Below are 115,343 nucleotides of genomic sequence, written 5' to 3' on the forward strand. Positions count from 1 at the left end.
CAACTTCTTAATCACCTATGCAAAAACTAGAAATAGAACTCGATCAAGAAACATTTGCAAAAATTAACCAATTGTCGCAAACCTATAATTGCGAAATTTCTGACATAATCAAAGCAATGATTGATCAATTAACACAACCAGAAATTCTTAATAATTCATTTATCGGTAAATGGGGTGATGAAGCCGAATTAGTTGATGAAATGGTCGCAGATATTTTAAAACACAGGAATTATAGAGACTAAAATTAGGTGTGAGAAAATCTTTAATTGATACGGATATTTTATCAGAAATTCGCAAATTAAGAAATCCTAAAATAAATGCTAAAGCCATTGGTTACATAGGTATATGGCAACAGTACACAATTTCTGTAATTACTGTTTCTGAAATTATCAAGGGATGGAAGAGAATAAATCGTAATGACCGCATTCAAGAGTTTTTAGCAGATTTATCTCAACTGGAAATCTTGCCTTTAGACCAAAGCTGTGCAGAACTTTCGGGTTTGATTCAGGCAGATTTAGAAACATCAGGACAACCAATCGGATTAGCAGATGTCTTAATAGCTGCTACAGCGATCGCAAATAACTTAATTCTAGTAACAGGTAATATTAGACATTATCAAAAAATCCAAGCATTGGGATACCCTTTAGTAATCGATACTTGGCGAGGATGAGGAGCAAATTCCTGTGATGCAGCGTCATATTCAGTAAATATCACTAAAATTTAGGTTTGACTCGATGTCCAACAGTCTTAGGGGTAAGCTGCCACTTTTACTGACATTCTGCTTAGTTACTAGCTTGTTACCTGCCTCTGGTTCTGTATTATGTCCAGCGATCGCTAATAACAACTACCTTGCTGATCGAGATTATGGCAGAAATGGGAGTAAGGGGACAAGTGGGCGATCGGGCAGAGATGGCCGCGACGGTCAAAATCAAACTATTTTTGTCGATGGTTCAGCAGCTAACCTCGATTTATCTGGTCAAGATGGTGAGGATGGCGAAAATGGCGGATATGGTTATCGCCCTGACTGCGGTTATCAACCAGAAAACAAAAACCATGACATTCAAGCAGCTAATGGTGGTGCTGGTGGCGATGGTGGTAAAGGCGGAAATGGTGGAAATGGCGGTTCTGTCACGGCTTATTACACTAATTTAGCCGACTTACGCAAAATACTTGTGCGTACAAACCCAGGGGAAGGCGGACGCGGTGGACGCGGTGGTAATGGGACGGCTGGTTGCAATTGTCGCAGGCGCAGTTGGGAAGTGCAAACCTGCAAAGGTACTCCTGGGAGTTCTGATTACAAATGTACTAAGAAGCGTTACAGATGTTACGACGGGCGGAATGGCAGCAACGGTAGTGACGGTAGCGATGGTAATACCGGACGCTTGGGAGTGTTGAGTATTGTGAATAGTAAAGAACCCTTGGCGGCTGACACTCCTAGCATCAAGCTGTCAATTCCCGAACTCGCAGGTAAACAATTACCACTCTCAAAAAATAAATGGAATCTGCGTACAGGTGCAGCTTCATTACTTGCCCCTGGTTCTATAATTGCTGATGAATACCGCGAATTTGACCAGCGTTTAGAAGAGTCGTTTCAGTTAGTTTGGCAAGAAAAACAACCGAGTCAAAGTTTTAGTAATCAAGCTGTCACAGTCACTTTAAATGATAGTAAACAACTAGAAGTGACTTTTCCTGAAGATTTGTGGGTTGATGCTAACAGTCAAAGTGAGAATAATTTGACAATTTATACTGTGAATCACGCAATTCTCAAACAAGATGTGACTCGGTTAGCAGTCGCGGAATTTGCAGGTGCGGGAGAAAACCTCAACTTAAAAATCGTCGATTTAGCAGCAAAATCTGATGTTCTGCAAACTAAATTTCGCGTGAAATTCCGGGCGCGAGATAACTCTGGGGGTTTCTCTGACTATCAAACTGTTTATACAGGCGATGTTCCACCTGAATTTGTCACCCGTGACTATAATCGTTTTATTTTGGCGTTAGGCAAGTTAAAAATACCAGAAAATGCCCTAAGTCCTGGTATCAATGTTGATATTGAAGTGACAGCAACACGTTCATTAGGCGAACGTTCCGCCAAGCAAACTATTAACTGGCAAAGTGCAATTCGTCAGCCTAGTACAACAAGGCAAAAGTAAAAAGGTAAAATGCAAAATGCAAAAGAAATAATAACGATACAACAAGCCTTTTAGCAATTTCTTATGGTTTGTTTATTTACAGCATTTTTCATTCCAATGAGGTACATTCATCTAGCCTTGAGCATCCTAGCCTCTAACCTCTAGTCTCTATCCACTATCAATTTGTACTAGATAAAAGTTTAACTCGATTTTTTGTTTTCAGAAATCATTTGTGCCAGTAGAGAACCCATGAAATCTAAAAATTGATCTAATAAAGTGCCGATAATACCAATGTAGAGTAATACCTGAATCATGCTATTAGTATTACCTGCTTTGTAGCTTTCCCAGAGAATAAAGCCTAATCCTCTGGGGCCAATTAGCATTTCTATGGCTATAACTGTAAACCACGCTACCCAAATACCAACTTTCAATGAATGAAATACATGAAATATAGCAGCCCGAAAGTTATTATTTTGTCTGCGAAAATGTTGTAAACCGATAGCTACATTAATGATAACTGTCCAAAATGTGGCAAGAAATATCACCATTACTGATGCAGGTTCACTATCTTGAAACAAGATGAGGGCAATTGGCAGTAAGGCTAAAGGCGGAATGCTATGTGGTATCTGAAATATCCTTCTAAAAATCTGATAAACTGTAACATTTATGCCAATAAAATATCCGATGAAACTGCCGAAAACAGCAGCCGGAATGTAACCTACAAACAGTTTTTGTAAGCTGGCTAAAAAGTCTAAAAATAAAGTTTGTTCCATGCCTCAGTTTTTATTTGGAACGTTTATATACAGCCTTTCTTAACCTAGTGAGTTACAGACAAGAATAATTAACCGCAGATAAACGCAGATGGACGCAGATAGATTTGTCCTTCAGTCAACTAGTAAACGCTATATTACTGTGGCAATCAATAAAAAACAGTCAATAGATAACCCAGGAGAATGTATGTTAGGGAGTGGGGAAGAACATTTTTTGTAAAATTTATTTTATCAGAGAATAAATTATGACTCCCAAAAATAAATAAAATCTCAATAATTGGTGAAGAACAAGATCCCCGACTTCTTTAAGAAGTCGGGGATCTGAATACAGAATTTCAACAGCAAGTCATCAAGTCATGATGTCTCAAAGATTATAGACAACTGATGGTTGTGCTATCTCTGGAACTGGTGTAGATTCATCTGCTGATTGATTAACTCGATTTAGCCATCTTTCGGCTTTGGAGTAGTTATCTTTCTGCACTTGTTTGATGGCTTGTTTGTAGTTGAGGGTTACGCCCCAAACATCAGAAACGAAGCGTTTTTCCTGTTTCATTTTGTCAAAGAACTGGATAGCTTCTAACAGTGATAAATTACCTTCAGTATTAGCGATCGCTAACATCACTTCATAAACATCATCGGCCATTTTGGCATCACCGCACACATAATAATGGCATTTTGGATGACTCAGCAGTTGCCAGATTTCTTTGGGTTTGCGCTGCATCAAATTTTGGACGTAGACTTTTTCACCGCCTTGGCGAGAAAATGCCACGTTTAATTCTGACAGCACGCCTTGACTGTACCATGTCTGCAATTGCTCTTGATAAAGGAAGTCTTGGTGATTGCGACAACCAAAGTATAAAGTCGCATCTGCGAGGGTTTTTCCTTGCTGCGCCAAGGCTTCTCGGTATTGCAAGAAGCCTATTAAAGGTGAAACTCCTGTACCTGGCCCGACCATCAACATCATTGCTTCTGGGTCGCTGGGTGGACGGAAACTGGATGTACGCACATCAATTCTTACTTTGGTTCCTGGTTGCAGTCCAGCGAGGTAGTTAGAACATAGCCCTTGACGGACTTTACCTGCATCGGTTTTAATTTGCAACACCCCGACGGTGATTTGAATTTGCTGGGGATGCAATAACGGACAGGAGGAAATGGAGTACAGACGTGGTTTTTGTTTTGGTAGTAATTCCAGTAAGGCGGCGAGGGTAATGGTCGCGCCGGGAAATTCATCGAATAAATCAGCCACGCTCATGTAATTGTCGGTGATGGTTTTGGTGAGCGCAATGCTTTCGGGGTGGTCTTCACCTTGGCGGAGAATTTCTAACCAAGTTTCCAGGCGTTGTTTTTCTGTGTGGTTGGAGGTGGCGGAATGTAAATATGCCAATAAATCGTTGAATGGTTCCCGCACAGCTAAATCTAGTTCTTCTGATAAGACATAACCAACGGTTGTGGGTACGGCGATGGGTGGTTGATCTTCAGTTTCTTGACCATCGGCGGTGACGTAACTTGCACTAAAGTAGGTGTCGGATGTCAAATTCAGGCGATCGCAAATTCGCTGTACCAATTCTGGGGGATTATTAGGATACACGGCAACGTGATCACCTGTTTCATAGTTGAGGTGAGTGTTGGCAATGTCAAAGCTAATAAACCGCGTCGAACGACTACCAGGAATGACTTCTTGCAGCAGTTCTTGATTGGCAATTACAGGTACTTCTATCCCCCGTTCGCCACTTTCCGCTACAGCCAAGTTTTCTATCGCGTTACTAGTGAGGAATTTTACCTGTAATTGAGGTGCGTTGATGGTCGTCCCATCAGCCGCCGTCGCATCTTCACCCAAGACGCGGCTAATTAATCTCAGCCATTGTTTGAAGGTATCAGCTTGGCCTTTGATTTCATCGGCTTTATGCAGAGGCACAATACAGTTAGCACCGGAACGTGATAAGGCTTTATCCACAGCTATTCCCGCCGCACAAAACTGTTCATAAACCGTGCTACCCAGTCCCAAGACGGAATAATTCAAAGTCATCAATGAACCGGGGGGTTGCTTTTTCAACCAGTGCAAGAATTGTTTTCCGTTTGCTGGCATTTCCCCATTCCCAAAGGTGGAGGTAACAATCAACACCAGTCTTTCGGAATTTAAATGAGTTTTGTCGTATTCATCCAGCGCCATCACCTTGGGACGGTAACGATTTAATTGCCTTGCAGCCGTCCGCGCAAAACCTTCGGCGGTGCCGGTTTCCGAGGCGTACAAAATCAAAATCCGGTCTTCTTTGTTGTCGTCTTCGTCCAGAGATGTGGTGAATTTTTCTAAGTCAATGCCATCTTCCACTGCCCAGCGATCGGCGGCGTGGTGATAAGCTGGCTCTAAATAAAAGTCCCGTGTTTGGTGATGCCATACCGGACAAACACTCCCGCCAGCAGGGGGTAGCACCCAACCCCATTCCGATGGACATTCTCTACCTGCTTTCTTTTCGCGCAAATCATGGGTGAGATATTGGCGTGAGGCAGACTGGTGGTCTACCATTGTCACCTTAGCTTTTTGGAAAGAATGCAGGATGGCGATATTCAATTCTAAGGCGACGCGATCGCGCCATAAGGTATGCTCTGAACTAATATCTAATTTTAGAATGTGGGCGATGTCTTCGAGTTTGTTGTAACGCCCTTCTTCTAAGAAGTCGCGCATCAGTTCTGTACCCATATACCAGCCATTGAAGGGTACACAAGCGTAACTAATTCCACCAATATCCATGCGGAAATTACTGATAGCCGGAATTGCATACCAACGCAACCCCAAGGATTTGAACTCGGCAATGGTGGGATGTTCAATATCGATTTCTAAAATTTCTTCTTTGGGGAACTCATACAACTTCGGCTCCATTCCCGGCACTTCAATGACTATTGGTAAAATATCGTAGGGTGTGCGTGGTTCGGGGGGTTGCCAGCCTAATTTAATGATAGTGTTAGTTAAATCTAAGTTAGCGCGATCGCCGATCACACTACCATCTGGTTGTTCGTAGGCGGCGTAACGTAATAATTGCGAATTCCACAGCCGCGGCCCCCAGCGTTCTTTGGGGAGTTTGGGACGAAATGCGGTCATAATCACTTGAACATTACCGCCATTGGTGCCTAAGCGCAAATGTTCGAGTAATTCTTGAAACATTTCATCGGGATCTGTCACATGGCGACAATCACGCACCACCATATTATTCCACTGAATCCGACCAATACATTTAGACGCATTCCGCCAAGCTAACTGTGCGCCATAAGCCAATTCTTCGTAGGTGTGATGATAAGTGCGGGTGGCTTTGATTTCGGCTTGAATTTCTGCCCAACGTCGCGCTCGATGTTCTGCTTCCCAACCTTGTTCACTAGCAATTACTTGGAGGAATTGCTCGGCTTTTTTCAGTAACCGTTCTTCATTCAGCTTGGGCAATTTCATCACATTGGTGACGCGATTAAACAATGTCTGCCAAGCCCGCCGCAATTCTGGGGTAAAATTCGGCACATATTTTTCAAACAAGACAAACATTGTGTCAGACATAGCAGGATAAGCACAAGATGGCACGCCGACACTGCCGTGAATTTGTCCCAATAACCGCAGTTCCAGCAACAATTCATCGATGCTTTCACTCCGCAAGCAACGCATGAGAAAATCTAAGGATTGGAACAGGTGTAGGGAGAGATAATCAATATCGGCTCTGCCGAAAATCGGCAAGACAAAGGGATATTTTTCAAACAAGGTTTGATAAAATACCATCCCCATTTCTTGTTTATTTTGGCTAAATATCTGCCAAGTCTCTGCCATTTCCTTGAGTAATTCTGGTGTTAAGGCATCTTCGTAGTAACGCACTGCCTCTACCATCGGCAAAATAATATTACTATTGAAAAATTTGTACAGTGCCGAGTTGATACCTTTCGCTAAATCTTGGCGGTCATATTCTTCTAAGTAAGGAATTGAAGGTAACATCCACATCCAAACTTGTCGCGCTTTTACCCAGTGGTGGGGACGCATCCCAATATCCGCAAACAAAGCCCCGTAATCTTCGACAGTATCAAAGTCATCACCTGTTTCGTAAGGTACACCTGTCAGGGGTTCAGAAATGATATTTTGGGTGTATGGCTGGAGTTGGTGAATACAGTAGTCAAATAACTCATAAAAGTAATCTGTCATACTGTCGATCGCTTCCCCAAAAATATGTTCTAATTCTGGTTCTTCTAACAACAGCCGCTTAAAGAACTTTTCCATTTGCAGTTCTTTCCAAGCCCGCAGTTTATTCCAGACATCTTTGACAATGACTTCTTCTTGGGATGTTAGGGGAATAGGTTCAGGAATTTCAACTTCTTTGTCGATGGTTACGGTTGGTTTGAGTTGAAAACGTGATGGAATTGGCTGATTAGCTAAGAGTTTGATTGTGTGGCTACCTGCTTCACCAACAGTCTGGGTGATTCTGGCCTGGAGGGTTAAATGAGGTGCGAGACTCCAGGTGGTAATCGGAAATTCTAGTTCGATGGAGTTGTGTCCATGCAGAAAATCTTGGGCTGCAAAGGTAACTGTTCCAGCATCTTGCCAAGGTTGGGTCAGATCCCCTTGACGGTAACATAGTGTAATAGCGATCGCGCAGTCTTTATAAATAGTGAAATTCACTAACCAGCTTGGCTGCATCCGCGAAAACAAATCTTTGGATAATATTTCTTGACCTTGCTCAGAGAGAATTTGTACACGACATTTATATTTAAAATCCCCACCTGCGGGAAAATCGGCGGCTGATATTTCTGTTAAATGAATGAGTTGTTGAGTGTAATCCATATTTAAAAATTACTGGGATAAATAGTTAAGTTTGACTTACACAGTGAAATTACAAATCAACGGTTTAGCAAGGGCATATAGCAGTCCTATTTGATACGTGGACAATAGAGACAAGGATGACAGGGTAGACAAGGGAGAAAGATGTTTGTAAATCATTTAGGATTGCTATAGGAATATAGGGGCGTGTTTAGGTAAACAATCATCACACCCCGACACCCCAAAAATGCCAGTCTCAAACGACTAACTTTGTGTGTAAGTTTGATTTGGTTACAACATGCTCTTGATATGGACAAAAAGCCAAATTTTACAAAACAGAATTCAGGAGTCAGCCAACGAATAAATCAGAAAATATCGGTGTTCAAAACCCTTACACCCTAACACCCATTTTGAACGAACAATCTTGGTAATTAAATCCTGTAATTGACTCTAATTCTTGAACTCTCAGTTTTATATATTTCTTCAACAGGTATTTGCACATATACACTGACTTACAATTCCTTAAATTGAGATTAACTAAGCTGAAGTTTGCGTGTTAGATGATACATAAGGTTGTATTATACAGGTTTTTTCAGTGTAAATCACTACAATCCCACAGCAAAATTTTACTTTTTGTTTCAATCACTGATCAGTTCACCTTTTAGGATAGTAACTGCTTGACCAGAAAGGAGTACGCGATCGCCACCGTCGTAATACAACTTAACTACGCCACCGCGATGGGATGCTTGATAAGCCAAGAAAGTATTTTTATCCAAGCGATCGCGCCAAAACGGTGCTAAACAACAATGGGCGGCTCCCGTCACTGGGTCTTCATCAATGCCCAAAGCTGGCGCAAAAAACCGAGACACAAAATCAAATTCTGAGCCTGGATGAGCTTTACTCGTAACGATTACCCCGTCTACAGGGAAAGTTTTCAAAAGTTGAAAATTTGGCTGCATTTGCCGTACTACATCTTCTGATTCTATTTCTACGAGATAACCGAGAGAATTTTGGTAAACAGCTTGATAATTTACACCTAAAGCCGTACTGAGTTCCGGTGGTGCAATAGTTACTTGTGAGTGATTAGCAGGAAAATTCAGTTCAATCCATTCATTTTGGCGCTTGGCAATCAATAACCCACTTTTGGTATGAAATCTCGCCACTTCGTCACTCGCTAAATGTCCTTGTGACCACAACACATGGGCGCTGGCTAAAGTTGCATGACCACAAAGCGGCACTTCTACGGCTGGCGTAAACCAACGCAGATTAAAGCCATCCTCTTGTTTCACCAAAAAAGCCGTTTCCGACAAATTCATTTCCTGTGCTACCTGCTGCATCCAGTCAGTGTCTTTGGGTGCAGGCAAAACACAAACAGCCGCCGGATTTCCCGCAAAAGGTTTATCGGTAAAAGCATCAACCTGAGTAATGATTTGTCCCATGAACTTACTTTAGAATATGGAAGCAATATATATCTACGAGAGTACATTAAAGATTTACGCAACTTCTCTACGCCACTTTGCGTTTGAAATTATGCAAATTCACCATATCTCCAACACCCTCAGCGATACTTTACGTCACAGAAGAGAAAAACTAGCTCAATTAATTGATTTCCCGGTAATTCTTTGGTCAGGAAGCAGCAGCCCCCGCAACTTTCGAGCTAATACCTATCCTTTCCGCGCCAGTAGCCATTTCCTCTACTTTGCCGGCTTACCTCTAAACAATGCCGCCATTCGCCTAGAAGCGGGCAAACTAGAGTTATTCATTGATGATCCCGAACCCGGTAGCGCCTTATGGCACGGTGAAACACCCAAACGCGAAGAAATTGCCGCCAAAATTGGTGCAGATACAGCGAGAACTTTATCTGAGTTGAAACATCGCGGTCATAATGCCGCCTCAATTCCCGTGCAGAATTATCGTACCAGCCTTGTACAGTCCCAAATTCTGCACAGAGAAATTTCTTCGCCTTATGATTTAGAGGGCTTAGATTTAGAATTAGCCAAGGCAATTGTCAGTTTACGCCTGACCCACGATGAGGAAGCCTTAGCCGAATTACGCAAAGCTGCGGCTGTGAGTGTGGCTGCACACAAAGCAGGTATGGCCGCCACCCCCAAAGCAAAACAAGAAGCAGAAGTCCGGGCGGCAATGGAAGGGGTAATTATTGCCCAAAATATGACCACTTCTTACAACAGTATTGTGACTGTTCACGGGGAAGTTTTGCATAATGACGTATATCATCACCCATTGCAACCCGGTGATTTACTGTTGGCTGATGTGGGTGCAGAAACAGAAATGGGGTGGGCGGCTGATATTACCCGCACTTGGCCTGTGTCTGGTAAATTTTCCGCCACACAACGAGATATTTATAATGTGGTTTTAGCGGCTCATGATGCTTGCATTGCTAAAATTCGCCCTGGCGTAGAGTATCGAGATATTCATTTATTAGCCGCAACAGTAATTGCGGAAGGGTTAGTTGATTTAGGCATTTTACAAGGCAACCCCCAAGATTTAGTGGAATTAGATGCCCATGCCTTGTTTTTCCCACATGGAATTGGGCATTTACTGGGTTTAGATGTGCATGATATGGAAGACTTGGGAGATTTAGCCGGATATGAAGATGATAGAACCAGGAGCGATCGCTTTGGCTTAAGTTACCTGCGTCTCAATCGTCCCCTACGTCCAGGAATGCTCGTCACAATTGAACCAGGATTTTATCAAGTCCCAGCAATTTTAAATGACCCGCAAAATCGCGCTAAATATCAAAACATCATCAATTGGCAGCGTCTAGAACAATTTGCCGATGTCCGGGGTATCCGCATCGAAGATGATGTTTTAGTTACCACCGATGGCAGTGAAATTTTAACAGCCGCCTTACCAAATGATGCTGATACTGTAGAAGCTTTAGTCAATAACCTTGATGGAGAGGCTGGAGGCTAGGAATCAAGATTTATTTGATTGGGGAGAATTGAGAGGTTTAAATCCCCGACTTCTGGGAGAAGTCGGGGATCTTTTGATGCAAAAATGATTTCTGAATACTACATAATTTTAAATATAAATGCTAAATTTATTAGAGAATATTATGGTATCATTTTATATATTTATACGCCTATAGTATTCCAGTAATCTCACTCTCTAGATACAGATTTTTAGAATCACGTTGATTTAAATTAAGTTAATAATTTTTAATTTCCTACCTGCACACTATCTTCATATACTATAAATATTAGTTACCGCAACTTAGTTGATATCTAGACTATCAATCTCCATATCTTTTATCAGATGCAAATACTAAAATTTGTATCTCATCATTAATAGCTATTAAATTTGGATGATTTGTATAAGACTAATATTTGATTTCTAGAAAAAATCAGTGAACTGAGGCAAGACTTCTGTCCTATTCTCTATTCCCTGGCTACACAAGTAATTTCTGAAATCAAACTGGATTTCCCATTTAGCTTTTTTAGTTCAAAAATCAATATTTATTATTTATTAAATAATTTGATTATGAGCCAAAAAATTAACAATCACAATCCCCATATTCTGGTCTGTGATGATTGTGAGGTTACTTGTTTTTTATTACAAACAATTTTAGAAACAAATGGTTATCAAGTTACTACAGTCTTGAGTGGAGAAGAAGTATTGCAAGAAATAGCATCTCAAACATTTGATTTGCTTTTACTAGATGTCACAATGCCAGGAATGGACGGTTATGAAGTAGCCGATCGCATCCAACAAAATCGTAGTTGTAAGTGTTTACCAATTTTGTTACTAAGTGGCTACGAAGAAGACACCATCAAAAAAAAGTGCCAAGCCAACGTAGCGGGTATTATCCGCAAGCCAGTTGATATGAATGTCTTGTTAGCAGTCGTTAAACAAGCTTTACAATTATGTAATTGCCACCACATCAGTGTTGCTTAACACTAAAATTGTGAAAAAATACGGTTTACCACCCCAAACCCAGTAGGTATCCAGTTGCTCAACTCGGAGTGAAAACTACTAAGCTGGTAGATAGCACGTTAAAACTCTACCGGAAATTCTGCATCGCCTTTGGCGACAATTCCGGCTTCCTCATTGGCTAAATACTTGTAACTTAGATATGTTTGATGCACTAGCAGACCGTTTAGAATCCGCCTGGAAAAAACTTCGGGGTCAAGATAAAATCTCGCAATCCAATATTCAAGAGGCTTTGCGAGAAGTCCGCCGCGCTTTATTAGAAGCAGATGTCAACCTCCAGGTAGTCAAAGATTTTATTAGCGAAGTTGAAGCCAAGGCGCAGGGAGCCGAGGTAATTTCTGGCGTGCGCCCAGACCAGCAGTTCATCAAAGTTGTCTACGATGAATTGGTGCAGGTGATGGGGGAAGAAAACGTTCCCCTGGTGGAAGCTGAACAAAAGCCGACAATTGTCTTAATGGCTGGTTTGCAAGGTACTGGTAAAACCACAGCCACAGCCAAATTAGCTTTACATCTACGAAAATTAGAGCGCAGCTGTTTGTTAGTCGCCACAGACGTATATCGCCCCGCCGCAATTGATCAGTTGATCACCTTGGGTAAGCAAATTAACGTACCAGTATTTGATCTGGGTAGTGATGCTGACCCTGTAGAAATTGCTCGCCAAGGTGTAGAACGTGCCAAAGCTGAAGGTGTCAACACAGTCATCATTGATACTGCGGGTCGTCTGCAAATCGACGAAGACATGATGGCGGAGTTAGCGCGGATTAAAGAAATAGTCCAACCCCACGAGACTTTGTTGGTGGTGGACTCCATGACTGGTCAAGAAGCCGCCAACCTCACCCGCACCTTCCATGAGCAAATCGGCATTACTGGGGCAATTCTCACCAAGTTAGATGGTGATAGCCGTGGTGGTGCAGCTTTGTCAGTCCGCCAAATTTCCGGCGCACCCATCAAATTTGTCGGTGTTGGTGAAAAAGTCGAAGCCCTACAACCTTTTTACCCTGACCGGATGGCATCGCGGATTTTGGGGATGGGCGATGTTTTGACTTTGGTGGAAAAAGCCCAAGAAGAAATTGACTTGGCCGATGCCGAGCAAATGCAAGAGAAAATTCTGTCAGCGAAGTTTGACTTTACCGACTTTCTCAAACAGCTGCGTTTGTTGAAAAATATGGGGTCACTGGGAGGCATTCTCAAGATGATTCCTGGTATGGGTAAGCTGTCTGATGATCAACTCAAGCAGGGTGAAACTCAGCTAAAACGCTGCGAAGCGATGATTAATTCCATGACCAAGCAAGAACGCCAAGACCCAGATTTATTGGCAAGTTCTCCCAGCCGCAGACGACGGGTGGCTAAGGGTGCTGGTTACAAAGAAGCTGATGTGAGTAAGCTGGTGTCAGACTTCCAAAAAATGCGATCGCTCATGCAACAAATGGGTAAAGGTAACTTCCCTGGTATGCCGGGAATGTTCGGCGGCGGTGGTATGGGCAACGCCTACGCAGGTGGTCGTCCCGCCGCCCCCGGATGGCGCGGTTATAACGGCGGCGGTGGCGGTAGCAAAAAGAAAAAACCCAAGGATAAGAAGAAAAAGGGCTTTGGGAATTTGTAGAAGAGGGGATAGGGGGGACAAGGTAGGCAAGGGGGACAAGGGAGACAAGGGGGACAAGGGAGACAAGGGGGATCGGGGGGACAAGGAGGACAAGGGAGAACAGTTTTTCATCACCTACACCCGCCAACTCCCCACTCCCCATTCCCCACTCCCCACTCCCAACTCCCAACTCCCCACTCCCAACTCCCCACTCCCAACTCCCCATTCCCAACTCCCCATTCCCCATTCCCAACTCCCCACTCCCCATTCCCCACTCCCCACTCCCCATTCCCAACTCCCCACTCCCCACTCCCCACTCCCCACTCCCTAACTCATATAGCCGCAAACGCTAATCAAGTGTTAAAATAAGCATTTCAGTATGGGAAGTAATTAACCAAGGCACTTTCGCCCAGTTACTTCCTAAATTTATCAGCTGCAAAAATCCATACAAACAGGAGAACGATTCTTCAACATGATCAAACTGCGCTTGAAGCGATACGGAAAAAAGCGGGAAGCGAGCTACCGTATTGTCGCCATGAATAGCCTCTCTCGCCGCGATGGTCGTCCTTTAGAAGAACTGGGCTTTTACAACCCCAGAACCGATGAAGTTAGACTAGATGTTCCCGGCATCGTCAAGCGACTACAACAAGGCGCACAGCCCACTGACACAGTACGTCGCATCCTCGTAAAAGCTAATGTTCTTGAACAGGTCAGTGCAAAACCCGCATCATAACCTCAATACGCCATCTTTCGCAGCTAATCCCAATTATGTTGGACTAGTGCGATTTTTGATGCAGCCGTTTTTAGAATCTCCAAATACCTTAAGCGTCGATTGTGAAATTTCTCACACCCTGAAAAAAGCTTGGATTCGCATTGCCTTTGACAGTGCAGATAAAGGCAAAGTATTTGGCCGAGGCGGACGCAATATTCAGGCAATTCGGACAGTAGTTGCTGCTGCGGCAGAACTGGCTGGACAATCTGTATATCTGGACATCTATGGCAGCAGTGCTATGGGGCGAGATGGTATGTCTTTTGATGAAGACCGCGAAGAGCGACCGCCACTGCCAAAAACTAGGGAAAGACGTGGTAACAACGGGCCTAGTAGACCTGTTGCTAAACCTCGTTTCCGCTAGGTTTAAACTATAAAGAAAGGAAGATGAGGGAGAAAAGTATGAAGTGTGAAGGATGAAGTCTGAAACTTAATTCTTCTGCCTTGTGCCTCCTCTCATTGACCTGATTTCTAAATGCTATTTATGAATGCAACTTCTAAATATCTCTTTCAGGGGGTGAAATTAGGGAGTGGCTGAAGTCCGTCTAGGTGAAAATGAAACAATTGACTCGGCACTAAGACGTTTTAAAAAGAAAATTCAAAGAGCCGGGATATTATCTGAGGTTAAACGTCGGGAAAGATACGAAAAACCCAGTCTACGCCGGAAGCGTAAAGCAGAAGCAGCACGTAAAGGCGTTCGCTACTAAGCGATTAACCGCAGTCAATGGTGGAATTTGAGGTGAGCAAGTTTAATTAACTTCAACCTCGCTAAAGTAGAGATGCGATCGCGTCTCTACTTTACTAGTGCAACAAGGCAAAAGTAAAAAGGCAAAAGTAAAAAGAAATAATACTTATCAAGTCAGCTTTTTAGCTATTTCTCATGGTCTGCTTATTTACGCCGCAGTGTACTAGTGCGGTGATGCAAAAGCGCAAAACTAGAAAATAATGTAAAAATAAACTTAATTAAAAACTGTAATTAAAAATCTAAACAAGTAATAGACCTTTGTTAAAAATAACTCCTCACACATTTAAGAAATAACTATGGCAGATGCTTTAAAGATTCAGCTGCCTAATATTCCGAGTGCGATCGCTCTTGCAGGTGATGGTGAAGAAAATCTCAAAATCCTGTCTCGGCAAACAGGCGCGGTGTTAGTGCTACGGGGACAGGAACTTCAGATTACGGGTACAGATGCCCAAATTAATTTAGCATCCAGGTTGGTGCGATCGCTCGAAGACCTGTGGATTAAAGGCAATACTATTTCCAATGCCGATATTTTAACAGCCCGTCAAGCTTTAGATAGCGATCGCGAAGATGAACTCCAAGAATTACGTCGAGATGTCCTCGCTAGAACTCGCCGTGGTGAAGAAGTCCGCGCTAAAACATTTCGTCAACGCCAGTACATTGAAACCATCCGCAAACGTGATATTACCTTCTGCACCGGGCCTGCTGGTACAGGTAAAACTTATCTCGCCGTTGTGGTCGCTGTGCAAGCACTCCTCGCCAACCAAGTAGAAAAGCTGATTTTAACTCGTCCAGCCGTCGAAGCTGGTGAAAGATTGGGCTTTTTACCAGGAGACTTACAGCAAAAAATTAATCCTTATCTTCGTCCACTTTACGATGCCATTTACGAATTTATTGATGCTGAAAAAGTCCCCAATTTAATAGAACGCGGCATTATTGAAGTTGCGCCACTCGCATATATGCGCGGACGTACCCTAAATCATGCTTTCATAATAGTGGATGAAGCTCAAAACACCACACCCGCACAAATCAAAATGGTTTTGACGCGGTTGGGTTTTCGTTCGCGGATGGTGATTACGGGCGATACCACACAAACAGATTTGCCCCATAATCAACAATCAGGCTTATCAGTTGCTTTAGACATTTTAAAACACGTCGAAGGCATTGGTTTTTGCGAATTTACCCAAAAAGATGTAGTGCGTCATCCTCTAGTACAGCGAATTGTTGCTGCTTATGAAAAATACGAAAAATAGTCAACAAATGACCAATGACTAATGACAAAGGACAAATTAATTATGAGTGCCAATTTAAAAGAATTTTTAGAAGCCTGTGAAAATTTAGGAACCTTGCGTTTAATTGTTACCAGCAGTGCGGCTGTATTAGAAGCACGCGGCAAAATTGAGAAATTATTTTATGCCGAATTGCCGAAAGGTAAATATGCCAATATGCACACCGAAGGCTTTGAATTTCATTTAAATATGGACAAAATTACCCAGGTGAAGTTTGAAACAGGTGAAGCAAAAAGAGGTAACTTTACAACTTATGCCATCCGGTTTTTAGATGATAAACAAGAACCTGCTTTAAGCTTATTTCTCCAATGGGGCAAACCAGGAGAATATGAACCCGGTCAAGTAGAATCTTGGCACGATTTAAAAGAGAAATATGGTGAAGTTTGGCAGCCTTTACCAGTAGAGATATAATTTGTCTGCTTGATTACTTAACTTACTGAAAACGAATAACCCCACCCTGCCAAAACTACGTTTTGTCTCCCTTCCCCGTGAACCTACGGTATAAATACAAGTCGAAGTAAACTACTAGGGATGGGGATTTGGGGAGCAGAAGAGAGTGGAAAATCCCATAAAAATTCATACTCAAAATTTGATTCGCGGACTTGAACAGCTTGAATCTACCTTTTTTGGCTGGAAACTTGATCTGGGTCTACAAAAACCAACCACTTTTCCAATAACCTCTTAGACTATTGACTCTGGACTCAAAACGATGAATTTTAGTACTGCTTTACCTACTTTTGTAATTACACTCCGAGAGGGAGTAGAAGCCGCCTTAGTTGTGGGGATAGTGTTGGCTTTATTGAAAAAAGCCAAACAATCTCGACTTAATTCTTGGGTGTATGCTGGTGTCGGCGTTGGTATTGTTGTCAGCGCCTTGATAGGTGTGCTGTTTAGCGTGGTAATTAAAGCATTAGGTCAAGTTAATCCACAATACACATCGGTCGTTGAACCGGGACTAGAAGGTGTGTTTAGTGTGTTGGCGATCGCAATGCTTAGTTGGATGCTAATCTGGATGACGAAACAAGCCAGATTTATGAAAGCTCAAGTAGAAGGCGCTGTTACAGAAGCACTCACACAAAATAGCAATGCTGGCTGGGGTGTTTTTAGTTTAATTTTAATTGCTGTAGTCCGCGAAGGTTTTGAAACCGTGTTGTTCATTGCGGCTAACTTTCAGCAAGGTTTAATTCCCACAATTGGCGCTCTTGGCGGTTTATTAGTAGCAGCCACAATTGGCGTATTGTTATTTAAATTAGGTGTCAAAATCAACATCCGCCAGTTTTTCCAAGTTATGGGCGTTTTATTAGTGTTGATTGTTGCCGGGTTAGTCGTTTCTGCATTAAAACATTTTGACGATGCCTTTGCTAACTTAGCCCTCAGCAGTCGTGCTTCCGAAAGCCTGTGTTTTTACTATGAACACTTTACTAAAGTCCACTCTTGCATTTTAGGGCCGATAGTTTGGAATACTTCTAGTATTTTGCCTGATGATCAATTCCCCGGCATTATTCTGAAATCTTTATTTGGCTACAGAGAACATCTATATATTGTGCAAGCAGTGGGATATGTTTTATTTTTGCTAACTGTTGGCGGATTATATTTCCGCAGTTTAAGTGGCGAAACTGTAAAATCTAATAAAAATGTGTCTCTTTTCCAAAAATAAACTGATAAGTAAATTTATTGCAGGGTGAGTATGACAATCATACTCACTCTATTTTGTCTGATTGAAGAAAAATTCAGAAATCATATCATACCCGGTGAATTAGTCATGATTTCCTAAATTATTGTCAGCTAATGCTTCGAGTCGGGAAACCCCCTACAACCAGACTACCAACGCTCCTACATTGCTAAAGCTGCGCTAACACCATGCAACTGTCCCCTACACCCAATCTCTACAGACAATTTTTGTGCGTCAGCCCTGTATTTATTCAGAATGTACCCTAGCATCTTTCTAAGAGCAGATTTTTTCTGTACCCATAAATTCATTTAGCTTGATCTATTATGTATACTACGGTTAATACATCGAAGAATAGTACTATAGGTCATGGTGTCTTTACACTCAAGCTTGTCTACCGCGCCTAATAAAAACGCCAAGCAGCATTTTACTAGGCGCTCATTCTTACCAGAGAATCAAAATGTACTTTGGCAAATTGAAAAAGGCTTTGTACGTACTTATACTTATTTAGAAGATGGTACAACAGTTGCGCTAGGATTATGGGGGCCTGGGGATACCGTTGGCAAAGCCTTGTCAAAAATGGAACCTTATCAAATGGAGTGCTTAACCAAGGTAGAAGTTAAAATCTTGCCCCTAGAAGATTGGTATCAAGCGCAAGAAACACTACTAGCACATATCCAACAAGCTGAAGAATTGATGGTAATTCGTAGCTATAAAAAAGTTGATACCATGCTGATTAAATTATTAGCATGGTTGTCGAAAAAATTTGGTTCACAGGTTGAACAAGGACGTTTAATAGATATGCGCTTAACTCACGAAGACCTAGCAGAAATGCTTGGTTCTACCCGCGTAACCATCACTCGAATTTTAGGACAATTTGAGGATGAAGGTTTGATTGATCGTCTTTCTCTCCATCGCATTGTCGTGAAAGAAGAAGACATTTGGTACTATGAAATTTAATGGTAGTAACGCACAAAAATATTTATTAGCTGATAACTTTGGGGGATAAAGAAAGCTCAAGCCTTGAGCAGAGTATCGATAATTACTTTATTTTCTAGTCTTTTAATATACTAACTTTTTGAATTGCCAGACTAGAAAACAGAAGTTTTTATACATAGCTAGATTGATTCCCCCGATCATTATTCATGACTTATAGCGTTTCTCAGTCTGGTGAAGTACAGTAGCAACGGTGAGTATACCAATTATAAATATCGGTCAAAGAGAATTGTTTAAAAGCAGCTTGAATCGAGGAAGGTGTAGGTTGGGTGGAGGAACGAAACCCAACATTTTCAAGGCTTTGTTGGGTTACGCGATCGCTACACCCAACCTACTATTCTCTTAACTGAACCGTATTGAAATATGAGTTCTATAGAAATTTAATCAGCTGCAAAATCACCCCGACTGTAGAAAAAAGCCGGGGTAGTTGTGGTTAGTTATGCAACTAAAATTTGACGGATTAAAATACTCATCACTTGATCAGGGTTGTCGGTTGGAACTAATGGACTCCAATCGCCTACCTCGGCATAACCGATCGCTTGCAAATAATGTATTGTACTGGTGACAGCTTTGGGTGAACCAATCAACAAATGTTTAATGGGTTCTCTGTTGGGTAATGGCTGTTGATTAGATGCTTTGGGAGTGGGTGCATCAAAATTTTCTCTTCTCAAAAATTGCTCTGGTGGTGTTTGAGCAGAATTTTGATCATCACCGAATTTATATTCTTGTGCCATGATAATAATCGACTCCTAATTAGGTGTTGGAAGAAAGGCGATTGCAGACTTTGACAGGACGGCGATCGCCTTTCTCATGCTATCTATAATAAAGTATAAAAATATACCTGTCAACTACTTGCTTAAATATTTTTATAAATGATTAAATCTGGTTAAATTCCTGTTTATAAAGGTATTGGAATAAGGATGAGAAAAATTTTCAGGATTTATTGATTGTATTAAAATAAAAAGCATATTCAGCAATTTCAAGTAGGTTGGGTGTAGCGATAGCGTAACCCAACAGAGTCTTGAGAATGTTGGGTTCCATTCCTCCACCCAAGCTACACCTGAATTGAGCCATAGCATCACAACTTGATGTTGTAACGACAGAATGTTTATTAGATAATGCTGTTGATGAGCGATCGCATTTCTTAGTTTATTGGAGAGTGCGATCACTTGATGTTCAGCAAGAAGCTGAGTATCTGATTAAAACTTTCTAAAATTATTTATTAGGTAATTTTTCGGAGGTAGCGATCGCTTATACTGCTATCAGCAGGTATTATTTCACAAGCGATCCATACTTCCAGACCTACACTACCATGACTCAAAGCCCAGATAATCAACCAGCTTGGTGGGAATCGGTACAAAAGATTTTAGACAACAAATTGGTTGGGTGGGGTATACCGGGTATTTTTGTTGCTATTGCTGCTGATCATGCTAAAAATGCTCGATGGCAAGAGTTTGTTATTTTTCTAGGAATCACTTTTGTTGTTGCGCTGATTATTAGAATTGGGAGTAAACTTCTTCCTTATTTTGATAAATTTCTAGACTGGTTACTGGCTACGCAAATTCCCAAATGGTGGACAGCAATTACAGATAAATTTGGGGCTGAGTACCTCGCTACAATAACAGCAGAATGTCAAGAATATCAAGGACGCGGATTTAGTGGTGAAGGGTTAGATTTAGAGAATGTATTTGTCCCTTTAGGCTTTAATTGTGAACAGCCAGTTTATAACCCTCAAGATTTGACGGTTGGTGAAGAAACTGAGCTAGAACAAGATTCGGCTTTTGCACAAACAGAAATTTCTCGAAGTATTGCAACTCAGAAAGAACCTGAAATTGGCAGTTTGTTGAGAGGAATTACAAACAAAAAATTGGCATGGCGAAAACTGGTAATTTTAGGCGCTCCAGGTTCAGGAAAAACCACACTTTTAAGACACATCACCCTTTTGTTTGCACTGCGGAAACAATCAAAATTGGATCGAGGTTTGCCTCAACTTATTCCTGTTTTGTTGCGGTTGAGAGATGTTGCTCCAATTATTGTGGCGGATACTAATTCTTCACTGGCGCAAGTAATTGCTAAGGCGAAAAAAGATGAATCATCAAAAACTCAAGATTGGTTTAACAAGCAGCTAAAAGATGGCAAATGTCTGGTAATGTTAGATGGACTTGATGAAATTGCCGACGATGAGCATCGAAAACAGGTCAGTAATTGGGTTTCTCAGCAACTCCAAAGTTATAACAATAAATTACCATTCATTCTTACGTCGCGTCCACAAGCTTACAATCAAGCACCTCTGTTAAATACCCCGGCTTATTTTGTTAGGTCATTTACAACTGAACAGCGCAATGAATTTGTTTACAAGTGGTATTTTAATTTAGAGAAGCGGCGTAACTCTGGAAAAGTATCAGAAAAACAACTGCGAAGAAATGCTGAAGCTAAGAAAGACGAGTTGGTGCGCCAAATTAATGCAGTTCCTTCTCTGCGCTTAATGGCAACAAATCCGTTATTACTGGCATTAATTATTAATACTTATAAAGAGAAAACCAGTCTTGCTCCTACCAGAATTGGACTATATAAACAAGTTTGTGATGTGCTGCTTCAAGGAAGACAATCTATTTCTGGAACTACCCGCTATCCACTCAAGCCAGAACAAAAGCAAGAAGCTTTGCAAGCACTCGCGCTGGAAATGACGAAACGCCAAGTGCTTCAGTTTACCCTAGATGAGAAAAGTCAAGACAGTAATATTTTTCTTGCCAAAGATTTTCTGCAACAAGAACTAGCTCAGATGGTTGAGGCGGGAAAAGAGTTTACACCAGAGGCTTTTATCGAAAAAGATGATCTTGGTGTGCGAGAATTGTTGAGCGATCGCAAACAAGAAAAACTCTATGAATTTACTCATCGCACCTTTCAAGAGTATTTAACGGCGGTGGAACTCACCAAAGCCGAACATGAACCTGATTTATTAGAAGTTTTTGCGAAAGATAAAAAATACCTGGACTGGTGGAGACAAACTATTTTATTCTATGCAGGTCAGGTCAAAATAGATAAACTAATTGATGCAGCATTAAACAAACCAACTGTAGAAAACCTCACCCTTGCTTATGAGTGTTTGCAAAATAAGCTCAGAGTTAGTCGAGAAAAAGAGCAGGAATTACTCGACAAAGTAGAACAGGGATTAAAATCAGATGATGTAGAAGTTTTTAAGTTAGCCGCATCAGTGCAACTGCAAAAACGGCTAAACTATCTCAACGAAGATTGTTTTCTTGGTAGTTCAGAAACCGACGAGCAACCTGGAGTTACCATAACAGCAGCAGGTAAAAAAATCTGGACATTACAAAAAGTCGATGATACTGATCTCACTGAAGCAGAATATCGGTTGTTTTTATTAGAACAAAACAACAGTGATTCAGACTTAACTCTGGAAAACAACCTCAATCAGCTAGACTTTGTAAAAAGTAATGCGTTTTGTGCTTGGTTGAGTGAAAAAACCAGAGAACGATTTGGTGAAGCAGGAATTTGTTATCAACGGGAAACCTCAACAAATACATTCCGCCTAGTTCGGTTTCGCATACCAGAACAGTATCATCAACTAGCCTATTATTTAGCAGCAGGTATGTGGAGAGAAGCCGACGAGGAAACTTTTCAGGTGATGCTGAAAGTAGCGGGAAGGGAAAAACAAGGCTATTTAGAACTTGAAGACATTAGGAATTTTCCCTGTGAAGATTTGGGAATTATTGATAAATTATGGGTCGATTACAGCAATGGACACTTTGGGTTTAGTGTTCAGAAAGAAATTTATCTTAGTGTTGGTGGAATTTTGGAAGGCAGTCAAACAAATTCTTCCTATAAAAAGATTCTTTCCCCACTTCAATGGGTATATTCTCATTTTGGAGGTAGAGCGAGAGATAAAAATGATGAAACAAGCAAAGCTTACAAAGCTTATGAGATTTTTTGTAATAGCGTTGAGTGGAAAATGAATGCACCGATGATAAACCCAACAGATTTTAGATTTATGGACTACTCCAAAGTAAATTATAGTATTCATGCTCCAAAGGGACACTTGCCTATAATTAGTGATAGTGCTGATTTCTCGACAGATTGGACTACAGTGGTGGAGTTTTTTATCTCTCATCAATATTTGTAATATGTAACATATAAAGAAGTCAGAAGTTGGTAAGCTCTATCAAAAGTTTCCTTTTCCACAATTTATTTTTGACTTTTCAATCTTTGAATTACCGGAGGTTCGGTATGGCTCAAATCCTAGTTGAAAATTTAGATCCAGTAATTCTAGAAAAACTAGAAAATCTTGCTAAACAGCATGGTAGGTCTTTGCAAGAAGAATTAATACATATTCTTCAACAAGCCGCAGAAACAGTAACAAATTACCACACTGGGGGCGATATGCAACAAGTTAGAGATGCAGTAACACGCGCTCAGGTAAGATATGCAAATAAATTTTTCAGTGACAGTGCTGAACTTATCCGTGAGGATAGAGAACGGTGAGCCGATATGTTTTAGATGCCAGCATTGCTATAAAATGGTTTGTGCCAGAAATTTACTCTGAGGTCGCCAGACGTTTACTAGCAAGTAATCATACTTTTTTGGTTCCAGATTTTTTCTTTGCAGAAATAGCAAATGTTATGTGGAAAAGAGTACGTCGTGGTGAAGATACTGCTGAGAATGCAAGGCAAACTTTGACAGATTTAAATGCAGTTCCTATAGAAATTTATTTATCTCAGCCATTAATGCCACTTGCTTTAGATATTGCCATGCAAAGCGATCGCGCAGTATATGATAGTTTATATCTAGCTCTAGCAATTTCGCAAAAATGCGAGATGGTGACAGCAGATGAGAAATTTTACAACGCGCTGCAAAACACTGTTTACGTTAATCATCTTTTGTGGGTGGAAAATATTTCAACTTAGATAAAAACTACGTATCTATAGGATTTCTGAAATTGAACCATAAGTAGAATCCACTATATAGAATCGGGGTCAATACCTAATTCTTGCAGTTTTGCGGCCAAGCGATCGCTACGTTGTTTTTCTTGTTCGGCGCGTTGCTTTTGTTGATATGCGATTTCTTCTGGTGTGGGGACTAATTCACCTTCAGCCGTAAAAAAGCGTAATTTATTTTGAGCAATTCCTAAATACAACTCTAGCTGCTGACTCCATAACCAACCTTGAGCATTTGGTTCTAATGGTTGATACTTACCAGCTACCAAAACAAACCCAGCAAATTCTAAATTATTGGGGTCAAACCAAAAGTATTCCGGCGTGCGAAAGGTGTTTTGATAAATTTCTTTTTTTAAGCCTCTGTCTGTGGCGGCGGTAGAATCTGAGAGCAGTTCAATAATCACGTTGGGATATTTACCGTCTTCTTGCCAAACTACCCAGCTTTTACGAGGTTGGCGTTCTGTTCCCAATACTACAAAAAAATCAGGGCCGCGAAAATATTCTGACTTGCGTTGGCGCGGACTGTAGTAAATGGTGATATTTCCAGAAACATAAAAATCATTGCGGTTGCTCCACCACAATTCTAGACACTGAATTAGCAGCGTCATTTGTAGCCGATGTAAGTCACTTTCCAAAGGCGGTTCGTCACTATATAAATCCCCTGGGGGAAATATAACATCTTCTGGAGTTTCTAAATCTTGGGCAACAGACATGACTACAACTATCTCATTGCTATCAGTTTAGCGTAGCAGTGCAACGTGATACCTGATGACCAAATGTTTCGCCGTTAGTTGCTAAACTAAAAAACAACCCTTATCCCTGCAAAGGTGTTTTATGACCTCTGCAATCAATCGAGCTACTGAAGAACTTACTCCTTTCCCAGACCATACGCAGCTACCAGAATCAGACGGAAGTTTCGTGAAGAATTGGCAAGAACATCCCCAAAGTATTTTATTGACTGACTCAATTACACCAGTACTCAAAAAATTACATCCTGACGGTCATTATTGTATTGGTCAAGATTTAGGTATTTATTGGCGCTTAACTGATCCTCCAGAGAAAGGCGCAGAAGCACCAGATTGGTTTTATGTAGGAAATGTACCGCCTTCATTTGAGGGACAAACACGACGTTCTTACGTGTTGTGGCGTGAGTATATTTCCCCATTAATTGCTTTAGAATTTGCTTCTGGTGAAGGGAGAGAGGAGCGAGATAAAACACCCTTGAAGGGAAAATTTTGGATTTATGAACAAGTAATTCATCCAGCTTTTTACGGCATTTATGAAGTAAGTAAAGCTAGTGTGGAAGTTTATCACTTAATTGAAGGACAGTATCAACTGTTACCAGCTAACGAACGTGGGCATTATCCCATACATCCTTTAGGTGTGGAATTAGGTATCTGGCAGGGAGAATACCAAAATATGGCATTACCTTGGCTACGCTGGTGGGACTTGCAAGGTAATTTATTGTTGACTGGTGACGAACGCGCCGAACAAGAACGCCAAAGAAATGAACGCTTAATTGCTCAATTGCGATCGCTCGGCGTTGAACCAGAAGTTTAGTTATTGGGCTGACTGGTATGAGAAAAACTCCAGTTGATTTGTATCGTATGGGAAATGCAACTTCCTCCAGGATGGATAACATTCGTTCACAAGACATTGAAACTTACGAAGAAGATGGTGATATTTTGGTTGTTGCAGGTTCTGGCGGAATTTCAACGTTTGCTGTTCAGGGAATTGGCAAGAATTGGTGGAAGTTGGAAAAAGGAAATGATATTCCTAATGAACTCCGCTTGGTGAATGATTACGGCAATCACTGGCTATGGGAACCAAGCTATACTATGCGAATGGAAGACTACAAAACAGCATTGCGGTTAGTGGGTGAGGCATTTTACAAAGTTAATTAAGGGAGTATTTGAACGTGAATTTTTCTCCTAAAGCAACTCGGTTTATTGTTGAGGCAATAGAATACAGGATTGATGCTTATCAAAAGCAATTAGAGGCAGACAATTTAAGTGATGATGAGATTTCAGACATCACCAATGACATGATGTTTCTGGAATCATTGTTACAGGAGTTGAGAAAAACTATTTCAACAACTGCCCCATCAGTTTTTTAATGCAATTAACTGGCTGAATACCCCACAAAGCAAGTATATCGCTCGGCGTTGAACCGGAAGCTTAGTTAATATCAACGTGTGGCTAATGTAAAATCTGCGGTGATTCGTTGTAAAACCTGTTTCAATACCATCGCCGTCCAATCAATATCTGCTTCCGTGGTATCTCGTCCTAATGTAATGCGAATACCTCCCAGGGCTGCTTTTTGGGAATAACCCATAGCTAATAATATCGGGCTGGGGCTGAGTTTACCGCTATGACAAGCAGCACCCGCACTAATGCCAATACCCGCTAAATTTAATTGTCGCACCAAGGTTTTACCGCTCAGTTTTTCACCGTCGGCGTATTCCAGACAGAAACTTGCATGATGGGGTAAACGATGGATGCGATCGCCTGTGGGAATTAAACCAGGGACATCTGCTAACAAAGCAAATAAGCGATCGCGCAAATCAATTAGCCTTGGTGTTTCGGTTGGTAGTTCTTTGGCGGCTAATTCAGCAGCGACACCAAACCCAGCAATCATCGGGACAGCTTGCGTCCCCGAACGCATCCCCATTTCTTGCCCACCACCAGTTAACAGAGGCATAATTTTGACATCAGGACGAATATACAACGCCCCGACACCTTGCGGCCCGTAGATTTTATGGCTAGAAATGCTGAGTAAATCAACTGGTAATGTCTGCACATCCAGGGGTAAACGTCCCGCAACTTGCACTGCATCAGTGTGGAAAATTGCACCATGCGATCGCGCAATTCTGCCCAACTCGCTAATTGGTTGAATTGTCCCGACTTCACTTTGTCCGTAAATGATTGACACCAAAACAGTGTTATGTCGCAATGCAGCTTGTAAATCTAACGGGTTAACTCTTCCTAGGTTATCCACTCCCAAGCGTGTAATTTCCCAACCCCACATTTCTAGCATTCGCACCGTTTCGGAAATGGCGGAATGTTCCACACTAGAAATAATGATATGTTGCGGTACAGCATACAACCTTGCCACACCAATAATTGCCAAATTATCAGATTCTGTACCGCCACCCGTAAAAATAATTGATTCAGGATCAATAGCGTTAATTAAGTCTGCAACTTGAACTCTGGCTTGTTCCAGAACAGTTGCAGCCCTTTGTCCCCACTCATGCAAGCTAGAAGGATTACCCCACTGTTGAGTGAGAATTGCTTGCATCGCTGCGATCGCTTCTGAGCGAGTTGGAGTAGTAGCACTGTAATCTAAATATATTTGCATATCACAACATTAGGGCGGAAAGACATGGGCAATGGGCTACTCACTATTTTCACCATACAAAGCTGTCTGGTTAAATCTTGAGAAAATGTGAATTAATCTGCATCAATAGGAAGATTTTTTAACTGCCGATCAAGCTGTTTACCTCTTTAAATTGGCGTACTGCATTTTGGGAACAATAACTATGTTCGCTACCAATTTACTTTTAGCAGATTACCGTGCCAATTTTTCGTAGATCAGGGTATTTTGGGCTATTTGCCTTAATATTTGTGACCACAGCTTGTCAACAAGTTAAATCATCCCATCAGCGTTTATCACCTTTACCACAAGATTCATTGATTCAAGTCTATTTAAATCAGTCTGAATCTTCAGAATATCGTGAATCTTACCGTCAGCAAACCCGACGAGGTGATGACTTAGAAAAAATCATTGTTGATACTATTTCTCAAGCAAAATCTACAATAGATGTAGCAGTCCAAGAATTACGCTTACCCAAAGTCGCCCAAGCATTAGTAGACAGACAAAAAGCCGGGGTAAAAGTGAGAGTAATTTTAGAAAATACTTATAGTCGTCCTTGGAGTAGCTTTACAGCAGCAGAAGTTAAAAAACTAACAACTAGAGAACAAGAAAGATACAAAGATTTTTATCAATTTATTGACTTAAATCACGATAATCAACTCAGCCAGGAAGAAATTAATCAAAGAGACGCATTAGTAATTTTACAAAATGCCAAAACTCCTGTAATCGATGACCAAGCTGACGGTTCCGCAGGTAGTAATTTAATGCACCACAAATTTTTGATTGTGGATAATCGCATTGTAGTTGTAACTTCGGCTAACTTCACCCCTAGCGACACTTTTGGCGATTTTAGCAATCCTGTTAGTGTAGGTAATGCCAATAATTTACTCAAAATTGATAGTCCCGAATTAGCAACTGTGTTTACCAAAGAGTTTAATATTATGTGGGGTGATGGCCCTGGAGGTAAACCAGACAGCAAATTTGGCATTAAAAAACCACTGCGTCCTCCCCAACAAATTACCATCGGTGATAGCAAAATTACAATCCAATTTTCTCCGGCTTCTCCTACTCAACCTTGGAGTCAAACTAGTAATGGGTTAATTGGCGAAAAGTTAAACACTGCTACTAAATCAATTGATTTAGCATTATTTGTCTTTTCTGAACAGCAACTTGCCAATATTTTAGAACAGCGTCATCAACAAAGTATAAATATTCAGGCTTTAATTGATGCTAAGTTTGCTTATCGTTTCTACAGCGAAGCCTTAGATATGATGGGAGTAGCTTTGAGTAATAAATGTAAGTATGAAAATGACAATAAACCTTGGTCAAAGCCAATTACTAGTGTGGGTGTACCTGTATTAGCCAAAGGTGATTTACTCCATCATAAATTCTCAATTATTGATAATAGAATAATCATTACAGGTTCACATAATTGGTCAGATGCAGCTAACAATGGCAACGATGAAACTCTGATGGTGATTGAAAATCCTACAGTGGCGGCTCATTATGTGCGAGAATTTGCCCGTCTTTATGCCAAAGCACAACTTGGTTTACCATCAGAAATTCAAGCAAAAATGCAAGCAGAAACCAAAAAATGTCCGACAATATCTGCACCAACTTCCAGCCAAAATCTCATCACCCAAAAAATCAATCTCAACACAGCCAGTCTGGAAGAATTAACCACTCTTCCTGGTGTGGGTAAAAAGTTAGCTCAAAAGATAATTATTGCGCGTCAACAACAAAAATTTACCTCCCTCCAAGATTTAGAGCAAATTCCTGGTATCAGTGCCAAGATGCTGGATAAATGGCGCGATTATGTGACTTGGTAGTATATTTCCTTGACATTTTATTTGTGATTTGTATTTGCTGCATTTCCCAAGAAAATCTAAATATTTTGCAGATAAAGAAAGCTTCACTGTAGAGTAATTGAGTGGTTGATTAGCAACCACTTATTTGCTGCCGATATTGCGTCTGTTCTGTCTTAGTTTATACATTCATTAGTCTGTTCTGACATAATGACAGGCTATATCTTAAGCCTGAGTGGCATCAATATTTTCAACTAAAAAAATCTGCGTCTACGCAAAATGCTCTCTCAAAAAGTAGAGCAAAACTTGAAGACACAGCTAATGATCATAATCCGATTTCTCAACTAAAACTCAAAAATTGGGAGCAATATCTCATGTCAACGATTAATATTCCTGGTGGAACAGTCGTTACAGAAGGCGTAATCCTGGATGATTTTGGCGAGTCTTTAAGAGTTGCAGGTGAGTTAGTTACTGCGGGAACTCAACCAGGGGTACTTACACAAAACACCCTCAATCAAATCAATGTTACTGGTAGTGGACTAATTCGCAGCACCAATACAGCAATTCAAGTCGCCGGAATTGCCAGCACCATCAATAATAGCGGTACGATTAATGGCGCTTTTAATGGCATTAACATTATTAATGCCAGTGTAGCTTCAGCACGAATTAATAATACTGGGTTAATTACCAGTGCTAGTCGCGCCATCAATATTGGTAGTAGTGGCGGTATTTTGACTAATAGTGGACTAATAACCACCACTGCTGATCCCCGTAATGGCACAATTTATGGTGACTTCACCGCTAGTAATGTCTTGATTGATAACCGCGCTAATGGGGTAATTGAAGTTGGCGCAGGTTTAAATGGTGATGCAATTTCCTTAGAATTGGGTGCAGAGGTGAATGGTTCGATTATTAATCGCGGCTTAATTCAAGGTCGTGGTTTACCGGATGGCGCACCGAATAACCAAACCAACCAAGCCGCAGCCATTAGGCTGTATTGGGTTCCCGAATCGGGTTCTCACACTTCCATATTTAATGGCAACATTGAAAACTATGGCACTTTAGCGGCGGAAAATGGGGCGGCGGTAATCATTGAAAGATATACTCAACTCAATGGTTCAATTATTAATCGCGGTGTAATTCAGAGTACTAACCCTAGCAATGGTACGGGTATTCTCTTAGTGGATGGTAGTGAAGTTACTGGCAGAATTGTCAATAATGGCATTATTAACGGTGGACGCGACGGCGTGAATTTTGCCAATGGCGGTCGAGTTAATGGTGTGCTATTCAATACTGGCATAATTACCAGTACTAGCCGGGCGGTGAATATTGGCGGTAATCAAGTCAGAGTAATTAATCAAGGCTTAATTACCACTACAGCCGACCCGCGCAATGGCACAATTTATGGTGATTTAACAGCGCGTAATATTTTTATTGAAAACCGCGCCAGTGGCGTAATTAGTGTTGGCGCAGGCTTAAATGGGGATGCGATTTCCTTAGAATTAGGTGCTGAGGTGAATGGTTCCATCATTAATCGCGGTGTAATTCAAGGTCGAGGCGTTGCTGATGGTTTACCAAATAATCAAACCAACCAAGCCGCAGCTATTAGGCTTTATTGGGTAGCAGAATCAGGTTCTCACACTTCTATATTTAATGGCAACATTGAAAACTCTGGCATTTTAACGGCGGAAAATGGGGCGGCTGTCCTGATTGAAAGATATACTCAACTCAATGGTGCAATTATTAACAGTGGTGTTATTGATGGTGGTTTAACTGATGATGGACAGTTAGCGATCGCAGCTAGTCAAGCTGTAGGTACTGTTAAAGTCCGTAACAGTGGCATAATTAATGGAGACATTCTGCTAAGTGCCAATAACGATACATACAACGGTCAAGGCGGTGTAGTTAATGGCACTATTTATGGTGGTGATGGCGATGATAGCTTGATTGGTGGTAATCAGAGAGATATCTTTGTCGGTGGAGCCGGTAACGATAGTTTATATGGTAATGGTGGCAATGATATTTTAGATGGTGGCGCTGGTAGTGACATCCTGCGGGGTGGTGGTAGTTCCGATACCTTCCGCTTTGGTGGTGAGATTTTCCAAGACGGCTTGCAGGATTTAGATACGATTGTGGACTTTCAAGCTGGTGACAGCTTTGATTTTAGCCAGTATTTTCAGATTGGTGCTTCTGTCAGCTTTATTCGCAATCAACAAGACTTACTTGTTAATCTCAGTAACGAAGATTTCATCATTGTTCGCGGAAATATCAACGCCGCGCAACAACAACTTACAGCATTGTTAGCACCATAAGTTACAGCAGATTTGATGTTTATGAGGTACAGCAACTGATTAAAAAAGTAATGAGTAATGAGTCAGAAATTTACTTATTACTCATTACTTACAGCGTTTTTCTGTTGATTGCAGTACAAGTTGATAGGGGCTAGAGGCTAGAGGAATGTACTTTATTGAGATAAAAAACGCTGTATTACTCACTACTCATTACTTATTACTCATAGTGTACCTCACTGACTTAAAACATGCTGTAGAGCAAAATTGTCAGGCGATCGCTTGTTGATGGCAAATAAATATTTCTGTTGACCTATTGATATTTATTACCCATTTCTACTGAAAGTCAGAGGAAGTTGTATGGCTAGATTTTCTAGGATTAACCCAGGTCAAAATACTGGAGTTAGTTTATGCCTTATAACAAAATAGAAGAATTACCTCAAGATATTCAAGACAAACTTCCTCAACATGCTCAACAAATTTTCTGTGCTGCTTTCAACGCCTCTCAACATGATGGGTTAAGTGAAGCAGGTGCTACTGATGTTGCTTGGAATAGTGTACGAAACGAATACGAACAAAGTCAAAATGGCGAATGGCACAGAAAAGCTGAAGATACCGCCATACACAATAAATCCGTGACTTCTGGTGGTAATTAACTCAGAAGAAGGGGTGTAGGGGTATGGGGGTATAGGGGTGTATGTATCTAAAACCCTTACACCCTTTCACTTTTTCACCCAATCTCCAAAGGAAATCTTTGTGAGTCAGTCCTAAAATCATTACACTGAGAGGTAGATGCCCGACGGGGATTAACCATCCTATACAAATGATGACTCAACAAACTCAGAGAATTTTAATCCTTGGTGGAGGCTTTGGTGGTCTCTACACTGCGTTGCGCTTAAGCCAGTTACCTTGGGAATCGCAGCAAAAACCCGAAATTGTACTGGTAGACCAAAGCGATCGCTTTCTATTTTCCCCCTTACTTTACGAATTGCTTACAGGCGAATTGCAAACTTGGGAAATTGCGCCTCCCTTTGCCGAACTTCTCCAAGGTACAGGTGTACGTTTTTACCAAGCAGTAGTCGCAGGCATTGACACCGACCAGCAAAGAGTACAATTACAAGACGGGCCAGAAATTCCTTATGATCGCTTAGTGCTGGCTTTAGGCGGAGAAACACCACTTGATATGGTTCCCGGCGCTACATCCTACGCCTTACCTTTCCGTACTATCAACGATGCTTACCGCCTAGAACAACGGCTGCAAATTTTAGCAGAATCCGAGACTGATAAAATCCGCATTGCCATTGTGGGTGCTGGTTATAGTGGTGTGGAATTAGCTTGTAAACTAGCCGACAGACTGGGTGAAAAAGCACGTTTGCGGTTAATTGAAATCAGCGACCAAATTTTACGCACCTCCCCAGAGTTTAACCGCGAAACCGCCAAGAAAGCTTTAGAAGCCAGGGGTGTATTTATTGATTTAGAAACCAAAGTGGAATCAATTGGTGCAGATACCATTTCACTGGAATATAAAAATCAGATTGATACGATTCCTGTAGATTTAGTGATTTGGACTGTAGGTACACAAGTCACGCCTGTGGTGAAAAACTTACCTTTTAAACAAAACCAACGTCATCAAATTACGACCACACCAACCCTACAAGTAGTTGACCACCCAGAAATCTTCGCCTTGGGAGATTTAGCCGACTGTCGGGATGCGGAAGATCAACAAATTCCCGCCACAGCCCAAGCAGCTTTTCAACAAGCTGATTATACCGCGTGGAATATCTGGGCTTCTTTGAGCGATCGCCCTTTGTTACCCTTCCGTTATCAAAAACTTGGCGAAATGCTGGCCCTGGGTACAGATAACGCCACTCTCACGGGTTTAGGCGTGAAACTCGACGGTTCTTTAGGCTATGTGGCGCGTCGTCTTGCCTATTTGTATCGAATGCCGACTTTAGAACATCAACTCAAAGTTGGCTTTAACTGGCTAGTCCGTCCTATTATAGAGACAATTTCCCAATCAATTTAATCTCGTATTATTTTGGGTTGGGAATTGTTTTGAGTATTTGGGTTCTATCAATCCATCTGTCCTTGTCTTGGTTCACATTAGTATCACGTTCAAAATACATTCATTACAAACAGTTTGATGGAACGACCGAAAGTTATTTTTCTAGATGCTGTCGGCACAATATTTGGTGTCAAAGGCAGTGTAGGCGAAGTATATAGTCAGATAGCCAAAGAATTTGGTGTGGAAGTTTCTGCGCCCAGATTAAATCAAGCATTTATCCAAAGTTTTAAAGCTGCACCACCACCGATATTTTTAGATGCAGAACCAGCCGATGTACCTCAACGCGAGTTTGACTGGTGGCGAGTAATTGCCCTCAATACCTTTGAGACGGCTGGTGTTCTCCAGCAATTTTCTGACTTTTCGGCTTTTTTTAGCGAACTTTATATTCATTTCGGCACGGCTGAACCTTGGTTTATCTATGCTGATGTCGTGCCATCTTTAATGAACTGGCGACGTTTGGGAATTGAACTAGGGATTATTTCTAACTTTGATTCTCGAATTTATTCTGTGTTGCAAAGTCTGGGAATTAGTGACTACTTTACCTCAGTGACAATTTCCACTCAAGCATGTGCAGCTAAACCCGATCCCCAAATTTTTGCCGTTGCTTTAGAAAAACATGATTGTGCGCCGTCAGCAGCATGGCATATTGGCGACAGCATTGTGGAAGATTATCAAGGGGCGAAGGCTGTTGGGATGCGCGGGATTTGGATAAATCGGGATAAAAAATAGAATGTCTGCTAGAGACAAATTTCATTATGCTGTTAAACAGGGACTAGAAAAAGAGGGATGGGTAATTACTCATGACCCATTAAGGATTGAATTTGGTGAAGAGGATAAAATTTCCATCGATTTGGGAGCAGAGAAACTTATAGCCGCAGAAAAATATGAACAAAAAATAGCAGTAGAAGTTAAAAGTTTTCTCAGTGATTCAGCTATTTTTGATTTTCATCTAGCTTTAGGGCAATTTTTGAATTATCGTCTGGTTTTAGAAGAAACTGAACCAGAACGTCTGCTATATTTAGCTGTCCCGCTTGAGGCTTATGAATCATTTTTTTATCGAGATTTGCCCCAAGCTTCTATTAGGAGATATCAAATTAAGTTAATCATTTATGACTCAAGAAATGAGGTAATTATCAAATGGATAAATTAACGAGATATCGCAAATATATTCAGCAAGTATTAACTGAAGAATCTCACGGAAAAGTTTTAGGGGGAGAAATTGAATCAGAAACAGTTTTTGATTTAGTCAATGACCGTTACTTATTAATTGATTTGGGTTGGAACGAACATCGCCGGATTTATAACTGTGTACTTCATTTAGAAATTAGAGAAGAAAAAATTTGGATTCAACGCAATCAAACAGACACAATCATTGCTGATATATTAATAGCTAAAGGAGTTGCAAAAAACGATATTGTTCTGGGACTGCAACCTCCATATATGAGAGAATATAGTGGATTTGGAATTAGTTAATCTCCAGAAAAATAAGGGTAAAAGGGTATTAAGACCAAAAACTAATTGTGGCGTAGCTTGAGTTGAGTAACGTAGATGCGTTCCGCGCGGCTTCTCGAAGACTAACCCACCATCCAAGCAAACTTTGTTGGGTTTCGCTATCGCTTCCCCCAACCTACTTTTCTGCTTAACTTATGGTAATGAATTTCAAAGCAAAAGCGATCGCTCTGAGTCTGGTAGAATCAACGAGCGATCGCTTTTGATTATCCAACAACAACTACAAAAAAGGACGCGCTAAGAAAAAGCTGGCGATTGATTTTGCATCAACTGGTTCGCCTTGTAAAATTGCGGCTTCCAGTTCCTCTGGTGTCATCAGGACTGTTTCAATATCTTCATCTTCATCTTGGGTTGGCGGCTTTTCTAGCTTTTCTAAATCTTGAGCGAGAAAAGCATAAATAATTTCATCGGAATATCCCGGCGCAAGGAAAAATTCACCGAGTTTGCGCCATGTTTGGGCGCTATAGCCTGTTTCTTCTTCAATTTCCCGCTTGACTGTTGCTTGGGGATCTTCGTTATATTCTAAAGTGCCTGCGGGAAATTCTAAGATTCTGCCTTGAATGGCGAAGCGATACTGACGCACAAGCACCAGTTTTCCTTCATTGGTGACAGGTACAGCCAACGCCCCGCCGGGGTGACGAATGCACTCCCATTCTCCTTCTGATTTGTTGGGTAAACGCAAACGATTCACTTCAAAATCAAATTTGCGTCCTTTGTGAAATAGGCGCTGCTTTAATAACTGTGGTAATTCTCTACCTAATGGCATAGTGATGTTTTTATCTTTTCAAAATCAACGAACAAACTGTGTCTGTCGTTTGTGGGATCAGGATTTTGCTTGTTTATGGGTAGTGACTTTAATTGCTCTTCAGTAAATGTACATCAGAACAGTCTACATCTTTTACCAACTGTTTGATCGTGTATCCGGAAACTGGCTCAATCCAGTCCGGTGCAATTTCGGCTAAGGGAACTAAAACAAATGCTCGTTCTCGCATTCGCGGATGGGGGATTTGCAAATTTGGCGTGTCTAGAATTACCTGATCATACAACAACAAGTCTAAATCGAGCGATCGCGGCCCCCAACGTTCTTGCCTAACTCTTCCAAATTGCTGTTCTATGGCTAACAAGGTTTCTAGTAATCCCTGCGGTGAGATGTTTACTTGCATGATAATACAGCCATTAATATAATCTGGCTGCGGCGGCCCTACTGCTTTGGTTTTATACCAACTGGATGTTGCTGTTAATTGCATGTTTGGTACTGCACTTAACTTGGCGATCACATCTGTTAATATTTGCCAAGAATCCCCTAGATTACTTCCCAGTGCTACCGCTATCCGTACACCTTCCTTACTACTAAGAAATTCTCGCCCACTATCATCAGGATGATTTGTTATTTTTTGCTCCCCGTTGAGACCGGATACTTTTAACAATTTTTCTTTGAAGAATTAAATAAAATTACAGCTTGAATCTTGACAAAATTCTACTATTAAACAGCAGAATAATATTTTATGTAGCAATGAATTCAGTTAATTATTTATAGGATAATATACTAACACGAACACAGTTAATTAAACCCTAAAATCTCTTTTAGACGGTTAACCTGTGTTTACTTGGAGCAAGGAACTAACGTGGGGAATCTCACCTCCTGGTTCAAGCAACAACCAACAAAGTTTGAGTGACTCTGACAAGGAGGAACCGCGATTGTCGCCTGGGAATCAATATAAAAATGAAGAATCCACCGACGAGAGCTTAAGCCCAACCAAGGTGGGAAAAGCCAGCCAAGTATTTGGCCGGGTGGCTCATGTTTCCTCTGGAATAGTCAAGATATTCACCAGTAGGGAAAAGCCATTTTATCGTCGTTTCTGGTTTTGGGCAGTACTCACTGTCGGTAGTGGCGTGGTTGGTACGAAATATATCGTCACCTCCATCGATAAAACTCTGCCGGATAAATCAGAATTACAAGCTGTGGTTCGGGAACAAACCTTAACCATCAAAGCTGCTGATGGAGAAATTCTCCAACAGCAAGGAGAAGCTACCAGAGAACAACTTAAAATCACACAAATTCCTGATACTTTAAAAAAAGCCTTTATTGCCTCAGAAGACCGCAGATTTACAGAACACAATGGTATTGATCCCCAAGGGATTGCCAGAGCAGGTTTAAATAACTTGCGATCGCAAAATGTCGTCGAAGGTGGTAGCACCATTACCCAACAATTAGCCCGGATTTTATTCTTAAAACAAGAAAAAACCATCTGGCGCAAACTCAAAGAAGTTCGTCTCGCCCAGAAACTTGAAAAAGAATTTACTAAAGACCAAATTTTAGAACGTTATTTGAATTTGGTTTACTTAGGTTCCGGTGCCTATGGTGTAGCTGATGCCGCTTGGGTATACTTCAGCAAACCAGTAGACCAACTAACTTTAGCCGAAGCAGCCACCATTGCTGGTTTAGCCCCTGCACCGAGTTTATATTCGCCAGCCCAAAATCCAGAAGCCGCGAAACAAAGACGCAATCTGGTATTACAACGGATGCGGGAAGATGGAATTATTACCGCCGCCGAAAGTCAAGCAGCTGCTCAAGAACCCTTAGTGGTCAAAACCAGCTTACCCAAACGGTTACAAGTAGAGTCACCATATTTTACAAGTTACGTCCAGCAAGAATTACCCAAATATGTTCCCGCAGACGTGCTGGCGGCTGGAGGGTTAACAGTAGAAACCACCTTAGAACTGAAATGGCAACAAGCCGCCGAAGCCGCAGTTACAAAAGTATTACAAAATCAAGGGCGCTGGGAAAACTTTAAGCAAGCCGCTTTAGTGGCCATTGAACCCCGCAGTGGTGAAATTAAAGCAATGGTGGGCGGTAAAGACTTTGGCACAAACCAATTTAATCGCGTTACCCAAGCCAAACGTCAACCAGGCTCAACCTTTAAGGGATTTGTCTACGCTGCGGCGATCGCGACTGGCAAAAGCCCTTACGATACTTATTTAGATGCACCCTTTGTCGTCGATGGTTACGAACCCAAAAACTATGGCGAAAAATTCCGGGGCATGATGAATATGAGAGATGCACTCACGCGTTCCGTGAACATAGTTGCATTGAAAGTTTTACTAGATGTCGGATTTGAGCCAACAATTAAACTAGCCCACGATATGGGCATTAAATCAAAACTAAATCGCCATTATTCTCTCGCTCTCGGTTCTAATGAAGTCAACCTTCTAGAATTAACCAGCGCCTACGGCAGCTTTGCCACCCAAGGCTTACACGTAGAACCCCACGGTATTCGGCGCATTCTGAACCGCCAAGGTCAAGTTATCTGGTCAGCCGATTTTAAATCACAACGGGCTTTAGATGCTGATAGTGCCGCCATCATGACTTGGATGTTACGTAACGTGGTTGTCGAAGGTACAGGTGCAGCAGCCCAACTCGATAATCGGCCTGTAGCTGGGAAAACTGGCACTTCCGACGAAGCTAGAGATTTGTGGTTTATTGGCTACATCCCGCAAGTTGTGGCAGGCGTTTGGCTAGGTAACGATAATAACCGCCCTACTTATGGCGCTAGTGGTAGTGCAGCTTACACCTGGCACGAATTTATGGAAAAAGTGACAGAGGGAATGCCAGTCGAAAAATTCCCCGAAAGACCGAAATTAGAAGGTCGCAAAGGCACAATTAAAGCCGAACCAGTTAAATCGAAAAAATTCCGCAACAGTTCCAGTGACGATAATGAGGAGGTAAATTCCAGCGACTCTGATGATAGCAGTTCATCTCGCAGACGACGCAGAAATAGTTACCAGCAGCAAGAAGATAATTCAGAAACACCTAGAAGACGGCGGCGATATCAAGCCCAAGAAGATAGCGGTGACACACCCAGAAGAGGGCGACGCTCTCGTACAGGCGAAAATGAATCTAGTGCCACAGCCACAGAACCATCTCGTTCTCGCCGCAACTCCAGGCAAACAGGATCAGACTCGGCCGCACCGCGTAATTCTCAACCTGCTTCCACTGGTAATAATTCTGGTTCTTCAGGTTCTGGTGGAACATCAACACCCAGTTGGCGCGATAGACTAAGACCAAAGTCTTCTTCACAATAGTCAACTGTTCATGACTGCTGAATTACCCTCAATTACGGCATCAGAGTTTGTCGCCACGTTAACACAAGCTGGTCAAAATAGCGATCGCCCATCAGCTAAAGTAGTGGTTGATGCTTTATTACAAGCTGAAAAAACCGCCAAACAGCAACGCCTTAGCTATAATTTTGATTCTCTTGTCGGAACATGGCGACTTTGTTTTGCCACCGGCACACGTAAAGTGAGACAGCGTGGCGGCATTATTTTAGGCAAAGGTTTTTATTGGCCTAGATTTACGCCAACTTATATTTCCTTTAGTCAAATAACACCAACCACAGGTGAAATTAGCAATCAGGTAAAACTAGGGTCTGCGTTGTTAAAACTCACAGGCCCAGTTAAATATTTAGGCAAAAAAAACCTTTTAGCATTTGATTTTACTCATATCCAAATTGGTTTATTTGGTCGTGTTGTCTATAACAAACCTCTAGGTAAAAACAAATCACAAACAATAGATTTTGACAACCAACCCATAGCTAAATTGCCATTTTTTGCCTTCTTTTTAGTCACAGATAATTTGATCGCTGCCCGTGGTCGCGGAGGCGGATTAGCATTGTGGGTGAAAGAACAATGAGTTGATAATTCTCAACCTACCCTCTTGCCTACACAGCAATAGGATATTTTTTAATTTAAAAGTAACGGGATGTGCAACTTATTTTTATAACCCCTCTCCAAACCTCTCCCCGAAACGGAGAGAGGCTTTGAGTTTTGCTCCCCTTCCCTCGTAGGGAAGGGGTTGGGGGTTAGGTTTGAGAAAAAGTCGCACACGGCGTGAAGTAAGCTAATCAGCATTTAAGCTGCACTATTGAAATTGTACATAAATGACTTAAACTCTCTCCTCTGCCCCTCTGCTCCCCTGCGGTCTAAACTGCAAACTAAGTGCTTAATAGCTTACCTCACTCCGTAGCGATCGCCAGAATCGTTAGAATATTAACTACACTGAGAATGTATAGCAAACCTTAGAGTTAGAAACTATGGTACTGTTTGGATTTGGTAAAAAAAAGCTAAGTCTTCCCACTGCCGAAGAAGCTTTGCCAGGACGGTCAAAGGTAATGCCTGTACCTGCTCATCACTATGTAAATAACAATCCCCTCAAACCACCTTTCCCCGCAGGTATGGAAACGGCATTATTTGGTTTAGGCTGTTTTTGGGGTGCAGAACGTAAATTCTGGCAACTACCAGGCGTTTATACCACTGCTGTTGGTTATGCAGCCGGAATTACACCCAACCCCACTTACGAAGAAGTATGTACAGGTATGACTGGTCACAATGAAGTCGTCTTCGTTGTATTTGACCCCCAAGTTATTAGTTACGCTCAACTTCTCAAAGTTTTTTGGGAAAGCCACAACCCCACCCAAGGAATGCGCCAAGGTAACGACGTTGGCACACAATACCGTTCCGGGATTTACGTCTATTCTGCAAGTCAAAAACAGCAAGCCGAAGCATCACGAGATGCTTATCAACAAGAACTAACCAAAGCGCGTTATGGCGAAATCACCACAGAAATTCTCGATGCACCAGAATTTTACTATGCTGAAGCTTATCATCAGCAATACCTCGCCAAAAATCCCAACGGCTATTGTGGTTTAGGTGGGACAAATGTTGCTTGTCCGGTAGGTGTGTTTCAGGCAGAAGTGAAGTAAGAGCAATCTTCCCTTAAGATACATTCTGCACCTAACCCCGACGAATGGAATGAGACTGTTGGCTAATTGATAGGTGGTCTAACCCATCGTTAATTGACCAGAAGGCTATAGTATGTATATTCATTCATTGCACCAAATGACTTCAGTCGCTTGGTGCAATGAATATAAATACCCTTTTCTAAACCCTACCTCAAGCTTACTGTTTTGGTTTATTTTTGGACTTGTGAGAACCAAAGCTATAAGCCATTGCAATTTTTACGATGTCAAAGTAAGCCGGATGATTCTCTTTATTGACAATTGCCAGAGAGATTGATCCTGCAACTAAGATGACTAAAATTGGTGAGAGTGTATCACCTTTGAAGCCATTGTTATCGGACATAAATATGACCTCCGTAATGTGAAGCCTTTGGCTAAATGAAAACCAAGCCAAAGGCTATATGTAAAACAGCACCAGAATTGGAATTAACGCCAGGACTCAATCATCATTGCGATCGCAAATAAGCAAAACAACGAGGCTGCACCCCGGAAAAACCAAACTAAAACATCGAAAGATAGCAGGCTGTTGGCAATGGCGATCGCACCGAAAATATGAAACACTACAAAAGCGATCGCAAAACCAGCCAACGTCCATAGAAAAAACTTCAATCCTCTGGCAGTCAAGATTAAAAGTGGATTGTGGCGGTCTTGATGGTTAGTTTTCATAGTTTTATTCCTGTTTTCAGATGGGAGTTGAACGAGAGACCCTTGATCTTGTTTGTGATTGCTCATAGAATTTCCTTCCTGATAGAAAAACCTAAGCAAAAAGCCAGATACGTAATTTTGATTACATATCTGGCTTGTAAACTTCTGATTTATCGAAAGCCAAATTTCTTCAGAGAAATAAGTATTTAGTTGTCTTGATCACCTCGCCAAGCTGCCAGTCTTCTAGACTTTGGGATAGCTGTGGCGATGAAGCAATACGGTTCGGTTAACAAATGTATCTGTTGAGGTGAGCAGGGGGGCGGAGGAGCTTCAGGTGCAGGGGAGAGCGTACCTTCGTTCCCCCTTTCACCCCTGCACCCCTGCACCCTTGCTTGCCTACACAAGTAAGTTTCTTATCCGAACCGGGGCGATGGAGGGGATTATTTTTGGTTGTGAGACTGCCTATAAGCTATCCATGCTTCGATGATTTCTTCGTACAGTGTATGGATGTCTTGTAGTTGCTTTTGATTCACATGGTGGCGGTGGTTTATATGACTCTTCAAGTTGACAAAAGTCTCGTGGTTAGCTTTTCTACTGGTAATCATTAACTCGCCATGTTGAGTTTCCGATAAGGTTTCGATGAGTAAAATGCTCATGTGAGAAAAGACAAGTGGCAACTCAACTTCACACCATTGTTTCGGCTTGAGAACAATTTCTGGGCTACCTCTTTCTTGAGGTTTGAATATAGAAGCGGTTTCTGGGGATGGTTCTCCTATTTTCAAGACAGTTTTGACAGAGTTGGAAGTTCTGATAAAGTCTGACAGTCGTGAGCAGCTGTTCATTTTTGTTGCCCCCTGATGTTGCCTGTTGAGTTGTTGTGACTTATCTGTATATCTCACATATACCTCTCTGTACATAAGATAATCACATCTCAATTAAAAAAGCAAGCTCTTAAAAAGAATTTTTCTTAAAGATTTTTTTGTGTCTGTAAACTTATGTATAAGTTTCGCATCTAATATATCTCACGTAGATATAAAAAGCTATACTTGTAGTAGGTTTTTATACAACAAATCTTTATAAACGGCTCATTCGGTGAGAAAAAAATCAGCCATATTTTTATTTTCTAGGATAAAAATATAGTTGACATTGATAAAATCTGAAATAGGATAGCTATCAACCAGTAATACAATTGTGTATTTACTAGCGATTCTGTAGTGGTAGAGTCTTTTTTCGATTTAGCAGGCGTGCTATAAAAAAATGTTCTCACATACTGATAAGTTAAATATATTGTGTGGAGCTTAAATGAGATGACGAGCGCAGCAGATATGCCTCTGCTTCCTGATGATTTCATTACAAATGTTGCTATTAGACATAATGTAACGAAAACTGAGCTAGAGGCATTATTATTAGCATTAAACGACTTTTCTGGTGCGGAAATTGCGGAAAAGCTGAAGATTTCGCAACCCGCAGTCAGAAAAAGATTAGGAGAAAGTTACCGCAAATTAGGTATAGAAGGCAGTGGTAATAAGAAAATTTATAATTTGAAACAAAAGCTATATGCTCAGTATCAAGGTATTCCAGAAAACCTGACTTCATCAAAAGATGACTGGGGTGAAGCTGTTGATGTCGAAGGCTTTAAAGGTAGAGAAGAAGATGTTACAGATTTAAAGGAATGGATAGTTGGTAGCGATCAGGCTGTGCAGTGTCGGCTAGTAGCGGTTTTAGGTATAGGTGGAATTGGTAAGACGGCGATCGCCGCCAAAGTTGCCCAAGAAATCAAGTCAGAGTTTAAATATTTGATTTGGCGATCGCTCCGCAATGCACCACCCCTAGAAGAAATTCTCAACCAACTTTTGCGATTTTTACCTAAAGATGCGGAAGAATACCTAAAAATTAATGAAAATAGTGAAAATAACAAAATTATTCGGGAAAATAACAAAATCCTGGCGCTGATTGATGTTTTGCGAAAACATCGATGCTTAGTCATTTTAGATAACGTCGAATCGGTGCTACGCAGTGGCGAAGGCAAAACACAAGAATGTGCTGGTGAATATGAACAGGGTTATGAAAACTATGGCTACTTTTTTAAAAAAGTAGCAGAGGCCTTACATGAGAGTTGTTTATTAATCACTAGTCGAGAAAAACCAAAAGAAGTCGCAGCTTTAGAAGGCAAAAATCTGCCAGTGAAAGTTTTGCAGTTATCTAGCTTGGATTTAGCAGAAGCTAGAGAAATTTTGCTAGATAAAGGCTGTAAAGAATTTACAGATGAGCAGTTAGCAGAATTAGTCACCAGATATTCTGGGAATCCTTTAGCTTTAAAGATAGTAGGTACTACAGTTTATGACTTATTTGGCAATAATGTTACAGAATTTTTAAGAGAAATTCGAGAAGCCAACGCTGTTTATGGAGATATTCGCACACTTTTAGACCAGCAATTTAACCGCTTGTCAGAACTAGAAAAACAAGTGATGTATCGGCTGGCAATTTATCGGGAATATGTATCCATAGCAGAACTGAAAAATGATTTAAGAGACACAGAAGCAGAGTTAAAAATCCTGGAAGTTATTGAATCATTATTAAGGCGATCGCTCATTGAAAAAGAAGCAAACGCCAGCAGATTTCGTCAGCAATCTGTAGTGATGGAATATGTCAGCGCCCGCTACATAGAACAGGTGACTCGTGACTTGAGTGAAAAAAAAAACCGGAGTTTATTAATGCCCACCCTTTAATTCAGGCGCGATCGCTAGATTATATCCGGCAAATACAAGAACGGCTGATACTAGAACCAGTCAAACAACAGCTAATCAAAGCTTTTGGTACAAAAACTGCACTCGAAGCCCATTTACGAAAATTACTGCGGACTTTGCAGCAAGATTCGTCCTTAAGCAAAGGTTACGCGGCTGGGAACTTAATCAATCTGCTGCGACAACTCCAGATAGATAAATCCCAGCCAGACTCTGAAATTGATTTAAGTGGGCGTGATTTTTCGGGTTTGACTATTTGGCAAGCTTATCTCCAAGATGTCAACTTAAAAGATACCAGCTTTGCCAATGCTGATTTAAATGGTTCGGTCTTCACAGAAACCCTTTCTAGCATTGTTTCTGTGAGATTTAGTCCTGATGGTAAATTTTTTGCCACAGGTTTAATCACCGGAGAAATTCGATTATGGCGGACTGCTGATACTAAGCAAATTCGCATTTACAAAGGTCATAGCGCCTGGGTTTGGGCTTTTGCCTTTAGTCCAGATAGTAAAATTCTCGCCAGTGGAAGTGCTGACTACACAGTTAAACTCTGGGATGTGCAAACAGGCGAATGTCTCCACACATTCCAAGAACATACTAATAAAGTTTATTCCATAGGGTTTAGTCCCGATGGTTCTTTATTAGCCAGTGCAGGTGAAGACCAAACAATTAAAATTTGGGATATTGCGACCAGAGTTTGTCTGCAAACACTGACTGATCATGATGGTTGGGTGTGGTCTGTCACCTTCCAACCATCCCCAACTATTAAAAATACTTTGTTATTGGCTAGTGGTAGTGCCGATAGCAAAATCAAGCTGTGGGATGTCAAAACGGGGAAATGCTTAAAAACCTTGCAAGGTCATAGTCGTGATGTCTACTCTGTCGCTTTTAGTCCCGATGGGCGAATGTTAGCCAGTGGTAGTAGAGACCTCACCTTGAGATTGTGGGATGTAAATACAGGTAAATTTCGGCAAATGTTGGCGGGACATAGTAAAAAAGTTTATTCCGTGCGGTTTAGTCCCGATGGTCAAATTTTGGCTAGTGGTAGTGAAGATAGAACCATTAAACTCTGGGATATTGTCCGGGGTGAATGTTTGAAAACCTTGCAAGGTCATTATAGTCAGGTGTGGGCGATCGCATTTATTCCTGATAACCGCACTTTAATCAGTTGTAGCGACGACCAAACAGCTAGACTTTGGGATGTAAATACAGGAGATTGCCTGAATATATTGCAAGGCTATACCCGTGATGTCTATTCTGTAGCATTTAGCCCCGATAGCCAAATTCTCGCCAGTGGAAGAGATGACCACAATATTAGTCTGTGGAACTTACAAACATCAGAATGTCAGATTATCAGAGAACATCAAGGGCGGATTCGTTCAGTCGCCTTTCATCCCAATGGGCAAATCCTCGCCAGTGGTAGTGCAGATAACACCATCAAACTCTGGGACATTAAAGACATTCACCATAGCAGGTGTATACAAACCCTAATTGGTCATAGTAACTGGGTATGGTCAGTGGCTTTTAGTCCTGATGGGCAAACCCTAGCCAGCAGCAGCGAAGACCGCAGCATTCGCATCTGGGACATTTCTAGTGGTGAATCTGTGAGAAGAATCAAAGAACATAGCCATTGGGTGTGGACAGTAGCCTTTCATCCCCAAGGCAAGATGTTGGCTAGTGGTAGTGCAGACAGTGAAATTAAACTTTGGGATGTGGCAAATGGAGAATGTCTGCAAACATTTACCGAACATCAAGACATGATTTGGTCAGTGGCTTTTAGTCCTGATGGACAGCTTTTAGCCAGTGGTAGCGAAGACCAAAGCGTGAAGTTATGGAATATTAGCACAGGTCAATGTATTCAAACCTTGACAGGACATCAGCAACAAGTCTACTCCGTCGCCTTTAGTCCCGATGGGCAGATATTAGCCAGTGCTGGTGCTGATACCACTGTGATGTTGTGGCTAGTGAGTACAGGTGAGAACTTCGATATCTTCAAATTGGGACATACAGCCGCAATTCGTTCTTTAGCTTTTACCCCCGATGGCAAATTCTTAGCCAGTGGTGGTGAAGACGAAAAAATTCAACTGTGGGATGTGAAGACTGGTAGTAGAGTGCGATCGCTTAAACCAGACCGCATATACGAACGCATGGATATTAGCAACACCACAGGCTTGACCGATGCGGAAAAAGCTTCTTTAAAAATTTTGGGTGCTGTTGATTAAAGTGAATTCGACCAGTTTAAAAACCCCTCTCCAAACCTCTCCCCTAAAAGGAGAGAGGCTTTAAAATTTTAGCCCCTCTCCGCGTCGGAGAGGGGTTGGGGAGAGGTCATCGAATTCATATTTGATTAAAGTTCTCCGCTTTCCGGCTATAGGGTTTTCAAAATGAATACATGAATGATGGAATTTTGTGTCTCAAATCCTTCTGAGGATATATGAATACAAGTCCATTATTCTGTTTTTCTGTTCAGTTATTAAGTGAATTTTTTGAGCATTTTCCTATTTTACTGATAGTTTAGGTGCAGTCTCAAAAATTTGTTGGGTTTCTATGAACAGAATATAAATTATATCCAACAAACCTACTATAGCCAGGTGTCAACATCAACCAAAACTGTAGACTTAGGTATGTAATAGTGTTATCTCAAACTAAAACTAAACAAATATCGACTCTAATTAATTCTATCAAAATTGTATTAATTGGAGAGTTTCTCAAACACAGAAGCTTTAACGGTGCTAATAAAGCCTTGCCTGTTTTAGCTTCGAGTTTATTCAACGCTGGATTTAGGCAGGTTTTACAACTAGATTTAGAACGCCTTGATTTATCTATTGATGATGTTTTATCTGACATCAGAGATGCTGATTTGATTATATTTTCTGGTTGTCTAACAACACAATGGCCAGAAATTGACAATCATAGTAGTAAAATTTTCGCCGAACTGCAAAAATATGGTAGAGAAAATGTCCCAATTTTAGTTGGTGGCTATGCAACTAAAAGCGTTGAAGATATTGCCCGGATTACACCTTGGATAACAGCCTATTGTGATGGTGAAGGCGAAGAATCAATTATTGAAATTGCTTATGCAGTTGCTAGAGGCACTTTTTATCAGGAGATGCCAAAATTACCAGGGTTGTGTTTTATAACTCAGGAGGGAAAATTTCATCAAACTATTGCAACGAGAGTGAATAACTTTGATGATATTGACCAAAACTTTGGTTTAGTGCATGTACCCCAAGTACATGATATGGATATTTTTAAAGCTTCAGACGGTAGACAATTAAAAACCGCCCAACTTTTTACTCAGCGCGGCTGTCCTTGGGGATGTGGTTTTTGTAATAAAAGTAGTGAAAGTAATAATGTGATTAGGTTAAGTGAAACATCTTTTAAGAGACAATTACAACAATTAAAACAGCTTGGTTATGAAGCAGTTTATTTAGATGTTGATACTTTTACAGTCCATGATTATGCAGCCAGACGCGAAGCCGAAATTCTCCAAGAAGAAGGCTTTGTTTGGGGTTCTAATACACGCATCGATAAAATCAACTATGAACAGATGCGTTATTTAGTAGAACATAATTGTGTATATATGTTTTTCGGGGTTGAGCATACTTTACCAGAAGTTTCATTAGCTAATCATAAATTTAACGGTTCTGTTGCCAGTCAAATTAAACAAGCCTTTGATTATCCAGCTAAGATTGTCAGAGTTTTTCAAGAAATGAATCAAGCTGGTTTACCTAGTAGTTATTTTTTAATTTTAGGTTTACCAAAAGCTAAATTAAATTCTCATAAAACTGAGATTATTGGATATGAACCAACGACCTTTGAAGATGATATCAAGGCGATTCGCTTTGGTATTGAAAAGTGTAACCCAGATTTTTTGAATTTTAATGTGTTGCGATTTATGCCTGGGAGTATGGCGGCTGATACAGTTGGTGACTGTAGTTACGCCTGTGTGCGTCCGTCAGGAACAAAGCCAATTACTGCTGGATATTTTTTACCACGCGCCGTCAATTATTATGGCTATCCCCAATTTCAAGAACGCGGTGTGTATCGATTATGTGAATCGGTGAGTAGATATCAACCAATTACAACTGCGGTGAATCCTCAAAGAGTTTACGATACAATTTGCTATGCAATGGAGTTAATTAATCATAAAATTGACGCAGGTGGTAAAGCGACGAAATTGTTTATTGATCGAGATTTAATCGCATTAGGTTTAGTCACTCAAGATGAACAAGGAAAATATGCGATCGCACCTATAGAAGACTTTGCCAACATTTAAGGCTTGCCACGCCAGTAGGGTGTGTTACAGCTATACAAGGATTTTGGAACTTACGAAAGTAAATTAGCTGTAACGCACCATATTTCTCCGTGCGTTACGGCTTACGCCTAACACACGCTACGAATTTATTTCTCACTAGCCCCTAGCCTCTTATTTCTTCCCAAATAACCTATCTAAAAAGGATATATTCACAGCCAAATTAATAATCCCTTTACCAGTGCTACTATCTTTAATTTCCGCATTATTTAAAGCCACAATATAAGGTTCACCACCAATTGAGGCAATAATGGGGCCGCCAGATGAACCACCCGCAGTATCGCAGTCATGTAATAAGATACTGGACTGTTCATCTACAATACTGCAACCAGCTTGAAAACCTGCTGTCCATCCTTGTCCGGCTGTTAAACCCCAAAACTTTTCTGTTTCTGCTTGGGGATAATCACCAGAATATCCGACAAAAAAGAATTTTTTCTCATTGCGAATTAAAGTTGTAGAAGGTAACGACTTCCAACCTAGATAACCATATTTACGCCCCAGAGGTCTATCAATTTTTATTACCGCCCAATCATTAGCCGCAGCATTTTGATCTTGAAAGTGTGTACCCGCTAGATACTGCACTGCATAAGCTCTATCTTGATATCGACCATCAACTACATTGGGTAGAAAAGCAACTCTATCTGCTACATTGCCAGTTTTGGGATCAACTACACAATGAGCATTGGTTAATACAATATCTTCATCAATTAAAGTTCCTGTACAGGTGTAAGTTTGCGAATTTGATTCACCCACAATTCGACCAACAGTAGACCAAGGATAATTATTGCTTAACATCGGCAGGCGATCGTCTCTGCCTATCGTCCCTCGTGTTCCTTTTTTAATAGGTTTATTTGATTGTTCTAATTCTGATGGTTTAAAAGGTTTGCCATTATTTTGTAATTCTAATTGACCTACTTTTTTTAACGTCGGGGCTGTGGTTGTTACTGGTTGTTTTTTCACCTGTGCTTCCACAGAAAACCAAACACCCAAAGTCATGAGACCAACAACACCAGAGATAAATAAAATAGATTTGTTATTCATGACATCAAACTCCTTTATTTATGAACACTAATACCATTTCTCAATGAGAATCAGCTTAAACACTTCTCTGCGTCTCTGCGTCTCTGCGTCTCTGCGTGAAACTTCCTCCTCATCGCCACTCACCCTGAACTGTGAAAGCCCCCCAATAGTACGGATAACGCCAATCGGGGTTTTGCAACATAGCGATTTGCGCCGCACGTAAGGCGGCATTCGGTGACTTTTTCCCTTGCAACATTTGTTGATAAAACTCCTTCATTAGTTCTGGTGTCGCTTCATCACTCACTTGCCACAACGACAAGGCCACACTGGCGGAACCTGCATACATTAATCCTCTTGTCAACCCTATCAAGCCCTCGCCTTTGATATCTGCACCTAGACCAGTTTCACAGGCACTTAATACCACTAATTGAGCAGGTAAATTCAGGTTGAAAATATCACTCAGGCGCAAATAACCAGGAATAGATTGACCTTGCTTGTTAACTAAAGACAGCACAATTCCTGATAACTCTGGGTTGGTGGGGTCGGCAAAGCCATGTGTTGCCAAATGCACAAAGCGATATTGTGCAAGTTGTTTGCTGGTTGCCCAGTTGTAATTAGCATCGAAGTTAACAGCTAATAGGCGGCTGTCTGATGGTGCTAACGGTAAAATTGCCTCTGCTTCCTTGAGCGTACCGGGAAGCGCATCCCACCACTGACTGCGGTTGATATTGCGTGCGGCGCGTTTTAGGGCAGACTGTTCTAATTGACCGCGAATGTCTAAGTCTGATGTAACTCCTGCTGGTTTACCTGTTACCCGTTCATCTTCGGCACTGAAAACGGGGTTAGCCAGAACCGCTAAAGTTTTGGGTGCTAATTGCCTTTGACGCAGTTTTTGCCTGTGGGTAGCAATAGCAGTCATGGAAGGCAAGTTGACAATTTCATGTTTGAGGATGAGGGGTTGGTAATCTTTTTGGTTGGTGGCGGGTGTGTTGGGTGCAACTAAGACGGCGAAGGGAATATCTTGTAATGCGCCATCGCCAACGATAACTAAGCGTTTATCACCTAATTTTTCAGCCACAGGTGCAAGAATTAGTTGACTGAGTTGGGTTGCTGCTTGGAAGAATTTAGCTTGTTGTTTAGAAGAGAGGCTTTGACAGTCGCGGTTTTGACAAAATAATAGGGGTTCTTTATAGTTCTTGACGGCTTGGGCTATTTTGTCGCGCCCTGGTAGTTCGTAGCTGTTGAGAGAAGTGGGTGTGACAGCCCACAGATAACTGCGTTCTTTACCGATGGAGTATTGCAATAAGAGTGTATCTTTATCGAGTTGTTGCTGAATTTGTGGCAAGGTGAGGGGTTGGGGATATTTCAAGGCGGCATATTCTGGGTTAGTCGCCCGAATTTTGTTTGTGAGTTCTTGCTGTTGTTTGAGGATGTCTTCGATTTCTTTTTTGGTGGCGGCGATGAGTTCTGCTGCTGGTTGGGATTGACTGGCAAATTGTGATAGTTGTTTTTCTTTGGCTTCTCGGAGCAGTTGCAGACGTTTTTCCTCGGCTGCTAATTCCGGGGTAATATTTTTGCGGATATCAATATTGGCTTCTGTTAAGAGTTCTATTAAACCTCTAGCGCGGGAACGTTCGCTGATGTGCAGTGCTTGGGCGGCATAACCTTTGCTTGGTTCTTGTTTGTGCAACTGCATTAGTAGGTCAATATAAAACTGATAATAGTCTTGTACTGTGGCGAAATAAGAAGTACGTAATTCTTTACTGTCGATTTTGGTGCGTAATTCTTCAACAATTTTGACTGCTGCTGCAATTTGGGTAAGCGCGGTTTGCAAGTTGCCTTTGTCTCGTTCTAAGTAAGCAATGTTGTAGAGAGTAAGAGCTTCCCCCGCGCGATCGCCCACAGCACGTCTGATAATCAGAGATTGGTTGTAATATGACAGTGCTTGCTGCTTTTCTCCTAAATCGTTGTAGACTTTACCAATGTTATTGAGGGTTCTGGCTTCTCCAACGTGATCGCCCACTTCACGTAATAGGGGTAGAGCTTTGTTGAAAAATGACAGTGCTTTGTCCTGTTCTCGTAAATCGTCGTAGACTGCACCAATGTTATTGAGAGTAGTGGCTTCCCTTGCGCGATCGCCTACTACACGATACAGGGGTAGAGCTTTGTTGTAATATGACAGTGCTTGCTGCTCTTCTCCTAAATTGTCGTAGACTAGACCAATGTTATTGAGAGTAGTGGCTTCCCCTCTGCGATCGCCTACTACACGATACAGGGGTAGAGCTTTGTTGTAATATGACAGTGCTTGCTGTTTTTCTCCTAAATCATCGTAGACTAGACCAATGTTATTGAGAGTAGTGGCTTCCCCCCTGCGATCGCCTACTGCACGATATAGGGGCAGAGCTTGGTTATAATATGACAGTGCTTGCTGCTTTTCTCCTAAATCATCGTAGACACGACCAATTGCAAGTAGAGTAAAAGCTTCGTTAGATTTATCGCCAAGTTTCTGCCACAGGGGTAAGGCAATTTGCCATTTTTCAAGTGCTTGTTGTAAGCTTTCGGCCGTCCCTTGCTTGTATAACTCAAATCCTTCAAGCAATGCTTGTTCTGCTGCGGTGCGGGTTGCGTCTGGTTGGGTTGGTTGTTGTGCTATCTGCAAGGTTTGAGTTTTTGATGTGGCACTGACTGTATCTGATAACAGCAGCGAACTCAGCAATAAAGGTAAAAGAAGATAGTGGGGAAAAGGATTGTTCATAGTTTTTTGTATATTGGGTGTCGGTTTGCTTGAGGAACAAAACCCGACATCTTAGAGACTATGGCGTACATATAAATCTAGGTTGAGTGCATCTATCCCGCCTCGGAATCAATTCCGAGTCTCATAGCGCAAGTCCTCTTGGGAGGACTCAAGCAGAAGTTCATTTCAGTCCACTTGAGTGGACTTTGGCTATTAGGCTGGAACTTTTGTTATAGGCGGGATAGGGTTTGATACCAGGACTTACCCATCAAAATTTTCTATGGAAATTGGGTTTAGGGGTGAAAGGGGGCAGAGTATAAGGGCTAATGACAATTTTTGATTTGTCATCAGCGAGATTGCGGAAAATCTTTTGTTATTTTACTAATTTGCTTAGGTATTACTGTTGCTGTTACATTTTTTGTAACGCTTATTTTTGTATAAGCTAGGGGCTAGAGAGTATACCATTTCACTTTAAATATGATACATATCGGTAAGCAGTGCCTCGACTTACCTCGACTCCGTTCGGTAAAAGTCGCTCGGCGATCGGAAGCAGAGGAGCCAGTGGCGTGGTGAGGCAGTGCGTTGGGCGGCTTTGCCGACTCCCTCACTGCCGAAAGTATCTCCCGACTCGAAGCACTCTGGCGTGTGCAGAGGAAGTGTATCAGTAATTTCGGGAATTGGTATTAACAATTCGCTGAGTGGCCACTGAAATAATTTAAAATTTTATATTTTTGATAAAAATTCATCCAAATGACACTCGGATGTCATCTTGAATACACATATTTATATATAATCGAAAGTCAAGTAATCAAGACTTATATCTTCAAGTGTTCTTAATTGAAATTTTAGTAAATAGGATGTGAACACTACCTTTTATACTTCTATAATTTGTGTACTAACCTATCTTTGAGGAGTCTACTACAAGAAACTGAATCATTGATAGATATTATAGTTAGCATCAACAGTAACACGGATATTATCTTTAGCTAAAAATTAAACAATTAAAATTCAGAATTAAGTCTACAAAAAACTTGCCTCGATTCGGAATCCTGCTTATAAAATGATGAAACGGTTACTGATTCGACCTGTTGGTTCATCTACATAAACAGTTATTTATCAGGAGATAGAGGTTATCTTCTGGTTTTCACTATTTGTTATTGCTCAAGATATATCGGTTTCGTAATTTTGGTATGAAAAAAGCTATGACTTTAAGTTTTAATTTTTTTAATTGGTTGCCATTATCAGTTATGTCAATTAATGAACCAAAGCAAAAATGTAGAACACATGATTACAGTCAATTTATCCCAGGTAAAGATTACGTATTTGAGTTGCTCAGTTGTGGTTTAGAAGGCAGAATGACAGCCATCGGTCAAGGCATTCTGCCATTTGATTACATTCTTTTACGGTGTGATTCTGAATTATTACGATATCAAGTTGTAGAAATAGATTACTATGCTGACCCGCCAGATATGTGGATGGCTTCGCTCAAGAAATCATAGATATAGCGTTTTCCGATTGAGTGCAGTACAAGTTGATAGTGGCTAGAGGCTAGGGGCTGGAGGCTAGATATAGCGGTTCTTACTTGCTTGTAATACAGTCGGAACCCCACCCCGCATTTGCTTAAGCAAACGCTCCCCTCCCCGCAAGCGGGGAGGGGTTGGGGGTGGGGTTGAAATGTACCTCATCCCACCGATAACCGCTATAAATTTACCTTATTGGGATGGAAAATTTTATGATTGGTAATTCATCATTACAAATTACCAATTACGAGTTTAATTAAGCTTCTCCGCCTACAACGACATCTTTAATGCGGAGGCTGGGGCCACCACAGCCTACAGGTAAACCGTTTTGTCCTCCTTTACCGCAGCCACCAGACTCATCCCAGTAGAAATCATCGCCAATTGCTTCAATATCAGCTAGGGTTTGGAAAACATTACCCGACAGTGTGACATCTCTGACAGGTTCGGCAATTTTACCGTTTCTAATCATCCATGCTTCCCCGGCGCTAAAGGTGAACATTTCACCATTAGTCATCCCGCCGAGCCAGTTACGGGCGTAGACTCCTTCTTTGATATCGGTAAATAAATCGGCGACTGGCGTTTTTCCTGGTTCTATCCAGGTATTAGTCATGCGGACAATGGGACTGAAGTGATAATTGAGACAACGTGCGTTACCAGTGGGGGCTTCGTCTAATTTGCCGGCGGTTTCTCGTGAGTGCAACCTTCCCACTAAAACCCCATCTTGGATAAGTTGAGTGGTGGTGGCGGGTGTACCTTCATCATCATAAAAATAACTACCACGGTGTCCGGTTGGGGCTGCACCATCAAAAATTTGTAGTTCTTCTGGCCCAAACCGCCGCCCGATGGTCATAACTTCGAGTAAGTCGGGGTTTTCGTAAGCCATATCGGCTTCGGAAAGATGACCAAAGGCTTCATGAACAAATAAACCTGTGAGGATGGGGTCAATAACTACGGTGTAGGTATTACCTTTAACTGGTGGGAGAGATAAAGCTGCAACTGCTCTTTGTGCGGCACTTTTGACTTGTTCATCTAAATTGATTAAATCTTCGTAGGCTTTGCGAGAACCTGTTGTTTCTCTTCCGGTTTGGACTGTTTCGCCGTTTCTGGCTGTGGCGGCGAAGCGCATTTCCATATCTACCCAAGATTGGTCAATGAGTGTACCTTCTGAGGTCGCAATGATGATTCTTTGGGCGCTATCACCGTAGCGAACGGAGGTTGTAGTAATTTGAGGGTCAACACTTTTTAATAGTTGAGTGTAGCGATCGCACAATTGTTTTTTCTGCGATAAGCTAATTTTACGCGGATCTGTACCCATCAAAGGTAATTGACAGACTGCTTGCACTGGGTCAATGGGAGCTAGTAGAGTTTCTTCATCACCTACCATGCGAGCAGCTGCGATCGCTTCCTCAATTCGTTCTTTAATAGTAGAAAGCTGGTTAAAACTGCTCAAACCCCAGCCACCTTTATAACAAGCGCGAATATGTCCACCAATAGAAATACCTTCACTAAGGGTTTCTACTTTGTCGCCACGCAACAAGATATCAGTCCCTTCTGCTTCCTCTAGGCGAATCATCAAATAATCTACACGGGATGAGTAGCGGGAGATGAGGTCAGCAACTAAATTTTGTGCGTCAGCAAGTGTAGTTGGCATTTGTTGGTAGTCACCACAACGAACTACATTTATTGTGCAGTATCTTGTAGGAGAGAGGGGGGAAAGTTTTTTGGTATGCGGCTTTGTTCTTGAATTGCATTGAAAAAAGACTAATTATGAATAATCTGCTGGAAAAGTAAAATTTTAGACCATCATCTTGACATTTGAAACAATGCGATTGCGTCCGGCTTCTTTTGCTTGGTAAAGTGCCTTATCTGCATCAATAATTAAATCGAGAGCTGACGCACCCCAAGTTGGCACTACAGTTGCTACGCCTAAGCTTAAAGTCACGTACTGATTCACTAAAGAACCATCATGAATAATTTGTAAATTTCTGATTTCTGATTGAATTAAATGAGCAATATGAACAGCACCAGCCGCATGGGTATTGGGCATAATGACGGCAAATTCTTCGCCGCCATAACGAGCCACTAAATCTTGATATTTTTGAACTGTCGAGTTTAAGGCATTACCTACTTTTTTTAAACAAACATCTCCCATCGGATGACCATATTGGTCGTTATATAATTTAAAAAAGTCAATGTCACAAAGAATCAGCGATAAAGGTAAAGCTTGCTGGGCTAAATTAATCCACTGGGTATTGAGATAATCATCAAAGCGACGACGATTAGCCAAGCCAGTTAAACTATCTTCGTTTGCTAGTTCTTGCAAGGCTTTATTGGCTGCTTCTAATTGTTTATAAACTTGTGCTTGTTTGAGTAATTGGCGCAACTGCCGACGTAAAACTGTTAGTTGAATTGGTTTTGTAATAAAGTTGATTGCACCTACATCAAAAGCACGATTAATAGAATCTTCGTCATCTAAATTCGTAATCATGACTATTGGCGTATGTTTCCAAAGTTTAGAAATCAAGAGTTCATGTATTTCCAACTCTGAATTAAACTTTGTCATTGCTGATTTTAAATTATCTCTGTTAATTTGTAATAATTCCTGACAACAGGTAAAACCATCCATTACAGGCATGATAGCATCTAGCAAAATGATATCGGGCTTCACAGTTTCATAAGCATCTAAACACTGTTTACCATTAGCAACTTCAACTACTTGGTAGCCTTCATTTTCCATAATTCGCCGCAATGTCATACGGATGACGGGATCATCATCAGCTACGAGAATGACGGGAGACTTTTTGGTAAGAGAAAGTGAACTAATACTTTTCATGAGCCGAGTTCTACAAGTTGTGTTTATCTAGTATGGCTGTGTGGGGTTGCGTCTGGCAAAATATGACAACTGAAGAAAATATGAGCAGTTGGCAATACGGTTAAAGGTGTTTAAATTATTCCCAAAATACACAACAAACTTGATATGGAATGATGGGAATTTTGCGGAATTTAAGCAATAGGGAGGACAATTTCAAATACTGTTTCTGTGTTTGGCTGAGAACGCACAGTTAAAGTACCCTTATGTTGTTGAATAATTGAATAACTCACAGATAATCCCAAACCTTTTCCTTGTCCCACGGATTTGGTTGTAAAAAAGGGTTCAAAAATCCGGTTGTGGAGACTCTCAGGGATAAAACTGTGTGTATTTGCGATCGCAATTTTTAACTTTGCATTTTCAATTACTTCAGTAAAAATACGAATTTGGGGTTGTTCACTGTTTTGGGGATGCGCTCGAATTGCATCAATCGCATTGTTAATAATATTCAGAAAGACTTGATTTAATTGACTGGGATAGCAAGTTACTAAAGGTAGATTGCCATAGTTCTTAATCACCTGTATTTCGGGGGAATTTGCGGATTTTTGTAAGCGATGCTGCACAAGTAATAATGTGCTTTCAATTCCACTGTGTAAGTCTACAGCCTTAATTTCTGCCTCATCTAGCCGCGAAAAGTTACGTAAACTCAAAACAATTTGACTAATGCGATCGCTACCTGCTTTCATGGATTCTAAGGTTTGATTAGCATCTGCTAATAAAAAATCAAGCTCAATTTCTGTTTCCATAGCTTGAATAGCAGAATTAGGTTGGGGATATTCCTGCTGATAAAGGTTTAGCAATCGCATCATATCTTGAATGTAATTTTTTGTATGATTAAGATTGCCCTGAATAAAAGTTACTGGATTGTTAATTTCATGAGCAATTCCCGCTACCATTTGCCCAAGAGATGACATTTTTTCGCTATGAATTAATAGTGCTTGAGTTTGTTGTAATTGGGTTAAAGTTTGTTCTAAATCTTCAGCTTTTTGTTTGAGGGCTTGAGTTTGACGTTCTACTTCTACTTCTAAGGTATAAGCATAGTTTTCTGCTTGTTGATATAAACGAGCATTTTCTACAGAAATAGCTGCTTGTCTAGTGAGAAGCTGGAGAGTTTCGATGCGTTCGCTTGTAAAAGCTCCGATAGTTAAGTTATTTTCTAAATACAAAATCCCGACAAGTTTGCCTTGACGACTAATGGGAGTACATAAAACTGATTTAGGCTGATGAGTAATGATATATTTATCTTTGGCAAATTGTAGTGAATCACTCAGGTTTTCAAATACAGTCGTTTGTTGAGTGCGTGCTACGGCATAAATCAAACTATGGGGAATATTTTGGGATTCTTCTAAAGGAACTTCTAAAGTTGTTACTTGCTCAGTATTGGCTTTAGCTACTACTACTAATTGTTCATTTTGCAGCAAAAATAAATAACCAACTTGTGCGCCTGCATTAGCTATGGCAATCTGCATTAAAGTTGCCAATAATTTTTCTAATTCAATTTCTTGTGAAATAGCTTGTGCGGCTTTCATAACTGCTGGTAAATCTAACCAAAAGTCTTTACCAGTAGTCTTACTAGAGATATGTTGAGTTATACTTGCTTCAGAGTTAATGCCTTGTTTTGTGGGTTTGATAATAGCTGCAAGTAGTTGCGGATATTGTTGTTCTAAATGGGTGATTTTAGCTGCTGCACCCCAAAGAGTATAGCAGTGATAAGCTTGCTCCATATAGACTTGAGCCAGTTTTACTTTACCCCAGTTCAGATAAAATTTGGCTGTCAGTTCGTTGGCTAAGGCTTCTTCTTGGATGTAACCATGAGCTTGAGCCTGAGAAATGGCGCGATCATAGTATTCTATAGCCTCATAGTGTTTTCCTAATACTCGATGAATTTCTGCTTCTACTAAATGAAACTTATGCAGGTAATTCATCGGAGCATGTTCCGCCCATTTTTTCAGTAACTGTTGATTATTGATAACCTTATCAAAATCAACAGTTTTAATCTCTGCATCGGGACTAGAATATAATGATAGTAAACTCAAAGATTGATAGAAATTCTTCAAAGGCAGAACCAATAATCCTGCTACACCTTGCTCATATTCTTCAAATTTATTCGCATACTCTTCTGCACGTTTAGGTTCATTAAATAAATACAACAGTAAAAGTTTGGCTAAATAAACATAGCAAATTCCACATACATTACAACTTTGAATTAAAGATGGGAGAGTTACAAGTTCATTGAAGCTAGAACCAATGAGCATTGTAGGATTTTCCGCTTTACCCCGCAGATTATTGACTGTTTGTCGCCATGTATTTACCCAAATTACAGAGGCTTCTTGTTTAATTTCCTGAACTAATTTACAGTATTTATCTGCTTCAGCTTCAGTAATTTCGAGATTTTCTCCTGTCCAAAATAAAAATTGACAATAGCTATTAGCGCAATAACCAACATATTCTAAATCGCCATGTTCTAACCCACTAGTTAGACCAGATAAAAATACTGGGAGTACAGAACGAATAGAATCTTGCCAATGTTTAATAAATAAGGCAAAAGTAAAATTAACTTTACTAGTTAATTCTTTAGCTTGTAATTTTTCTAAAACAATAGTTGCCAGTTTACCAAATTCATAGCCGCGTGCTATTTCTCCTGTAGCACATAAAAATAAGCCATAAAGACTATAGGCGATCGCAGCTTGAGGAGAGTTACCATATTGAATGCAGATTTTCACCATTGTGAATATTTTTAAAGGTAACAATTCTGGTTTAGCTAAATATACCGATGCAAATAAACCCGCCAGAATTCGCATTGCTGCTGATTGATATAATTCATTTAGCAGTGGTAAATCAGCTAGGGTTGCTATTGGGCGATCGCCTAAAATAATTTTGAGTTTTTGATGTTGATTGTTCATAGTTTCAACATCACATTGTTCTGGGAAATCTATACCCAGTAAATTCAAAGCTTCTCTACCTGTATCTATTGCATCTAGAAGTTGATTTTGGGATGTGTATGATTGAATTTGAATTTCATAGACCTTGATTTTGTCTAATGAGTGACGAGCCGATAATAGGGTTTGGTCAATTAAATATTTTGATTTGGCAAAATTAGTATTTAAATATTCTGCTTCTGCTAAAGATTCATACAGTTTCAAAGTCAACTCATACTGACTTTGCCAGCTATCTGGATTTAGAAGTGCAACACCAGTGTTTAAATAATTGACAGATGCGGAGTAAGCTGTAGCAGCTTTCGCTTTATTCCCAGCTTGTAGATTTAACTGTGCTAACTGTTCTTTTTGGTGAATATCTTGAATTAATGCTATCCCAATATTTAGCTGATTTACAATATCAAATATCCGGTTTTCTAATTCTGGTACTGCTAAATTACTCAAAAGTAATTGACCAATATTGAGGTGAGTAGCTTGTTTTTGTGATTCAGGAATGAGGGAATAAGCAGCTTGTTGGACGCGATCATGTAGAAAGCGGTAAACGACCTTTTCGATATTGCCAATATTTTTTTCAGCTACATCATAATTAAGATAGAATTTGTACATTTGGCTATGTGGCAGAATCAATCCTTCTTGTAAAGCTTTCCATAAAGCTGTTGCTGTATTGTCTGGTGATTGTTGATAAATAATCGCTAAAGTTGTTAAATCAAAAGAATTACCAATACAAGCGGCTAACTTGAGTACTTCTTGGGTTTCACTAGGTAATTTCTGTAACTGAGTCGCCATAAATTCTACGACATCATCAGTTAGAGATAAGGTATTGATTTGGGCAATATCACATTCCCAATAGCCTTGTTGACGATTAAATATAATCTTGCCGGTTTCGTGTAATGCTTTGAGAAACTGGGTAATGAAAAATGGATTTCCTTGAGTTTTGCGAGTAATTAATTCTGTCAGAGGGTGCGATCGCTCGGTTGTACAATGCAATGTATCGGCAACTAATTGATTCATATCACCGAAAGCAAGGGGCGACAGAATAATTGTATTCACAGTTTTTTGAGCTTTCTTCAGTTCATCTACCATCAACATAAATGGATGTGTAGGTGAAACTTCATTGTCTCGATAAGCTCCCAATAAAAGTAAATAACTGTTATCCTGCATCAGCAGGTTAATCAATTGTAAGGAAGCGGAATCTGACCACTGTAAATCATCGAGAAAAATAACTAATGGATGTGCTTTGCTTGTAAAGACAGCAATAAAATTTGAAAATAATAAATTAAAGCGATTTTGTGCCGCATTTCCTGACACTTCTGGCACAGTAGGTTGTTTACCAATAATTAATTCTAGTTCAGGAATTACCTCAATTAACACTTGTCCATTATCACCTAACGCCGCCAAAATTTTAGTTTTCCAAGTTTGCAACTGTGCCTCAGTTTCTGACAACAAATGTCCCATTAAATCCCGGAATGCTTGTACAAATGCTGATAGGGGAATGTTCCGGTTAAATTGGTCAAATTTACCTTTAATAAAATATCCTTGCTGACGAGTAATTGATTTGTGGATTTCATTGACGACAGCAGTTTTACCAATTCCCGAAAACCCAGCCACCAACATCATTTCGGAACTACCATTAGTGACGCGCTCAAAAGCTTGTAATAGGATGCTGACTTCAGATTCTCGGCCATAAAGTTTTTCAGGAATCAAGAAGCGATCGCAAGTATCCCGCTTTCCTATGGCAAAATTTCTAATTTCGCCTGTCTCTTGGAGTTGAGCTAAACAAATTTCTAAATCATATCTTAATCCCAAAGCACTTTGATATCTATCTTCGGCATTTTTCGCCATTAATTTCAGCACAATATCTGAAATTATCTGTGGGATTTCTTTATTGTTCCCTATTGCTGTTGGCATTTTTGCCAGATGACAATGCACCAACTCCATTGGATCAGCAGAGATAAATGGTAATTCTCCGGTTAGTAACTCATAAAACGTCACACCTAAAGAATAAAAATCACTACGATAATCTATCCCTCGATTCATTCTTCCTGTTTGTTCAGGAGAGATATAAGCAAGTGTACCTTCTAAAATATTAGGACTTTTTATTTCTTGAGTTTCTTTGGGTAAAAGAGAGGCAATACTAAAATCTATTAATCTAACTTTTTTAGTTTGGGGATGAATTAAGATATTGACTGGTTTAATATCTTTATGAATCACACGATTTTGGTGTAAATCTTGCAAAATCTGGGTTAATTGAATAGCGATCGCTAAAAAATCAACGAGTGATAATGGCGTATTTTCAACATATTCTTTTAAAGAAATTTCTCCAGCATCTTCCATCACCAAAATATAACCATTGTTATATGCTTCTAACCCTAAAGGACGAATAATCCCAGGAATATTGAGATTTTTGCTAATGGTATATTGGTTACGAAATTGCAATAATTCATTGAAGTTGGGAGATTCAGAGGTCAGCAGTTTAATGACGACTGGGAGATTTTCTTTCTCTCGGATAGCTCGATAAACTTGGGTTTTAGAACCTGCATAAAGCTGAGAGCTAATTTGATATCCAGGAATCACGGGAGTAGCACTAGCCGCCATCTCTACTGACCTCATGGTATAATTTATATTGATAAAGCTAGTATTCCCAAGAAATAACTGAGTGTTCACAAACAGATAAAATTAGTCAAAATATATATAAATATTGGATTTTGACTATAACCGCATCATAAGCTGTTGCTCAACAGTTGAATCACTTAGTCTTATTTATGACTTAATCTATGTGGTTTCAGCTAAGAATCCTTCCTTGTATATTGTCCTCACAAGTTCCTCAAGTTTTTACTTTAACTTCAACTTAGAAACAGCAAAGTCTAGAAGCAAGAGAGGCTAGTACAACAAGGCAAAAGGAAAAAGAAATAATAACGATACCACAAGCCTTTTAACTTTTGACTTTTAACTTTTGACTTCCGTGTAGCGATACTAGCCTCTTTTATCAAACCAGGGGAACGGAGCAGAATGAACAACAGAACCTTTGCAACCATTGATGGTAACGAAGCTGTTGCCCAAGTTATCTATAAACTGAATGAAGTTATCGCCATTTATCCCATTACGCCTTCGTCACCGATGGCTGAATGGGCGGATGCTTGGGCGAGTGAAAGTAAACCAAATATTTGGGGAACTGTACCAACAGTAGTGCAGATGCAGAGTGAAGGCGGCGTAGCGGGTGCTGTACATGGTGCTTTGCAAACAGGTTCTTTAACAACCACATTCACCGCATCCCAGGGATTATTGTTGATGATCCCGAATATGTACAAAATCGCGGGAGAACTCACACCTACAGTATTTCATATTGCGGCGCGATCGCTCGCCGCCCAAGGTCTATCGATTTTTGGCGATCATAGTGATGTGATGGCTTGTCGTGGGACTGGTTTTGCGATGTTATGCGCCGCCTCTGTGCAAGAAGCCCATGATTTTGCTTTAATTTCTACCAGAGCAAGTTTAGAATCTCGCCTTCCTTTTTTACATTTCTTTGATGGTTTTCGTACATCCCACGAAGTTGATAAATTAGAACTTTTAGATGAAGAAGATTTACGCGCTTTTATACCCAATGAATTAGTATTTGCTCATCGTTCCCGCGCCTTAACTCCCGATAAACCAGTGTTACGGGGTACAGCCCAAAACCCTGATGTTTATTTTCAAGCCAGAGAAACAGTTAATTCTTACTATGATGCTTGTTCTGAAATCACCCAAAAAATTATGGATGAGTTCGCCCAAATGACAGGGCGACAATATCAATTATTTGAATATTATGGCGACCCCAGCGCCGAGAGAATTATCGTGATTATGGGTTCTGGTTGCGAAGCCGTCCAAGAAACCGTAGATTATCTCAACGCCCGTGGTGAAAAAGTTGGTGTAGTTAAAGTACGGCTATATCGTCCCTTTGATAGTCAAAGATTTATCGCCGCTTTACCCGCCACTACTCGCACTATCGCAGTTTTAGACCGCAGTAAAGAACCAGGCTCATCGGGCGAACCGTTGTATTTGGATGTTGTTACAGCTATAACTGAACACGTACTCAGCACTCAGCACTCACACTTCGACTTACCTCGACTTCGCTCGGTACAAGTCGCTCAGTGTACAACACTCAGCACTCCTAAAGTTGTTGGCGGAAGATATGGTTTATCTTCCAAAGAATTTACACCAGCGATGATTAAAGCGGTGTTTGATAATTTGGCACAGACTACACCTAAAAATCATTTCACAATTGGCATTAATGATGATGTCACTCACACCAGCTTAGATTATGACCCCGATTTCAACATCGAACCTGATAATATAGTCCGGGCAATTTTCTATGGCTTGGGTTCCGATGGGACTGTGGGTGCAAATAAAAACTCCATCAAAATTATTGGCGAGGAAACTGATAATTACGCCCAAGGTTATTTTGTCTACGACTCGAAAAAATCTGGTTCAGTGACGGTTTCACATCTCCGCTTCGGTTCTCAACCTATTCACTCTACTTATTTAATTAGCCAAGCCAACTTTGTCGCCTGTCACCAATGGGGATTTTTAGAACAGTTTGAGATGTTGACGCATATTATCCCTGGTGGAATTTTCTTATTAAATAGTCCTTACAACTTAGAAGATGTTTGGCAGAAATTACCCAGATTAGTCCAAACACAAATTATTGAAAAGCAACTCAAATTTTATGTAATTAACGCTTATAAAGTTGCCCGCGAAGCTGGGATGGGTGGCAGAATAAATACGGTAATGCAAGTATGCTTTTTTGCATTGTCTGGTGTGTTGCCACGAGAAGATGCGATCGCCCAAATCAAACAATCAATTATCAAATCCTACGGCAAAAAGGGTAATGAAATTGTGCAAATGAACCTCAACGCCGTAGACCGTACCTTAGAGAACCTCCACGAAGTCCCAGTTCCCCAAGGTGTAGATAGTCACATCGAACTGCGCCCACCTGTACCCGATACTGCACCAGCTTTTGTGCGGGAAGTGTTGGGTAAAATGATTGCTAAATGTGGCGATGATTTACCTGTAAGTGCATTACCTGTGGATGGAACTTACCCCACCGGCACAGCCAAATGGGAAAAACGCAACATTACCCAAGAAATTCCTGTGTGGGATGCAGATGTCTGCGTGCAGTGTGGTAAATGTGTGATGGTATGTCCTCACAGTGTGATTCGCAGTAAGGTTTATGAACCCCAAGAACTGGAAAATGCACCGCCGACTTTTAAGAGTAGCAATGCCAAAGACCATGATTGGCACGGGTTAAAATATACCATCCAAGTAGCAGCAGAAGATTGTACAGGGTGCGGTATTTGCGTCGATGTGTGTCCCGCGAAGAATAAAAGCGAAACACGCAAAAAAGCCATCAATATGGAACCACAACCCCCATTGCGAGAAGCTGAACGGCAAAATTGGGATTTCTTTTTGAATCTTCCCAACCCTGATAGACGCAACTTAAAGCTAAATCATATCAACCAACAGCAAATGCAAGAACCGCTATTTGAATTTTCTGGTGCTTGCGGCGGTTGTGGGGAAACTCCCTATATTAAATTAGCAACACAGTTGTTTGGCGATCGCATGATTGTTGCTAACGCCACTGGTTGTTCTTCGATTTACGGCGGTAACTTACCTACCACACCTTGGACACAAAACGCCGCAGGACGCGGCCCGGCTTGGTCTAACAGTCTATTTGAAGATAACGCCGAATTTGGGTTAGGTTTTCGCATTTCCATTGATAAACAAGCCGAATTCGCTGCTGAATTGCTGACTTTACTTGCACCAGTGGTAGGCGAGGAACTTGCAAATAGTATTCTCAACGCAGTGCAGAAAGATGAAGCTGATATTTGCGAACAACGCGATCGCATTGCTATCCTCAAGCAAAAGCTAGAAATTATAAATCATCCCAAAGCCAAGGAACTGCTGAGTATTACCGACTACCTCGTGAAAAAGAGCGTCTGGATGATTGGCGGTGATGGTTGGGCGTATGATATCGGCTTTGGCGGACTAGATCACGTCTTCGCCAGTGGTCGGAATGTGAATATTTTAGTGCTTGATACAGAGGTATATTCCAACACAGGCGGGCAGATGTCCAAATCTACCCCGAAAGCCGCCGTCGCCAAATTTGCGGCTGGTGGTAAACCTGCACCCAAAAAAGACTTAGGCTTAATCGCCATGACTTACGGTAACGTCTACGTTGCGAGTGTGGCGATGGGTGCGAGAGATGAACATACACTCAAAGCATTTTTAGAAGCCGAGGCTTATCCTGGAACATCATTGATTATCGCCTACAGTCATTGCATTGCTCACGGCATAGATTTGAGTCAAGGTATGCAAAATCAAAAAGCCGCAGTAGATTCTGGTAGATGGCTACTGTATAGGTATAACCCCGAACTCCGCAACCTCAGCGAAAATCCCCTACAAATAGACTCGCGCACACCAAAACTACCGATAGAACAATCGATGTATTTAGAAAACCGCTTCAAAATGCTGACCAAAATTAACCCCGCAGCAGCCAAGCAGTTACTCCAAGAAGCCCAAGCCGATGTTCATACGCGATGGCAAACCTATCAACAGTTGAAAAGTATGAAGTATGAAGTGTGAAGTCTGAAATTTCATACTCCCTAGCCTCTAGTAGTGTACCAACCCAAAATTGCTACGTGGAGGTAAGCAAGGGAGCAAGGGAGCAGGGGAGCAGGGGAGAAACTTGCAGTAAGTCTTTCCCCACTGCCCCTCTGCCCCTCTGCTCCTCTGCTGACCACAACGCAAAGTTTCCTTGGCAGACTACTAGCCTCTAGCCTCTAACCTCTAACCCCTTAAATAATATGGATATAACTACAACATACATGGGGTTGCAACTGCGATCGCCCCTTGTCCCCTCATCGTCTCCCCTAACAGAAAATGTTGATAACATTCAACGGATGGAAGATGCTGGTGCTGGTGCAGTGGTAATGCACTCACTGTTTGAAGAACAGTTAATCTTAGAAAGCTACGAACTGCACCATCACTTAACTTATGGGACAGAAAGTTTTGCCGAATCTCTCACTTATTTTCCTGAACCAGAAAGATTTCGCATCGGCCCAGACGAGTATTTAGAACTAATTCACAAAGCTAAGGAAAAAGTCGATATCCCGATTATTGGCAGTTTGAATGGTTCTTCTTTAGATGGCTGGACTGACTACGCTAGGCTTTTAGAACAAGCAGGTATTTCCGCACTAGAATTAAATACTTACTACGTCCAAACTGACACGGAACTTCCAGGGGAAGATATCGAGGAAAGTTACGTCAATATGGTGCGTAACGTCAAAGCCTCTGTGAATGTTCCCGTTGCAGTCAAGCTGAGTCCCTATTTTACCAATATGGCCAATTTCGCCCAGCGTTTAGATCATGCTGGGGCCGATGCTTTGGTATTGTTCAACCGCTTTTATCAACCAGATATCAACCTCGAAACCTTGGAAGTCGAACCAAACGTATTGTTAAGCACTCCCCACGATATCCGCTTACCTCTGCGTTGGATTGCTATTCTCTACGATCGCATCCATGCCGACTTAGCCGCAACTAGTGGTATTCATAACGCTCACGATGTCTTAAAAATGCTAATGGTTGGCGCAAATATTACTATGTTGTGTTCTGTACTGCTGCGTCAAGGTATTAATCACATCCGTTGCATCGAGGAGGAAATGCGCCAATGGATGGAAAAACACGAATACGAATCAGTCCGACAGTTGCAAGGTAGCATGAGTCAGAAAAATTGCCCAAATCCCAGCGCCTTTGAACGCGCCCAATATATGAAGGCCTTGCGGACTTATAAACCTGAATGGGGGCGGATTTATGAACCATCTTATTATCATGGCTAAAGCCGGGAGTTGGGAGTTGGGAGTGGGGAGTGGGGTGAAGAACTGATATAAATAGGACTTACGCAAAATATCTCTCAAACTCTCATTTCTCCGTGAACTCTGCGCCTCTGTGGTGCCGCTTGCGCGTAAGTCCTGATACACTCATAAACCTTATGAATCCCTGACATTCTTAGGTGTTGTTGCTATTGAAGAATTTATTCCCTACTTTCCACTCTCTACTCCCTAAATCTTCATTTATCCCCTACTCACTACTCCCTACTTTTATGAAAAAACGTATTGGTATTCTTACTAGTGGTGGCGACTGTCCGGGTTTGAATTGTGTGATTCGTGCAGTTGTGAGTCATGCCACACTCACATACGATTGGGAAGTTGTTGGTATTCCTTACGCTACACAAGGTTTATTAGAGCGACAAGCGATCGCACTCAGTGTTCACGGTTGGGATTTGCGCGGTATTGATCCCCTGTTGAATATGGGCGGTACTATTCTCGGCACAATCAATAAAGGTGATACCCTAGCCCGTGCTAGTGAGATGATTGCTGGTTATGCCGAGTTAAAATTAGATGCTTTAATTGCTATTGGTGGTGATGGCAGTATGAATATCATCCATCAACTAGCTATTCTTGGCAATTGGAATTTAATTACGATTCCCAAAACCATAGACAATGACGTTGCTTTAACAGAAAGAGCGATCGGATTTGATACTGCTGTCAATACAATTGTTGATGCTCTCAATCGTCTCACATTTACCGCCGCCAGCCATGATCGCGTCATGATTGTCGAAGTGATGGGGCGCAACGCCGGACATTTAGCTTTACATTCCGGTATTGCCGGCGGCGCAGATGTCATATTAATCCCCGAATTAACATACACAATTCCCGGTTTATGTCAACATATTGACGAACTGCGAAATACTTGGCGGCGGAAATTTGCCATTGTTGTTGTTGCGGAAGGTATTTCACCCTGCGTAGCCGATTTTGGTAACAGTTGCAGTTTAGAACTCAATAGCAAATCCCCATCATTAAAATGTGGTATGGGACAATACATTGCAGACCAAATCGCTCAATGTACTAACCATGAAGTAGATACACGAGTTTCAGTTTTAGGACATATTCAACGCGGTGGAATTCCTTCTGCCTTAGACAGACTCACAGCTACAGTCTTTGGCAAAGCTGCTGTAGATTTAATTGCTCAAGAAAAATACGACCGGATGGTAGCTTGGCAAAATGGCCAAGTCGTCTCTGTCCCCATTGCTGATGTAGTCGCTAAAAGCCCATCACCCGTAGACCCCGGCAGTTATTTGATACACAGCGCCCGTGCTTTAGGGACGTATGTAGGTGAGTAATGAGTGCTGAGTGCTGAGTGCTGAGTTATGAGTGCTGAGTGCTGAGTGCTGAGTGCTGAGTGCTGAGTTATGAGTGCTGAGTTATGAGTGCTGAGTAAAAGATTCTCTCCCTACTCCCTACTCCCTACTCCCTACTCCCTACTCCCTACTCCCGGTTGGTGAGCGTACTTGTACTGAGCGCAGCCGAAGTAGCCGAACCACTCCCTACTCCCGACAAAAACTAAACGTCTGTGTTGGTAAGTTCCAACTAGCAAATATCCCATTTCCCAAGGGTAAGCCATCAGGGTTAAATCTGAGGGCGTGTCCTGGCGCGTTGGGGTTTTCGACTACCGCTAGAGAAGATTTGCCTTGTCCTGTCCAATAGATTTTGCCGTCAGGTGCTAACCTCGGCCCGGAATAGCCAGTTGTATCGCCAATAGGTAAAATATCAATTTCGGTTTCAATCTCAGTCACTAAGTCGATTTGATGTGGTGTGGCGTTCCAACCTTCTAAAGTCTGGTGTTTCCACTGTCCAAACTCCCAATCACCTCTAGAGTAATACAACTTTGTACTATCAGGGGAGAAGGCGCAAGAATAACCAGCCGAACCGCGAATTAAAAAATCGCTGTGGCTAATTGTACCTGTAGTCCGGTCAACTTTGGCGATCGCAATTCCTAACCCTGCCACACCCAAAGCAACTTTCTGCCAATTGGGACTGAAAATAATCGAACCTTTATGAACTTTTTTACCAACTAAGGGATTCAACCGATTTTCGGGAAAATCAATTGGTGAAGCTACATATTTACTATTGATGCCATTTTTATCTACTAGGTAGGCACGCACCTCTGTTCTGCCATTAAAAATTATCAGCCAAAAAGCTTCGCCATTGCTATGGGGTACAACACCCAATGCTTCCCCAGGGTTATCTTGTTTACCTGTCAATTTCCGGTTCAGTAAAATTACTGAACCATTCATACCTTGAGATAAATCCGCAATCGAGTAATATATCTCTTGGTTGTTATTGGTAAAGATGTAAAATCTGTCAGGATGACTACCAGGCGCAGGTACAATTGCTACTGCTTGTGTCGCCGACCAACTTTTTGCACCCCAAACTCCGTTATCTAATATTTCATGAGTTTGTCCGTGGAAAATGAATTGACCATCACTGTATAACCGAAGTTTACCTGTTATTGGGTCGGTGTAGCTGGCAGTTGCTTCAAAGCCTGAACTCTGTCCTACTTGATGAAGAATTTTTGGGCGATCGCTACCAAAGTCAATTAAGACTTTTTTCCTCACTCCTGTATACCAAAATCTATCGGGGACAGCAAGTTTTGTAATCGGTAGTGCATTCATGGCGAGTTTTCTTGAGCAATTAATTGTCTAATTTAGCTGTCAAGACTATTAAAAATACCACCTACTAATATCTTGATTTGTAATTAAATTTATGCTTGTTTTAGTATTAATGTTGAGTCATTAATTTGATTTATATAAGACTCATATTTAATTTGAGAACACATCAGTACACCCACAAAAGGCTTCTTTCCTACTTCCCAATGCCCACCTGCTAAAACGGAAGAAACTTCCGCAACACAGTGGTTCTTAGCTATTCCCTACTCTCTGACTAAACAAATAGATTCGGAAAATAAACCGGATTTCTGTATGTGATTGTGATTCCAATTATGTTGTACTTACGTACATAATATTGGAAAATTTAGCAATCTTTTTCGGACAGGTATACTGATGAATTAATTTATTTTTAATAATTGCTAAAAAACAATCATCAAGTCAGGACATTGATATCTGCTTGACTTTATAAAATTAACATACAGTATCATAAATTTTTGTATCTTCATACACAAAATTTCTATTTCTTGGTGATGCTACTTAAATATTTCTACTGAAAAATTAATATTTATTAATCGGTCATAAGTCATAAACTTATGAACTTCCTGGTTGAAAATTTAGCTCTGGAAATATGTATAAATTTATAGAAATAATTTACTACTTTAGATAGAAGACAGGATGAAAACATACAATTAAGGATTTAATCACAAGTATTTGGTAGCTGACGTAAAAAATCAGAAAATGTTGCCGTAGTTGATTTATGCGCTCATTTAGTTCAAATTTAATTGAGATAAATCTCTTACTCAGTTCTAAAATTTAATGGGAATGTTCAATGAAGCTCTACTACGTCACATTGAATAATACAGATGAAGCGCGACAAATTGGACGCTCATTACTCGAACATAAGTTAGCAGTTTGCGTGAATTGGTTTCCGATTACCTGCGCTTATAGCTGGGAAGGGGAAATTACTGAAGAACCAGAAGTAGTACTGATAGTGAAAACTCAAGATGGTTATGGTGCAGAAATTGAAAAGTTAATCCGCCAGCACATCAGCTACACTAACTTTGTTGCAGAGATTTCACCCACAATGGTGAATGCAGGGTTTCTTAATTGGTTAAATGCCGAAGTTGATGAGAAAGGGGTTAGAGGTTAGTATTTTTACTGGGTTTAATTGCTAAAAACTTGACTAGTTAAATTTTTAAAATTCAAAATGGGATGAGCTATGGCGATTTTAAAATTAGAAGATGGCAAAATTCTCACAGATATCAATCACATTGCCCAAGAACTCGCACCGTTAAACATTCAACTCAATCGCTGGTCTGTGGGAGAAAATTCAGAGTTACATCATCTATTAAACCAAGATAGCCTCAACGAAGACCAAAAAAACCAAGTCCTGGAATTTCTAGATCATTATTTTGAAAAGCTACAACAAACAGCAGGTTATCAATCCCGTGATTTAATTGTGTTGCATCCAGCAATTCCCGACTTGGATGGATTTCTGGCAAAATTTTCCCAAATTCATACCCACGCTGATGATGAGGTACGCTACGTGATTGATGGTGAAGCCGTTTTTGGCTTCGTGCGTCCTGATGATAGCCAAGTAGAACTCACAGTACAACCACAAGAATATATCAACGTACCAGCCGGAACCGAACACTGGTTTTATCTCACCTCTGCGCGACGAGTCAAAGCTGTGCGTTATTTTATCGATACAGCAGGCTGGGTTCCTCAGTATACAGGTAAAGAGATTCGCACCCATCAAGCTGTTGCTTAACAAGGGTAAGGGACTTCCGATTAAAAATTATCACTGTGTAGGCAGGGAGCATTGGTTCGGCTACTTCGGCTGCGCTCAGTACAAGTACGCTCACCAACCAGGGATAGGGGAAAAGAGTTTTCTCGGAAAAATCAAATTAATCTAACAGGATGAAACTGTGAAGCGGATTGTTTTTTGCGATTTTGATGGGACAATCACTGTAGAGGAAACCTTTGTGGCGGTGCTAAAAAAGTTTGCGCCGGAAGTGGCTGGAAAATTTCTACCAGAAATGTATGCTCAAAGGGTAACACTGCGGGAGGGAGTCAAGAAAATTTTAGAATCAATTCCATCTTCAGAGTATGGAAAAGTTTTAGAATTTACGCGATCGCAACCCATCCGTCAAGGATTTATCGAACTGCTAGATTTTCTAGATTCCCAAAATGTCCCTTTGGTTGTGGTGTCTGGTGGACTGCGGGGAATGGTAGAAATAGTTTTAGGTGAGATAGCCCCAAGAGTAACAGCAATTCACGCCGTTGATCTAGATACGACTGGTGCTTACTTCCAAGTCAACTCTGATTATGAAGGCGGTACAGAATTAGTCGCCAAGGTGCAAGTCATGGCAAAATATCCGGCTGATGAGACAATTGCCATAGGTGACTCCCTCACAGATTTGAATATGGGCTTACAAGCTTCGATTGTATTTGCCCGCGATCGCCTAGCATATTACTTAGACCAACATCAAAAACCTTATATTCCCTGGAATAATTTCTCAGATATTCAGGCGTATCTACAGCAATTGTGGAAACTGTGATTGATCCTCGTACAGAATTAATAACAACAGCCCGTCACTTTTACCAGCAAGGTTGGATGGTAGGCACAGCCGGAAATCTTTCGGTATTATTGAGCGATCGCAGTTTTTGGATTACCGCTAGTGGTGTGTCTAAAGGCGAACTTTCACACAGTGATTTTGTCCGTGTTTATCCAGATGGCAAAATTGAGACAGCCGCACCGCATTTCAAACCTTCGGCGGAAACTGGTATTCACCAATTAATTTATCACCTGTTTCCTGAAGCCCATGCCTGCTATCATATCCATTCCATCGAGTCCAACTTAGTGGCGCGTTTTGTAGTGGGAGATAGTTTACTTCTACCACCTTTAGAAATGCTCAAAGGCTTGGGAGTGTGGGAAGAAAACCCCAGTTGTACAGTACCAATTTTTACCAATCACCTCCAAGTTTCCCAGATTGTGGCGGAGATTAGCGATCGCTTTACAATTAATTCACCCAAAATTCCCGCCTTACTCATCCGTGACCACGGTATCACTGTCTGGGCATCTTCTTGGCAAACAGCCCGTAACTACATAGAGTTGATAGACTACATCTTCCGTTATATGGTAGCTGTAAGACAACTGGGACTTGAGGGAGACAATAACAATTAATACAGCAGATTCGATGTTTATGAGGTACAGCAACTGATTGAAAAAAGTAATGAGTAATGAGTCCGAAATTTACTTATGACTCACTACTTAACAAAAGTGCTGTAAATGACTATTAACTATTAACTGAGGTACAAAATGTCTAATCAAAATCTGCGTGTTGTGGCTCGTTTTATTGCCTTACCAAATAAAGTAGAAGAACTCAAAGCTTTACTACTCAGTGTAATCGCACCGACCAGACAAGAAGCAGGTGTAATTAGTTACGAACTTCTGCAAAACCAGTCTGACCCAACAGATTTCACATTTGTTGAAGAATGGACTTCTGCGGAAGCATTGGAAACTCATTTAAATACACCTCATATCCAAGCAGCATTAGGCAAACTAGAAGGTTTATTAGCTGCTGCACCAGATATTAGCCGCTACAATCTTTTAGCGTAATACCCATCTCCCTTGTCTCCCTTATCCACCCACATTCACACCCGCCACTGAATTAGCCAGCTGTTCTAATTTTTGCGGACTGGTTACTTCCAGATACTTCGCAGCCATCTCCGGTGTCAGGAGTTCCAACATCAAACGATTTTCAATCCAAAATTCCACCACATCAAACACACCATTACGGCTACAAGCAAGCACTCGCCAACCTTCCTGTGCGCCAATACGCTCAATTTCTTCTATGCTGACGGGAACAGAAATTGCTGCATGAACTGACGTGTAATTTGCAGGATGTTCATTTATTTGAAATCCTGCTTGTCCTTGCCATACATCAGGGATAATTTCACTACCCAAGGGATAAAATTCAATTCCAGTACCAAACTCATCCCCCACGAACATCATATACCCACCGGGATTAGGTGAAAATGGTGCCACTCGACCGTGCATAATTTCTGCCATAACATTAGCTACGTGCTGAGGATTTTTGACAGCAATGGAAATATGGTGGAGCATAGTTACCTCTCAAAATATGAATCAAACCTGATATTTTGATTTATAGCTTGTGTTTAAATTCTGACATCTATCCTAAGAGATCCAATTAGCTCAAGAGTAACTTTGACATTTCACGTTATATAAAAAATTGTTAACAAGACAAGTTTGAAATTTCTAGAAAATCCACAAAATCAGCAACAAATATTTATCAATTTATATGTAGGTATGTATAAATTAGTAAAGGTGCGATCGCCATAGCAAACCGCACCTTTTAGGATGAAAATTGTATTAAATTAAACCAAGATAAATCTGTTTATGCTGACTTACCAACGATGTCTAATCCATTCGTAAATCTTTAAGTAGTCGGCTCCTGGAATGTTCCATGAGTAATCATATTTCATCCCTTGAATCGCTAATTGGCGGAACTCATCAGGTGACTGATACCACAAATCAATTGCCCGATTCATTGCCGATTCTAGGGCGTAATTATCTGTTTGATAAAATACATAACCATTGCGTTTTTCTGGTGGTAGATTTTGGTCGTAATCCCTATCAAATACCGTATTGACTAACCCACCAACACCACGCACAATTGGCACTGTACCATATTTTAAACCAATCATCTGAGTTAAACCGCATGGTTCGTAATTGCTGGGAACCACAATCATATCTGCCCCTGCATAGATGAGATGGGATAATTCTTCATTAAAGCCCAATTCTAAATGCACATCGGGGTGACTATTTAAAAATGCTTTTTCATGACGGAAATGAGCATTGATTCCTGATTCTGTGGCTGAACCCAGTAATACAAATTGTGCGCCTTTATTGAGTGCATGATAAATCGCGTGATGTACTAAATGCACACCTTTTTGATTATCTAACCGACCAATATAAGCAATGATTGGTTTATCGGCTGCATCAAGCAAGAGCCTTTCGCGTAAAGCTTTTTTGTTATATATTTTTTGTTCAAAATCTTCGTAGGTATAGTTATTGGGGATGTAACGGTCAATTTCAGGATTCCAAAAATCGTAATCTATACCGTTAAGTACCCCAGAGAATTTATCTTGATTTAAATGCAGTGTATGACCTAAACCACAACCCACTTCTGTAAATCTCGCTTCTTCTGCGTGGTTGGGTGAAACTGTGGTGACTGCATTGGCGTAAACAATACCCCCTTTCATATAATTCAAGGCAAAGGGGTTAAAGTTGTCACGCAGCTTATCGTATTGGAAATAGTAATCTTCTCGATTTAACCCTGTCGCCCAGAGAGTTTGAACACCGCCTATTCCCTGATGCTTAAAGTTATGGATGGTGTAGCAAGCTCGCTGATATTCCATACCATTGTATTTGTAAATCTCAGCCAGCAAAACAGGAATTAAGCCTGTTTGCCAGTCGTGACAATGGATAATATCAGGACGCTTGTTACTTTGATTTAAAAATTCTAAAGCGGCTTTGCTAAAGAAGGCAAAGCGCATATTGTCATCATCACAACCGTAATAACAGCCGCGATTAAAGAAATTGTCTTCGGAGTGGGGTTGAATAAAGAAGCACAGCCTACCATGCACCCATCCGCAATATACAGAACAGTGAATTGCTGCGCCATACCAGGGTACCCACAAGTCTTTGTAGGCATCATGCAGACCCCAAATATGGTCGTAGCGCATACAATCATACATGGGCAGAATAATCTCAACGCAATTGCCCCTGCCTTCTAATTCCCTACTCAGTCCGTAAACAACATCCCCTAAACCGCCTGCTTTGATTACAGGAGCGCATTCCGAGGCAATCTGTACTATGTACATTCCTAGTCCTCGCTATACAAAAATTTATATTAACTATACTGTTCAGTATATGCAATATGTACTCATTGACAAGTAAGTAAGCCAATGTTAATCACGAAAGCTTAATACAAGTGGTAGATAGTCGGGGTGTTTCATCTGCGGGCAGACTTATACTGAGGAGATTAGAGGGGTATTTAGTGTAGTGGATACAAGAGAAGTTATCGGAGAACGTGGCGAATCAATTTTTCGAGTTCTCATCACACGTAAACATCCTAGTCGTGGTTATTTATTTGAGCATCCGCGATTTTTAGGAGAAAAAAAGCGAGCAATCGATTTTTACGTAGAACTCTTTCATGATGAGTCTTTGATACCTTTCTTTTTTGTGCAAGTAAAGTCAACATCCCAAGGTTACACTCAAAGCGATCGCCGATTAAGAGTCAAAGTTAATGACAGCGATATGAAGCGTCTTGCAGCCTATCCTGCGCCTACTTATGTTATTGGTATTGATGAGCAAGCAGAGCAGGGTTATATTTTGTCAGGTAACGGCGAAAGTACCACAGGGTTTTCCAGTTTGTGTACAGATTATCCCCTCAACCCCGATGTATTGGCATTACTATGGGATGAGGTGAAAGCATACTGGACTTCTCCTCACCACGCAACCTTCCGATCAATTTTTTGCGATCCGAAATGGAGGAAGTAATGAAGCAGAATCTACAAAATTTTATTGCAGAACGCGCCGAATATCTTGCAGTTATGTACCTGACTCGTCGCAACGATTTAGTGATTGAAAGGATGAAGTCGGCTGATTATGGCTTTGATATTCTTGTAACGATACTACGAGATAACCTGCCGACTGGAAGAGTTTTTGGTGTGGAAGTTAAAGCACAAGACACAGCTATCAGAAATTTAAAAGATTTTTCACTATCTATTACCCAAAAAACAACTGAATATCTTCATAATGTGCCGTTTCCGCTATTTTTATTCTTGTTTACGATGGAGGATGACAAAGGATATTACAAATGGCTAAATCATGTTATTGCTGACTCTAACCAAGTATCTCTACAATGGCATTCTCTAGATGAGAATGGAATTAGACAGATTGTTGACGATGTAAATGCTTGGTACGATGCAAAGAGTCATTTTGCTGCATAAAAATACTCTGGCTTGATATTTGTGCGATCGCCCCAAATAAAAACTTGACAGGTGACGCTGCTAAAATACCTTATGACTAGCAGCGACAAACCCGCACACCTCACAAGCCATGACTACAACTATTGACTTTCTCAGTCACCTCAACCCTAGCCAACGTCAAGCCGTAGAACACTATTGTGGCCCGTTGTTAGTTGTGGCTGGCGCTGGTTCCGGGAAAACCCGCGCTTTGACTTATCGTATCGCTAACTTGATTCTCAAACACCGTGTGAATCCTGAAAATATCTTGGCGGTGACTTTCACCAACAAAGCTGCACGAGAAATGAAGGAACGCATTCAAAAGCTGTTTGCGGAACAATTGGCGATGACGCAACACGGGACAAAATTTGATTTATTACCAGAACACGAACAAACAAAACTGCGATCGCAAGTTTACCGCACAACCATCAAAGATTTGTGGTGCGGTACTTTCCACAGTTTATTTTCAAGGATTTTGCGCTTTGATATTGAGAAATATCAAGATGAAAAAGGGCGCAAATGGAATCGAAATTTTTCGATTTTTGACGAATCAGATGCCCAATCTTTAGTTAAAGAAATCGTCACCAAACAATTAAACCTCGACGATAAAAAGTTTGAGCCGCGTTCTGTTCGCTACGCCATCAGTAACGCCAAAAACCAAGGTTTATCACCCCAAGACTTTGAAAAAGAACAGCCAAATTATCGCGGACGAGTAATTGCTCAAGTCTACAGTTCCTATCAAGATAAACTAGCAGAAAATAACGCCCTAGATTTTGATGATTTAATTCTTGTCCCTACCAAATTATTTCAACAAAACGAGCAAGTCTTAGGTTATTGGCATCGCAAATTCTGTCATATTTTAGTTGATGAATATCAAGATACCAACCGCACGCAATATGATTTGATTCGGTTGTTAGTAACTAATGGAGAAGATAGAAAAAGTGAATGGAATTGGCAAAATCGCTCAGTCTTTGTCGTAGGCGATGCTGACCAATCAATTTATAGTTTCCGCATGGCAGACTTTACCATTCTGCTGGAATTTCAAAATGATTTCGGCGATGGTTTACCGGATGAAGATACCCGCACAATGGTGAAGTTAGAAGAAAACTATCGCTCTTGTGAAAATATTTTACAGGCTGCCAATGAATTAATTGAAAATAACACCCAACGAATTGATAAAGTCCTAAAACCAACGCGGGGAAGTGGTGAACAAATTCATTGTCACAAAGCTGATGATGAACTGGCGGAAGCAGATTTTGTGATTCGGCAAATTCGTACCTTAGAACATCAACATCCCGAATTAAATTGGGGTAGTTTTGCAATTTTGTATCGCACTAACGCCCAATCTCGCCCCTTTGAAGAATTGTTGGTGAGGAATCAAATTCCTTACACAGTTGTGGGCGGAATGAAATTTTATGACCGCAAAGAAATTAAAGATGTGATAGCTTATCTCAGAGCGATCGCTAACCCTGCTGATACAGTGAGTTTATTGCGGGTGATTAATACTCCCCGACGGGGAATCGGTAAAGCCACCATTGATAACTTAATTAACGCCTCCCAGCAATTAGGTGTCAGCTTATGGGAAATTCTCAGCGATGAAACATCTGTTAATACATTAGCTGGGCGTTCAGCAAAAGCGGTGAATAATTTTGGACAAATGATTGGCCGTTATCAAGAACAAGTCGCAACGGTTCCAGTCTCGGAAATTGTTATGGGTTTGTTAGAAGAATCTGGTTATGTCCAAGACTTGCACAGTCAAGGTACAGATGAAGCAGAAGACAGAATTCAAAACGTCCAGGAACTTTATAACGCCGTTTTGCAATTTCAAGAAGAAAATGAGGATGTTTCCTTAACAGCCTTTTTGCAAAGTACCGCCTTAAGTTCTGATTTGGATAATTTAAAAGAAGGACAAACAGCTGTTTCTTTGATGACTCTACACGCTTCTAAAGGATTGGAGTTTCCCGTAGTATTTTTAGTAGGGTTAGAACAAGGGTTATTTCCTAACTATCGTTCAATGAATGATCCCGCATCCTTAGAAGAAGAACGCCGCTTGTGTTATGTAGGAATTACCCGCGCCCAAGAACGGTTACATTTATCCTTCGCCCGTGAACGCCGTTTATATGGTTCACGAGAACCCGCACTGCGATCGCAATTTCTGGACGAATTACCCCCAGAATTATTAACTAGTCAAAGTAAAGTTCGGCAAAATTATCCTAGGAATGCTGCAACAAATAACGAAAAACAAGAAGGATCTCACAATTGGCAAGTTGGGGATCAAGTCCTACACAAAACCTTTGGAATTGGCGAAATAACTCACGTTTTCGGTTCAGGAAATAAAATATCTGTGGCGATTAAATTTGCTAGTTTAGGTCAAAAAATTATTGACCCCAGAGTAGCACAGTTGCAAAAAGTTGATGGAAAGCCTTAAATGACTTACTAAAAAATAAACACTATTCGTAAATCCCATTGTTTATCTTCACGGCTAATTTCAATTTGGCGAATAAATTCTCGCAGGTAAAAGCGTCGTTCTGTTTCTGACAAATCTAACCAAAATTGCGGAATAGAAACGGCTTGGGCGACAGAACGCAGATTGACAGGAGGGAGTGTGGCTAACTTGGCTTGGAGTGCAGAGATTTCGGTGCGGATTTTGTATTCTCTAAGTTTTGCTGTTTCTGCATCTAAAATACCAGTTTCAATTAAAGCAGGTAACTGAGCTAATATTTCTTGTTGACGTGCGATCGCATCGCCTAAACTATTCTTGACAGTATCCAACTCTGGAGAATTCATCCCGGCTACTGCTAATGGTAAATCACGACAAACTTTAGCGATCGTCGATTCTAAAATGTCTTGGTAAGGAATGGCGCGACACTTGGGACTGCGAGGACAATTAATCGGACGTAAATAAAGATACTCTTGGTCTTGGTAGCGACGGGTAACGCGAGTGACTGTTGTATGAGATTGACATTCGCCGCAGACAACTAACCCAGCTAAAGAACGGGGCGCACTTGCAGTTCGAGATGGTAAGCGGCTATTACGGCGTAACAGTCGGTCAATTTGGGCTGCTTCTTCTTTAGAAAGAATCGCTGTATGGGTATCAGAGATAATTTCACCGTTGAGATAAGCGGTATCTCCCCGATAAACAGGATTTGTTAACCAGCGTCGCCCAGTGGTAACAGAAATTTTCTTCGCATATTTTTTTGCTAAGTAACGCACTGCGCCCCGCAAGGAACCGTAGAGTAAAAAGTGATCAAAAAAGTCTTTCACAACGGGGGAGGTGCTGCGGTCAATAATATATTTTCCTTGACCACGGCGATAACCATAAGGTGCTTTTCCGGGTGGCGGTGCGGCTTCAAGACGATTCCGAGCGTGTCCTTGACGAATACGCCGACTTCTTTGTTGATATTGAATTTCTTGGATTAGTTTGAGTAACTCAGCCCGAAACTGGGATTGCTCTGATGTGTAGGATTGTTCAGTCGCAATCACAGCTACACCCATCGCTTCTAATTCGTTTAAGCGATCGCTGACTTCCTTTACAGTATCACCTAATTCTTCCAGACGACGAACCAGCAAATATTCTACTGGTTCATTTTGGCAGTCTGTGAGTAATTGTTGTAATTGCGATCGTACAGTACATCCATCAGCATTTCTCTTAGCCAAATCTTCATAAATCCGTTCTACCTCCCATTGCCAATTAATGTTTTGTGGAACAGAGTCTAGGAGAGGGTCACAATAAATGTAGGCAATAACTTTCATCAGTTAATCATTCAATCACTGCTGACTGATCTCAATTACATTTCCGTCGGGATCTTGAGTAAAGATGGCGGAGCGACCAGAGGCGCTGGCTTGAATAAGATAATTTTGACTCAGCAGTTCTTGTTTAGCTTGTTCTAAATCAGCTACTGCAAAAGCGATATGGGGATTACGTCCCCATTTTTCGTTGGGGTTATCGGTTGGTACTGTGGATGCGACTATGAGATGAACTTGATAGTCGCCGACTTGATACCATGCACCAGGATATTTTAGGGAACGGTCAATTTTAGATAATCCCAACACTTGAGTGTAAAAGTTTTCAGCGCGTTCTAAGTCGGTAACGAGAATGGCTGTATGAAGGCTTTGGGTAATCTGCATAGTTACTAAAGTTCGCTTTTATTTAGATTTTGACGTATTAGCTGTGCAACTAGATTAAATCCCAGAATTGGAGATGAGATCACATCTGGGCAAGGGTTTGATAGCTTGAGCCTCACAAAAGTCATGAAACTTTGACAATGCTGAGGAGTAGAAAACTCAAATGTCATTAAATCATAACAATATGATCCCGCCAAAGCTATTAAATTCGTAAAAGCCCGAAAAAAGTACCTTTAGACCCCTTGATCAATACCGAGGGTTACTGGTTAATATTTACTTAACAAAACGACTCCTCCGATCCCGAAAAATGCTTACCCAAGCATTCAAGGAAATTGAAAGGGAGTGACCCTCATTTTAAAAGCGAATTAAAAAACTTTAAAAACTGGGCAAAACCAGGAGTCAGGAATAAGAAATTCATCTGAGAAGAATGACTTTTTTATCAAACATTCTCTAACTCAGAGAGATAATTACCTTTCAAACTACTGGAGGCCAAATTAATGGCAAAAGAACGCCCACCGCTAGAGGAGATGACACTGAGACAACTACGTAAAGTTGCCAGTGAGTATAGCGTCTCCCGCTATAGCCGAATGCGTAAATCACAGTTGTTGGCAGCAATTCAAGAAGTGCAGCGCAGCAAAGCGTCCCTTAGTCCATCTCGTTCACTTGAGGCACAGGAAACCGTGGAAGCAGCAAAATTTGAACTGGGTCAAGAAGACCGTACAGGTGGCTCTCTGGCTGATGTTGATGAAGGACTCGCCGATCTACCGGGTGGTTATGGTGAAAGCCGGATTGTACTTTTACCCCGTGATCCCCAATGGGCTTACACTTATTGGGATATTCCCAATGATCATAAAGAAGAACTGCGTCGTCAGGGCGGACAGCAATTAGCACTGCGGATTTATGATGTTACCGACATCAGTCTTGATTATCAAAGCCCCCACAGCATCCAAGAATATCCTGTTGATGAACTAGCAAGAGAATGGTATTTACCTATTCCTGTGAGCGATCGCGATTATGTTATCGATATTGGTTATCGGACTTTTGATGGTCGTTGGTTAGTTTTGGCGCGTTCTGCTCAAGTACACATTCCTCCTGTATACCCATCTGACTGGATTGAAGATGTCTTCATCACTGTTAATTTTGAAGAAGACCTGCGCGGTAGAACTCTGTACGAACTAGTACCACCAGCTAAGAAACTGCCAACAGCAACTGGTACAAATGGAAACCCCATCTACGACCACATCTTTGGTTTAGCAGAATCTGCCGAAGCACAACGGGTTGCAGGTTCTCTGTTTGGTTCTATGCAGCACGTAGCTGGTTCTGTACGCCCCGAACAGGCTATCAGTTCCTACGTCTTCCCATCTGGTGTTGGTATGTGGGCTGTTCCCACCGTGTCTGGTTTAACCATGTCTGGTGCAGGAATGTCTGGTGTTGGCTTCTCAGCTTCTGCCGCACCCATTCGTCCCCGCCAGTTCTGGTTAATTGCTGATGCGGAATTGATTGTTTACGGTGCAACTGAACCTGATGCGACTGTAACAATCGGCGGTCGTGAAATTAAACTGAATCCCGATGGGACATTCCGCTTCCAGATGTCCTTCCAAGATGGTTTAATTGACTACCCAATTTTGGCTGTGGCTGCTGATGGTGAGCAAACACGCTCAATTCACATGAAGTTCAATCGTGAAACACCATCTCGCAATACGAATACCAAAGAAGAAGCTATTCCCGAATGGATTTTCTAAATAATCCACAATTAGAATTTTGAATTATTACCCGCTATAGTAAGTCTTTCTATAGCGGGTTTTTATTATCTTCGTAACTGAAGAAGTCGGGGATCTGAGCCTCGATTTTTTTGATAACTATGACATCAAAATTTGACAAACAGTCGTGAAATCAATACGGTTTGGTTAACAAATGTATCTGTTGAGGTGAGCAGGGGGGCGGAGGAGCTTCAGGTGCAGGGGAGAGCGTAGCTTCGTTCCCCCTTTCACCCCTGCACCCCTGCACCCTTGCTTGCCTACACAAGTAAGTTTCTTATCCGAACCGTATTGGCCGTGGAATTTCATACGCGCTAAATAAACCCCTCATACCATTTCACTTTAAAAATGATACGGATATGCAAGTAGCGCCTCGACTTCTCCTGACGGAGACGCTGCGCGAACGCTCGGCGACCAGAAGCAGAGTTGCAGAGGAAGCGATTTCTATCAGTAATTTCGTGAAATGGTATCACACTGGAAGTCTGGCGCTATCAAACATATACGCTTCTTCATATCGATTTGGGATTACTCCTGCTCAATCAAACCATATAGAATTTTGAAGAAAAAAGGAATGTGGTTTTTAGCATCACATTCTTGTTCTGAATAAAATTTTCCTATCTCTAGCGTTAATCCATCTCTAAACGCCCGTTCTGAACTAGTCCATGCTTGAGGCGGTTGAATCTGTTTCCAATATTTTTTGGCTTTAGCAATTGTCAGTAAAGCTAAACTTAAGATGTTTTTATCGAAATTATTTTGACTATTTATAAAATTTATTTTCCAAGAAGTTTGAAAATTTTTGATATCATCAAAATCTAAATTTGAACAGTAGTTAATTCGATTAAATATTTTTTCTAAGTTATTTTGTAAATCTATATCTTCATGCAAACTATCAACTATATCAAGATAAACTTGCTCAAGATTCACAACTGAATCTTGATAGACAGGTGTATTTGAGTAATTGTCCAAGACTAACTGAATATCAGGTGTTAAAAAGTATGCTTCTTTGTGAACTAAGCCAGTCACCCATATACGATGATTTATACAATTCCCTTCATTAATTTTAGCTTTCTCATATAAATTGTAGAAAATAGAATCGGTATCTGTAAAAGCGTAATCGTTTTTTATGCTGGCTATTTGAATATCTAAATCTACAATGGCAAATAGCTGATGGGGACTGAGATAAGAGTTAGCAGGATTTTGATTATGTAAGTCTAAAATACTAAAAAATGTATTTAATACATCTTGGCGATCGCCGCAATTGATAAACTGAGGTCTATACTGCTTCCACCATCTTGGAACGCAAGCATGATAAAAGTTAGCATCAGGCATTTTATCCATATTTCTGTACGATTGAGGCGATAATCTACCTGACGTTTTTGGAATTTCGCCTTCACACAGTATAACTATTTTGTTGAGGATTCTTCTATCTTCTAGAATATATCGACAATGCTCTTCTAGCTCTGCTTCACTAAGACCCATATTTAGTTATTTTATAATTTGTTTGGCTTGATAAGTTTTGGTGGTAATTCTTTAACATGAGCAGGGGTAACTGCTTGACATAGCTCATAAGAATGAGTTGCTAAAATATATTGATTGCTAGGCGACCATTCTTCTAAATCCCTAACTATTTGATATTGCCAATCTGGATGAAATGCTATTTCAATTTCATCCATTAAAACAATTGCATTTTCTATTTTATTAGATTTAATCCATACATAGATACATAATTTTTTGAGTTCACCGTGACTTAAATCTTCTGGGTAAAGTTCTACATCATCATCGTCTCTTTTAAAGTTAACACCAGATAAATCTTTATTTATATTGATTTTTTTATTATTTAATACAGAATTTAAATCCTTTAATAATGTTTTATAATTATCACCGTAACCTCCTGTTTCTATAGCTTGTCTAAAATCTTGATCACGAGCATCAGTAAAAGATTTAATCAGAATATCTATAGCCATAAAATCATAGGTGAAAAAATTAGGTAATTTAGTTTTATCTTGTTTTAAACCTAAGTAATAGTCATTTTCACTTTGATTATTAAATAATGATTTTCTGGAGTTAGCTGAAAGAAATAGAAAAATCTGTGAAATATGTGCTGCCAAGAATACTTTCTCTGATAAATTAATCAGAAATGATTCTACATCATTTATCTCTAAATTATCAAAACGGCACAGTAACATTTCTTTGGAAGAATCAACATTATCAGTATATACATCACATATATATCCTGTTTTATTACTCTGAAGATATTTAGAAAATATTCTATGGAAATATTCTTGTCTGTGTTTTTTTTCGTATAGTAAATAGAATGTTTTTCCAAGACTATATTCTGATTGATTTTTTTTTATGTCATCATATACATCCTTTCCTGAAAGATTATTCTCACTAATTTCACTATCATTATTTTCTTGTTCATAGGTATCTAATACAAAAGATTCTTTACAAGTAAAAAACTCAAGCTCTATATTTTGTTTGCCATCCCAAATATCAATTATTGCCAAAACTCGCTTATCAGAGTCTTTATCAATCTTAAAACCTTCAATTAAATTTTTTAAAAAAATTTTTCTATCTTCATGAATAGAACAATGGAGTAACACAAAAATTAATTGCAATAGTGTACTTTTACCACCGCCATTCAAACTACCAAGTGGAAATATACTAGGAGTAAATTCTTTTTCAAAAGAAATATCAACATTTTTTAAAACACGAAAATCAGGAACTCGAATTCTCTGCAAAAACATAAAAACTCCTAGTTTTTAGTATTGATTAATACTTTTAAATAAAAAGATACTTGCTCATCTCCTCTCGAATATGTTCTATTATGGCTGATGAAAACTTATGCAGTCACAATTATTGGGAAAAAATAATTATCTATCAACATCTGCATAAGTTATGTGAATACTGCTGCTCTTAATTTTGCAGATAATCTTCCAAACTGGGAACATCAACCCAACTGCTAGTTTGATGAGATTGATGGGATAAATCCATTAATAATTGGGAATAAACCCCTTCTCGTAAAGATGGGACAACTGACTGTTTTTGGTCAATTCCCTGTAGCCATTGGTCTACTACGCGGATGAATGCAGAAATACGTCCGTCGGTGAAGTTTTGGGTAAACATTAACGACTGAGGAATTTCAATTTCTGTGAGTGGTTGTCCGACTTGGGAACCCCAAACGCGAAAACCGTGGATGTAGTCTTTTTGATTTTCGCTGCCTAAGACTAATGTACCGCGATCGCCATACACCTCTAACCAATGAGTGCGCGGTGCGTGAACTACCGCACTAATATTCAGTTGACAAGGTGTGCCATCGGCTAATTCCAGGGACAACAAACAATTATCATCGGTTTCCACTGGCTTGAGTTGATTGGTGCTGGGGTCAAGGCGGTTGGGGATGGCGGTACTTAAATAAGCACTTAATCTGCGGACAGGCCCAAATAACCAATAAATATAATCAAAGGCGTGGGAACCCAAAGACCCCAAAGCACCACCGCCTTGGGCTTGAGACGAATACCAATTCCACGGGCGAGAAGTATCAGCGCGAGAAGAACCAAACCAATCAATTTTAATCAGGCGTTTGTTACCGACATAACCTGATGCTAATAAATCTGCAAATAATTGCCAGCCGGGAACAAAGCGAAATTCAAAATCTACTACCGCAGTTACTTGATTTGTAATTGCTAATTGATATAATTCTTTAGCTTCAGTTGCATTTAAACTTGTGGGTTTTTCTAATAATAAATGTTTACCTGCTTTTAGTACAGTTTTAGCCATTTCATAATGCAAAAATGGAGGTGTGGAAATACTAACTGCTTGTACTTCTGGGATGTTGACAATATCGGCAATATTAGTACAAGCATGAGGAATATTATGGGCATCAGCAATAACTTGGGCTTGATGAATATCCCGATGATAAACAGCAACTACATTAGTTCGAGGATGGGCAATCAACCCAGGGATATGAACTTTTTGACCAAATCCAGTCCCAACTACAGCCACACCAACTACATTTTGATTCATGGTTAATTCTGCACCTCTAAATTAAATTTAACAATAGCAAGACTATTTACATTAATCATCTTGAATAATTATCACAATATAATACGATAGTGATGACCTTCATTACAGAGGAAACGTCAGCGATCGCTCTGTAATGAATACTTGTTTTAGATTTTGGCTTGGCTTTTATTTCGCTGTGTCTCCAGCGTGATTTATGTTATGACTGCTGAAGATCATATTTTCTCACCTGTAAATGAATTGGTATTATCCGAAGAAGCCTTTTTCTTTGAGCGATCGCTTGATCTGCTGTCGGTAGTTGGTCTGGATGGCTACTTTCGGCGAATCAACCCAGCATTTACTCAAATCCTGGGTTACTCAGAAGCAGAATTTTTAGCCCGTCCTTTCTTGGACTTTGTGCATCCAGATGACCATATTGCCACCTTGGCAGAAATGGAGAAAATCAAGGCAGGCATACCTATATTCAATTTCGAGAATCGCTACCGGACGAAAGATGGAGATGATCGCTGGCTAGAGTGGACAGCATCACCACAAATTAGCAGGGGTGTGATTTACTGCGTGGCGCGAGACATTACCCAGCAAAAGCAGACAGAAGTTACCTTACAAAACATCAACCAGGAACTAGAACAGCGCATTGCCGAACGGACTGCCGAGTTAGAACAGGCAAATGCCGCACTGCGGGAGAGTGAAGAACGCAATCAATTAGCAATGGAAGTTGCCCGGATTTATACCTTTGAATGGGATGTAAGCACCGATGCAGTCAAGCGATCGCCTCAATGTGGTGTGATTTTAGGGTTAACTCCATCATCAGCGCAACAAGACACAGGCACAAATTTTTTTCAGCGTGTCCATCCTGATGATCGCGATCGCTTCAAAGGAATTATACAAACACTCAAACCTGAGAATAGCAGCTACAAAATTACCTATCGACTCCTGCGCCCAGATGAGCAAATAATCACCTTCGAGGAAAGTGGACGCGGATTTTTTGACCAGCAAGGAAAGTTAATTCGCCTAATTGGGATGGTGGCAGACATTACAGAACGTCAGCGACTAGCAGCCGAATTAGAATCAAGTCGGGCAACCTTGCAACAGCAACTAACAGAAATTGAGACTATCTACCAATCTGCCCCCATTGGCTTAAATGTTCTCGATCCTGACCTGCGTTTTGTGCGAATTAACCAGCAATTGGCGGAAATTAATGGGTTTTCTGTAGAAGAACATCTTGGGCGCACCATCCGCGAGTTGTTACCTGACATTGCCGATACTGCCGAACAATTAATCCGTCCGATTTTTGACACAGGAGAACCATTACTGAATGTTGAAATTCGCGGGGAAACTCCGGCACAACCGGGCGTAGAAAGGGTTTGGTTAGAAAAATTTTTGCCGTTGAAGGACGGAGAACGTGTGATTGGTGTCAGTACTGTGTGTGAAGAAATTACTGAACGCAAACGCACCGAAGAACAACTACGTCAATTCAACTTGCTGATTGAGTTATCTTATGAACCGATACTGGTATGGAGTTTTGAGCAAGGCATTATCAGTTGGAATCAGGGTTGTGAGCAACTGTACGGTTATACAAGAGAACAAGTCATGGGGCAGAATACCCATATTCTGCTTCAAACAGTTTACCCCTTACCATTAGCGGAACTGCTTACCATCTTAGAACGCGATCGCCAATGGACAGGAGAGTTAAAGCATACTACTCATACAGGACAGCAGGTAATTGTAGAAAGCCGTCAGCAACTAATTGAGACGAACGGACAGAAACTAGTTTTAGAAACAAACCGCGATATTACCGAACACAAAAAATCCGAGTTAGCCCTACGTCGTTCAGAAGAACGTTATCGCACCCTGTTTAAGACGATGGAAGACGGTTTTTGTGTAATTGAAATGTTGTTTGATGAAAACAACAAACCAGTTGATTATTGCTTTTTAGAAATTAACCCTGCTTTTGAGCGAGAAACCGGACTTCGACAGGCAGTTGGTAAAACAGCCCGGCAACTTCTTCCTAATTTAGAAGAATTTTGGTTTGAAACTTATGGCAGAGTTGCCCTCACCGGTGAACCTGTGCGCTTTGAAAATGGCTCTGAGGTTATGAATCGCTGGTTTGAGGTTTATGCCTTCCCCATTGAACGGGCAGAAAACCGTAAAGTTGCCATTTTATTTAAGAATATTAGTTATCGCAAAGCCATAGAAACCCAACGAGAAAAATTACTCCAACAAGAACAAGCCGCCAGAGAAGCTGCCGAACGCGCCAATCAAATCAAGGATGAATTTTTGGCGATTCTCTCTCATGAATTACGAACGCCCTTAAACCCGATTTTGGGTTGGGCAAAAATGCTGCAATCACCCAAGATGAATGCCGAAAAACTCCAGCATGGCTTAATTACGATTGAGCGGAATGCCAAACAACAGGCGCAACTAATTGATGATCTCCTCGATATCTCCCGCATCATTCGTGGTAAACTCTCCCTCAGTTTTGGGGCTGTGAATTTATCGGAACCAATCGCTGCGGCTTTAGAAACTGTGAATTTAGCAGCACAGGCAAAAGCGATTAAATTAGATGTGTTACTAGAGCCATTAAAGGCTTATGTCAGAGGGGATGCAGGCAGATTACAACAAGTCATCTGGAATTTACTCTCAAATGCCATCAAATTTACCCCCCACGGTGGACAGGTAACAGTGCAACTCACTTGTATTAATAACCATGCACACATTCAAGTGAGTGATACTGGTAAAGGCATCCAAGCAGAATTTTTGCCATTCGTGTTTGAGTTATTCCAACAACAGGATAGTTCCACAACTCGGAATTTTGGTGGGTTAGGGTTGGGGTTGGCGATCGCACGTAAAATTATTGAAGCACATGGGGGGAGTATCAATGCTGCCAGTGCCGGAGAAGGACAAGGGGCAACCTTTACGGTACAGTTACCTTTAATGTCTGCATTAAATCTCCATACTCCTGATGATTCCGACTCTCAAAAACTGAGTATAGAAAATCTCCGCGTGGTGGTGGTTGATGATGAGGCCGATTCCCTCGAACTGCTGAAGGTAATACTGGAACAAGAAGGCGCACTTGTCAAAGAAGTATTATCTCCGATTAAAGCCCTACCTTTGTTAGCTACAACACCATTCGATTTGCTAATCAGTGACATTGGAATGCCAGACATGGACGGCTACACTTTTATTCATCAAGTGCGTCATCTAGTACCCCAATTTAACCGAGATATTCCCGCGATCGCTTTGACTGCTTTTGTTGGGGAGACAAATAAACGTCAAATCCTCGCGGCGGGATTTCAAGCACACCTAGCTAAACCAATTGAACCGCAACTACTACTAGATGCGATCGCTACATTAATCACTTGACATTCCTCGAATTAATTTGAGCCTAGTACAACAGTGAAATGCTACAACATTGGATCTAATGTATTTTATAGTGATTTTCACTTGGGTAAAATACAAATTTATCTGCGTTTATCCGCGTCCATCTGCGGTTAATTATTTTTCTTATACCTCGCTGAGTCGAGAACTGCTATATTTTGTTTGATTAATTAAAATAGATTTTTTCATATTAGTAATTTTACCGAAACTTTATAAAAATTAATTTTTATTCTTTTGTATATAAAAATCAGAATATATTTCTCAACAAACCTGGACAAATACTCGAAAAACCAATATCTATAAAATTAGATTACCGTAGAGTAATCATGCAATGACATGGTTTACAATACATAATCCATCCCAAAATTTATCTAAAAATATTGTGTATAGACGAATGTATGCGCCTACTAAACTGAAATTTTCTCCCTCACACTTAGTCACTATCACAGTACTACTAACCTTACTTTTATTTATTCCGCAAATTTGGCTGAATTGGCAAGCATATTATAATTTTAATAATATTACTAAAAATGAATTTAGATTACAAAAACTAAGTGATGAAATTGTTTATCTTGATGAAGTATTAACCATGTCGGCCAGGATGAATGCTGCCACAGGTAACACAATGTGGGAAAAACGATATCGTCAATTTGAACAAAAACTAGATGGAGCTATTCAAGAATCTATTAAATTAGCACCTCAAGCATATAACAGTGAAGATGCTAAAAAAATTGATGTGGCTAATCAGAAGTTAGTGAAAATGGAATATCAATCTTTTGATTTAGTGAAGGATAATAAACAACAAGCAGCACAACAACTACTTTCTAGCCGTGAATATGAAAATCAAAAGCAAATTTATGCTGATGGTGTTGCCAAAAGAAGATTGAATATAGCATTAGAATTACAACAACAAGTTGTTTATTATCGCCAAAAAATATTTTGGGCAATTTTAGGGTCTATCATCAGTTTAATATTGCTGATTCCCTCATGGCTATTGGTATTGAGATTGTTACAGGAATATTTAAAAGCCAAAAAAATTGCTCAACTTGCCTTAGAAGAAACTAATTTGGCGCTAGAAACAAAAGTTGCAGCCAGGACAGAAACATTAAACCAGAAAAATATAGAACTAGAAAATACCTTGCAAGAACTACAAAGTACTCAAATACATTTAATTCAAACTGAAAAGATGTCTTCTCTTGGTCAGTTAGTTGCTGGTGTGGCTCATGAAATTAATAATCCTGTTAATTTTATTTACGGTAATTTAAAATATGCGCGGGAATATACTCAGCAATTAATGGATTTAATGAATTTATATCGACAAGAATATTCGGTTACTAATTCGCAAATAAATACTAAATTTAAAGAGTTGGATATAGAATTTATTTTGGATGATTTGCCTAAAATTTTATCATCAATGGAAGTTGGTGCTGATCGTATCCGCGAGATTGTACTAACATTACGTAACTTTTCTCGTCTTGATGAAGCCGAAATGAAACCTGTAGATATTCATGAAGGTATTGACAGTACTTTGTTAATTTTACAGTATCACCTGAAAGGTAAGACTGGTCAGCAAGAAATTAAAATCATTAAAGACTATTGTGAGAATTTACCTCAGATTGAATGTTATGCAGGTGGGTTAAATCAGGTGTTTATGAATATATTAAATAATGCTATTGATGCCCTAAGAGAAAAGGAAGTTGAAGAATTAAAGCAAAAAATTAAACAACAGACTAGTTATATTCAGATCCAAACACAAGTTAAAAACGAAAAATATATAATTATTCGCATTAAAGATAACGGTTTTGGTATACCAGAGGAAGTTAAAAGTAAACTATTTGACCCATTTTTTACTACTAAACCTGTGGGTAAAGGTACTGGCTTAGGATTATCTATTAGTTATCAAATTATTGTAGATAAGCACAAAGGAAATATTATCTGTAATTCTTCATCAGGTAATGGTACAGAATTTGTGATTGAGCTTCCTATCAAGCATATATGGGAATCTGATTTTGTTTCCGAATCTAGTTGTGTAGATAGGGAATAGGAAAGAAGCTTTATCTGGGTGTAGTATTTTTTTAAATAAAATATAGTTCCCAGGGTTAATTTATTACTTTCATCTTAAAATTCGCATAGTCAAAGGATAGCGATAATGTTCTCCGTGATAAGCTTTGATACCAGCAAATGTAACTAAAAATGATTGTAATAAAAATAAGGCAATAATTAAAAATGTCCAGACCAGAAGTAACCCATCTAACACCGATTTGACTTCATTGACTGCACCATTAGTTGTGATGGCAATACCACAGCTACCCAAAACGAGTAGTAAAGAAAAAATAATCACCACTAAAGTATATAAAGTTAAGGAAATTTGAAAGTTTAAAGATTCTCTACCTTGAAAGTCAATCCAAGGATATTTAGCTTTTTTCAGTCGCCAAATGACCAAGGGTAATAGAATATTCAATGGTAAATACAAGGGAATACCCAGAAAAACCAATCCAAATAACAATAGCCATGCTACTAAAGCCGAAAGATGACATAACATCGCCCATGTACGCATTTGTTTTTGGACTTGTTTTCTCATGGCTTGTGAATGAGGAGATGGATAAATAGAATCTCTACTTACCACACTACCGTTAAACTAGCAGGAGAAAAGTTTAAAATTTAAGTATTTCTCGCTCATAATTTTCGGGTAAAGGTTCTACTTCCCAGACGATACCTTCCCCTGGTTCTAAAGCCACTTCAACAAACAGTTGTTCGACTGCGGTTGTAGCTATATCTTCGTTGTTGGGAAATGGCTGTAAGTCTTCTGTTAGCAGGCGCAGTTTAAAACCGCCGGGAATGGCTGCGCCGACTGTGGCGTTACGCAACTCAAACCGCCAATAAGGTGAGTCTGGTTCGCCTTGGGGGATAATTGTCAGTTCGTAGATTTGTCCGGCGATCGCTAACTGCCGTGATATATTTGCCTCAGTTGCTCTATCTTCGACACTCCGCGCCGCCGCACTTAATTCTAAATTCCATCGTTCCCAACCAATTGCTTGAGCAAGTTGCGATACACCACTTTCTAACCATTGCAACACAGAACGCTGTTCGGGTAAATTAATCCGACGTTCATATAAATTTTGTCGCCAACCGCTATGTTCAATTAACCCACCCCACAGTTGAAAAGGAATCGCTAACCGAGGGGTGATGACTTCCGCATTACCGAGGCGGTTAATTAAGTTTTGGGCTTGGGCTTGTGGTAGGGTGGGAATTACCGCAACAGTGGTGCGTGTTGCTTCGGCTGGACAAAATTCCCGCGCCACAGCTAAAACACTGATATCAGTAATTATCTCACTAGCATTGAGAGAATAGGTGCGATCGCCTGGATCATAATTACCCTGCTGCTTGAGTTGGGTGTGAGTACAATAACCCCAAACCCTGACATAACCTGCATCTGCTTCTACTTGCACCGCCAAATAATAATCTCCCACCCAACTCGGTAAATCTATCCATTCTTGGGGTACACGTAATTCACTGAAATCAATATTTTCACTGGGAACTAAGATAAACCTTGTTGCATCTACTGTAACAGCAGTTCCATTTACCAGTTCCCAAAAACTGGATAATGCAGTGGTAGTTGGCCAAACCTTTGCCTGTGGTGTAAAGTCCTCCTGTAACCAAGGTAAGACAGCATTCAGGCAAAGTTCATTCAAATAAGCTTGATATTCCGCAGTGGGATGAGAAAAAGCCTGACTACCTTGGGTAAATTCGGAAATCTCTAAAATTAAGTCTGTAGAATTAGCAAAAGTAACAGTCATAGCGGTTTCTCCAGGGAAAGGTTTGGCTTGTTTTGGCGCTACTAGGGAACATTCTCTTTCCCGCACAGGCTACAAAGAATTTAGCTAGAAGATGGACTGTAGTAATTTTGTAGCCATTCTTCCATCACAGCACTCATACTTTTAAGTAAGTCTGATGTCAGAGAAATATGCAGGCTATCTTGGCACCAATTAGCTAAAGACCGCAACAAAACCTCCTTAGCTTTCGTCAGTCGCCGGGAAACAGTATACTGCTTGATATCTAATTGTTTGGCGATCGCATCTTGATTGAGTTGCTTTGCGTAGTATAGTTGCAATATTTCCTGAATTTGGGCTTCTAATTGAGCGATCGCAGTTGATAATACTTGGTTAATCTCGCCTTGCTGTTGGCTTTTAGTTTGGGCTTCTTCTTGGGCGATGATTTCGTTAATTAACGATTCTTGTGTCCCCGGTAAATTATCCAATAACTCAAATCCATCATCACCGCCTAGAGAAACATTCAGAGAATCGGGGGTGGGATAAAGATATTTACGGACAGCTTTTGCCGCACTGAGTAACCATTTTTCCAGAGTTGGAGAATTAGCAGGTTGGCTGGTTTGGGAATTGTAGAATTTGGCGATCGCTTCCCAAGTGGCATCATCTGGGCGAGATAATTGGCGAGAATTACCTGCTTTGCTGGGAACATACAAAGTTTTAAACCCATTCCAAGCCAAAACATAGGCGTGAATTGTCTCAGGAGATAAACCAGCATTTTGCAAAGATTCTACCAACCGCTTTTGACTGGTTTTGCGTAACAAACCCCAATCGCTACAGATATCAACTTCTTGACGCTGGCGCAAAGTTTCGCGGATAGCAGTACTAAAAATCAGACTGGCGTAGTTTTTTAAGGTACTGCTTTGGGAAGGATTAAAATTTTTTAAGACAAGTTCAACTTGAGCGATCGCAATTTGGAAACAATCCGCCAATTTAAACTGGCTACTGGTGAAAGCTGCACTGGTTTTTTGCGATATCCAATAACAAGGTTCTTGTAAATAAGCTGTGAGATGTTGTCTCGCTAAAGCGGCGGCGGCTGAATCTTGCCAAAACTTATACCAATACAGCACCCAAAAATATTCCGAATTTTCTTTTGGTATTTGCTGAAGACAACTTTGGATGCTGCGACGCAAGCGTGATTCCGTCGCCCACCGACTGAAGCGATCGCCTTCAAACTGCACAAAAGTTGAAAAAATTTCAATAATGCTTTGTCGAGGTTGCATAAAAAAATTACAAGTCGACCGATAAAATAACGAAGCCTGCACAAACTTTACTACAAGGCTAGGAAATTTTGGACAATTTTTATCCGGTTTCAGGGGAGTAGCAATAGAACAAGTAATTGGTAGATGCACCCTGATAACTAATTCCCCTGGCTGGTTTACACCAACTGGGGGATTTTTTTTGCCTTGATTTCCTAAATCAGCAAAATTTTATCCGGTTTCAGGGGAGTAGCAATAGAACAAGTAATTGGTAGATGCACCCTGATAACTAATTCCCCTGGCTGGTTTATACCAACTAGGGGATTTTTTTGCCTTGATGGCCTAAATAATGTGACTTTGAAAACCTTTGGCGTAAGTCCTGTAGCTGTTAAATAGTTTAATCTTTCATCGCCATAACTTTGGGAGTTTCTGGTTGTAGTAAGCCATTTAACAGTGATGCTGGACGGTGGGTATAAGGCCAAGCAAAGGCGTGGCGAAAAGCCGCTTCTTGACAAGCTTGTAACTGTGCAAAGCTAATAATGTCGTAAGTCAAGAGATTTTCATATTCAAATGGCAAACGGACATTGTGTAACCCAGCATTATCTGTACAAATCGCAATATCTACCCCAGCTTCAAAACAACGGTCAAAAACTAATTTGAGTTGGCGGATATCTTGTAAAGTACCTGTTTTAATGTATGTGGTTGGACAAACTTCTAAACACTGTCCGCGTCTGGCAATTTCTGGAAGTAACTCTGGAGACAATAACGGAATTTGGATACCGTGACCAATGCGTTTGAGATAAGGTAAAAGTTCTGGGTAACAACCGGCCGTGGTTTCGTAAAGGTGTCCGGTAGTGTTCACACCTTGCGATCGCGCATAATCATACAAACTAATCCATTCTTGCAGGCGATCGGCGTAATAGCTATCACCCCCAGCCACATCTATTCCACACACATATTGTCTGTTCTCCACAGCCAAATCAATAATCGCCTTATTCACCTCAAACGGCAAGCGCGAGTGCATACACAGAATTTGACTCGTCACAATCGGACATTCTTGAATATGACTCGCTTTACCCACCACATCCACAATTTCTGCCATTTTGTCAATTCGTTGTGATTGACTCAGATGTTCTGGTGTCCGTAGGTATGGAGTATAGCGCAGTTCCAGATAAGCCAAATTTTCAAATATATAAGCACCCCGCACCAAGCGATAAATAAAGTAAGGCAAAGTCTCCACAGTTTGCACACTTTCCACCAAAGTATGCAATTCCAAATATTCATCTAAAGTGTTACGAGGTCTGGTATAAAAATCTTCAAACTCCCCGTAGTTAGGAAAGCGAGAAATTAATTCTGTAGAATGTCGCTCAAAATATCGCCATAAAACGCGCGGTACAACGGAACCGCCCAAATGTCTGTGTAATTCAGCATGTAAAGCCATAGTAGTTTCTTTAGAAAATTTTATTAATGGTAACAAAAACATTAAAAAGAAACCTCTATACGGAGAGTAAGATTCTGTAAAGCTACGGTTAATTATTAGAATTTAGGCAAAAATTGCGAATTTTATAGTTAATAACTAGCAGAAAAGCAATCAGCAATTTGATTTGATTTTTGAATAAATTCCGTACAGAACAATTAAGACTTCTGTATACAGAAGTCTTAAGTCAAAACTTAACGATATTAAGGATGATAACTACAGCAGTTTTCATCTCAGTCAAGTAAATTTTTCTAGTCCTATAGGACTCATATTTGATTTCTGAGAAAAAATCGGTACACCCAGATCAGGCTTCTTTCCTACTCCCTACCTACACAACTAGATTCAGGAATCAAACCGTATTCCTATAGCTCCTAGCCTAAACGTTTGTCATCACAAGTAATTTGACAGATAACAGATATGATATTAATAGGTAAAAGCTGCTAGAGAAAGTGCGATCGCTACCCACTTTCTTTGACAAAAATATTACGTGTGAATTTATACTCGATATTATTTTCAGTATTAGCAACAAGTCACCACTCCTAGAGTTTGTTTCTTGAGTGACTTGACATATTTAGCTGTATATGTATAGAATAGCGATTTGTGGAAACTTTACCTCATAATATAAACGCTTGGCTAACGTCATTGTCATAGGTGCTCAGTGGGGCGACGAAGGGAAGGGTAAAATCACCGACTTACTCAGCCGTTCCGCAGATGTAGTGGTACGTTACCAAGGGGGTGTCAATGCTGGGCATACAATCGTAGCTCAGAACCAAACTTTTAAACTCCACCTGATTCCCTCTGGTATTTTGTATCCAGATACCGAGTGCATCATTGGCTGTGGGACAGTCATTGATCCACAGGTTTTGATTGCAGAACTCGACCAACTAGAAAAACTCAATATTTCCACTGCCAAACTGTTGATATCTGAAACAGCCCATGTCACGATGCCATACCATCGGTTGATTGACAAGGCATCAGAAGAACGGCGGGGAAGCCATAAAATCGGGACAACCGGTCGAGGAATTGGCCCAACTTATGCTGATAAATCAGAGCGTACAGGCATCAGAGTTTTAGATTTGATGGACTCAGAAGGTCTGCGCGACCAGTTAGAGTGGACAATCAATTATAAAAACGTCATTTTAGAAAAACTTTACAACCTGCCGCCTTTAGACCCAAAAAAAATCATTGACGAGTATTTGGGTTATGCCGATCGCTTGCGTCCTTACGTAATTGATACATCGTTGAAAATATACGATGCCATTCTGCGAAGACGCAACATCTTGTTTGAAGGAGCGCAAGGTACACTCCTGGACTTAGATCATGGCACTTATCCCTATGTTACCTCCTCTAACCCCGTAGCAGGTGGAGCTTGCGTAGGTACAGGATTAGGGCCGACAATGATAGATCGGGTAATTGGCGTATCTAAAGCCTATACAACCCGTGTGGGAGAAGGGCCTTTCCCCACAGAGTTGCATGGAGAGTTAGGTGAACATTTGTGCGATCGCGGCGCAGAATTCGGCACAACCACCGGACGTAAGCGGCGCTGCGGCTGGTTTGATGCCGTAATTGGTCGCTATGCCGTCCGCATTAACGGGATGGATTGTATGGCCATCACCAAACTTGACGTGCTTGACGAATTAGAGGAAATTCAAGTTTGCGTCGCCTACGAAATAGATGGCGAACGCTGCGAACATTTCCCCACCAGTTCCCGTCAGTTTGCCCGTTGTCGCCCCATCTACAAAACCTTACCAGGATGGCAGCAGTCTACAAGTGACTGCCGTACCTTAGAAGACTTGCCACAGCAAGCCCTAGACTACCTAAAATTCTTAGCAGAATTAATGGAAGTCCCAATTGCGATCGTCTCTTTAGGCGCAAGCCGCGATCAAACCATAATTGTAGAAGACCCCATTCACGGCCCCAAACGTGCATTACTACACGCTGACGGCACACCTGCCTCCTTGCTGAGTGCATAGTATTTAGTCATTCGTCATTGGTCATTCGTCATTAGTAAATGACAAAGGACAAATGACAAAGGACAAATGACAAAGGACAAATGACAAAGGACAAATAACATGACTGTGACAGTTGAATCTCAAAAACGCCCAGAAGGCAGTAAGCCAAATGCTTTACGTCGTTCTGGTTTAATCCCCGCCAACTTATACGGACATAACGGTTCTGAATCTATTTCTTTGGTAGTTGATGCCAAAGAAGTTGAACGCCTGCTCAAAAAAGCAGCTGTGAACAAAACCGAAATTGAACTCAACATTCCTGAACTGCAATGGACTGGTAAAACAGTTTTAAAAGAAGTTCAAGTCCACCCAGCTAAGGGTACACCTTATCACTTGAGTTTCTATGCTGGTGCAAAACGCTAGAACAATTGCATTATTTGTTTTTCTAGATAGTTTAACTGTGAAATAATTGCTGATGATGCCAGGGGTGAAACCCTGGTTTTTTGTTAAGCTACTAAAGATGAAAAAGGGGCTAGAGGCACTAGGGATTAGGGTCTAGAGGTTAGAGGTTGGAGGTTAGAGGTTAGTTTTTTTCAAAAACATAAAAATATATCTTTTTCCTTCGTTCTAGCCCCTAGCTCCTAGTCTCTAGTCCTAACACTATAAAAACATCATTCTTTCCTAGCCCCTAGTCCCTAGCCTCTAGTCTCTAACTATAAAAAAATCATTCTTTCCTAGCCCCTAGCCCCTAGCCTCTACCAACAAAAATATGACAGAAGTAACTCTTCCACCTTTAATTCAGCAAATGTTACAGCCTGAGTTTTATCCCCACCCTGTAACAGAACCAATTCGACTCAGCCAAACCCACGTTTCTTATGTGCTGTTAACAGGAAACTACGCCTATAAGCTGAAAAAACCCGTGAATTTTGGGTTTTTGGATTTTTCGACTTTGGAGAAACGACAGCATTTTTGTCAGGAAGAATTACTACTAAATCAACGGGGCGCGGCTGAATTATATTTGGAAGTTTTACCCATCACCCAAGAAGGCGAAAAATATCATTTAGGCGGCGCAGGTGAGCCTGTAGAGTATGTACTCAAAATGCGCGAGTTTCCCCAAGAAACACTATTAAGTAACTTGTTTGCCCAAGGCAAGTTAAATGAAGCGCATTTAGAAGAATTGGGTCGGGTTGTGGCGCAGTATCATGCTAAAACCGAGACAAATGATTATATTCGCAGTTTTGGCGAAGTTCCGCAAATAAGGGCGGCGTTTGATGAAAATTACGAGCAAACGGAAAAATATATCGGCGGCCCCCAGACACAACAGCAGTTTGATGACAGCAAAGCTTATACTGATAAATTTTTTGCCGAAAGACAAGAATTATTCCACACAAGAATGCAAAATCACCGCATTCGAGAATGTCATGGCGACTTACACCTGCGGAATATTTGTCTATGGCAAGATAAAATTCTCTTATTTGATTGCATAGAGTTTAACGAACCGTTTCGCTTTGTCGATGTCATGTTCGATATTGCTTATGCGGTGATGGATTTAGAAGCGCAAGCACGTCCAGACTTGAGTAATGCTTATTTAAATACCTATCTAGAGCAGACTGGCGACTGGGAAGGCTTAGAGGTATTACCAATATATTTAAACCGACAGTCTTATGTCCGGGCGAAAGTCACGTCATTTTTATTAGATGATCCTGGTGTACCAGCAGAAGTTAAACAAGAAGCAGCACAAACCGCCGCCAAATATTACAAGCTGGCTTGGGAATATACTCAACCCAAACAAGGAAGCCTAATTTTAATGTCGGGCTTGTCGGGTTCAGGGAAGAGTACAACCGCAAAATATTTGGCGCGACAATTGAACGCCATTCATATTCGCTCTGATGCGGTGCGGAAGCATTTGGGTGGCATTTCTTTGGCGGAACGGGGTGGTGATGATTTGTATACGCCGGAAATGACGCAAAAAACTTATGCACGGTTGTTAAACTTGGGAACTATACTAGCTAATCAAGGTTTCACTGTGATTTTAGATGCTAAGTATGACCGACAACAACAGCGACAAGAAGCTATTTCCCAAGCGCAACAGTATCAACTGCCTCTGCAAATTGTTCACTGTACAGCGCCCGTAGAAGTAATTCGAGAACGTCTCATTCATCGTACTGGTGATATTGCTGATGCTACGGTAGATTTATTAGCATCACAACTCAAGCAAGTGGAAACTTTTAGTGCAGCAGAAACACCTTACGTCCATACTTGGGATACAACTCAAGCAAACGAGGCACAATTAAAACTTCTGCGCGAGAAAAGGGTTTAAAGGGCAAGGGGGTAAAAGGTATTTGTAAAAATTTTCTCCCTACCCTACCCCCTGGTTACTGAGCGCAGTCGTTCGCGGAGCGTCTCGCAGAGAAGTACACCCCTATACATTTACACCCTTAGTAAACTCATGGCGAAAAATAACAACTTATTTAATTTCACCCCTGACTTTATTTCTCAATTAATTTTTGGGTCATTTTTAACGTTCATCTTGATATTGACGGGTTCCCCGACCTCCCTGAGTATTTTCTTGGGCATTCTGGGTGGATTTAGCTTGGGCTGGCTTACTAGTGCCAGTAAAACTAGTCCCCAAGCGCCAACCATAGCCTCTTCTGATGGTATTGATGCGGGGCTGAAATATTGGTTATTGTTCTTGCTGGGCTTTGTGTGGTTGGGCTATTCAGCACCAATGAGTATTTTACTAGGGGGAATAGGTGCTGTTGGTGGCGGTTGGATTATTGCTTGGTGGGGCAGCAAAGAAGAAACGAGAACTCAGCTACCGCAAAGTTTAATTGAGGGAGAGGAAACCGTAGGTGAAAGATCCACTAAACAACAAAAAAGAAGACCAACTCGCCGCTTCCGTCGCGCTAGAGGGATTAATTTAAGATTTTGGCAGAGGTAGTGCGATGGGAACTTATATCGTGTCCAGTCAAAGACTTATCATCCAGACCGCAGAGGAAGCAGAGGAGAAGGTTTTAAGGTTTCTGCACAGATTCTCGGAATCACCACTCACTGCGTAATACCAATTCTATGTGAGTCTGCATTTAACCTTCATATTTCTTCTTTCTTTGTGTTCTACCCTTCTCCCAAAGGGAGACGCTACGCGAACGGGAAGCCGCTATCGCGTCTATGCGCCCTTTGTGGTTCGTTCTTTAATTCAGTGCATCTTCATACAGAATTGGTATAAGTCCTATTACTTATGAACTAGTCCAGCAATGGCGGTGATTAATTTGGCAGGATCGGCGGGTTTGGCGATGTGCAGTTGAAATCCGGCTGCGAAGACTAGTTGTTGTGTTGTCTCAGCAGCATAAGCAGTAAGGGCGATCGCAGGAATTGTACCACCTTGATCAGCCGGCAGCGATCGCACTTTGCGAATCAACGCATAGCCATCAACATCGGGCATCCCTAAATCACTTAAGAGTAAATCTGGGGGCGACTGGGCGATGGCTTCCCAGGCTGTATGGGCAGATGCAGCTGTGGTGACGATGGCTCCTTGCTGTTCCAAAAAAAATGCCATAAATTCCCTTGTATCTACATCGTCATCCACAATTAACAGTTTGATGCCTTCCAGGGGCTGAGAAATCAAAGAAAAGGGATAGGAATTACCCACTAATTTTTTTTCGGCTATGACTAATTCTTGATTTGCTGGCTGGGCTGGTAAACAAACTGTAAATGTTGCGCCTTGTTCTTCCCCTGGACTTTCTGCCCAAACTCTGCCACCATGTAACTCAACTAATTGGCGAACAATTGCCAAGCCTAGCCCTAGTCCGCCTGATCTGCGCGTAATGCTGCTATCTGCTTGACGAAAATATTCAAATACGAATGGTAAAAATTCCCCACTAATACCTTTACCTGTATCCTGAACTTGGATTTGGGCTTGGGAACCTACTTGGGTTAAATACACATTCACTTGGCCGCCATCTGGGGTAAATTTGACAGCGTTCGATAACAAATTCCAAACAATTTGTTGCAAACGACTGCTATCACCTTTTACTTGTCCAATGTTGGCATCAAGATGCAGTTGAATTTGAATTGATTTGGCTTCTGCGGCTAATTGCACTGTTTCTAAGGCTGCTTCAATGGTCGAAGCAAGGTTAACATTTTCTAAATTCAGTGATAATTTACCGCGCAGAATGCGAGAGATATCTAATAAATCATCAATGAGTTGCACCTGCAATTCGGCGTTGCGTTCTATTGTTTCTAAGGCGCGAAGACTGGCGGCTTCGTTGAGGGTGCGTTTACGGAGTAGCTTTGACCAACCCAAAATCGGATTGAGGGGCGATCGCAGTTCATGGGAAACTATAGCGAGAAATTCATCTTTAATGCGGTTGGCTGACTCTGCGGCTTCTTTGGCTTGCTGACGTTCTGCGGCTAAGGCTAAAGCTTGATCTCGTAAGTGCTTGTATTCCTGCACTCTAAAAGTTAAATCAGTCACATCTTGAATCGAAAACAGTGCATAAAACCCATTACCTTCTAATGCGGGTACAGACGTTACGGTTGTGTGTTGAATGCGGTATTTATCTTGCGGTAACGCTACAGGAATCACATATTTATGCAGTTGTGAAGAAAAAATTGTCGGCGGCCCACCTTCAAAAATTTGCTTTAAGCGAATTGCATAACGAGGTTGATGCAAATGGGGAAAATAATCATTAATTGAGTTACCTAAAATCTGATATCTGGGGATTTTTGTCCATTCTTCTAAAGCACAATTCCAAAATAAAACGGTGTGTTCCGAATCTAAGATAAAAGTTCCCAAAGGAATTTGGTCTAACAAGCTATATTTTTCTTGGGCTTGCTCAATTCTGTTCATCTGCTCACACTGTTTTTATTTGGTGCTGTTCAACCTAATAGGAATTGTCCGCCAATAGTGATATTTCTTCGTCAATCACATGGATTAACGCATCAAATGTTCCTACTTCAAAAATTAAAATAATATCACCAATCAGTTCTAATTGTGCAATTGTAAACCGGGCTTGCGCTAGTAGAATTTTAGTTGCCTCACTAGCATTAGCAGGTAATAATAAATTATCAATCTTATCCTCTAAATATACAGGCAAAGCGTAATTCATGTGTTGCTTTAACACATTACTAATGGAACCCATCACACCATTAATCACAATATTACCAACCTCAGTAAGTGTGCCAATTTTTACTGCATCTAAATCATCTGATCCAGGCTCTTCACCAGTCAAAACTGACACCAAGGCTGAGGCGCTTTCTGTAGGAAAAATTAATCCAGCAGTGCCATAAAATGAGCCTGTAAAGTTTAGTTTGACAGATGCTAAACTCGTATCATTAAATCGGCTATTTAATTCTTGGTAAGCTGCCGTTGCTGTTAAAATTTTTACAAAAGGAATTTCTAAGTGAATGTGGGAATCCACCATTTCATTGAGTAAACTGGCGGCTCGACCAACTCCAATATTGATTAATTCTTGTAAAGCATCTAGTTGATCTGCTGTCACATTCATCGGAATTTATTCCTTGGTTTTAATAGCTTGCTGTACTGCTGCGCGTAATTCTTGTTCTTTGGGTGGTTTATTAATAAAATTAACTGCTCCTAAGCTGTAACTTTGATTGCGGGCGCTTTCTTGAATATCTGCGGAAATGATAATTGTGGGAATGTTTAAGCCTTCATCTTGTAAAGCCTGGAGAAATTCAAACCCGTTCATTTCTGGCATTAGTAAATCAGCCAACACACAATTAGGCTGAGATTGATGAACTATTTCTAATCCTTCACGTCCATTACTGGCTTCTAATATTTCATATCCATCTACTTGCAGAAACTTCCGAATCATTCTGCGAGAAAAAGCCGCATCATCAATAATTAACACTAAGCTCATCAGCCTGTTCCTGAAAAATTTATTTGCTTATATTTCTTTATTGTAAATTTGTGATTTCGCCTAGAAGTCTTGTTAAATAAAACGCAGAGTTTTGCAATTATTTTTAATTTTTATATAAATTAATTTTATATTTTTTCAACAAAATCAACATACCCTCAAGCAACATATAGTGCTGAAACTATAATGCTACTTTGAGGATACTTTTGTCAAACTTATTAGGCTTTGGAAACATAATCTATGGTTGACTGAGCTTGCCGTAACCAGTGTAAAACGGTTGTGTGGTGAATTTCGGTAACACGTTCAATTTCTCGTAGGCTCATCCCCTTGAAATACATTTTTAAACAAAGTTGCTTGATATCGTTTGAATAGCTCCAAGAATGGTAAGATTCGAGAAACTGACGACCACAATGTTTACATTTGTAGCATTGTCGATTTTTACGATGACCATTCTTTGTAGTTTGCGTTGATTGACAACGGGGACATTGCATACTCTAGATTTAATTGCTGGAAGAGATAATCATTATCTTTTCAGCATTAACTACTGTGGGCATCTTGCTGGCGAAATATATCTATTGATTTAAAAAATATTAAAATTAAGACAAAAGATATAGCCATCTTATTTGAGATATAAATCAGGGATTCCAGAGAGACAAGGGGGATAGATGTTTGTAAATCATTTAGGATTGCTATATAGGTTTATCATCTCTGAATCCAATGGAGTTAACAGAAATTGACAACGAGGATCTAGAAGCATTTCTTTTAGAAAGCTATGAAAGTTTGACTCAAATTGAAAGCGATATTATTGAGCTAGAGAAAGCATCTGTTAATCGAGCAGCGTTAGATAGAATTTATCGCTCACTTCATACACTCAAAGGAAACTGCGGCTTTTTGCCATTTCCTAAGTTAGAATCACTGGCTCATGCCGGAGAAAGTTTAATTTCATATTTGCGTGAAGATACAAAGCAATCATTGGTTAACAGCGATCGCAACTTTACAGCCACACCACAAATTATTACTGCCTTACTCCAAACCGTAGATAGCATCCGTCAGTTGCTATCTCAAATTCAAACAACCAAGCAAGAAGGTGATGCAGATTATTCTACACTTATTTGTGCTTTAGCGAAACTACAAGAAAATCAACAGGTAATTACTGTATTATCATCATCGCCAGAAACCGAAGAAAGCACCATCACTGGAGCAGAATCAGCTTATATCCGCGTAAGTGTGAGTTTACTAGATCAACTAATGAACTTAGTCGGGGAACTGGTTTTAACCCGTAACCAAGTCATAGGTTTATCCCAGAGGTATAAAGATAGTAACTTGACAGCAACTTGCCAGCGCCTAAATTTAATTACTAGCCAATTGCAGGAAGGAGTAATGAAAACTCGCCTGCAACAGATGAGTACAATTTGGCAAAAATTCCCCAGAGTAATTCGAGATTTAGCGATCGCGCACGGTAAACAAGTGGCTGTCGAAATTCAAGGAGCCGATACAGAAGTTGATAAAAGCATTATTGAAGCGATTAAAGACCCCTTAACCCATTTAGTCCGCAACTGTATTGATCATGGCATAGAATCACCAACTGAGCGCCATGCTGCTGGTAAATCACCCACAGGTAAGATATCTTTGAAAGCCTGTTATGAAAACAGTAAAGTCAACATTGAAATTAGCGATGATGGGCGTGGTTTATCGCCAACACAACTCAAAATGCGGGCGCAGAAACTAGGTTTACTTACCTCTGCACAAGCTGAGACAATGAGCGATGCAGCAGCCATTAATTTAATTTTCTTACCTGGCTTTTCCACCGCCGCCCAAGTAACAAACATTTCTGGGCGCGGCGTGGGGATGGATATTGTTAAAAGTAATATTGATAAAATTAACGGCAGTATTGAAATTGAAAGTCAGCCCGGACAAGGAACTAAATTTCAACTTAAAATTCCCCTGACATTAACAATTATTCCCGCATTAATTGTCAATAGTAACGGCGATCGCTACGCCATCCCCCAAGCCAGCCTACAAGAATTAGTGCGCCTAGAACCAGAGCAAGCACACAACCAAATTGAAACATTTTACGACGTACCTGTATACCCCCTGCGAGGAAATCTCATCCCCATTGTTAACCTCAATCAAATCCTACACCCATCAAACCCTCCCCACTCCCAACTCCCAACTCAGCACTCAGCACTCAGCACTCAGCACTCAGCACTCACCCTAGTAGTTATCCAAGCCGACAACTATCAATATGGACTAGTTGTAGAAGCAGTGGAAGACATTCAAGATATTGTAGTTAAACCTTTAGGTAAACAGTTGCAAGCTATATCTGTGTTTATGGGTGCGACAATTATGGGCGATGGCAGAGTAGCATTAATCATTGATGCGGTAAATTTGGCAAAACAGGCTGGACTGTATGAAAAACGGCAGCTATTGTCCAGTAATTCTGATGCAAACATTCCCACAGAACAAGAGGAACACCAATTAATTTTACTATTTCAAGGGCCGCAAGGCGCATTGATGGGTATTCCCGTGGCGATCGCTTTTCGCTTAGAAGAAATTCCCTCTACTGCCATTGAAAAAGTCGGTAATCAAGATGTAGTGCGGACTGCTGACAGAATTTTACCTGTAATTGACCTGCAAAAAATCTTTCCGAGTCAGCAGCCAACCCCGAATAAAGAAACCGAAAAACTGCAATTAGTGATTGTTTCTCCCCAAGCCGGATTAAGTGTGGGCTTAGTTGTGGAGCGCATTCTTGATATTGTAGAAGAACCACTGACAGTTAAAGGTATCCCTAGTAGACCAGGAGTTTTGTTTTGTGCTGTGATTCAAGGACAAATCACAGAAATATTAGATATAGAGGCAGTGATTAACATGGTTAACCCTTATTTGTTGCAAGTGAGCGATCGTGGTTGAACAACAACTCTGCACTTTTTGGTTAAATAAAACTTACTTTGGCATTGATGTGCGCCATGTTCAAGAAGTCATTCGTCCCCAAGCCATAACTCCTGTACCTTTAACACCGCCAGATATTTGTGGGTTAATTAACTTGCGTGGACAAATTATTACTGTCATCGATTTGCAACAACGCTTAGATATGGGTGAACCTGCTAGGCGGAACCTTCAACCAGAAGCATCGCCGGGGTTTAATATCGTTGTATCTTCTGATCATGAGATAGTGAGTTTGCTGGTTGATGATGTTGGCGATGTCTTAGAGTTTCCCGAAAACACCTTTCAACCCCCACCCGCCAGCTTAAAAGGTAGAATGCGTGACATACTGGCGGGAGCTTACCCACTAGCAGCAGGGTTTTTGTTAGTTGTTGACACTGAAAAAATTCTCAACGTTAAAATCATTTAGGAGCTATTGGCAATGGCGACAAGTCGGACTGGCAAAACAGCCAACTCGAAATCTCCCACAGAAAACAATCAAACCACCACAGATATACAACTACAACCTTTATTAGCAGCCCTCAAAGCCGCCAAAAATGGAGATTTCACAGTCCGTTTAGCAGTTACTGATGATGGTTTAGGTGAAATTGCCACAGTATTTAATGAATGGGTGAGTTTGAACCACAATGTCAGCAACGAAGTAGCACGCATCGCCACAGAAATTGGTACAGAAGGTAAATTAGGTTCTCAAGCCGTAGTCAAAGGTGCGAAAGGTGCTTGGCAAGAATTAATCAACAACATCAATCAAATGTCTGCAAATATCTCCGAGCAGATTAAAAGCATTCAAGAAGTTACCCTTGTGGTGACTCAAGGCAATTTATCCCAGCACATCGCAGCCGAAAATGCCGGAGAATTTCAGCAGCTAACGGAAAATGCCAATCAAATGATTAGTCGTCTGCGTTCTTCTATCAAGCAAATGGCAGATGTAGCCACAGCCGTTGCATCCTCGGCGGAAGAACTCACCGCAGTCAGCAAAGAAATGACAGAAAACGCCAAACAAACCGCCGAACAAGCAACTTCCGCCTCCGCCTCAGCCGAACAAGTCAATCAAAATAGCATTACAGTAGTGACAGCAGTAGAGGAAATGGATGCCAGCATTCGAGAAATTGCTAAAACCGTTGCTGAAGGTGCAAAAGTCGCCAACCAAGCCGTTAAAACCGCCGATCGCACCAATGGGACAATAGATAAACTCGGTCAAAGTAGTATTGAAATTGGTAAAGTCATTAAAGTTATTACATCCATTGCCCAGCAAACCAACTTACTCGCACTCAACGCCACCATCGAAGCCGCTAGAGCCGGGGATGCAGGGAGAGGATTTGCCGTCGTCGCCAACGAAGTCAAAGAACTCGCCAAACAAACCGCCAGCGCCACTGAAGATATTAGTCAACGCATTGAAGCCATTCAAACTGATACCAAAGGGGCAATGACAGCCATCAGTCAAATTACTGAGATTATCCAGCAAATTAATGACCTGCAAAGCACCATTGCCAGTGCTATAGAAGAACAAACAGCAACCACCAACGAAATTGCCCGCAACATAGCCGAAGCCGCCAAAGGCACCACAGATATTGCCAAAAGTATCGGCATTGTCGCCCTGAATGCTCAAACCACCACCATTGGAGCCAGTAACACTTCCGCCGCCGCCAACGAATTAGCCCGGATGGCTGTAGATTTGCAAAAAATTGTCACGCAGTTTAAGTATTGAAGGGAGTGGGGAGTGGGGAGTGGGGAGTGGGGAGTAGGGAGTAGGGAGTGGGGAGTGGGGAGTAGGGAGTGGGGAGTGGGGAGTAGGGAGTGGGGAGTGGGGAGTAGGGAGTAAGGGTTTATACTGCAATACACTTCAGATAAGAAAACTAAATTAAAACAAAACCAACAAATAATGACTCAACAAAAAACTAAAAAATGATTTTGGAGGGGGTTTGGGGGAGAATCCCCCAAATCTTGTTCATTGTCTGATAGGTAAAACAGAAATCTTTGTGCCTATGCGTAAAACATTAAACTCTTGTTCTTAAAACTACACCATGCCAAAAATTCGGGTATTAGTTGTGGATGATGCGGTATTGGTTCGCAGTCGCGTCAGTAAAATTTTATCCAGTGATCCGCAATTAGAGGTAGTGGGAGTGGCGGCGAATGGTCGCATTGCCTTGGGCAGAATTCCGCAAGTCAACCCTGATGTTGTTCTCTTAGATGTGGAAATGCCCGATATGAACGGTTTAGAAACTCTGGCCGCCCTCCGTCCAATATATCCCCACCTACCAGTAATTATGTTCAGCACCTCCACATACGCTGGTGCGGCTGCTACTTTAGAAGCTCTTTCTTTGGGTGCTTCAGATTATGCCACCAAACCCAGTAATCTGGGGAGTGTGGAGGCTGCCAATGAACATATCCGCCAAGAATTAATTCCCAAAATTAAGTTATTTGGCGCAAGAATGGCGGCATTATCCCCGACTCATCAAAGTTCTGGTGTTGTTCTGCCCATCCCTAGCAAAAAAGCACCAGTAAATGTGGTAGCAATTGGAGTTTCAACCGGAGGGCCGAATGCACTAGCTGAATTACTGAGTAACATATCTGCCGATTTTCCAGTTCCAATTTTGATTGTCCAGCACATGCCACCGATGTTTACAAAGTTACTAGCTGAAAGATTATCTTCTAAGTGTCAACTTCCTGTCAGGGAAGGAGTTGATGGTGTGGAATTAGCTGCTGGCCAGGTATGGTTAGCACCAGGAGATTTCCATCTGATTGTGCAACGGGAGGGAACAAAGGTGCGTTTAGCCATTCATCAAGCACCCCCAGAAAATTCCTGTCGCCCTTCAGTGGATGTCTTATTGCGTTCAGTTGCCCAAGTTTACGGTGCAGGTGCGATCGCAGTTATGCTGACAGGTATGGGTCAAGATGGCTTACATGGCTGTCAGTGTATCCGAGAAGTTGGCGGACAAGTACTAGCCCAAGACGAAGCTAGTAGTGTGGTTTGGGGAATGCCCGGTTTTGTGGTGAATGCTGGACTGGCAAATCAAGTTGTTCCCCTTGAACAAATGGCAGATGAAATTATCCAGCGTGTCAATTCTGTTCCCAGGTTAGGTCTGTTATGAAACAGACAATGAGGATCAATACTGGGGATTTTGACTATTTACGGCAATTAGTTCATCAGCATTCAGCCGTAGTTTTAGATGGCGATAAAACTTATTTAGCGGAATTACATTTGCAGCCAATTGCTGAAGCAGCAGGATTTGAGACTATTACTGAATTAATTGCTCATTTGCGGCATCAGCCTGTGAGTGATTTACATATCCAAGCAATTGAAGCATTAGTTACTAACGAAACTTCATTTTTCCGCGATACCTATCCCTTTGAAGCTTTGAAACAATTGGTATTGCCAGAGTTAATTAAAAAACGACGCATTGAGCGATCGCTGAATATTTGGTGTGCGGCTTGCTCGCATGGACAAGAACCTTATAGTATTGCCATTCTCCTGCGAGAATACTTTCCTTTATTAGCTAATTGGTCTGTTAAAATTATTGCTAGTGACTTTTCTGGTAAAGTACTAGAACGGGCGAAAGCTGGGCGTTATAACCAATTAGAAATTAAACGTGGGCTGCCGAAAAATTTGCGCGATCGGTATTTTAAATTATTAGATAATGAATGGCAAATCCAAGATGAAATTCGGCAGAAAATTGAATTTCGGCAGATGAATTTAGTACATCCTTGGGCAGTGTTACCCCAGATAGATATTATTATGCTGCGGAATGTTTTAATTTATTTTGATATCAATACTAAGAAAAATTTACTCACCAAAGTTAGACAGCAATTAAACCCAGATGGTTATTTATTTCTGGGTAGCGGTGAAACTACAATCAATCTGCATCAATCCTTTGAACGTGTGCAGTTTGACAAAAGCATTTTTTATCGATTACGTCCAGTGGGTTTAGATAATGCGATCGCACTAGGACAGTAAGTCATTTTTGGCATTTATAGCAGTAGGTGTAGGTTGGGTGGAGGAACGGAACCCAACATTCACGCATACTTTGTTGGGTTACGCTATCCCTACACCCAACCTACTATTATCTTAACTGAACCGTATTGAGACATGTTAGGACAATTTGAAAGCGTGAATGCAGGAATAGTAAGATTTTTCCTCCTGCCTTCTGCTATATGATGAGTTTAAGGCTGGATCGTAGATTACTGCGTTAACACAGCCTGCACCCATGCGCTAATATTGTAAGGTGTCTTTCAAAATTAAAAGTATTTAAGTATTTATACTTAGTTAATTTTAAGTCACAACAACACCCAGAAAAAGTCCTGATCATCAGTTTGATAATGATCAAACCGATGCACCATACAAGTAAATTTTTAACAATTAACAATGGTAGAACGCCCAATTAAGAAATCGGAACGTCAAGCCCAAGCTAATACCGAAAACAATTCAGAAAATTCTGATTCTGCGCCTTCTATTGAATCTTATCCAAAACGCTCAAATTCTAGAGACAATCGCTCCTCTGGTAAAAGAAAAAAAGGTACAGCGAAGGAAGAAATTAAACCGCCAGTTAATCCTGCATTAGCGCGTGGGCCGAAACCAGTTAAACCTCCAGTGATTAAACCAGAACCAGAAACAGACTCAGAACCAGTCTCAGAAGAATCCCCCGCCGAATAATTAATTAAGCCAAGGTAAGATTTACCTTGGCTTAATTGTTGAGACCAGTTCATCTGCGGTTAATTTTTTCAATCTAATGCACTATTCTAGTCTAGACAATCCAGTAGGGTGTGTTAGGCGTAAGCCGTAACGCACCTAAAACTTGGTTGTAGATGCGTTACGCTGTCGCTAACACATCCTACGTACAAAGCCATTATTTAAAACCATTTATAGTAATATACTAATAAACTATTTATATACTTTCTTTCACATCATACTGCTACATTTTTCCCCTGAACTAAAAAGTATTCCACAAACTCTAGATAGAAAGAAAAAATTGTCTACGAATTGCAAAATTAGCCAACCTAGCAGGAACTGTAGAACGTTTGAGAATTGGTAAGCGGAGAAATTTACCTGTTAGTAACCTTCCTATTCCCTTTATTCTGGCTTGTATCCTTACAGAGAAAAAAGTGAAATAATCTACGCCATGATTTGTAGCATACATCGGCATAAAAGCAAGCTGATTGTATAGCACATCTGCTCTATGAGTTTTACTTAATCCATGACGAGAATGTTCTAAATTAGGTAAACCGCCATGCTCACCATAGTTGCGGAAAGGAATGTAGTTTTTCAACTGGTGACGACGAAGAAAATTATCAAGATAAGTATCCCAAGTAGAATAAGCATTAGGCTCCAAGCTTTTCATAAGTTCTTCGGCAAAATTAATTAATTTTGCTGCTCCTTGGGGAGTAACAATGTAAGCAACTGTTGATACAGAAAACCCTTCTGCATAGCCATCAGCAGAAACACTATATACTTGAGAAGCGCAAGTATATAGCCAACACATACCTACATCAGTTTGATTCGGGTTGAAAGGTAGAGGAAGTTTGCCAAACCCCACAACGGGAACAAAATCGGCCTCAACAATTAAAGTGGGTTGAGTTTCCCTGGCTGCTATTTGCCAAGCTCTTAAATGATTGAGTAAACAGAGATAACTAGGAGAAAAGTTTTTATATTGTGGTTGGTGCTTCTGTCGGAGGACTTCACACTGTAAACCTTCATTAATCAAAGATGTTTGCAGTAAATTAGTTTGTTCTTTATACGCAATAATAAAAGCTCTGCCAATAACATCAGCAATTTGTAAGGAAGAAAAAGTTTGTTTTTGTGATTTTCTTGGGGTATATTCAGAATTTTGAAGCATTTTCTCAAGTGTTGCTTGAGAATTAGATGATTTTTTATCTTTAAGGGTTAACTCTAACATGGTAGTATTTCCTGATGAATATAAGAATACGGTTTGATTCCTGAATCTAGTTGTATTGGCAGGGAGTAGGGAGTAGGAAAGAAGCCTGATTTGGGTGTACTGATTTTTTCAGAAATCAAATATGAGTCCTATAGTAATAATGTTTAACTACTTAAAAAATGAGTCGAATGAATATTTATTTACTTGTTAATACTTACTTTCGCTGTTTATTCCCAAAACAACTAGGGTGGTTTTACTTAGATATATTTAAGAATCAGTGAATGATATTTAATTTTTAAGTATGATCAGATGCTGAAATATTTACTTCCTCTTGTTCATTTTTTATCAAATATTTAAATTTATTTCTGATAAAAAATGGTTTGATTACTAGCTAAAAATTTTGGGACTGTTGTCTGCCTCAGAAAATTTATCAGCCATCAACATTGAGTAAATAGTCAATTTCTCTATAAACTTATATTTTTCTATACCCGTATAATTACTATTTTGGAAACAAAAATATTTTCGGTTGATTGATTTAGACAGTAAATACTAGGAAAAATCTCAAAAATTCATCAAAATTTAGTTAATCAATCTCGTGGTATCTACATTGACGGTTAAAAATTTTGTTGTGTTGATTAGCCAAGAATGATTTTCCTGTAAATTAATTGCCATTTAATATCATGGTAGTTATATTTGTTTTAAGTAAGTCGCCGCATCTACCTAACTGTATTCTGAAAGCATTTACCTAAAAACCCATAACAGTCTTAAGCATCTTATTTTGCTGGAACAGCAGCAGACGTATAACCAAATATTTTTTGAGGGTGATTTTAATTATTGGATTTACTCTCATTGATAAATGAACTTGTGGAATGAATACCGCATGATTAAAATCACGGCTATACCAGATAAATTCATCGTCGCGAGTTAAATCAGACTTGACTTGGATAGTTCTAAACCTTTAGCCTGACAGACTATTTGGAATTACATCTTTACTTCAATGGCAATTTGCAAACTTATCATCAAAACCGAAGAATATAAATTTTATGTATTGATTATCAAAAACATCTGGATAGAAAAAATACTGGACAGAAGAGCATAGTATTCAAATCACATATTAATTTTGAGTTTAACAAGGGTGTTTTAAATAATCATGATTAGTTATTTTCAATCATAAATTCTCCTCATTTTGATGCTTTTAAGGGAAAAATACATTTTTTAATTTAGCTATGAAGTTCATAAAAGACTCGAAGCAGAAAAAGATGATTCTGCTTCTGCTTCTACCTGGATTTTTTTCACTGGGAATTACAGCCGTAATTGCTGAAGAAACTACGAATACAGCCGTGTTGGGAGGCGACAATATTCAACCTGTTACTTCTAATACTGTGTTCTTTACTAGAGGTGCAACTGCATTAGAGATTGTCAAAACTGCCGATCGCATCGCCGTGGAACCAGGTGATACTGTGGTTTATCGGTTGGTTATCCGCAACACTGGTAACTCTCCCGCCAGCAACATTACCCTGACTGATACTCTCCCCCTCGGCTTGAATTTCGAGACGCGATCGCTGCAATTATCTTTAACCAGCAATAACACCACCACACCCGTCACTGTATCCAGTAGCCGAGATAACCGCACAGTAACTATCAACTACGCTGGTACTATCCCTGCACAGGGAACGATGAATGTCGTCTATGCAGTCACAGTCACACCTGATGCTGTTCGCGGAAGCGGGAAAAACTTAGCCGTCGCCGCCGCAGGTAGCATCCGCAGTAACACAGCCAGCCACTTACTTAAGATTCGTCCTGGTATTATCTCCGACTGTGCAACTTTAATTGGACGAGTCTTTATTGATAAAAACTTTGACGGCGAACAGCAACCAGGAGAACCAGGGATACCCAACGCCGTAATTTACATGGATGACGGAAACCGCATCCTTACTGATGCTAACGGGATGTTTTCTCTAGCTAATGTGATTGCTGGTAATCGGACTGGAACTTTAGATTTAACCAGCCTACCCGGATATAGCCTTGCGCCTAACCTCTACAACATTGAAAAAAATAGCCAATCGCGTCTCGTCCGACT

At 40.7% G+C, this 115,343-nt stretch carries 96 protein-coding genes (1 of these 96 only partly in view); 60 read left to right on the top strand and 36 right to left on the bottom strand.

Annotated elements, in window-relative coordinates:
* Positions 1-17: 17 nt before the first annotated feature.
* From H6G79_RS13545 to H6G79_RS13555, 3 genes are all read left to right on the top strand, one after another.
* Positions 18-242: a hypothetical protein gene (locus H6G79_RS13545; protein WP_190589419.1), complete on the top strand. Its 225-nt coding sequence runs from the start codon at positions 18-20 to the stop codon at positions 240-242.
* 8 nt (positions 243-250) lie between these two features.
* Complete coding sequence (locus H6G79_RS13550) at positions 251-670, top strand: PIN domain-containing protein (protein ID WP_190589420.1); 420 nt, start codon at positions 251-253, stop codon at positions 668-670.
* Between the two features lie 64 nt (positions 671-734).
* Positions 735-2,150 carry a collagen-like protein gene (locus H6G79_RS13555; RefSeq protein WP_190589421.1) on the top strand — a complete coding sequence of 472 codons (1,416 nt, stop codon included), beginning with the start codon at positions 735-737 and terminating at the stop codon, positions 2,148-2,150.
* A 179-nt stretch (positions 2,151-2,329) separates the two neighbouring features.
* On the opposite strand, the gene H6G79_RS13560 is transcribed toward H6G79_RS13555, so the two are convergent.
* The 3 genes from H6G79_RS13560 to H6G79_RS13570 form a co-directional block, all read right to left on the bottom strand.
* Entirely contained in the window at positions 2,330-2,902 is a 573-nt protein-coding gene (locus tag H6G79_RS13560; RefSeq protein ID WP_190589422.1) for an ABC transporter permease, read from the bottom strand.
* A 361-nt stretch (positions 2,903-3,263) separates the two neighbouring features.
* A complete protein-coding gene (locus tag H6G79_RS13565; protein ID WP_190589423.1) occupies positions 3,264-7,706 on the bottom strand; it encodes a nitric oxide synthase oxygenase in 4,443 nt (1,480 codons plus the stop codon).
* Between the two features lie 614 nt (positions 7,707-8,320).
* Positions 8,321-9,121: a PhzF family phenazine biosynthesis protein gene (locus H6G79_RS13570; RefSeq protein WP_190589424.1), complete on the bottom strand. Its 801-nt coding sequence runs from the start codon at positions 9,119-9,121 to the stop codon at positions 8,321-8,323.
* A gap of 91 nt (positions 9,122-9,212) precedes the next feature.
* Between H6G79_RS13570 and H6G79_RS13575 the strand changes: the two genes are divergently transcribed.
* From H6G79_RS13575 to ffh, 3 genes are all read left to right on the top strand, one after another.
* On the top strand, positions 9,213-10,616 hold the full coding sequence (locus H6G79_RS13575; RefSeq protein ID WP_190589516.1) for an aminopeptidase P family protein: 1,404 nt from the start codon (positions 9,213-9,215) through the stop codon (positions 10,614-10,616).
* A gap of 567 nt (positions 10,617-11,183) precedes the next feature.
* A complete protein-coding gene (locus H6G79_RS13580; protein WP_190589425.1) occupies positions 11,184-11,597 on the top strand; it encodes a response regulator in 414 nt (137 codons plus the stop codon).
* A gap of 178 nt (positions 11,598-11,775) precedes the next feature.
* Complete coding sequence (gene ffh, locus H6G79_RS13585; RefSeq protein ID WP_190589426.1) at positions 11,776-13,236, top strand: signal recognition particle protein; 1,461 nt, start codon at positions 11,776-11,778, stop codon at positions 13,234-13,236.
* 114 nt (positions 13,237-13,350) lie between these two features.
* Here ffh and H6G79_RS13590 read toward each other — a convergent pair whose 3' ends face one another.
* Positions 13,351-13,518, bottom strand: a complete 168-nt coding sequence (locus H6G79_RS13590) for a hypothetical protein (RefSeq protein ID WP_190589427.1) — start codon at positions 13,516-13,518, stop codon at positions 13,351-13,353.
* Between the two features lie 169 nt (positions 13,519-13,687).
* On the opposite strand from H6G79_RS13590, the gene rpsP reads away from it, so the two are divergent.
* From rpsP to H6G79_RS13630, 8 genes are all read left to right on the top strand, one after another.
* Positions 13,688-13,948 (top strand): 30S ribosomal protein S16, encoded by a 261-nt coding sequence (rpsP, locus tag H6G79_RS13595; protein ID WP_062292058.1) that lies wholly within the window; start codon positions 13,688-13,690, stop codon positions 13,946-13,948.
* Positions 13,911-14,348: a KH domain-containing protein gene (locus H6G79_RS13600; protein WP_190589428.1), complete on the top strand. Its 438-nt coding sequence runs from the start codon at positions 13,911-13,913 to the stop codon at positions 14,346-14,348. Before rpsP ends, H6G79_RS13600 begins: the two co-directional genes overlap by 38 nt.
* A gap of 166 nt (positions 14,349-14,514) precedes the next feature.
* A complete protein-coding gene (gene rpsU / locus H6G79_RS13605; RefSeq protein ID WP_062292053.1) occupies positions 14,515-14,691 on the top strand; it encodes a 30S ribosomal protein S21 in 177 nt (58 codons plus the stop codon).
* A gap of 334 nt (positions 14,692-15,025) precedes the next feature.
* On the top strand, positions 15,026-15,979 hold the full coding sequence (locus H6G79_RS13610) for a PhoH family protein (protein ID WP_190589429.1): 954 nt from the start codon (positions 15,026-15,028) through the stop codon (positions 15,977-15,979).
* Between the two features lie 42 nt (positions 15,980-16,021).
* Entirely contained in the window at positions 16,022-16,426 is a 405-nt protein-coding gene (locus H6G79_RS13615; RefSeq protein ID WP_190589430.1) for a ChuX/HutX family heme-like substrate-binding protein, read from the top strand.
* Positions 16,427-16,724: 298 nt separating this feature from the next.
* Complete coding sequence (locus H6G79_RS13620) at positions 16,725-17,672, top strand: FTR1 family protein (RefSeq protein ID WP_190589431.1); 948 nt, start codon at positions 16,725-16,727, stop codon at positions 17,670-17,672.
* A gap of 381 nt (positions 17,673-18,053) precedes the next feature.
* Positions 18,054-18,644, top strand: a complete 591-nt coding sequence (locus tag H6G79_RS13625) for a Crp/Fnr family transcriptional regulator (RefSeq protein WP_190589432.1) — start codon at positions 18,054-18,056, stop codon at positions 18,642-18,644.
* A gap of 229 nt (positions 18,645-18,873) precedes the next feature.
* Positions 18,874-19,026, top strand: a complete 153-nt coding sequence (locus H6G79_RS13630) for a hypothetical protein (RefSeq protein WP_190872484.1) — start codon at positions 18,874-18,876, stop codon at positions 19,024-19,026.
* A gap of 91 nt (positions 19,027-19,117) precedes the next feature.
* Here the strand turns inward: H6G79_RS13630 and H6G79_RS13635 are convergent, their stop codons facing one another.
* Complete coding sequence (locus tag H6G79_RS13635) at positions 19,118-19,417, bottom strand: hypothetical protein (RefSeq protein WP_396019799.1); 300 nt, start codon at positions 19,415-19,417, stop codon at positions 19,118-19,120.
* A 196-nt stretch (positions 19,418-19,613) separates the two neighbouring features.
* Positions 19,614-19,754, bottom strand: coding sequence for a hypothetical protein (locus H6G79_RS13640; RefSeq protein ID WP_190589434.1), 141 nt, complete (start codon positions 19,752-19,754; stop codon positions 19,614-19,616).
* 238 nt (positions 19,755-19,992) lie between these two features.
* Here H6G79_RS13640 and H6G79_RS13645 point away from each other — a divergent pair, with 238 nt between their 5' ends.
* From H6G79_RS13645 to H6G79_RS13655, 3 genes are all read left to right on the top strand, one after another.
* Positions 19,993-22,821 (top strand): GUN4 domain-containing protein, encoded by a 2,829-nt coding sequence (locus tag H6G79_RS13645; protein ID WP_190589435.1) that lies wholly within the window; start codon positions 19,993-19,995, stop codon positions 22,819-22,821.
* A 104-nt stretch (positions 22,822-22,925) separates the two neighbouring features.
* Positions 22,926-23,180, top strand: a complete 255-nt coding sequence (locus tag H6G79_RS13650; RefSeq protein WP_190589436.1) for a FitA-like ribbon-helix-helix domain-containing protein — start codon at positions 22,926-22,928, stop codon at positions 23,178-23,180.
* Positions 23,177-23,602: a PIN domain-containing protein gene (locus tag H6G79_RS13655; RefSeq protein WP_190589437.1), complete on the top strand. Its 426-nt coding sequence runs from the start codon at positions 23,177-23,179 to the stop codon at positions 23,600-23,602. Before H6G79_RS13650 ends, H6G79_RS13655 begins: the two co-directional genes overlap by 4 nt.
* 53 nt (positions 23,603-23,655) lie before the next feature.
* Here the strand turns inward: H6G79_RS13655 and H6G79_RS13660 are convergent, their stop codons facing one another.
* On the bottom strand, positions 23,656-24,345 hold the full coding sequence (locus H6G79_RS13660) for a Uma2 family endonuclease (RefSeq protein ID WP_190589438.1): 690 nt from the start codon (positions 24,343-24,345) through the stop codon (positions 23,656-23,658).
* Between the two features lie 121 nt (positions 24,346-24,466).
* Between H6G79_RS13660 and H6G79_RS13665 the strand changes: the two genes are divergently transcribed.
* The 3 genes from H6G79_RS13665 to H6G79_RS13675 are packed head-to-tail and all read left to right on the top strand — an operon-like array spanning position 24,467 to position 25,748.
* Positions 24,467-25,192, top strand: a complete 726-nt coding sequence (locus tag H6G79_RS13665) for a Uma2 family endonuclease (protein WP_190589439.1) — start codon at positions 24,467-24,469, stop codon at positions 25,190-25,192.
* Between the two features lie 17 nt (positions 25,193-25,209).
* Positions 25,210-25,536, top strand: a complete 327-nt coding sequence (locus H6G79_RS13670; protein ID WP_190589440.1) for a hypothetical protein — start codon at positions 25,210-25,212, stop codon at positions 25,534-25,536.
* Between the two features lie 14 nt (positions 25,537-25,550).
* Positions 25,551-25,748: a hypothetical protein gene (locus H6G79_RS13675; RefSeq protein ID WP_190589441.1), complete on the top strand. Its 198-nt coding sequence runs from the start codon at positions 25,551-25,553 to the stop codon at positions 25,746-25,748.
* A 71-nt stretch (positions 25,749-25,819) separates the two neighbouring features.
* Here the strand turns inward: H6G79_RS13675 and H6G79_RS13680 are convergent, their stop codons facing one another.
* Positions 25,820-26,989, bottom strand: a complete 1,170-nt coding sequence (locus H6G79_RS13680; RefSeq protein WP_190589442.1) for a cysteine desulfurase family protein — start codon at positions 26,987-26,989, stop codon at positions 25,820-25,822.
* 215 nt (positions 26,990-27,204) lie between these two features.
* On the opposite strand from H6G79_RS13680, the gene H6G79_RS13685 reads away from it, so the two are divergent.
* The 8 genes from H6G79_RS13685 to H6G79_RS13720 all read left to right on the top strand — a co-directional run bounded on the left by H6G79_RS13685 (position 27,205) and on the right by H6G79_RS13720 (position 34,912).
* On the top strand, positions 27,205-28,833 hold the full coding sequence (locus H6G79_RS13685) for a DUF655 domain-containing protein (protein WP_190589443.1): 1,629 nt from the start codon (positions 27,205-27,207) through the stop codon (positions 28,831-28,833).
* Positions 28,834-29,183: 350 nt separating this feature from the next.
* A complete protein-coding gene (locus H6G79_RS13690; protein WP_190589444.1) occupies positions 29,184-31,121 on the top strand; it encodes a hypothetical protein in 1,938 nt (645 codons plus the stop codon).
* Between the two features lie 386 nt (positions 31,122-31,507).
* Positions 31,508-31,753: a ChaB family protein gene (locus H6G79_RS13695; RefSeq protein ID WP_190589445.1), complete on the top strand. Its 246-nt coding sequence runs from the start codon at positions 31,508-31,510 to the stop codon at positions 31,751-31,753.
* A gap of 170 nt (positions 31,754-31,923) precedes the next feature.
* The gene (locus tag H6G79_RS13700) at positions 31,924-33,123 is read left to right on the top strand and encodes an NAD(P)/FAD-dependent oxidoreductase (RefSeq protein WP_190589517.1); all 1,200 of its coding nucleotides are present in this window, start codon (positions 31,924-31,926) and stop codon (positions 33,121-33,123) included.
* A 117-nt stretch (positions 33,124-33,240) separates the two neighbouring features.
* Positions 33,241-33,891 carry an HAD family hydrolase gene (locus H6G79_RS13705; RefSeq protein ID WP_190589446.1) on the top strand — a complete coding sequence of 217 codons (651 nt, stop codon included), beginning with the start codon at positions 33,241-33,243 and terminating at the stop codon, positions 33,889-33,891.
* 1 nt (position 33,892) lies between these two features.
* Positions 33,893-34,312: a XisH family protein gene (locus H6G79_RS13710; protein WP_190589447.1), complete on the top strand. Its 420-nt coding sequence runs from the start codon at positions 33,893-33,895 to the stop codon at positions 34,310-34,312.
* Positions 34,300-34,635, top strand: coding sequence for a XisI protein (locus tag H6G79_RS13715; RefSeq protein ID WP_190589448.1), 336 nt, complete (start codon positions 34,300-34,302; stop codon positions 34,633-34,635). Before H6G79_RS13710 ends, H6G79_RS13715 begins: the two co-directional genes overlap by 13 nt.
* A gap of 124 nt (positions 34,636-34,759) precedes the next feature.
* The gene (locus tag H6G79_RS13720; RefSeq protein ID WP_190589449.1) at positions 34,760-34,912 is read left to right on the top strand and encodes a hypothetical protein; all 153 of its coding nucleotides are present in this window, start codon (positions 34,760-34,762) and stop codon (positions 34,910-34,912) included.
* On the opposite strand, the gene H6G79_RS13725 is transcribed toward H6G79_RS13720, so the two are convergent.
* Together H6G79_RS13725 and folK are read right to left on the bottom strand one after the other, a co-directional pair.
* Positions 34,892-35,437 carry an NUDIX hydrolase gene (locus H6G79_RS13725; protein WP_190589450.1) on the bottom strand — a complete coding sequence of 182 codons (546 nt, stop codon included), beginning with the start codon at positions 35,435-35,437 and terminating at the stop codon, positions 34,892-34,894. The genes H6G79_RS13720 and H6G79_RS13725 overlap by 21 nt on opposite strands.
* A gap of 88 nt (positions 35,438-35,525) precedes the next feature.
* Positions 35,526-36,002 carry a 2-amino-4-hydroxy-6-hydroxymethyldihydropteridine diphosphokinase gene (gene folK / locus H6G79_RS13730; RefSeq protein WP_313933913.1) on the bottom strand — a complete coding sequence of 159 codons (477 nt, stop codon included), beginning with the start codon at positions 36,000-36,002 and terminating at the stop codon, positions 35,526-35,528.
* A gap of 367 nt (positions 36,003-36,369) precedes the next feature.
* Between folK and H6G79_RS13735 the strand changes: the two genes are divergently transcribed.
* From H6G79_RS13735 to msrA, 3 genes are all read left to right on the top strand, one after another.
* A complete protein-coding gene (locus tag H6G79_RS13735) occupies positions 36,370-38,754 on the top strand; it encodes a transglycosylase domain-containing protein (protein WP_190589518.1) in 2,385 nt (794 codons plus the stop codon).
* A gap of 10 nt (positions 38,755-38,764) precedes the next feature.
* The gene (locus tag H6G79_RS13740; protein ID WP_190589452.1) at positions 38,765-39,361 is read left to right on the top strand and encodes a hypothetical protein; all 597 of its coding nucleotides are present in this window, start codon (positions 38,765-38,767) and stop codon (positions 39,359-39,361) included.
* Positions 39,362-39,761: 400 nt separating this feature from the next.
* A complete protein-coding gene (gene msrA, locus H6G79_RS13745) occupies positions 39,762-40,430 on the top strand; it encodes a peptide-methionine (S)-S-oxide reductase MsrA (RefSeq protein ID WP_190589453.1) in 669 nt (222 codons plus the stop codon).
* Positions 40,431-40,626: 196 nt separating this feature from the next.
* On the opposite strand, the gene H6G79_RS13750 is transcribed toward msrA, so the two are convergent.
* The 3 genes from H6G79_RS13750 to H6G79_RS13760 all read right to left on the bottom strand — a co-directional run bounded on the left by H6G79_RS13750 (position 40,627) and on the right by H6G79_RS13760 (position 41,953).
* Complete coding sequence (locus H6G79_RS13750) at positions 40,627-40,809, bottom strand: hypothetical protein (RefSeq protein ID WP_190589454.1); 183 nt, start codon at positions 40,807-40,809, stop codon at positions 40,627-40,629.
* An 83-nt stretch (positions 40,810-40,892) separates the two neighbouring features.
* Positions 40,893-41,132 (bottom strand): hypothetical protein, encoded by a 240-nt coding sequence (locus tag H6G79_RS13755; protein ID WP_242048338.1) that lies wholly within the window; start codon positions 41,130-41,132, stop codon positions 40,893-40,895.
* Positions 41,133-41,551: 419 nt separating this feature from the next.
* On the bottom strand, positions 41,552-41,953 hold the full coding sequence (locus tag H6G79_RS13760; RefSeq protein ID WP_190589456.1) for a hypothetical protein: 402 nt from the start codon (positions 41,951-41,953) through the stop codon (positions 41,552-41,554).
* 465 nt (positions 41,954-42,418) lie between these two features.
* On the opposite strand from H6G79_RS13760, the gene H6G79_RS36740 reads away from it, so the two are divergent.
* The 3 genes from H6G79_RS36740 to H6G79_RS37645 all read left to right on the top strand — a co-directional run bounded on the left by H6G79_RS36740 (position 42,419) and on the right by H6G79_RS37645 (position 48,131).
* Positions 42,419-43,840, top strand: a complete 1,422-nt coding sequence (locus H6G79_RS36740; RefSeq protein WP_242048342.1) for an NB-ARC domain-containing protein — start codon at positions 42,419-42,421, stop codon at positions 43,838-43,840.
* Positions 43,841-43,974: 134 nt separating this feature from the next.
* Complete coding sequence (locus tag H6G79_RS36745) at positions 43,975-46,074, top strand: WD40 repeat domain-containing protein (protein WP_242048344.1); 2,100 nt, start codon at positions 43,975-43,977, stop codon at positions 46,072-46,074.
* A 410-nt stretch (positions 46,075-46,484) separates the two neighbouring features.
* A complete protein-coding gene (locus tag H6G79_RS37645; RefSeq protein WP_313933912.1) occupies positions 46,485-48,131 on the top strand; it encodes a radical SAM protein in 1,647 nt (548 codons plus the stop codon).
* Positions 48,132-48,281: 150 nt separating this feature from the next.
* On the opposite strand, the gene H6G79_RS13775 is transcribed toward H6G79_RS37645, so the two are convergent.
* The 3 genes from H6G79_RS13775 to H6G79_RS13785 all read right to left on the bottom strand — a co-directional run bounded on the left by H6G79_RS13775 (position 48,282) and on the right by H6G79_RS13785 (position 52,611).
* Positions 48,282-49,208 (bottom strand): serine protease, encoded by a 927-nt coding sequence (locus H6G79_RS13775; protein ID WP_190589457.1) that lies wholly within the window; start codon positions 49,206-49,208, stop codon positions 48,282-48,284.
* Positions 49,209-49,317: 109 nt separating this feature from the next.
* Complete coding sequence (locus H6G79_RS13780) at positions 49,318-51,942, bottom strand: CHAT domain-containing tetratricopeptide repeat protein (RefSeq protein ID WP_190589458.1); 2,625 nt, start codon at positions 51,940-51,942, stop codon at positions 49,318-49,320.
* A gap of 486 nt (positions 51,943-52,428) precedes the next feature.
* On the bottom strand, positions 52,429-52,611 hold the full coding sequence (locus H6G79_RS13785) for a hypothetical protein (protein WP_190589459.1): 183 nt from the start codon (positions 52,609-52,611) through the stop codon (positions 52,429-52,431).
* A gap of 512 nt (positions 52,612-53,123) precedes the next feature.
* On the opposite strand from H6G79_RS13785, the gene H6G79_RS13790 reads away from it, so the two are divergent.
* Positions 53,124-53,420, top strand: coding sequence for a hypothetical protein (locus tag H6G79_RS13790; protein WP_190589460.1), 297 nt, complete (start codon positions 53,124-53,126; stop codon positions 53,418-53,420).
* 277 nt (positions 53,421-53,697) lie between these two features.
* On the opposite strand, the gene H6G79_RS13795 is transcribed toward H6G79_RS13790, so the two are convergent.
* The 3 genes from H6G79_RS13795 to H6G79_RS13805 all read right to left on the bottom strand — a co-directional run bounded on the left by H6G79_RS13795 (position 53,698) and on the right by H6G79_RS13805 (position 61,856).
* Entirely contained in the window at positions 53,698-55,092 is a 1,395-nt protein-coding gene (locus H6G79_RS13795; protein ID WP_190589461.1) for a TldD/PmbA family protein, read from the bottom strand.
* Positions 55,093-55,236: 144 nt separating this feature from the next.
* On the bottom strand, positions 55,237-56,274 hold the full coding sequence (locus tag H6G79_RS13800) for a PleD family two-component system response regulator (RefSeq protein ID WP_190589462.1): 1,038 nt from the start codon (positions 56,272-56,274) through the stop codon (positions 55,237-55,239).
* 170 nt (positions 56,275-56,444) lie between these two features.
* The gene (locus tag H6G79_RS13805; protein ID WP_190589463.1) at positions 56,445-61,856 is read right to left on the bottom strand and encodes an ATP-binding sensor histidine kinase; all 5,412 of its coding nucleotides are present in this window, start codon (positions 61,854-61,856) and stop codon (positions 56,445-56,447) included.
* Between the two features lie 399 nt (positions 61,857-62,255).
* Here H6G79_RS13805 and nifJ point away from each other — a divergent pair, with 399 nt between their 5' ends.
* The 3 genes from nifJ to H6G79_RS13820 all read left to right on the top strand — a co-directional run bounded on the left by nifJ (position 62,256) and on the right by H6G79_RS13820 (position 68,460).
* The gene (gene nifJ / locus H6G79_RS13810; RefSeq protein WP_190589464.1) at positions 62,256-65,864 is read left to right on the top strand and encodes a pyruvate:ferredoxin (flavodoxin) oxidoreductase; all 3,609 of its coding nucleotides are present in this window, start codon (positions 62,256-62,258) and stop codon (positions 65,862-65,864) included.
* 221 nt (positions 65,865-66,085) lie between these two features.
* The gene (locus tag H6G79_RS13815) at positions 66,086-67,117 is read left to right on the top strand and encodes a dihydroorotate dehydrogenase-like protein (RefSeq protein WP_190589465.1); all 1,032 of its coding nucleotides are present in this window, start codon (positions 66,086-66,088) and stop codon (positions 67,115-67,117) included.
* A gap of 263 nt (positions 67,118-67,380) precedes the next feature.
* Positions 67,381-68,460: an ATP-dependent 6-phosphofructokinase gene (locus tag H6G79_RS13820; RefSeq protein ID WP_190589466.1), complete on the top strand. Its 1,080-nt coding sequence runs from the start codon at positions 67,381-67,383 to the stop codon at positions 68,458-68,460.
* A gap of 204 nt (positions 68,461-68,664) precedes the next feature.
* Here the strand turns inward: H6G79_RS13820 and H6G79_RS13825 are convergent, their stop codons facing one another.
* Positions 68,665-69,792: a hypothetical protein gene (locus H6G79_RS13825; protein WP_190589467.1), complete on the bottom strand. Its 1,128-nt coding sequence runs from the start codon at positions 69,790-69,792 to the stop codon at positions 68,665-68,667.
* 823 nt (positions 69,793-70,615) lie between these two features.
* Between H6G79_RS13825 and cutA the strand changes: the two genes are divergently transcribed.
* From cutA to H6G79_RS13850, 5 genes are all read left to right on the top strand, one after another.
* Positions 70,616-70,936, top strand: a complete 321-nt coding sequence (gene cutA, locus H6G79_RS13830) for a divalent-cation tolerance protein CutA (protein ID WP_190589468.1) — start codon at positions 70,616-70,618, stop codon at positions 70,934-70,936.
* A 69-nt stretch (positions 70,937-71,005) separates the two neighbouring features.
* Complete coding sequence (locus H6G79_RS13835) at positions 71,006-71,557, top strand: acireductone dioxygenase (protein WP_190589469.1); 552 nt, start codon at positions 71,006-71,008, stop codon at positions 71,555-71,557.
* Positions 71,558-71,714: 157 nt separating this feature from the next.
* Entirely contained in the window at positions 71,715-72,347 is a 633-nt protein-coding gene (locus H6G79_RS13840; protein ID WP_190589470.1) for an HAD-IB family phosphatase, read from the top strand.
* Complete coding sequence (gene mtnB / locus H6G79_RS13845; RefSeq protein ID WP_190589471.1) at positions 72,335-72,973, top strand: methylthioribulose 1-phosphate dehydratase; 639 nt, start codon at positions 72,335-72,337, stop codon at positions 72,971-72,973. Before H6G79_RS13840 ends, mtnB begins: the two co-directional genes overlap by 13 nt.
* A 135-nt stretch (positions 72,974-73,108) precedes the next feature.
* Positions 73,109-73,408, top strand: coding sequence for a putative quinol monooxygenase (locus tag H6G79_RS13850; protein ID WP_190589472.1), 300 nt, complete (start codon positions 73,109-73,111; stop codon positions 73,406-73,408).
* Between the two features lie 21 nt (positions 73,409-73,429).
* Here the strand turns inward: H6G79_RS13850 and H6G79_RS13855 are convergent, their stop codons facing one another.
* Both H6G79_RS13855 and glgA read right to left on the bottom strand, forming a co-directional pair.
* Positions 73,430-73,915 carry a hypothetical protein gene (locus H6G79_RS13855; protein WP_190589473.1) on the bottom strand — a complete coding sequence of 162 codons (486 nt, stop codon included), beginning with the start codon at positions 73,913-73,915 and terminating at the stop codon, positions 73,430-73,432.
* A gap of 302 nt (positions 73,916-74,217) precedes the next feature.
* The gene (glgA, locus tag H6G79_RS13860; protein WP_190589474.1) at positions 74,218-75,696 is read right to left on the bottom strand and encodes a glycogen synthase GlgA; all 1,479 of its coding nucleotides are present in this window, start codon (positions 75,694-75,696) and stop codon (positions 74,218-74,220) included.
* Positions 75,697-75,877: 181 nt separating this feature from the next.
* Between glgA and H6G79_RS13865 the strand changes: the two genes are divergently transcribed.
* The 3 genes from H6G79_RS13865 to pcrA all read left to right on the top strand — a co-directional run bounded on the left by H6G79_RS13865 (position 75,878) and on the right by pcrA (position 79,270).
* Positions 75,878-76,375 carry a DUF4365 domain-containing protein gene (locus H6G79_RS13865; RefSeq protein WP_190589475.1) on the top strand — a complete coding sequence of 166 codons (498 nt, stop codon included), beginning with the start codon at positions 75,878-75,880 and terminating at the stop codon, positions 76,373-76,375.
* A complete protein-coding gene (locus tag H6G79_RS13870; protein ID WP_190589476.1) occupies positions 76,375-76,827 on the top strand; it encodes a DUF4365 domain-containing protein in 453 nt (150 codons plus the stop codon). Before H6G79_RS13865 ends, H6G79_RS13870 begins: the two co-directional genes overlap by 1 nt.
* A 109-nt stretch (positions 76,828-76,936) precedes the next feature.
* Complete coding sequence (gene pcrA / locus H6G79_RS13875; protein ID WP_190589477.1) at positions 76,937-79,270, top strand: DNA helicase PcrA; 2,334 nt, start codon at positions 76,937-76,939, stop codon at positions 79,268-79,270.
* Positions 79,271-79,278: 8 nt separating this feature from the next.
* Here pcrA and H6G79_RS13880 read toward each other — a convergent pair whose 3' ends face one another.
* Positions 79,279-80,595, bottom strand: coding sequence for a recombinase family protein (locus H6G79_RS13880; protein ID WP_190589478.1), 1,317 nt, complete (start codon positions 80,593-80,595; stop codon positions 79,279-79,281).
* A 15-nt stretch (positions 80,596-80,610) separates the two neighbouring features.
* Entirely contained in the window at positions 80,611-80,970 is a 360-nt protein-coding gene (locus H6G79_RS13885) for a VOC family protein (RefSeq protein WP_190589479.1), read from the bottom strand.
* Positions 80,971-81,464: 494 nt separating this feature from the next.
* On the opposite strand from H6G79_RS13885, the gene H6G79_RS13890 reads away from it, so the two are divergent.
* The gene (locus tag H6G79_RS13890) at positions 81,465-82,709 is read left to right on the top strand and encodes a DUF4912 domain-containing protein (RefSeq protein WP_190589480.1); all 1,245 of its coding nucleotides are present in this window, start codon (positions 81,465-81,467) and stop codon (positions 82,707-82,709) included.
* A 540-nt stretch (positions 82,710-83,249) separates the two neighbouring features.
* On the opposite strand, the gene H6G79_RS13895 is transcribed toward H6G79_RS13890, so the two are convergent.
* The 3 genes from H6G79_RS13895 to H6G79_RS13905 form a co-directional block, all read right to left on the bottom strand.
* A complete protein-coding gene (locus H6G79_RS13895; protein WP_190589481.1) occupies positions 83,250-84,203 on the bottom strand; it encodes a hypothetical protein in 954 nt (317 codons plus the stop codon).
* 11 nt (positions 84,204-84,214) lie between these two features.
* A complete protein-coding gene (locus tag H6G79_RS13900; RefSeq protein WP_190589482.1) occupies positions 84,215-85,471 on the bottom strand; it encodes an AAA family ATPase in 1,257 nt (418 codons plus the stop codon).
* A gap of 169 nt (positions 85,472-85,640) precedes the next feature.
* Positions 85,641-86,750 carry a Gfo/Idh/MocA family protein gene (locus H6G79_RS13905; protein ID WP_190589483.1) on the bottom strand — a complete coding sequence of 370 codons (1,110 nt, stop codon included), beginning with the start codon at positions 86,748-86,750 and terminating at the stop codon, positions 85,641-85,643.
* Positions 86,751-86,948: 198 nt separating this feature from the next.
* Between H6G79_RS13905 and H6G79_RS13910 the strand changes: the two genes are divergently transcribed.
* Positions 86,949-90,110 carry a PAS domain S-box protein gene (locus H6G79_RS13910; RefSeq protein WP_190589484.1) on the top strand — a complete coding sequence of 1,054 codons (3,162 nt, stop codon included), beginning with the start codon at positions 86,949-86,951 and terminating at the stop codon, positions 90,108-90,110.
* A gap of 409 nt (positions 90,111-90,519) precedes the next feature.
* The gene (locus H6G79_RS13915; protein WP_190589520.1) at positions 90,520-92,169 is read left to right on the top strand and encodes a sensor histidine kinase; all 1,650 of its coding nucleotides are present in this window, start codon (positions 90,520-90,522) and stop codon (positions 92,167-92,169) included.
* Between the two features lie 69 nt (positions 92,170-92,238).
* Here the strand turns inward: H6G79_RS13915 and H6G79_RS13920 are convergent, their stop codons facing one another.
* The 4 genes from H6G79_RS13920 to H6G79_RS13935 form a co-directional block, all read right to left on the bottom strand.
* Positions 92,239-92,706, bottom strand: a complete 468-nt coding sequence (locus H6G79_RS13920) for a DUF4870 domain-containing protein (protein WP_190589485.1) — start codon at positions 92,704-92,706, stop codon at positions 92,239-92,241.
* Between the two features lie 73 nt (positions 92,707-92,779).
* Entirely contained in the window at positions 92,780-93,922 is a 1,143-nt protein-coding gene (locus H6G79_RS13925; RefSeq protein ID WP_190589521.1) for a DUF1822 family protein, read from the bottom strand.
* 80 nt (positions 93,923-94,002) lie between these two features.
* The gene (locus H6G79_RS13930; RefSeq protein WP_190589486.1) at positions 94,003-95,175 is read right to left on the bottom strand and encodes a sigma-70 family RNA polymerase sigma factor; all 1,173 of its coding nucleotides are present in this window, start codon (positions 95,173-95,175) and stop codon (positions 94,003-94,005) included.
* 373 nt (positions 95,176-95,548) lie between these two features.
* Positions 95,549-96,592 carry an adenosine deaminase gene (locus H6G79_RS13935; RefSeq protein WP_190589487.1) on the bottom strand — a complete coding sequence of 348 codons (1,044 nt, stop codon included), beginning with the start codon at positions 96,590-96,592 and terminating at the stop codon, positions 95,549-95,551.
* Between the two features lie 665 nt (positions 96,593-97,257).
* Between H6G79_RS13935 and H6G79_RS13940 the strand changes: the two genes are divergently transcribed.
* From H6G79_RS13940 to H6G79_RS13955, 4 genes are all read left to right on the top strand, one after another.
* Positions 97,258-98,601: an adenylosuccinate synthase gene (locus H6G79_RS13940; protein ID WP_190589488.1), complete on the top strand. Its 1,344-nt coding sequence runs from the start codon at positions 97,258-97,260 to the stop codon at positions 98,599-98,601.
* Between the two features lie 99 nt (positions 98,602-98,700).
* The gene (gene rplY, locus H6G79_RS13945; RefSeq protein ID WP_190589489.1) at positions 98,701-99,000 is read left to right on the top strand and encodes a 50S ribosomal protein L25; all 300 of its coding nucleotides are present in this window, start codon (positions 98,701-98,703) and stop codon (positions 98,998-99,000) included.
* 346 nt (positions 99,001-99,346) lie between these two features.
* Complete coding sequence (locus H6G79_RS13950; RefSeq protein WP_190589490.1) at positions 99,347-100,897, top strand: AAA family ATPase; 1,551 nt, start codon at positions 99,347-99,349, stop codon at positions 100,895-100,897.
* A gap of 129 nt (positions 100,898-101,026) precedes the next feature.
* A complete protein-coding gene (locus tag H6G79_RS13955; RefSeq protein ID WP_190589491.1) occupies positions 101,027-101,518 on the top strand; it encodes a hypothetical protein in 492 nt (163 codons plus the stop codon).
* Between the two features lie 291 nt (positions 101,519-101,809).
* On the opposite strand, the gene H6G79_RS13960 is transcribed toward H6G79_RS13955, so the two are convergent.
* From H6G79_RS13960 to H6G79_RS13975, 4 genes are all read right to left on the bottom strand, one after another.
* Positions 101,810-103,426: an ATP-binding protein gene (locus H6G79_RS13960; RefSeq protein ID WP_190589492.1), complete on the bottom strand. Its 1,617-nt coding sequence runs from the start codon at positions 103,424-103,426 to the stop codon at positions 101,810-101,812.
* Between the two features lie 34 nt (positions 103,427-103,460).
* On the bottom strand, positions 103,461-104,084 hold the full coding sequence (locus tag H6G79_RS13965; RefSeq protein WP_190589493.1) for a chemotaxis protein CheC: 624 nt from the start codon (positions 104,082-104,084) through the stop codon (positions 103,461-103,463).
* 6 nt (positions 104,085-104,090) lie between these two features.
* Positions 104,091-104,456, bottom strand: a complete 366-nt coding sequence (locus H6G79_RS13970) for a response regulator (RefSeq protein WP_190589494.1) — start codon at positions 104,454-104,456, stop codon at positions 104,091-104,093.
* 215 nt (positions 104,457-104,671) lie between these two features.
* Positions 104,672-104,944: an IS1 family transposase gene (locus tag H6G79_RS13975; protein ID WP_190589495.1), complete on the bottom strand. Its 273-nt coding sequence runs from the start codon at positions 104,942-104,944 to the stop codon at positions 104,672-104,674.
* Positions 104,945-105,170: 226 nt separating this feature from the next.
* On the opposite strand from H6G79_RS13975, the gene H6G79_RS13980 reads away from it, so the two are divergent.
* From H6G79_RS13980 to H6G79_RS14005, 6 genes are all read left to right on the top strand, one after another.
* Positions 105,171-107,363, top strand: a complete 2,193-nt coding sequence (locus tag H6G79_RS13980; RefSeq protein ID WP_190589496.1) for a chemotaxis protein CheA — start codon at positions 105,171-105,173, stop codon at positions 107,361-107,363.
* Positions 107,356-107,805 (top strand): chemotaxis protein CheW, encoded by a 450-nt coding sequence (locus H6G79_RS13985; protein ID WP_190589497.1) that lies wholly within the window; start codon positions 107,356-107,358, stop codon positions 107,803-107,805. Before H6G79_RS13980 ends, H6G79_RS13985 begins: the two co-directional genes overlap by 8 nt.
* A 12-nt stretch (positions 107,806-107,817) precedes the next feature.
* A complete protein-coding gene (locus H6G79_RS13990) occupies positions 107,818-109,101 on the top strand; it encodes a methyl-accepting chemotaxis protein (protein WP_190589498.1) in 1,284 nt (427 codons plus the stop codon).
* Between the two features lie 316 nt (positions 109,102-109,417).
* Complete coding sequence (locus tag H6G79_RS13995; RefSeq protein WP_190589499.1) at positions 109,418-110,485, top strand: chemotaxis response regulator protein-glutamate methylesterase; 1,068 nt, start codon at positions 109,418-109,420, stop codon at positions 110,483-110,485.
* On the top strand, positions 110,482-111,348 hold the full coding sequence (locus H6G79_RS14000) for a protein-glutamate O-methyltransferase CheR (protein ID WP_190589500.1): 867 nt from the start codon (positions 110,482-110,484) through the stop codon (positions 111,346-111,348). The genes H6G79_RS13995 and H6G79_RS14000 overlap by 4 nt, the downstream gene beginning before the upstream one ends.
* A gap of 408 nt (positions 111,349-111,756) precedes the next feature.
* Entirely contained in the window at positions 111,757-112,044 is a 288-nt protein-coding gene (locus H6G79_RS14005) for a hypothetical protein (RefSeq protein WP_190589501.1), read from the top strand.
* Positions 112,045-112,342: 298 nt separating this feature from the next.
* Here the strand turns inward: H6G79_RS14005 and H6G79_RS14010 are convergent, their stop codons facing one another.
* Positions 112,343-113,284 carry an LPS biosynthesis glycosyltransferase gene (locus H6G79_RS14010; protein ID WP_199331569.1) on the bottom strand — a complete coding sequence of 314 codons (942 nt, stop codon included), beginning with the start codon at positions 113,282-113,284 and terminating at the stop codon, positions 112,343-112,345.
* A gap of 1,238 nt (positions 113,285-114,522) precedes the next feature.
* On the opposite strand from H6G79_RS14010, the gene H6G79_RS14015 reads away from it, so the two are divergent.
* A protein-coding gene (locus tag H6G79_RS14015; RefSeq protein ID WP_242048345.1) for a hypothetical protein crosses the window boundary here: on the top strand, positions 114,523-115,343 show its 5' portion. Its footprint extends 67 nt past the window's final position; the window shows 821 of its 888 coding nt (coding positions 1-821); its start codon is at positions 114,523-114,525; its stop codon lies beyond the right edge, outside the window.

It is taken from the genome of Anabaena sp. FACHB-83 (assembly GCF_014697485.1).
In the GTDB taxonomy this organism is placed as follows: Bacteria; Cyanobacteriota; Cyanobacteriia; order Cyanobacteriales; family Nostocaceae; genus Nostoc_B.

Excerpts from the sequence above, each read along its gene's own strand:
- H6G79_RS13885 (WP_190589479.1), bottom strand. The coding sequence starts at position 80,970 with ATGCAGATTACCCAAAGCCTTCATACAGCCATTCTCGTTACCGACTTA.
- H6G79_RS13620 (WP_190589431.1), top strand. The coding sequence starts at position 16,725 with ATGAATTTTAGTACTGCTTTACCTACTTTTGTAATTACACTCCGAGAG.
- H6G79_RS13955 (WP_190589491.1), top strand. The coding sequence starts at position 101,027 with ATGGCGAAAAATAACAACTTATTTAATTTCACCCCTGACTTTATTTCT.
- H6G79_RS14010 (WP_199331569.1), bottom strand. The coding sequence starts at position 113,284 with ATGTTAGAGTTAACCCTTAAAGATAAAAAATCATCTAATTCTCAAGCA.
- H6G79_RS13660 (WP_190589438.1), bottom strand. The coding sequence starts at position 24,345 with ATGTCTGTTGCCCAAGATTTAGAAACTCCAGAAGATGTTATATTTCCC.
- rpsP (WP_062292058.1), top strand. The coding sequence starts at position 13,688 with ATGATCAAACTGCGCTTGAAGCGATACGGAAAAAAGCGGGAAGCGAGC.
- H6G79_RS13965 (WP_190589493.1), bottom strand. The coding sequence starts at position 104,084 with ATGAATGTGACAGCAGATCAACTAGATGCTTTACAAGAATTAATCAAT.
- H6G79_RS13740 (WP_190589452.1), top strand. The coding sequence starts at position 38,765 with ATGACTGCTGAATTACCCTCAATTACGGCATCAGAGTTTGTCGCCACG.
- H6G79_RS13925 (WP_190589521.1), bottom strand. The coding sequence starts at position 93,922 with ATGACTGTTACTTTTGCTAATTCTACAGACTTAATTTTAGAGATTTCC.
- H6G79_RS13970 (WP_190589494.1), bottom strand. The coding sequence starts at position 104,456 with ATGAGCTTAGTGTTAATTATTGATGATGCGGCTTTTTCTCGCAGAATG.
- H6G79_RS13805 (WP_190589463.1), bottom strand. The coding sequence starts at position 61,856 with ATGAGGTCAGTAGAGATGGCGGCTAGTGCTACTCCCGTGATTCCTGGA.
- H6G79_RS13615 (WP_190589430.1), top strand. The coding sequence starts at position 16,022 with ATGAGTGCCAATTTAAAAGAATTTTTAGAAGCCTGTGAAAATTTAGGA.
- H6G79_RS13545 (WP_190589419.1), top strand. The coding sequence starts at position 18 with ATGCAAAAACTAGAAATAGAACTCGATCAAGAAACATTTGCAAAAATT.
- H6G79_RS13580 (WP_190589425.1), top strand. The coding sequence starts at position 11,184 with ATGAGCCAAAAAATTAACAATCACAATCCCCATATTCTGGTCTGTGAT.
- H6G79_RS13670 (WP_190589440.1), top strand. The coding sequence starts at position 25,210 with ATGAGAAAAACTCCAGTTGATTTGTATCGTATGGGAAATGCAACTTCC.
- H6G79_RS13935 (WP_190589487.1), bottom strand. The coding sequence starts at position 96,592 with ATGGCTTTACATGCTGAATTACACAGACATTTGGGCGGTTCCGTTGTA.
- H6G79_RS13750 (WP_190589454.1), bottom strand. The coding sequence starts at position 40,809 with ATGTCCGATAACAATGGCTTCAAAGGTGATACACTCTCACCAATTTTA.
- H6G79_RS13725 (WP_190589450.1), bottom strand. The coding sequence starts at position 35,437 with ATGCCATTAGGTAGAGAATTACCACAGTTATTAAAGCAGCGCCTATTT.
- H6G79_RS13695 (WP_190589445.1), top strand. The coding sequence starts at position 31,508 with ATGCCTTATAACAAAATAGAAGAATTACCTCAAGATATTCAAGACAAA.
- H6G79_RS13640 (WP_190589434.1), bottom strand. The coding sequence starts at position 19,754 with ATGGCTCAATTCAGGTGTAGCTTGGGTGGAGGAATGGAACCCAACATT.
- rplY (WP_190589489.1), top strand. The coding sequence starts at position 98,701 with ATGACTGTGACAGTTGAATCTCAAAAACGCCCAGAAGGCAGTAAGCCA.
- H6G79_RS13625 (WP_190589432.1), top strand. The coding sequence starts at position 18,054 with ATGGTGTCTTTACACTCAAGCTTGTCTACCGCGCCTAATAAAAACGCC.
- H6G79_RS13850 (WP_190589472.1), top strand. The coding sequence starts at position 73,109 with ATGTCTAATCAAAATCTGCGTGTTGTGGCTCGTTTTATTGCCTTACCA.
- H6G79_RS13825 (WP_190589467.1), bottom strand. The coding sequence starts at position 69,792 with ATGAATGCACTACCGATTACAAAACTTGCTGTCCCCGATAGATTTTGG.
- H6G79_RS13960 (WP_190589492.1), bottom strand. The coding sequence starts at position 103,426 with ATGAACAGAATTGAGCAAGCCCAAGAAAAATATAGCTTGTTAGACCAA.
- H6G79_RS13980 (WP_190589496.1), top strand. The coding sequence starts at position 105,171 with ATGGAGTTAACAGAAATTGACAACGAGGATCTAGAAGCATTTCTTTTA.
- H6G79_RS13700 (WP_190589517.1), top strand. The coding sequence starts at position 31,924 with ATGACTCAACAAACTCAGAGAATTTTAATCCTTGGTGGAGGCTTTGGT.
- H6G79_RS13560 (WP_190589422.1), bottom strand. The coding sequence starts at position 2,902 with ATGGAACAAACTTTATTTTTAGACTTTTTAGCCAGCTTACAAAAACTG.
- H6G79_RS13600 (WP_190589428.1), top strand. The coding sequence starts at position 13,911 with ATGTTCTTGAACAGGTCAGTGCAAAACCCGCATCATAACCTCAATACG.
- H6G79_RS13800 (WP_190589462.1), bottom strand. The coding sequence starts at position 56,274 with ATGAAAAGTATTAGTTCACTTTCTCTTACCAAAAAGTCTCCCGTCATT.
- H6G79_RS13905 (WP_190589483.1), bottom strand. The coding sequence starts at position 86,750 with ATGAATCAAAATGTAGTTGGTGTGGCTGTAGTTGGGACTGGATTTGGT.
- H6G79_RS13645 (WP_190589435.1), top strand. The coding sequence starts at position 19,993 with ATGACTCAAAGCCCAGATAATCAACCAGCTTGGTGGGAATCGGTACAA.
- H6G79_RS13575 (WP_190589516.1), top strand. The coding sequence starts at position 9,213 with ATGCAAATTCACCATATCTCCAACACCCTCAGCGATACTTTACGTCAC.
- H6G79_RS13920 (WP_190589485.1), bottom strand. The coding sequence starts at position 92,706 with ATGAGAAAACAAGTCCAAAAACAAATGCGTACATGGGCGATGTTATGT.
- H6G79_RS13780 (WP_190589458.1), bottom strand. The coding sequence starts at position 51,942 with ATGAACAATCCTTTTCCCCACTATCTTCTTTTACCTTTATTGCTGAGT.
- H6G79_RS13680 (WP_190589442.1), bottom strand. The coding sequence starts at position 26,989 with ATGCAAATATATTTAGATTACAGTGCTACTACTCCAACTCGCTCAGAA.
- H6G79_RS13610 (WP_190589429.1), top strand. The coding sequence starts at position 15,026 with ATGGCAGATGCTTTAAAGATTCAGCTGCCTAATATTCCGAGTGCGATC.
- H6G79_RS13650 (WP_190589436.1), top strand. The coding sequence starts at position 22,926 with ATGGCTCAAATCCTAGTTGAAAATTTAGATCCAGTAATTCTAGAAAAA.
- H6G79_RS13775 (WP_190589457.1), bottom strand. The coding sequence starts at position 49,208 with ATGAATAACAAATCTATTTTATTTATCTCTGGTGTTGTTGGTCTCATG.
- H6G79_RS13900 (WP_190589482.1), bottom strand. The coding sequence starts at position 85,471 with ATGTTTTTGCAGAGAATTCGAGTTCCTGATTTTCGTGTTTTAAAAAAT.
- H6G79_RS13815 (WP_190589465.1), top strand. The coding sequence starts at position 66,086 with ATGGATATAACTACAACATACATGGGGTTGCAACTGCGATCGCCCCTT.
- H6G79_RS13705 (WP_190589446.1), top strand. The coding sequence starts at position 33,241 with ATGGAACGACCGAAAGTTATTTTTCTAGATGCTGTCGGCACAATATTT.
- pcrA (WP_190589477.1), top strand. The coding sequence starts at position 76,937 with ATGACTACAACTATTGACTTTCTCAGTCACCTCAACCCTAGCCAACGT.
- H6G79_RS13930 (WP_190589486.1), bottom strand. The coding sequence starts at position 95,175 with ATGCAACCTCGACAAAGCATTATTGAAATTTTTTCAACTTTTGTGCAG.
- H6G79_RS13570 (WP_190589424.1), bottom strand. The coding sequence starts at position 9,121 with ATGGGACAAATCATTACTCAGGTTGATGCTTTTACCGATAAACCTTTT.
- cutA (WP_190589468.1), top strand. The coding sequence starts at position 70,616 with ATGAAGCTCTACTACGTCACATTGAATAATACAGATGAAGCGCGACAA.
- H6G79_RS13910 (WP_190589484.1), top strand. The coding sequence starts at position 86,949 with ATGACTGCTGAAGATCATATTTTCTCACCTGTAAATGAATTGGTATTA.
- msrA (WP_190589453.1), top strand. The coding sequence starts at position 39,762 with ATGGTACTGTTTGGATTTGGTAAAAAAAAGCTAAGTCTTCCCACTGCC.
- H6G79_RS36740 (WP_242048342.1), top strand. The coding sequence starts at position 42,419 with ATGACGAGCGCAGCAGATATGCCTCTGCTTCCTGATGATTTCATTACA.
- H6G79_RS13880 (WP_190589478.1), bottom strand. The coding sequence starts at position 80,595 with ATGAAAGTTATTGCCTACATTTATTGTGACCCTCTCCTAGACTCTGTT.
- ffh (WP_190589426.1), top strand. The coding sequence starts at position 11,776 with ATGTTTGATGCACTAGCAGACCGTTTAGAATCCGCCTGGAAAAAACTT.
- H6G79_RS14000 (WP_190589500.1), top strand. The coding sequence starts at position 110,482 with ATGAAACAGACAATGAGGATCAATACTGGGGATTTTGACTATTTACGG.
- H6G79_RS13990 (WP_190589498.1), top strand. The coding sequence starts at position 107,818 with ATGGCGACAAGTCGGACTGGCAAAACAGCCAACTCGAAATCTCCCACA.
- H6G79_RS13790 (WP_190589460.1), top strand. The coding sequence starts at position 53,124 with ATGACTTTAAGTTTTAATTTTTTTAATTGGTTGCCATTATCAGTTATG.
- H6G79_RS13835 (WP_190589469.1), top strand. The coding sequence starts at position 71,006 with ATGGCGATTTTAAAATTAGAAGATGGCAAAATTCTCACAGATATCAAT.
- H6G79_RS13565 (WP_190589423.1), bottom strand. The coding sequence starts at position 7,706 with ATGGATTACACTCAACAACTCATTCATTTAACAGAAATATCAGCCGCC.
- H6G79_RS13915 (WP_190589520.1), top strand. The coding sequence starts at position 90,520 with ATGTATGCGCCTACTAAACTGAAATTTTCTCCCTCACACTTAGTCACT.
- H6G79_RS13555 (WP_190589421.1), top strand. The coding sequence starts at position 735 with ATGTCCAACAGTCTTAGGGGTAAGCTGCCACTTTTACTGACATTCTGC.
- H6G79_RS13995 (WP_190589499.1), top strand. The coding sequence starts at position 109,418 with ATGCCAAAAATTCGGGTATTAGTTGTGGATGATGCGGTATTGGTTCGC.
- H6G79_RS13855 (WP_190589473.1), bottom strand. The coding sequence starts at position 73,915 with ATGCTCCACCATATTTCCATTGCTGTCAAAAATCCTCAGCACGTAGCT.
- H6G79_RS13890 (WP_190589480.1), top strand. The coding sequence starts at position 81,465 with ATGGCAAAAGAACGCCCACCGCTAGAGGAGATGACACTGAGACAACTA.
- H6G79_RS13665 (WP_190589439.1), top strand. The coding sequence starts at position 24,467 with ATGACCTCTGCAATCAATCGAGCTACTGAAGAACTTACTCCTTTCCCA.
- H6G79_RS13795 (WP_190589461.1), bottom strand. The coding sequence starts at position 55,092 with ATGCCAACTACACTTGCTGACGCACAAAATTTAGTTGCTGACCTCATC.
- nifJ (WP_190589464.1), top strand. The coding sequence starts at position 62,256 with ATGAACAACAGAACCTTTGCAACCATTGATGGTAACGAAGCTGTTGCC.
- H6G79_RS13755 (WP_242048338.1), bottom strand. The coding sequence starts at position 41,132 with ATGAAAACTAACCATCAAGACCGCCACAATCCACTTTTAATCTTGACT.
- glgA (WP_190589474.1), bottom strand. The coding sequence starts at position 75,696 with ATGTACATAGTACAGATTGCCTCGGAATGCGCTCCTGTAATCAAAGCA.
- H6G79_RS14005 (WP_190589501.1), top strand. The coding sequence starts at position 111,757 with ATGGTAGAACGCCCAATTAAGAAATCGGAACGTCAAGCCCAAGCTAAT.
- H6G79_RS13895 (WP_190589481.1), bottom strand. The coding sequence starts at position 84,203 with ATGGGTCTTAGTGAAGCAGAGCTAGAAGAGCATTGTCGATATATTCTA.
- H6G79_RS13715 (WP_190589448.1), top strand. The coding sequence starts at position 34,300 with ATGGATAAATTAACGAGATATCGCAAATATATTCAGCAAGTATTAACT.
- H6G79_RS13820 (WP_190589466.1), top strand. The coding sequence starts at position 67,381 with ATGAAAAAACGTATTGGTATTCTTACTAGTGGTGGCGACTGTCCGGGT.
- H6G79_RS13950 (WP_190589490.1), top strand. The coding sequence starts at position 99,347 with ATGACAGAAGTAACTCTTCCACCTTTAATTCAGCAAATGTTACAGCCT.
- H6G79_RS13760 (WP_190589456.1), bottom strand. The coding sequence starts at position 41,953 with ATGAACAGCTGCTCACGACTGTCAGACTTTATCAGAACTTCCAACTCT.
- H6G79_RS13870 (WP_190589476.1), top strand. The coding sequence starts at position 76,375 with ATGAAGCAGAATCTACAAAATTTTATTGCAGAACGCGCCGAATATCTT.
- H6G79_RS13690 (WP_190589444.1), top strand. The coding sequence starts at position 29,184 with ATGTCAACGATTAATATTCCTGGTGGAACAGTCGTTACAGAAGGCGTA.
- H6G79_RS13710 (WP_190589447.1), top strand. The coding sequence starts at position 33,893 with ATGTCTGCTAGAGACAAATTTCATTATGCTGTTAAACAGGGACTAGAA.
- H6G79_RS13975 (WP_190589495.1), bottom strand. The coding sequence starts at position 104,944 with ATGCAATGTCCCCGTTGTCAATCAACGCAAACTACAAAGAATGGTCAT.